The organism is Nesiotobacter zosterae (genome assembly GCF_033843645.1).
GTDB lineage: Bacteria > Pseudomonadota > Alphaproteobacteria > Rhizobiales > Stappiaceae > Pseudovibrio > Pseudovibrio zosterae.
In genome coordinates this window covers 56289-165477 of the sequence record NZ_JAWXVZ010000002.1, presented here as the reverse complement: position 1 = coordinate 165477, position 109189 = coordinate 56289, and the positions used below count along the sequence as shown (strand labels likewise).

General features: G+C 54.2%; 127 protein-coding genes, 3 tRNA genes and 1 riboswitch (2 of these 131 only partly in view). Of the genes, 42 read left to right on the top strand and 88 right to left on the bottom strand.

The genetic code is table 11. From position 1 onward, the window contains the following. The 4 genes from Q3Y58_RS03730 to Q3Y58_RS03715 all read right to left on the bottom strand — a co-directional run. Nucleotides 1-34, bottom strand: the start of a protein-coding gene (locus Q3Y58_RS03730; protein WP_274216564.1) for a molecular chaperone TorD family protein. It extends 569 nt beyond the left edge of the window; 34 of the gene's 603 nt are visible here — the first part of the coding sequence; it begins with the start codon at nt 32-34; its stop codon lies off the left edge, out of view. A 250-nt stretch (nt 35-284) separates the two neighbouring features. Continuing rightward, nucleotides 285-656: a hypothetical protein gene (locus tag Q3Y58_RS03725; protein WP_319621095.1), complete on the bottom strand. Its 372-nt coding sequence runs from the start codon at nt 654-656 to the stop codon at nt 285-287. A 110-nt stretch (nt 657-766) separates the two neighbouring features. Continuing rightward, complete coding sequence (locus Q3Y58_RS03720) at nt 767-1246, bottom strand: nuclear transport factor 2 family protein (protein ID WP_319621094.1); 480 nt, start codon at nt 1244-1246, stop codon at nt 767-769. Between the two features lie 168 nt (nt 1247-1414). Beyond that, nucleotides 1415-1651, bottom strand: a complete 237-nt coding sequence (locus tag Q3Y58_RS03715; RefSeq protein WP_274216560.1) for a hypothetical protein — start codon at nt 1649-1651, stop codon at nt 1415-1417. Nucleotides 1652-1869: 218 nt separating this feature from the next. Here Q3Y58_RS03715 and cobD point away from each other — a divergent pair, with 218 nt between their 5' ends. The 3 genes from cobD (at nt 1870) to Q3Y58_RS03700 (ending at nt 4602) form a co-directional block, all read left to right on the top strand. Next, the gene (gene cobD, locus Q3Y58_RS03710) at nt 1870-2865 is read left to right on the top strand and encodes a threonine-phosphate decarboxylase CobD (RefSeq protein ID WP_319621093.1); all 996 of its coding nucleotides are present in this window, start codon (nt 1870-1872) and stop codon (nt 2863-2865) included. A 12-nt stretch (nt 2866-2877) separates the two neighbouring features. After that, complete coding sequence (cbiB, locus tag Q3Y58_RS03705) at nt 2878-3849, top strand: adenosylcobinamide-phosphate synthase CbiB (RefSeq protein WP_319621092.1); 972 nt, start codon at nt 2878-2880, stop codon at nt 3847-3849. A gap of 96 nt (nt 3850-3945) precedes the next feature. Continuing rightward, nucleotides 3946-4602 carry a DUF938 domain-containing protein gene (locus Q3Y58_RS03700; RefSeq protein ID WP_319621091.1) on the top strand — a complete coding sequence of 219 codons (657 nt, stop codon included), beginning with the start codon at nt 3946-3948 and terminating at the stop codon, nt 4600-4602. On the opposite strand, the gene Q3Y58_RS03695 is transcribed toward Q3Y58_RS03700, so the two are convergent. From Q3Y58_RS03695 to cobU, 7 genes are all read right to left on the bottom strand, one after another. Beyond that, entirely contained in the window at nt 4599-6074 is a 1476-nt protein-coding gene (locus Q3Y58_RS03695; protein ID WP_319621090.1) for a cobyric acid synthase, read from the bottom strand. The genes Q3Y58_RS03700 and Q3Y58_RS03695 overlap by 4 nt on opposite strands. After that, complete coding sequence (locus tag Q3Y58_RS03690; protein WP_319621089.1) at nt 6074-6370, bottom strand: YrhK family protein; 297 nt, start codon at nt 6368-6370, stop codon at nt 6074-6076. Before Q3Y58_RS03690 ends, Q3Y58_RS03695 begins: the two co-directional genes overlap by 1 nt. Nucleotides 6371-6543: 173 nt before the next feature. Beyond that, nucleotides 6544-7242 (bottom strand): hypothetical protein, encoded by a 699-nt coding sequence (locus tag Q3Y58_RS03685; RefSeq protein ID WP_319621087.1) that lies wholly within the window; start codon nt 7240-7242, stop codon nt 6544-6546. Nucleotides 7243-7646: 404 nt separating this feature from the next. Further along, nucleotides 7647-8279, bottom strand: a complete 633-nt coding sequence (gene cobO, locus Q3Y58_RS03680) for a cob(I)yrinic acid a,c-diamide adenosyltransferase (RefSeq protein WP_319621086.1) — start codon at nt 8277-8279, stop codon at nt 7647-7649. Between the two features lie 27 nt (nt 8280-8306). After that, entirely contained in the window at nt 8307-12053 is a 3747-nt protein-coding gene (gene cobN / locus Q3Y58_RS03675; RefSeq protein ID WP_319621085.1) for a cobaltochelatase subunit CobN, read from the bottom strand. A gap of 3 nt (nt 12054-12056) precedes the next feature. Then, nucleotides 12057-13160, bottom strand: coding sequence for a cobalamin biosynthesis protein CobW (gene cobW / locus Q3Y58_RS03670; RefSeq protein WP_319621084.1), 1104 nt, complete (start codon nt 13158-13160; stop codon nt 12057-12059). Continuing rightward, the gene (gene cobU, locus Q3Y58_RS03665; protein WP_319621083.1) at nt 13157-13732 is read right to left on the bottom strand and encodes a bifunctional adenosylcobinamide kinase/adenosylcobinamide-phosphate guanylyltransferase; all 576 of its coding nucleotides are present in this window, start codon (nt 13730-13732) and stop codon (nt 13157-13159) included. Before cobU ends, cobW begins: the two co-directional genes overlap by 4 nt. Before the next feature lie 114 nt (nt 13733-13846). Continuing rightward, nucleotides 13847-14063: riboswitch (cobalamin riboswitch) on the bottom strand. 270 nt (nt 14064-14333) lie between these two features. On the opposite strand from cobU, the gene Q3Y58_RS03660 reads away from it, so the two are divergent. The 7 genes from Q3Y58_RS03660 to sseA all read left to right on the top strand — a co-directional run bounded on the left by Q3Y58_RS03660 (nt 14334) and on the right by sseA (nt 19917). Continuing rightward, nucleotides 14334-14408 (top strand) — tRNA-Asn (locus Q3Y58_RS03660). A 58-nt stretch (nt 14409-14466) separates the two neighbouring features. Beyond that, nucleotides 14467-14541, top strand: a tRNA-Asn gene (locus tag Q3Y58_RS03655). 299 nt (nt 14542-14840) lie between these two features. Continuing rightward, entirely contained in the window at nt 14841-15491 is a 651-nt protein-coding gene (locus Q3Y58_RS03650) for a hypothetical protein (protein ID WP_274216549.1), read from the top strand. A gap of 219 nt (nt 15492-15710) precedes the next feature. After that, nucleotides 15711-16754, top strand: coding sequence for a cysteine synthase A (locus tag Q3Y58_RS03645; RefSeq protein WP_274216548.1), 1044 nt, complete (start codon nt 15711-15713; stop codon nt 16752-16754). Between the two features lie 72 nt (nt 16755-16826). Next, the gene (gene cls / locus Q3Y58_RS03640) at nt 16827-18257 is read left to right on the top strand and encodes a cardiolipin synthase (protein ID WP_319621082.1); all 1431 of its coding nucleotides are present in this window, start codon (nt 16827-16829) and stop codon (nt 18255-18257) included. A 94-nt stretch (nt 18258-18351) separates the two neighbouring features. Further along, nucleotides 18352-19068, top strand: coding sequence for an alanyl-tRNA editing protein (locus Q3Y58_RS03635; protein WP_319621081.1), 717 nt, complete (start codon nt 18352-18354; stop codon nt 19066-19068). 3 nt (nt 19069-19071) lie between these two features. Next, nucleotides 19072-19917 (top strand): 3-mercaptopyruvate sulfurtransferase, encoded by an 846-nt coding sequence (gene sseA / locus Q3Y58_RS03630; RefSeq protein ID WP_319621080.1) that lies wholly within the window; start codon nt 19072-19074, stop codon nt 19915-19917. A 70-nt stretch (nt 19918-19987) separates the two neighbouring features. Here the strand turns inward: sseA and Q3Y58_RS03625 are convergent, their stop codons facing one another. Further along, complete coding sequence (locus tag Q3Y58_RS03625) at nt 19988-20764, bottom strand: HD domain-containing protein (RefSeq protein ID WP_319621079.1); 777 nt, start codon at nt 20762-20764, stop codon at nt 19988-19990. An 88-nt stretch (nt 20765-20852) separates the two neighbouring features. On the opposite strand from Q3Y58_RS03625, the gene Q3Y58_RS03620 reads away from it, so the two are divergent. After that, the gene (locus Q3Y58_RS03620) at nt 20853-21491 is read left to right on the top strand and encodes a TetR/AcrR family transcriptional regulator (protein ID WP_319621078.1); all 639 of its coding nucleotides are present in this window, start codon (nt 20853-20855) and stop codon (nt 21489-21491) included. A gap of 59 nt (nt 21492-21550) precedes the next feature. On the opposite strand, the gene Q3Y58_RS03615 is transcribed toward Q3Y58_RS03620, so the two are convergent. The 8 genes from Q3Y58_RS03615 to Q3Y58_RS03580 all read right to left on the bottom strand — a co-directional run bounded on the left by Q3Y58_RS03615 (nt 21551) and on the right by Q3Y58_RS03580 (nt 30242). After that, a complete protein-coding gene (locus Q3Y58_RS03615) occupies nt 21551-22348 on the bottom strand; it encodes an amino acid ABC transporter ATP-binding protein (RefSeq protein ID WP_274216541.1) in 798 nt (265 codons plus the stop codon). Between the two features lie 47 nt (nt 22349-22395). Beyond that, complete coding sequence (locus tag Q3Y58_RS03610) at nt 22396-23523, bottom strand: amino acid ABC transporter permease (protein WP_319621077.1); 1128 nt, start codon at nt 23521-23523, stop codon at nt 22396-22398. A 1-nt stretch (nt 23524) separates the two neighbouring features. Continuing rightward, nucleotides 23525-24721, bottom strand: coding sequence for an amino acid ABC transporter permease (locus tag Q3Y58_RS03605; protein ID WP_319621076.1), 1197 nt, complete (start codon nt 24719-24721; stop codon nt 23525-23527). Between the two features lie 89 nt (nt 24722-24810). Further along, nucleotides 24811-25845 carry an amino acid ABC transporter substrate-binding protein gene (locus Q3Y58_RS03600; protein WP_274216538.1) on the bottom strand — a complete coding sequence of 345 codons (1035 nt, stop codon included), beginning with the start codon at nt 25843-25845 and terminating at the stop codon, nt 24811-24813. Nucleotides 25846-26388: 543 nt separating this feature from the next. Beyond that, nucleotides 26389-26646: a lipid-A-disaccharide synthase N-terminal domain-containing protein gene (locus Q3Y58_RS03595; RefSeq protein ID WP_413697782.1), complete on the bottom strand. Its 258-nt coding sequence runs from the start codon at nt 26644-26646 to the stop codon at nt 26389-26391. A 59-nt stretch (nt 26647-26705) separates the two neighbouring features. After that, nucleotides 26706-27494, bottom strand: a complete 789-nt coding sequence (locus Q3Y58_RS03590; RefSeq protein WP_274216536.1) for a glycosyltransferase family 2 protein — start codon at nt 27492-27494, stop codon at nt 26706-26708. Between the two features lie 53 nt (nt 27495-27547). Then, complete coding sequence (locus tag Q3Y58_RS03585; protein ID WP_319621073.1) at nt 27548-28558, bottom strand: phosphatase PAP2 family protein; 1011 nt, start codon at nt 28556-28558, stop codon at nt 27548-27550. Continuing rightward, complete coding sequence (locus Q3Y58_RS03580) at nt 28518-30242, bottom strand: ArnT family glycosyltransferase (RefSeq protein ID WP_319621072.1); 1725 nt, start codon at nt 30240-30242, stop codon at nt 28518-28520. The genes Q3Y58_RS03585 and Q3Y58_RS03580 overlap by 41 nt, the downstream gene beginning before the upstream one ends. A gap of 309 nt (nt 30243-30551) precedes the next feature. On the opposite strand from Q3Y58_RS03580, the gene Q3Y58_RS03575 reads away from it, so the two are divergent. Both Q3Y58_RS03575 and Q3Y58_RS03570 read left to right on the top strand, forming a co-directional pair. Continuing rightward, the gene (locus Q3Y58_RS03575; RefSeq protein ID WP_319621070.1) at nt 30552-31151 is read left to right on the top strand and encodes a CAP domain-containing protein; all 600 of its coding nucleotides are present in this window, start codon (nt 30552-30554) and stop codon (nt 31149-31151) included. A gap of 112 nt (nt 31152-31263) precedes the next feature. Continuing rightward, nucleotides 31264-33324: a M3 family metallopeptidase gene (locus tag Q3Y58_RS03570; protein ID WP_319621069.1), complete on the top strand. Its 2061-nt coding sequence runs from the start codon at nt 31264-31266 to the stop codon at nt 33322-33324. Between the two features lie 111 nt (nt 33325-33435). On the opposite strand, the gene Q3Y58_RS03565 is transcribed toward Q3Y58_RS03570, so the two are convergent. The 6 genes from Q3Y58_RS03565 to Q3Y58_RS03540 all read right to left on the bottom strand — a co-directional run bounded on the left by Q3Y58_RS03565 (nt 33436) and on the right by Q3Y58_RS03540 (nt 40094). Continuing rightward, nucleotides 33436-33846, bottom strand: coding sequence for a DUF423 domain-containing protein (locus Q3Y58_RS03565; RefSeq protein WP_319621067.1), 411 nt, complete (start codon nt 33844-33846; stop codon nt 33436-33438). Nucleotides 33847-34021: 175 nt separating this feature from the next. Next, nucleotides 34022-35866, bottom strand: a complete 1845-nt coding sequence (gene recJ / locus Q3Y58_RS03560) for a single-stranded-DNA-specific exonuclease RecJ (protein ID WP_319621066.1) — start codon at nt 35864-35866, stop codon at nt 34022-34024. A 94-nt stretch (nt 35867-35960) separates the two neighbouring features. Further along, nucleotides 35961-36956, bottom strand: a complete 996-nt coding sequence (gene glpX, locus Q3Y58_RS03555; RefSeq protein ID WP_274216528.1) for a class II fructose-bisphosphatase — start codon at nt 36954-36956, stop codon at nt 35961-35963. 43 nt (nt 36957-36999) lie between these two features. Next, nucleotides 37000-38325 carry a homoserine dehydrogenase gene (locus Q3Y58_RS03550; protein ID WP_319621065.1) on the bottom strand — a complete coding sequence of 442 codons (1326 nt, stop codon included), beginning with the start codon at nt 38323-38325 and terminating at the stop codon, nt 37000-37002. A gap of 36 nt (nt 38326-38361) precedes the next feature. After that, nucleotides 38362-39564 carry an LL-diaminopimelate aminotransferase gene (locus Q3Y58_RS03545; protein ID WP_319621064.1) on the bottom strand — a complete coding sequence of 401 codons (1203 nt, stop codon included), beginning with the start codon at nt 39562-39564 and terminating at the stop codon, nt 38362-38364. A 230-nt stretch (nt 39565-39794) separates the two neighbouring features. Continuing rightward, on the bottom strand, nt 39795-40094 hold the full coding sequence (locus Q3Y58_RS03540) for a hypothetical protein (RefSeq protein ID WP_319621063.1): 300 nt from the start codon (nt 40092-40094) through the stop codon (nt 39795-39797). 464 nt (nt 40095-40558) lie between these two features. Between Q3Y58_RS03540 and Q3Y58_RS03535 the strand changes: the two genes are divergently transcribed. Both Q3Y58_RS03535 and Q3Y58_RS03530 read left to right on the top strand, forming a co-directional pair. Continuing rightward, nucleotides 40559-42367, top strand: coding sequence for a PHA/PHB synthase family protein (locus Q3Y58_RS03535; protein ID WP_319621062.1), 1809 nt, complete (start codon nt 40559-40561; stop codon nt 42365-42367). Between the two features lie 154 nt (nt 42368-42521). Further along, nucleotides 42522-43055, top strand: a complete 534-nt coding sequence (locus Q3Y58_RS03530) for a DUF6653 family protein (protein WP_319621061.1) — start codon at nt 42522-42524, stop codon at nt 43053-43055. A 3-nt stretch (nt 43056-43058) separates the two neighbouring features. On the opposite strand, the gene Q3Y58_RS03525 is transcribed toward Q3Y58_RS03530, so the two are convergent. After that, nucleotides 43059-43907: an FkbM family methyltransferase gene (locus Q3Y58_RS03525; protein ID WP_319621060.1), complete on the bottom strand. Its 849-nt coding sequence runs from the start codon at nt 43905-43907 to the stop codon at nt 43059-43061. 236 nt (nt 43908-44143) lie between these two features. Here Q3Y58_RS03525 and Q3Y58_RS03520 point away from each other — a divergent pair, with 236 nt between their 5' ends. Beyond that, a complete protein-coding gene (locus Q3Y58_RS03520) occupies nt 44144-45079 on the top strand; it encodes an alpha/beta hydrolase family protein (protein ID WP_319621058.1) in 936 nt (311 codons plus the stop codon). Nucleotides 45080-45149: 70 nt separating this feature from the next. On the opposite strand, the gene rpsI is transcribed toward Q3Y58_RS03520, so the two are convergent. Then, nucleotides 45150-45626, bottom strand: a complete 477-nt coding sequence (gene rpsI, locus Q3Y58_RS03515; RefSeq protein WP_274216520.1) for a 30S ribosomal protein S9 — start codon at nt 45624-45626, stop codon at nt 45150-45152. Nucleotides 45627-45629: 3 nt separating this feature from the next. Next, a complete protein-coding gene (gene rplM / locus Q3Y58_RS03510; protein ID WP_274216519.1) occupies nt 45630-46094 on the bottom strand; it encodes a 50S ribosomal protein L13 in 465 nt (154 codons plus the stop codon). 313 nt (nt 46095-46407) lie between these two features. Here rplM and Q3Y58_RS03505 point away from each other — a divergent pair, with 313 nt between their 5' ends. Then, nucleotides 46408-46704, top strand: a complete 297-nt coding sequence (locus Q3Y58_RS03505; protein WP_319621057.1) for a hypothetical protein — start codon at nt 46408-46410, stop codon at nt 46702-46704. Between the two features lie 27 nt (nt 46705-46731). Here the strand turns inward: Q3Y58_RS03505 and Q3Y58_RS03500 are convergent, their stop codons facing one another. Beyond that, nucleotides 46732-47187 (bottom strand): hypothetical protein, encoded by a 456-nt coding sequence (locus Q3Y58_RS03500; RefSeq protein ID WP_319621056.1) that lies wholly within the window; start codon nt 47185-47187, stop codon nt 46732-46734. A gap of 191 nt (nt 47188-47378) precedes the next feature. Continuing rightward, complete coding sequence (locus tag Q3Y58_RS03495) at nt 47379-47795, bottom strand: PaaI family thioesterase (protein WP_319621055.1); 417 nt, start codon at nt 47793-47795, stop codon at nt 47379-47381. A gap of 199 nt (nt 47796-47994) precedes the next feature. Between Q3Y58_RS03495 and Q3Y58_RS03490 the strand changes: the two genes are divergently transcribed. The 3 genes from Q3Y58_RS03490 to Q3Y58_RS03480 all read left to right on the top strand — a co-directional run bounded on the left by Q3Y58_RS03490 (nt 47995) and on the right by Q3Y58_RS03480 (nt 50866). Then, a complete protein-coding gene (locus tag Q3Y58_RS03490) occupies nt 47995-48822 on the top strand; it encodes an enoyl-CoA hydratase (RefSeq protein ID WP_319621054.1) in 828 nt (275 codons plus the stop codon). A gap of 53 nt (nt 48823-48875) precedes the next feature. Next, nucleotides 48876-49307 carry a CoA-binding protein gene (locus tag Q3Y58_RS03485; protein ID WP_319621053.1) on the top strand — a complete coding sequence of 144 codons (432 nt, stop codon included), beginning with the start codon at nt 48876-48878 and terminating at the stop codon, nt 49305-49307. Nucleotides 49308-49582: 275 nt separating this feature from the next. Further along, nucleotides 49583-50866: an O-acetylhomoserine aminocarboxypropyltransferase gene (locus Q3Y58_RS03480; protein WP_319621052.1), complete on the top strand. Its 1284-nt coding sequence runs from the start codon at nt 49583-49585 to the stop codon at nt 50864-50866. Between the two features lie 71 nt (nt 50867-50937). Here the strand turns inward: Q3Y58_RS03480 and Q3Y58_RS03475 are convergent, their stop codons facing one another. Next, the gene (locus tag Q3Y58_RS03475) at nt 50938-52056 is read right to left on the bottom strand and encodes a COX15/CtaA family protein (RefSeq protein ID WP_319621051.1); all 1119 of its coding nucleotides are present in this window, start codon (nt 52054-52056) and stop codon (nt 50938-50940) included. A gap of 171 nt (nt 52057-52227) precedes the next feature. Here Q3Y58_RS03475 and Q3Y58_RS03470 point away from each other — a divergent pair, with 171 nt between their 5' ends. Beyond that, entirely contained in the window at nt 52228-52443 is a 216-nt protein-coding gene (locus tag Q3Y58_RS03470) for a DUF2842 domain-containing protein (protein ID WP_274216511.1), read from the top strand. Nucleotides 52444-52503: 60 nt separating this feature from the next. Here the strand turns inward: Q3Y58_RS03470 and bktB are convergent, their stop codons facing one another. After that, nucleotides 52504-53694 carry a beta-ketothiolase BktB gene (gene bktB / locus Q3Y58_RS03465; protein ID WP_274216510.1) on the bottom strand — a complete coding sequence of 397 codons (1191 nt, stop codon included), beginning with the start codon at nt 53692-53694 and terminating at the stop codon, nt 52504-52506. 106 nt (nt 53695-53800) lie between these two features. Further along, entirely contained in the window at nt 53801-54868 is a 1068-nt protein-coding gene (locus Q3Y58_RS03460) for a polysaccharide deacetylase family protein (RefSeq protein ID WP_319621050.1), read from the bottom strand. Nucleotides 54869-54985: 117 nt separating this feature from the next. Here Q3Y58_RS03460 and Q3Y58_RS03455 point away from each other — a divergent pair, with 117 nt between their 5' ends. Next, on the top strand, nt 54986-56197 hold the full coding sequence (locus tag Q3Y58_RS03455) for a GNAT family N-acetyltransferase (protein ID WP_319621049.1): 1212 nt from the start codon (nt 54986-54988) through the stop codon (nt 56195-56197). 24 nt (nt 56198-56221) lie between these two features. Here the strand turns inward: Q3Y58_RS03455 and Q3Y58_RS03450 are convergent, their stop codons facing one another. Further along, nucleotides 56222-58441 carry a GumC family protein gene (locus Q3Y58_RS03450; RefSeq protein ID WP_319621048.1) on the bottom strand — a complete coding sequence of 740 codons (2220 nt, stop codon included), beginning with the start codon at nt 58439-58441 and terminating at the stop codon, nt 56222-56224. A 240-nt stretch (nt 58442-58681) separates the two neighbouring features. Between Q3Y58_RS03450 and Q3Y58_RS03445 the strand changes: the two genes are divergently transcribed. The 5 genes from Q3Y58_RS03445 (at nt 58682) to Q3Y58_RS03425 (ending at nt 63589) form a co-directional block, all read left to right on the top strand. After that, nucleotides 58682-59239: a polysaccharide biosynthesis/export family protein gene (locus Q3Y58_RS03445; RefSeq protein ID WP_319621047.1), complete on the top strand. Its 558-nt coding sequence runs from the start codon at nt 58682-58684 to the stop codon at nt 59237-59239. A gap of 158 nt (nt 59240-59397) precedes the next feature. Further along, nucleotides 59398-60591, top strand: coding sequence for a glycosyltransferase family 4 protein (locus Q3Y58_RS03440; protein ID WP_319621046.1), 1194 nt, complete (start codon nt 59398-59400; stop codon nt 60589-60591). Between the two features lie 23 nt (nt 60592-60614). Beyond that, nucleotides 60615-62141, top strand: coding sequence for an undecaprenyl-phosphate glucose phosphotransferase (locus Q3Y58_RS03435; protein ID WP_319621045.1), 1527 nt, complete (start codon nt 60615-60617; stop codon nt 62139-62141). Next, nucleotides 62138-63445: an O-antigen ligase family protein gene (locus tag Q3Y58_RS03430; RefSeq protein WP_319621044.1), complete on the top strand. Its 1308-nt coding sequence runs from the start codon at nt 62138-62140 to the stop codon at nt 63443-63445. Before Q3Y58_RS03435 ends, Q3Y58_RS03430 begins: the two co-directional genes overlap by 4 nt. A 67-nt stretch (nt 63446-63512) precedes the next feature. Continuing rightward, a tRNA-Pro gene (locus Q3Y58_RS03425) sits at nt 63513-63589 on the top strand. Between the two features lie 367 nt (nt 63590-63956). Here the strand turns inward: Q3Y58_RS03425 and Q3Y58_RS03420 are convergent. The 5 genes from Q3Y58_RS03420 to Q3Y58_RS03400 all read right to left on the bottom strand — a co-directional run bounded on the left by Q3Y58_RS03420 (nt 63957) and on the right by Q3Y58_RS03400 (nt 66265). After that, entirely contained in the window at nt 63957-64208 is a 252-nt protein-coding gene (locus Q3Y58_RS03420) for a hypothetical protein (RefSeq protein ID WP_319621043.1), read from the bottom strand. 415 nt (nt 64209-64623) lie between these two features. Then, nucleotides 64624-64977, bottom strand: coding sequence for a hypothetical protein (locus Q3Y58_RS03415; protein WP_319621042.1), 354 nt, complete (start codon nt 64975-64977; stop codon nt 64624-64626). Between the two features lie 9 nt (nt 64978-64986). Further along, on the bottom strand, nt 64987-65763 hold the full coding sequence (locus Q3Y58_RS03410) for a phage antirepressor KilAC domain-containing protein (RefSeq protein ID WP_319621041.1): 777 nt from the start codon (nt 65761-65763) through the stop codon (nt 64987-64989). Next, nucleotides 65756-66091 carry a hypothetical protein gene (locus Q3Y58_RS03405; RefSeq protein ID WP_319621040.1) on the bottom strand — a complete coding sequence of 112 codons (336 nt, stop codon included), beginning with the start codon at nt 66089-66091 and terminating at the stop codon, nt 65756-65758. The genes Q3Y58_RS03410 and Q3Y58_RS03405 overlap by 8 nt, the downstream gene beginning before the upstream one ends. A 12-nt stretch (nt 66092-66103) precedes the next feature. Beyond that, entirely contained in the window at nt 66104-66265 is a 162-nt protein-coding gene (locus Q3Y58_RS03400) for a hypothetical protein (RefSeq protein WP_319621039.1), read from the bottom strand. A 111-nt stretch (nt 66266-66376) separates the two neighbouring features. Here Q3Y58_RS03400 and Q3Y58_RS03395 point away from each other — a divergent pair, with 111 nt between their 5' ends. Both Q3Y58_RS03395 and Q3Y58_RS03390 read left to right on the top strand, forming a co-directional pair. Next, nucleotides 66377-66640, top strand: coding sequence for a helix-turn-helix domain-containing protein (locus Q3Y58_RS03395; protein WP_319621037.1), 264 nt, complete (start codon nt 66377-66379; stop codon nt 66638-66640). Next, nucleotides 66630-66989 (top strand): hypothetical protein, encoded by a 360-nt coding sequence (locus tag Q3Y58_RS03390; RefSeq protein ID WP_319621036.1) that lies wholly within the window; start codon nt 66630-66632, stop codon nt 66987-66989. Before Q3Y58_RS03395 ends, Q3Y58_RS03390 begins: the two co-directional genes overlap by 11 nt. Nucleotides 66990-67021: 32 nt before the next feature. Here the strand turns inward: Q3Y58_RS03390 and Q3Y58_RS03385 are convergent, their stop codons facing one another. Next, nucleotides 67022-67270 carry an Arc family DNA-binding protein gene (locus Q3Y58_RS03385; RefSeq protein WP_319621035.1) on the bottom strand — a complete coding sequence of 83 codons (249 nt, stop codon included), beginning with the start codon at nt 67268-67270 and terminating at the stop codon, nt 67022-67024. An 87-nt stretch (nt 67271-67357) separates the two neighbouring features. Here Q3Y58_RS03385 and Q3Y58_RS03380 point away from each other — a divergent pair, with 87 nt between their 5' ends. The 5 genes from Q3Y58_RS03380 (at nt 67358) to Q3Y58_RS03360 (ending at nt 69904) form a co-directional block, all read left to right on the top strand. Further along, a complete protein-coding gene (locus tag Q3Y58_RS03380) occupies nt 67358-67522 on the top strand; it encodes a FitA-like ribbon-helix-helix domain-containing protein (protein ID WP_319621033.1) in 165 nt (54 codons plus the stop codon). After that, a complete protein-coding gene (locus Q3Y58_RS03375; protein ID WP_319621031.1) occupies nt 67515-68660 on the top strand; it encodes a Rha family transcriptional regulator in 1146 nt (381 codons plus the stop codon). The genes Q3Y58_RS03380 and Q3Y58_RS03375 overlap by 8 nt, the downstream gene beginning before the upstream one ends. Continuing rightward, on the top strand, nt 68660-68932 hold the full coding sequence (locus Q3Y58_RS03370) for a hypothetical protein (RefSeq protein ID WP_319621030.1): 273 nt from the start codon (nt 68660-68662) through the stop codon (nt 68930-68932). Before Q3Y58_RS03375 ends, Q3Y58_RS03370 begins: the two co-directional genes overlap by 1 nt. A gap of 106 nt (nt 68933-69038) precedes the next feature. Beyond that, on the top strand, nt 69039-69173 hold the full coding sequence (locus Q3Y58_RS03365) for a hypothetical protein (protein ID WP_319621029.1): 135 nt from the start codon (nt 69039-69041) through the stop codon (nt 69171-69173). Between the two features lie 482 nt (nt 69174-69655). After that, nucleotides 69656-69904, top strand: coding sequence for a hypothetical protein (locus Q3Y58_RS03360; protein WP_319621028.1), 249 nt, complete (start codon nt 69656-69658; stop codon nt 69902-69904). Here the strand turns inward: Q3Y58_RS03360 and Q3Y58_RS03355 are convergent. The 26 genes from Q3Y58_RS03355 to Q3Y58_RS03235 form a co-directional block, all read right to left on the bottom strand. Further along, nucleotides 69901-70188: a dATP/dGTP diphosphohydrolase domain-containing protein gene (locus tag Q3Y58_RS03355; RefSeq protein ID WP_319621026.1), complete on the bottom strand. Its 288-nt coding sequence runs from the start codon at nt 70186-70188 to the stop codon at nt 69901-69903. The genes Q3Y58_RS03360 and Q3Y58_RS03355 overlap by 4 nt on opposite strands. After that, a complete protein-coding gene (locus Q3Y58_RS03350) occupies nt 70185-71417 on the bottom strand; it encodes a metallophosphoesterase (RefSeq protein ID WP_319621025.1) in 1233 nt (410 codons plus the stop codon). The genes Q3Y58_RS03355 and Q3Y58_RS03350 overlap by 4 nt, the downstream gene beginning before the upstream one ends. A 9-nt stretch (nt 71418-71426) precedes the next feature. Further along, nucleotides 71427-71708, bottom strand: a complete 282-nt coding sequence (locus tag Q3Y58_RS03345; protein ID WP_319621024.1) for a hypothetical protein — start codon at nt 71706-71708, stop codon at nt 71427-71429. Nucleotides 71709-71843: 135 nt separating this feature from the next. Next, on the bottom strand, nt 71844-72080 hold the full coding sequence (locus Q3Y58_RS03340) for a hypothetical protein (protein WP_319621023.1): 237 nt from the start codon (nt 72078-72080) through the stop codon (nt 71844-71846). Further along, complete coding sequence (locus Q3Y58_RS03335; RefSeq protein ID WP_319621021.1) at nt 72073-72882, bottom strand: glycoside hydrolase family 108 protein; 810 nt, start codon at nt 72880-72882, stop codon at nt 72073-72075. Before Q3Y58_RS03335 ends, Q3Y58_RS03340 begins: the two co-directional genes overlap by 8 nt. Before the next feature lie 10 nt (nt 72883-72892). Further along, nucleotides 72893-74914 (bottom strand): peptidase G2 autoproteolytic cleavage domain-containing protein, encoded by a 2022-nt coding sequence (locus Q3Y58_RS03330; protein WP_319621019.1) that lies wholly within the window; start codon nt 74912-74914, stop codon nt 72893-72895. Between the two features lie 63 nt (nt 74915-74977). Next, a complete protein-coding gene (locus Q3Y58_RS03325; RefSeq protein WP_319621018.1) occupies nt 74978-77137 on the bottom strand; it encodes a phage tail protein in 2160 nt (719 codons plus the stop codon). Between the two features lies 1 nt (nt 77138). Further along, a complete protein-coding gene (locus Q3Y58_RS19485; RefSeq protein WP_413697778.1) occupies nt 77139-77534 on the bottom strand; it encodes a DUF6950 family protein in 396 nt (131 codons plus the stop codon). Beyond that, nucleotides 77531-78106, bottom strand: a complete 576-nt coding sequence (locus Q3Y58_RS03320; RefSeq protein WP_319621017.1) for a hypothetical protein — start codon at nt 78104-78106, stop codon at nt 77531-77533. Before Q3Y58_RS03320 ends, Q3Y58_RS19485 begins: the two co-directional genes overlap by 4 nt. After that, a complete protein-coding gene (locus Q3Y58_RS03315) occupies nt 78103-78804 on the bottom strand; it encodes a hypothetical protein (protein ID WP_319621015.1) in 702 nt (233 codons plus the stop codon). Before Q3Y58_RS03315 ends, Q3Y58_RS03320 begins: the two co-directional genes overlap by 4 nt. A 4-nt stretch (nt 78805-78808) precedes the next feature. After that, nucleotides 78809-81037, bottom strand: coding sequence for a phage tail length tape measure family protein (locus Q3Y58_RS03310; protein ID WP_319621014.1), 2229 nt, complete (start codon nt 81035-81037; stop codon nt 78809-78811). A 10-nt stretch (nt 81038-81047) separates the two neighbouring features. Next, entirely contained in the window at nt 81048-81341 is a 294-nt protein-coding gene (locus Q3Y58_RS03305; RefSeq protein WP_319621013.1) for a phage tail assembly chaperone, read from the bottom strand. Nucleotides 81342-81436: 95 nt separating this feature from the next. Beyond that, complete coding sequence (locus Q3Y58_RS03300) at nt 81437-81808, bottom strand: hypothetical protein (RefSeq protein WP_319621012.1); 372 nt, start codon at nt 81806-81808, stop codon at nt 81437-81439. A 10-nt stretch (nt 81809-81818) separates the two neighbouring features. Continuing rightward, nucleotides 81819-82574, bottom strand: coding sequence for a hypothetical protein (locus Q3Y58_RS03295; RefSeq protein WP_319621011.1), 756 nt, complete (start codon nt 82572-82574; stop codon nt 81819-81821). A 2-nt stretch (nt 82575-82576) separates the two neighbouring features. Then, nucleotides 82577-82996: a phage tail terminator-like protein gene (locus tag Q3Y58_RS03290; RefSeq protein ID WP_319621010.1), complete on the bottom strand. Its 420-nt coding sequence runs from the start codon at nt 82994-82996 to the stop codon at nt 82577-82579. A 183-nt stretch (nt 82997-83179) separates the two neighbouring features. Next, on the bottom strand, nt 83180-83593 hold the full coding sequence (locus tag Q3Y58_RS03285) for an HK97 gp10 family phage protein (RefSeq protein ID WP_319621009.1): 414 nt from the start codon (nt 83591-83593) through the stop codon (nt 83180-83182). Next, nucleotides 83586-84638, bottom strand: a complete 1053-nt coding sequence (locus Q3Y58_RS03280; RefSeq protein ID WP_319621008.1) for a phage minor head protein — start codon at nt 84636-84638, stop codon at nt 83586-83588. The genes Q3Y58_RS03285 and Q3Y58_RS03280 overlap by 8 nt, the downstream gene beginning before the upstream one ends. 2 nt (nt 84639-84640) lie before the next feature. Further along, on the bottom strand, nt 84641-84991 hold the full coding sequence (locus Q3Y58_RS03275; RefSeq protein ID WP_319621007.1) for a hypothetical protein: 351 nt from the start codon (nt 84989-84991) through the stop codon (nt 84641-84643). After that, complete coding sequence (locus Q3Y58_RS03270; protein ID WP_319621006.1) at nt 84988-85401, bottom strand: hypothetical protein; 414 nt, start codon at nt 85399-85401, stop codon at nt 84988-84990. Before Q3Y58_RS03270 ends, Q3Y58_RS03275 begins: the two co-directional genes overlap by 4 nt. A 2-nt stretch (nt 85402-85403) precedes the next feature. Next, nucleotides 85404-85727 (bottom strand): hypothetical protein, encoded by a 324-nt coding sequence (locus Q3Y58_RS03265; protein WP_319621005.1) that lies wholly within the window; start codon nt 85725-85727, stop codon nt 85404-85406. A 51-nt stretch (nt 85728-85778) separates the two neighbouring features. Next, nucleotides 85779-86819, bottom strand: a complete 1041-nt coding sequence (locus tag Q3Y58_RS03260) for a major capsid protein (RefSeq protein WP_319621003.1) — start codon at nt 86817-86819, stop codon at nt 85779-85781. A 9-nt stretch (nt 86820-86828) separates the two neighbouring features. Beyond that, nucleotides 86829-87275, bottom strand: coding sequence for a hypothetical protein (locus Q3Y58_RS03255; protein ID WP_319621002.1), 447 nt, complete (start codon nt 87273-87275; stop codon nt 86829-86831). Nucleotides 87276-87277: 2 nt separating this feature from the next. Continuing rightward, on the bottom strand, nt 87278-88405 hold the full coding sequence (locus tag Q3Y58_RS03250; protein ID WP_319621001.1) for a hypothetical protein: 1128 nt from the start codon (nt 88403-88405) through the stop codon (nt 87278-87280). Nucleotides 88406-88427: 22 nt separating this feature from the next. Next, on the bottom strand, nt 88428-89774 hold the full coding sequence (locus Q3Y58_RS03245; protein ID WP_319620999.1) for an anti-CBASS protein Acb1 family protein: 1347 nt from the start codon (nt 89772-89774) through the stop codon (nt 88428-88430). Continuing rightward, a complete protein-coding gene (locus Q3Y58_RS03240) occupies nt 89771-91192 on the bottom strand; it encodes a PBSX family phage terminase large subunit (protein WP_319620998.1) in 1422 nt (473 codons plus the stop codon). Before Q3Y58_RS03240 ends, Q3Y58_RS03245 begins: the two co-directional genes overlap by 4 nt. 6 nt (nt 91193-91198) lie before the next feature. Beyond that, nucleotides 91199-91621, bottom strand: coding sequence for a helix-turn-helix domain-containing protein (locus Q3Y58_RS03235; protein ID WP_319620996.1), 423 nt, complete (start codon nt 91619-91621; stop codon nt 91199-91201). A gap of 428 nt (nt 91622-92049) precedes the next feature. Between Q3Y58_RS03235 and Q3Y58_RS03230 the strand changes: the two genes are divergently transcribed. The 3 genes from Q3Y58_RS03230 (at nt 92050) to Q3Y58_RS19480 (ending at nt 93245) form a co-directional block, all read left to right on the top strand. Beyond that, complete coding sequence (locus tag Q3Y58_RS03230; RefSeq protein ID WP_319620995.1) at nt 92050-92733, top strand: hypothetical protein; 684 nt, start codon at nt 92050-92052, stop codon at nt 92731-92733. A gap of 62 nt (nt 92734-92795) precedes the next feature. Beyond that, a complete protein-coding gene (locus Q3Y58_RS03225) occupies nt 92796-93035 on the top strand; it encodes a hypothetical protein (RefSeq protein ID WP_319620994.1) in 240 nt (79 codons plus the stop codon). 3 nt (nt 93036-93038) lie between these two features. After that, nucleotides 93039-93245, top strand: coding sequence for a helix-turn-helix domain-containing protein (locus Q3Y58_RS19480; protein ID WP_413697777.1), 207 nt, complete (start codon nt 93039-93041; stop codon nt 93243-93245). 41 nt (nt 93246-93286) lie between these two features. On the opposite strand, the gene Q3Y58_RS03220 is transcribed toward Q3Y58_RS19480, so the two are convergent. The 18 genes from Q3Y58_RS03220 to Q3Y58_RS03135 all read right to left on the bottom strand — a co-directional run bounded on the left by Q3Y58_RS03220 (nt 93287) and on the right by Q3Y58_RS03135 (nt 104566). Continuing rightward, complete coding sequence (locus Q3Y58_RS03220; protein WP_319620993.1) at nt 93287-93445, bottom strand: hypothetical protein; 159 nt, start codon at nt 93443-93445, stop codon at nt 93287-93289. Between the two features lie 421 nt (nt 93446-93866). Beyond that, entirely contained in the window at nt 93867-94142 is a 276-nt protein-coding gene (locus tag Q3Y58_RS03215) for a hypothetical protein (protein ID WP_319620992.1), read from the bottom strand. Next, complete coding sequence (locus Q3Y58_RS03210; protein ID WP_319620990.1) at nt 94126-94371, bottom strand: hypothetical protein; 246 nt, start codon at nt 94369-94371, stop codon at nt 94126-94128. The genes Q3Y58_RS03215 and Q3Y58_RS03210 overlap by 17 nt, the downstream gene beginning before the upstream one ends. 15 nt (nt 94372-94386) lie before the next feature. Further along, complete coding sequence (locus Q3Y58_RS03205) at nt 94387-94563, bottom strand: hypothetical protein (RefSeq protein ID WP_319620989.1); 177 nt, start codon at nt 94561-94563, stop codon at nt 94387-94389. A 20-nt stretch (nt 94564-94583) separates the two neighbouring features. Next, nucleotides 94584-94808: a hypothetical protein gene (locus tag Q3Y58_RS03200; protein WP_319620988.1), complete on the bottom strand. Its 225-nt coding sequence runs from the start codon at nt 94806-94808 to the stop codon at nt 94584-94586. Between the two features lie 52 nt (nt 94809-94860). Continuing rightward, nucleotides 94861-96084, bottom strand: a complete 1224-nt coding sequence (locus Q3Y58_RS03195; RefSeq protein ID WP_319620987.1) for a hypothetical protein — start codon at nt 96082-96084, stop codon at nt 94861-94863. Between the two features lie 9 nt (nt 96085-96093). Then, nucleotides 96094-97377 carry a hypothetical protein gene (locus tag Q3Y58_RS03190; protein WP_319620986.1) on the bottom strand — a complete coding sequence of 428 codons (1284 nt, stop codon included), beginning with the start codon at nt 97375-97377 and terminating at the stop codon, nt 96094-96096. 12 nt (nt 97378-97389) lie between these two features. After that, entirely contained in the window at nt 97390-97971 is a 582-nt protein-coding gene (locus Q3Y58_RS03185; protein ID WP_319620985.1) for a hypothetical protein, read from the bottom strand. Nucleotides 97972-97974: 3 nt separating this feature from the next. Further along, nucleotides 97975-98253 carry a hypothetical protein gene (locus tag Q3Y58_RS03180; RefSeq protein WP_319620984.1) on the bottom strand — a complete coding sequence of 93 codons (279 nt, stop codon included), beginning with the start codon at nt 98251-98253 and terminating at the stop codon, nt 97975-97977. Nucleotides 98254-98677: 424 nt separating this feature from the next. Next, a complete protein-coding gene (locus tag Q3Y58_RS03175) occupies nt 98678-99226 on the bottom strand; it encodes a DUF6362 family protein (protein WP_319620983.1) in 549 nt (182 codons plus the stop codon). Then, entirely contained in the window at nt 99223-100629 is a 1407-nt protein-coding gene (locus tag Q3Y58_RS03170) for a replicative DNA helicase (RefSeq protein ID WP_319620982.1), read from the bottom strand. The genes Q3Y58_RS03175 and Q3Y58_RS03170 overlap by 4 nt, the downstream gene beginning before the upstream one ends. A 207-nt stretch (nt 100630-100836) precedes the next feature. Then, nucleotides 100837-101880 (bottom strand): DUF7146 domain-containing protein, encoded by a 1044-nt coding sequence (locus tag Q3Y58_RS03165; protein ID WP_319620981.1) that lies wholly within the window; start codon nt 101878-101880, stop codon nt 100837-100839. After that, nucleotides 101873-102169: a hypothetical protein gene (locus Q3Y58_RS03160; protein ID WP_319620980.1), complete on the bottom strand. Its 297-nt coding sequence runs from the start codon at nt 102167-102169 to the stop codon at nt 101873-101875. Before Q3Y58_RS03160 ends, Q3Y58_RS03165 begins: the two co-directional genes overlap by 8 nt. Next, nucleotides 102166-102489 (bottom strand): hypothetical protein, encoded by a 324-nt coding sequence (locus tag Q3Y58_RS03155; RefSeq protein WP_319620979.1) that lies wholly within the window; start codon nt 102487-102489, stop codon nt 102166-102168. The genes Q3Y58_RS03160 and Q3Y58_RS03155 overlap by 4 nt, the downstream gene beginning before the upstream one ends. 13 nt (nt 102490-102502) lie before the next feature. Next, nucleotides 102503-102802, bottom strand: coding sequence for a hypothetical protein (locus Q3Y58_RS03150; RefSeq protein WP_319620978.1), 300 nt, complete (start codon nt 102800-102802; stop codon nt 102503-102505). Beyond that, nucleotides 102799-103575 (bottom strand): hypothetical protein, encoded by a 777-nt coding sequence (locus Q3Y58_RS03145; RefSeq protein ID WP_319620977.1) that lies wholly within the window; start codon nt 103573-103575, stop codon nt 102799-102801. The genes Q3Y58_RS03150 and Q3Y58_RS03145 overlap by 4 nt, the downstream gene beginning before the upstream one ends. Next, nucleotides 103572-104057 (bottom strand): RuvC family protein, encoded by a 486-nt coding sequence (locus Q3Y58_RS03140; protein ID WP_319620976.1) that lies wholly within the window; start codon nt 104055-104057, stop codon nt 103572-103574. Before Q3Y58_RS03140 ends, Q3Y58_RS03145 begins: the two co-directional genes overlap by 4 nt. Beyond that, nucleotides 104054-104566, bottom strand: coding sequence for a phage regulatory CII family protein (locus tag Q3Y58_RS03135; protein WP_319620975.1), 513 nt, complete (start codon nt 104564-104566; stop codon nt 104054-104056). The genes Q3Y58_RS03140 and Q3Y58_RS03135 overlap by 4 nt, the downstream gene beginning before the upstream one ends. A 141-nt stretch (nt 104567-104707) precedes the next feature. Between Q3Y58_RS03135 and Q3Y58_RS03130 the strand changes: the two genes are divergently transcribed. After that, entirely contained in the window at nt 104708-104929 is a 222-nt protein-coding gene (locus tag Q3Y58_RS03130; RefSeq protein ID WP_319620974.1) for a hypothetical protein, read from the top strand. Here the strand turns inward: Q3Y58_RS03130 and Q3Y58_RS03125 are convergent. After that, nucleotides 104926-105138: a helix-turn-helix domain-containing protein gene (locus tag Q3Y58_RS03125; protein ID WP_102867915.1), complete on the bottom strand. Its 213-nt coding sequence runs from the start codon at nt 105136-105138 to the stop codon at nt 104926-104928. The two genes, Q3Y58_RS03130 and Q3Y58_RS03125, sit on opposite strands and share 4 nt — an antisense overlap. Before the next feature lie 95 nt (nt 105139-105233). On the opposite strand from Q3Y58_RS03125, the gene Q3Y58_RS03120 reads away from it, so the two are divergent. Beyond that, nucleotides 105234-105938 (top strand): LexA family transcriptional regulator, encoded by a 705-nt coding sequence (locus Q3Y58_RS03120; RefSeq protein WP_180980993.1) that lies wholly within the window; start codon nt 105234-105236, stop codon nt 105936-105938. Nucleotides 105939-105992: 54 nt separating this feature from the next. Here Q3Y58_RS03120 and Q3Y58_RS03115 read toward each other — a convergent pair whose 3' ends face one another. Both Q3Y58_RS03115 and Q3Y58_RS03110 read right to left on the bottom strand, forming a co-directional pair. After that, the gene (locus Q3Y58_RS03115; RefSeq protein WP_319620973.1) at nt 105993-106532 is read right to left on the bottom strand and encodes a hypothetical protein; all 540 of its coding nucleotides are present in this window, start codon (nt 106530-106532) and stop codon (nt 105993-105995) included. After that, nucleotides 106510-107325, bottom strand: a complete 816-nt coding sequence (locus tag Q3Y58_RS03110) for a hypothetical protein (RefSeq protein ID WP_319620972.1) — start codon at nt 107323-107325, stop codon at nt 106510-106512. Before Q3Y58_RS03110 ends, Q3Y58_RS03115 begins: the two co-directional genes overlap by 23 nt. A gap of 163 nt (nt 107326-107488) precedes the next feature. Here Q3Y58_RS03110 and Q3Y58_RS03105 point away from each other — a divergent pair, with 163 nt between their 5' ends. The 3 genes from Q3Y58_RS03105 to Q3Y58_RS03095 all read left to right on the top strand — a co-directional run. Then, nucleotides 107489-107806, top strand: coding sequence for a hypothetical protein (locus tag Q3Y58_RS03105; RefSeq protein WP_319620971.1), 318 nt, complete (start codon nt 107489-107491; stop codon nt 107804-107806). Continuing rightward, the gene (locus tag Q3Y58_RS03100) at nt 107773-108162 is read left to right on the top strand and encodes a hypothetical protein (RefSeq protein ID WP_319620970.1); all 390 of its coding nucleotides are present in this window, start codon (nt 107773-107775) and stop codon (nt 108160-108162) included. Before Q3Y58_RS03105 ends, Q3Y58_RS03100 begins: the two co-directional genes overlap by 34 nt. Nucleotides 108163-108455: 293 nt before the next feature. Continuing rightward, on the top strand, nt 108456-109189 hold the 5' portion of the coding sequence (locus Q3Y58_RS03095) for a hypothetical protein (protein ID WP_319620969.1). The gene runs 13 nt beyond the window's last position; 734 of the gene's 747 nt are visible here — the first part of the coding sequence; the start codon lies at nt 108456-108458; its stop codon lies off the right edge, out of view.

Here is a 109189-nt window from a genome sequence, read left to right as displayed (position 1 = left end):
GCACCGCAGGGCCAAGGGGCGCTTTCACATCCATGATTCACCCCTGCCTTGAGCCGCCACGAGCGCGCGCGCCCTTGCTGATCGTTCGGAAACAGAGGCTTTCGCTCGCCGCCTTTGGCAAGACCACCCAGACACCAATACTGCTGGACTGTTCCGTCTGGTGTGCGCCATCCATGTTCTTCATTGTTTTGCCTCACGCAGATTTGCATGAGTATTTCAGGATGGTTTGACACTATGGCGTCAGATTACGCAGCGTCAATCACTCTTTGTGGCATGCCGCCGCTCTAGGGTGACGTCTCTGGGTGTTTTTGGGTGCTTGCACTCAGGCAATGCAGCAGTTTTCCGCCAGCCTTGCGCCCCTCTTTGCTCACCAACCACAAGGCAAGCTTCTCGCCGTGCGCTTCAAGGTCCGCCAGCGCATCGTCATCGTCGCCCTCCACCTGCGCGGCAAGGCGAAGCATGTCCTTCAGGATCTCGCGGCCATCCTCCTGTGCGTCTTGCGGTAAAACATTTTGCGCCATACCGAAAAGCCCGGCGACAGCAACAGATTCAAGCGCCATTGTCACGAGGGGGGGGCCTTCAAGAGCGGCGTACACCATGATACTGCCACCGACGGTGGCGACCGCGGCATACTGCTTGAACCGGCGAAAAATCACGGCATGTTCCCTTCATCATCGGGCAACAAAAGCAGACGACCTGCCCCTGCGCGTCCTCCGATGACGCCCTCAAGGTTCATGGCGTGAGGCTGTTTTCGCCGTTGTGGTGTTCAAAAGGTAAAGCCGCTGCCCGCTTTCACCTCACCAAAGGACAGAGCCACCACTTTCCAACCGTCCTCTTGTGTCCCGCGCAACACGATAACCTGCTTCACGGTTTGGGTTTCACCGCAGACATCGGCCCATGTCAGTTGATTGGTAGCGATGGCAAGCTCCCCACGCCCTGTAACGGCCCAATCGGTAAGTTCAAAGAGCCGATGGTCACAGTGGGCCTTGTTTTTGAACAGCCGCTCCATCGCTGTAAGGCCAATCAGCCTTTTAAGGTGCGGTGCCATCTGAAGGGCTTCCTCACACCAATAGCCGCGCCACGTATCAAAATCGTTCTTGAGAAGAACCTGCGTCCAGTTGAGAATCGTTTGCTTCACAGCCTCGCAGTGGGCCTCACTCAGGCCTGGCTCGCGGGCGGCGGAAACAAGAGGGCTGCACACTACCGCCAGTGCGGCAACCGGTGCGCTAATGGAACTTTGAGGCATGGCGTTGCGCGCTCCTTTTCGGAGTCTGGCCCAGCGCTCTAACCTCCAAGCAGCAAGGCCTGTTTTGTTGGGCAGGTTTTCGGCCACCTGCCAACGCCAAGGAAAAGGTCTAACGCCCTCCCTGTCAACCAAAACCCCGCTGAAAGCTTAGCGCAGCCTTTCAAACAATCACTTGCCGCGCATTTGCGCCGCCGCGCCGGGCGCATGGAAATACTCCCGCTTTCCCGTCAGCACCAAGGCCAGCTCATCGATCTCGTCCACCACCCCGTCAACGCAGCGCGCAAGGCCGGAACGCGGCCGCAACGTGGTGCGCACTTCAATGAGTTGCTGGCGAATGGCACCAAGCTGCTTGAGCAGATCTTCCCGGTCGAAATCCATCGGTCTTTGCGGTCGGCGTGAGGTCATGGTGCCTTTTGGGTTCCATCAGTCTTGGCGAAAGCGGCTTTTTGTTCTCTATATGTTCTATGAAGCCATTCCCCCCTTCAGGTCAAGTCTGGAATGCGACCAAGGCCCCTTTACCCCTTCCTCCCAGCACTGGTAATCCCCGCCAATCACAAGCTACGTGCTAGGGATTTAACGGTATTTGCGCTAAACCCAACGGGTCGGCCACAAGGAGACTATCAATGCGTCATGGCGGTGATTTGAGCGAGGCCATCGCCCGCTTCGGTGGGACGGAACAAGGCTGGATGGATCTTTCCACCGGCATCAACCCGCATGCCTATCCCACCGCTGGCAACCTTGCGCAGGCAGACTGGGCCAGCCTTCCCACCTCCAAGGCGGAAAGCGATCTGATTGCCGCCGCACGTCGCGCCTATGAGGTTCCAAGCCACCTTGTCATGGTCGCCGCGCCGGGCACACAGGCCCTCATCTCGCAGCTCCCTTATCTGGTCGAGCGCACCACCGTAGCCATTTTGTCTCCCACCTACGCCCCCCATGAGGAAAGCTGGGCGAGTGCCGGACACACGGTTATGAAAGCCCCCTCACTTGAGCACCTCCCGCAGGCAGCGCGCGTGGCGGTTGTTGTCAACCCAAACAACCCCACCGGCACGCTCTATGGTTCTGAGGCGCTCCTCGCCACTGCACAACAGCTGAAGGCGCGCGGCGGTCTGCTCATTGTCGATGAAGCCTTTGCCGATTGCCTGGAAAAGGCCAGCTTGCTCCCTCACCTCACCGACCTGCCAGTGGTGGTACTGCGCTCCTTTGGTAAATTCTATGGCTTGGCGGGTTTGCGTCTGGGCTTCATGATTGGTTCTCACCCTCTGTGTGATGCCATGAAGGAAAGGTTGGGCACATGGGCTGTCTCTGGCCCAGCGCTGAAGATCGGCACGGCAGCGCTTGGAGATAACATCTGGCGCCGGGAGATGCGGACCAAGCTTGTTGCGGGAGCACAGCGCCTTGAAAAACTGGTTGCATCCTGCGGTATGGTGCGCGAGGGAGGAACGCCGCTCTTCTCGCTCATTTCTGGGGTAGATGCCGAGGCCCTTCATGCCCACTTGGCCGCCCAGCACATCTGGACGCGGCACTTCGACTATTCAAAGACGTGGCTGCGCCTGGGCCACCCTGCTTCACAAACCCATTGGCAGCGCCTGGAAACTGCCCTGACCAGCTACAAACCTTGAGGACCGCTCCCCATGATCTTCTTCGACCATATGCTCTGGATCGTGGTGCTCGCGTTGCTTCTGGACGCCCTTCTGGGCGACCCGGATTGGCTTTGGAAACGGTTCCCCCATCCGGTCACCGTCATTGGCAAGGCGATTGACTGGACCGACAAGCGCCTGAACACCAACGATCTGTCGTCTCAGGTGCGCCGTCTCAATGGCCTGCTGCTTACCGGTTCTCTCACTGTGGGTGCCCTTGCCATTGGCTACATCATGCAAGACCTGCTGGAAGAAATTCCCTTCGGCGAGGTTCTCATCGCCGCGCTGGGCGCGATCCTTATCGCCCAGAAAAGCCTTTACGAACATGTTGCCGCCGTGCGCGATGCCCTGCGCACCAACGGGCTGGAGGCGGGGCGCGCCGCTGTCTCACGGATTGTGGGCCGCAACCCGCAGGCGCTGGACGAATCTGGCGTCTCCCGTGCCGCCATTGAATCATGCGCTGAAAACTTCTCCGATGGCGTGGTTGCCCCCGTTTTCTGGTTCGCCCTTTTGGGGCTACCGGGCATTTTGGCCTATAAAGCCATCAACACCGCCGACAGCATGATCGGCCACAAGACAGAGCGCTATCAGGAGTTCGGCTGGGCCAGCGCCCGTTTGGATGACCTTGTCAATCTGCCCGCCTCACGCCTTGCAGGCTTGCTCATCTGCGTCGGCGCCTTTGCCGTTGGCACCGCGCCAAAAAAGGCCCTCTCCGTGATGATGAGTGACGCCGGGCAGCATCGCTCTCCCAACGCCGGCTGGCCAGAAGCCGCCATGGCGGGCGCATTGGGTATCGCACTGGCAGGGCCACGTCACTACGCAGCCTACTCGGTTGACGCCCCCTACATGAACGACATGGGCCGCAAGTCCGCCAGCCATGAAGACATCACCAAGGCGCTCAAGGTCATGTTCTTTGCCTGCGGTGTGCAGGTACTGGCTCTGGCGGCCCTGTCCATTCCCCTCTAACCACGTCAGGTTCTATGTTGATGGCTCAAAAACCTTCATCAAGCCGCACTGACGTTCGGTCTCCAGCCCATTGTTTGAAGCGCATAAGCGCTTATCTTGGCAGCAAGATCTCTTCCGCACCAACCGCTTGAGGAAACAAACGTGCTGCCATTCAACAAAGCCGCCGACAACAACAAGGGCTTCATTCTGGAGAAGCTTCTGAAGCACTTGCCAGAAGGGTCGACAGTTCTGGAAGTTGCCAGTGGCACCGGCCAGCACGCTCTCCACTTTTCCAAGGCCATGCCAGCAATCAATTGGCAGCCCACGGACTTGCCTCACCACCTGCAGGGCATTTCCGCCCGTTTCGAGCTGGAAGGGCAACCAGAGAACCTTATGAGCCCGCGCGCGCTTGACATCTCCGCTCTGCCTTGGAGCACCCAGAGTGCCCTCTTCCAGCAACACTTTGACGCGCTCTACGCCTGCAATTGCCTCCATGTGATCTCTTGGGACCTGGTTGAAGCATTCTTCCAAGGTGTCGATGGCACGTTGAAATCTGGCGGCCACCTGTTTTTGTATGGCCCCTACAAATACGAGGGCGCGTTTACAACGCAAAGCAACGAGCAATTTGATGGCTGGCTGAAGGAAACGTATCCCGGCGGCGGCATTCGTGATTTCGAAGCGGTCAACGCCCTTGCCGAGGCCATTGGCCTTACCCTTGTTGCCGATCACGCCATGCCCGCCAACAATCAGTTCTTGGTCTGGAAGCGTTCCTAACCCACACGCGACCGAGCAATTTCAAGAATGCGGTCGCAGTCAAGATGCTCTTCCAGATGATCAGCCAGTGCCTCCATCGCCAGCTCCACCTTGGCCGAATACCCAAGCGTGGAGCGGGCACCAAAGCCTTTCAAGAACGCTGCGCGAAAACCATCTGAACCAAACAGGCCATGCAAGTATGTGCCAGCAACCTGCCCGTCAGCAGATTGCGCGCCATCCTCGTGACCGCCCAGGGTCAAGAATGGCCGCGCGCAATCACGCCCCGCCGTCCGTCCAATATGGATCTCATAGCCCGACACCGCCTCACCGCTAGAAAGGTGCGTACCTGTCTGAGCCACCACGTGCTTCTCCGCTGTAAGCACTGTCTCCACATCAAGCAGGCCAAGCCCGTCAATAGTGCCCGCAGGCCCTTCAATGCCATTCGGATCACTGATTGTCCGCCCAAGCATCTGATAGCCCCCACAAATGCCGAGGACCCGGCCTCCACGGCGCACATGGGCAGCAATGTCAATGTGCCAGCCTTGGGCCCGCAAGAATGCAAGATCCCCCATGGTGGACTTGGTACCCGGCAGCAAAACAAGATCAGCATCCCCCGGCAGTGCTTCGCCCGGATAGATCAGGCGGAGCGTCACATCCTCTTCAAGCCGAAGGGGATCAAGATCATCAAAGTTGGCAATGCGGCTGATCACCGGCACCACCACTTTGAGTTTTCCCTGCCCGCGCTTGTCATCAAGGCCAAGCGCATCTTCTTCCGGCAGATCACCCGCCTTTTGAAACCAGGGCACCACACCAAGGCTCGGCCAGCCACTGCGGTTTTCAATCTCTGTCAAACCGGAATCAAAAAGTGAAGGGTCCCCTCTAAACTTATTGATGAAAAACGCTTTTATGCGCCTGCGCTCAGAAGGTTCAATCACCACAGATGTGCCAACGACAGAGGCAATCACCCCGCCCCGATCAATGTCACCGGCAAAGATCACCGGTACATCCAAGGCCTCCGCAAAGCCCATGTTTGCGATGTCGCCAGCCCGCAAGTTGATCTCAGCCGGAGACCCCGCGCCCTCCACCAGGATCAGGTCGGCGTCCCGCTCAAGATGCTCAAAGCTCTCTTGAACATAGGGAAACAATGTCCCTTTCTGCTTTCCGAACTCACGCGCTTTCAAGGTCCCAAAGCGCTTACCCTGTACGATGATCTGCGATCCGCTGTCGCTCTCCGGCTTCAAGAGCACCGGGTTCATGTGTATGGAAGGCGCAACTCGCGCACCAAAGGCCTGCAGAGCCTGAGCGCGGCCAATCTCGCCGCCCTCGGCAGTTACGGCTGCATTGTTGGACATGTTCTGCGGTTTGAATGGGAGAACCCTGAGGCCCCGGCGGGCGAACACGCGTGCCAAGCCCGCCACAATCACGCTCTTGCCCACATTGGAGCCCGTGCCTTGGATCATCACCGCTGCTTGGCGTTTACCTGAGGCACCCATCAGCTTTGTGTTTCCGGTTCAGCACCATAAGGCCGGAACTCTTGTGGCACCGGCAAGCGCGTCAGATGCAATTCCAACAGCAAGCGAATGGTTGGGCGCACCCCAAACAGGAGGGAACCGAGGAGAAACAACCAGGTTCCGGCAAAAACAAGCCTGTCGAAAAAGAACAAGACGCTACCGATGACGAACAGCAGCGCAGCAAGAAACTCAATCACGGTTCGCCACAGCTCATAGCGCCGAACAAGATCAGCATGCTTTTCACTCATGTTTCGCAGTCTGGCATCAAACAGTTTCATGGGTCTTCCCGCCTCGTTGGAGGCCTATGGTCTGACAACTGCCATGAATATTCAATGCCTTATTCCAAAAGGTCTGCAAACGCGAACCCATAATTCCGGCGTTGAGTTCGCTCGATTGTGCCGAGCCTCGCCCAGCACAACCCTTTTCCTGAAAGCCCGTGAGAAAGAGCCGGTTACTGGCCGGATCGGAGCGGCCGGCCATTGAACCTTGCCGTCTTGTTGAACCAGGCAAACGCCACAAGGAACAGGAAGGAAACCATCAGCTCGCCGGTTTCCTCAAATGCCCGCAGAGCCGCAGCAATTTCTGGCCCGATCTGTAGGTCATAGTCCACGCGCAGAATGGATGGCAGCCTGTCCGCCGCTTTCGTTGCGAGGAGCAACCCCGCCCCCACAACCATCACCTGACCAAATGCTGTACGCCAGCCCCCACGCAGGAATATGAAGCGAAACAAGGCAAAGACGGAAATGGCAATCACCGCCATCAAAACGACCGCGACAATGCCAAACAGCACTTGTTCGAGCCCAAACTCGCCAGAGGTGTAGAACCGCAGCTTGAAGAAGCTGTCGGAGGAAAATGCCTTGTGCAGGTCCGCCTCGCGCGCCGCAAAAGCCACGAATGTCACCATGACAGACGTTCCGATCGTGTCCAGCTTGCACCGGCTCAACACGGCCAGTGACACGCACAGCCACAATACAACACTCAGTAATTCAACCGGCCCGTTTTCTTCCAGCGCACCCCACCATGTCTGAGGGGAAGTATAGGCCGCCAACGCAGACGTTCCCAGCACCACGCACAGGAATAAAATCGTTGCAAATCCCCATTTTAATGAGAAATAGTCTTCCGGCGCTCTGCCAACCGATGAATCAACCACTAAAATTTTAACCTTTTACATCAAGCGGGCAGCACTGCTCGACAACGATTACTTGAGGCGCACAAAACTGTCACAAAAAGCATGTTTCCGCAGTTTTTCGCCATGCAGAGCCCTTGCTCTGACATCAGTAAAAGCAGTTATTTTGTTGAGTGCGCCCGGCAGCCCGACAACGGAGTGAATGGCTTCAATCCAATAATTCGGGTGGGTTTACCACGATGAGAGGTTAGCCAACTGTGTTTTATAACACAATATGTGCAATAGCCTGGAAAACTAAAGATCAGCTGCACTTGCCGCTTTAAAGGTAGAATAGTTCAAGACCGCTGAACAACAAGCAACAAGGAAAGCTCCTCCATGGGAGCTTCCCCAAAGTCGCTTGAAAACTTACTGCATTCGGCACGAACCCGTCAGAACTCAATGCCTTCCTGCGGCTTCACCCCGGAGCGGAATGGATGCTTGATCTGCGCCATCTCGGTCACCAGATCCGCGATCTCAATCAGCTCCTCTTTGGCATTACGACCGGTAACGATCACATGCACGTCCTCGGGCTTTTCATCGCGCAAGAAGCGCACGATTTCCCCCAGCGGCAAGTAGTCATAGCGCAGCACGATGTTCAGCTCATCCAGCAATACCAGCTTGTGGTCGCCCGAAAGGATCAGCTCCTTGGCGGCATCCCATGCCTGACGCGCGGCCAAGATGTCTCGCTGGCGATCCTGTGTTTCCCAGGTAAAGCCCTCGCCCATGCGCTTTATGGTCACCTGATCGCCAAAGCGCTCCAACGCCATGCGCTCACCCGTTTCAATGCGCCCCTTGACGAACTGCACCACGCCCACACGATGACCGTGGCCCAGCGTTCGAAACACCATACCGAACCCGGCGGTAGATTTGCCCTTGCCCTTACCCGTATGCACGATGACCAGACCTTTCTCGATGGTCTTGGTCTCCATGATCTTGTCGCGGGCCGCTTTCTTCTTGCGCATCTTTTCAGCGTGACGGGCGTCCAGCTCCGCTTCGCTCATGTCTTCTTTGTTCACCGCCATGGGGTTTCCCTTCGTGTTGTATCGCCATCAGGCGCGCGTTATCTCTTTAAGGTTCACATGCACGCTGTTGCGTCGTGGCACCCAAAGTCCGCGTTCGATTGCCTCTTGAAACCGCAGCGCCATCTCTCTCAGAGCGGCCGGATTGCTTTCGCGCAGGAATGCCAGCACTTCATCGTTTTCAAAGTAAGCCTCATGCAACTGGTCAAAGTGATGGTCTTTCACCGCGTTGGTGGTCGCGCCAAAGGCAAACAGGTAGTCAAGGGTGGCAGCCATTTCGAAAGCCCCCTTGTAACCATGGCGCATCACGCCCGCGATCCACTTGGGGTTTGCCGCCCGACCCCGCACCACGCGCCCAATCTCTTCTGACAGCGTGCGGATGACAGGCCGCTCGGGCCGTGAATGGTCGTTGTGGTAAACCGTCGGTTCCTTTCCGCTGAACCTCTCAATGGAGGCCGAAAGCCCGCCTTCAAACTGGTAGTAGTCATCGGAATCCAGAAGGTCATGCTCCCGGTTATCCTGATTATGCACCACGGCCCTTGCTGCGCCGAGACGGTTTTCAAGCTCCGCTGGCGCATTTACGCCGTCGCTTGCAACGCCATAGGCATATCCGCCCCATGCCACAAAAGCCTCAGCAAAGTCTGAACGGTCTGACCAGATGCCCTCATCAATCAAGGCCTGCAGGCCTGCCCCATAAGCGCCGGGTTTGGAGCCAAACACACGGAAAGCCGCACGCTGCCAAGCGCTCTGCTCATCATGTCCCTCGGCACGCAACTTGAGTGCATCCTTGCGCACATGCGCGGCCAAAGGGTTGGCCTCTTCCGGTTCCTCCAGCCGCGCAATTTCACCCACAGCCTGATCAAACAGATGCATGAGCTGCGGGAATGCATCACGGAAGAAACCGGAGACCCGAAGCGTCACATCCACACGGGGCCGCTGCAGCTCCGACAAGGGCACCACCTCAAACCCGGTCACCCGTCCTGAACCGGGCTCCCAAACGGGCCGCGCGCCAATCAACGCAAGCGCTTGGGCAATGTCATCTCCGCCGGTGCGCATGTTCGCCGTTCCCCAGCAGGAAAGCACCAGTGTATCCAGCCATTCGCCTTCATCCTGAAAGTGGCGCAACATCAAGGCTTCAGCACTACGAGCACCGATCTGCCATGCGGTCTGCGTGGGAACACCGCGCACATCCACCGAATAGAAGTTCCGCCCCGTCGGCAACACGTCCGGTCGACCACGCGAGGGCGCACCGGATGGTCCCGGCTCGACAAAGCCGCCGCCCAGCGCCCGCAACGCAGACCTCACCTCACGTTCAGAAGAGCTTGCAAGCCTTGGCAGAATCTCTTTCTCAAAACCTTCCATCACCGCAGAGGTTGCCTGCCACCCTTCTGGCACTGGCAACTCACCCGTGACCAGCCTCAAGCAAAGCAGCTCCAGCCGCTCCACCGTATCCCCGTTGGACCGCCAAAGATCACCGCTCAGCTTCGCCAGAAAATCCGGTTTGGGTCCGGTATAGGCCCCAGCAAAATCACAGGACAACGGATCAAACTCTGTTTGAATCAGATCCTTTGAAAGCGCCCGTAACAGACTCTGATCATTGGCGCTTTGCCCTCTTGGCACCCGCAGCAATGCCACCTTCATTTCGTCGAAAGGCCGGCCTTCAGGTTTGCGCCCAAAGACATGAAGACCATCCCGGATCTGGAGTTCTTTCAGGTCACACAGATGGGCATCAAGCCGGGCAAGACGTGTTTCCTCGTCCATATCGCTGGTCAGGCCGATATCCAGATCAAGGCCGTGGGTGGCCGCCAAATCCAGCAGCTCCTTGGCAAGCACATCGCAGCGCCGCGTGTCCACCCCACTGGCCTGATAGAACTCATCCAGCAGGTTTTCCATTTCACTGGCAACGCCATGGCTTTCCGCCCGCGCCAACGGCGGCGTCAGGTGATCAATGATCACCGCTGCCGTGCGCCGCTTGGCTTGCGCCCCTTCTCCCGGATCGTTCACAATAAACGGATAGATGTTGGGCGTCGGCCCCAGCACTGCCTCGGGAAAGCAACTTTCGGAGAGCGCCAGCGCCTTGCCCGGCAGCCATTCCAGATTGCCGTGCTTGCCGAGATGCACAACGGCATCAGCACCAAACGCGCTACGCACATGAAAGTACCAGGCAAAATAGTTGTGCGGCGGCACCAGATCCGGGTCGTGATAGGTCGCTTTCGGATCGATGTTGTAACCACGTGCTGGCTGAATGCCCACCACCACATTGCCAAATCGATGCAGGCTCAAGCGGAACTCGCCCTCCGCCACATAAGGGTCGCACTCCGCCCCCCCCCAGCGCGCTCGAACAGCCCTTTGCACGCCCATCGGAAGCTGAGCAAAGCAGCGCATGTAAGCCTCAAGGCTCAGCGTCTCACCGGCTCTACGGGCACCGCGTCCCTCCAGCGCATTGGTTGGCCCTTCAGAAAGCAGCGCCATCAGCTCGGCACTTGAGAGCGGCGCGCTCCCAACGTCATAACCGGCCGCCTTCATCTCGGCCAGAAGCACCGCACAAGATGCCGGAGTGTCCAACCCCACCCCATTGGCCAAGCGACCATCCTTATTGGGATAATTGGCGAGCACCAGCGCCACGCGCCGCTTGCCTTCAGGCAGCTTTGACAGATTGGCCCAATTGGCCGCAAGCGCAGCCACATAGGCAATTCGGTCGTCTTTGGGCGCAAACCGAACCGGCGCCCACTGGGTCAAAGCGTCCTTCTCGCCATCTTCTTTAAAAGAGACAGCACGGGTCAGTACCCGGCCATCCACCTCTGGCAGCACAACATGCATGGCAAGGTCCCGTGGCGACAGTCCTTGCGTGCTCTCAGCCCAACTGCCTTGCGAGATAGAGGAGAACACCACTTGCAGCACAGGCGCTCCCGGCGCATCAAGAATGGTCTCAAAGTGTTGTGCACCGGCCTTGCTCAGTGCAAACGCTGTAGCGTTGAGCACAACACTTGGCTTCACCGCATCAAAGCTCTGCTGCACGACAGCGGCGCATTCTGCATCCTTCAAGCTGCTCACATAGAGCGGCAGCACGTTCAGCCCTTGAGCCTGCAAAGCTGAAATGAGCGCATCGACAGGAGCCAGCGCTCCGCTTTGATAAAGCGCACGGTAGAAAACCAAGGCGGCCACCGGTCGTTCCCCATCAAAACGCGCGGTGATCTCCCGCAGAGTTGGGAACTCCATGCCAGAGGCGTAATAGCCACACTTGGGGAGCGGACGCGGCTCAGCAACCATGTTGGGATCAAGGCCCGGCTTTAGGCCCTTCAAGCTGGCAGCATACTCAAGCGCTGCGGACACATTGGCGGGCCCACCTTCAACAAAGTAGCGCCAAAGCCGCTTTACAACACCAACCGGCAAGCTGGAACGGGCTGCCAGCACCTCATCCCACTTGTCATCCCCCGGCATCACGGCCAGGTCGATCACGCCGCGTCTGGCCAGCATCTCCAGCTGTTCCAGCCCATAGTTCCAATAATGCGCCCCGCCCAGCAGGCGCAACACCACAAGCCTTGAACCCTGAACAGTCCGCTCACAGTAAAGATCCACCGAATAGGGGTGGGTAAGCGCCAGAAAACTGGCCGCCCGCACACTGTAGCAAGGCGCGCACTGCTGCACGGCACTAGTCATCAGTGCCAGCTCCGTGTCCGCCGCGGAAAGAAACAGAATGTCAGCGGGGTCCTGTTCCAGATCCACCGCTTCGTTCTGCTCGTCTATCCCACGCGCTTGACCTGCAAGAATATGCATGGGTTAGACCAGTTCCTGCGCGCCAAGAGCCTCCAGAACAGCCGCTTGATCGAAGCCGGCAAGGCCGATGACAACCAACTGTCCCGCCCCTTCAGTGCCCGCAGCAAACCATGCCTCAACACGAGGGCCGACCGCCTGCACCATGGCAGGAGCCTTTTTGCCATCCACCGTAACCGAGCCTTTGATGCGCAGCACACCTTTCACCGCCATGGCTTTGGCCACGCTCTGTTCAATTGAACCGAGAGAGCCATAGGTCGGCGCGCGCACCACATGGCTCACAAAGTCATCGTGACTGTGGTCATGGTGATGATGATCGTGGTCATGTTCGTGGTCGTGATCATCATCCTGATGATGGTGGTGGGTTTCATGATGCGCCTGTCGGCCTTCCATGTTGTCTTCGGCCTGCGCATTCCGGCCCAGCAGCACTTGCAAAGACAGCTTTCCCTTTTCCGCTGCCACCATCTCGACGGCAGGCCGCAAACGCTGGCCCAGTTTTTCCTTGATACGGGCAAGCACGTCTTCATCAACAAGATCCGCCTTGTTGATCACCACAAGGTCCGCGCATTTCAGCTGATCTTCAAAAAGCTCTTCAACAGGGCTTTCATGGTCCAAAGACTCGTCCGCGTTGCGCTGGGCATCCAATGCCGCCTCGTCTCCCACAACGCGCCCTTCAGCAAGAGCCGCAGCATCAACTACGGTCACCACACCATCCACGCTCACCGCTGGCTTCACCGTTGGCCAGTTGAACGCCCGCACCAATGGTTGCGGCAGAGCAAGACCAGAGGTTTCAATTAGGATGGCATCCGGCGCAGGATCACGCTTCAGGAGCATTTCCATGGTTGGCAAAAAGTCGTCTGCCACCGTGCAGCAAATGCAGCCATTGGCCAGCTCCACCACTTCGTCGGCGCTGCAGTCCGGGTCAGCGCAGCCATTTACAAGTGACCCGTCAAATCCCATTTCGCCAAACTCATTGACGATCAGCGCAATGCGCATGTTCTCGGCATTCTGTAAGAGGTTGCGCACGAGGGTGGTTTTGCCTGCCCCAAGAAACCCGGTCACAATGACGGCAGGGATCTTTGGTTGGGCAGCAGAAAAGGAATAGGTCACAGACGGATCTCCGGATGCAAGGAAGGTTTGATCTGAACAGGCTGTCCGGCAGCAACAAGCACCACCCGGTCACATAGACTGGCCATGTGCTGATTGAGGCGTCCGGCTTCATCGCGAAAGCGCCGCGCCAACGGATTTTCGGGAACAATACCCTGCCCCACTTCGTTGGTCACAAACACCACTGGCCCGCGCAGGAAGCCAAGGCTGGCGCCAAGCTGGGCCGCCGCATCGCTGGTGTCCCGATCTTCCAGCATGAGATTGGAGAGCCACAGCGTCAGGCAGTCCACCAGCACCGCCCGATCAGGCCGCGCTTCACGAAGCAACACATCACTCAAGGCAATTGGTTCTTCAATGGTGGTCCACCCATCACCCCGATCGCGTTGATGCCGCTCAATACGCTGGCGCATCTCGGCATCAAACGCCTGTCCCGTGGCAATGTAGACCTTGCTCAGCCCCGATCGCTCGATCAAGCTTTCAGCAAAGCTGCTTTTGCCAGAGCGCGCCCCGCCAGTTACCAGCAGGTGTCGCGGCCGCGTGGTTGTCGTAGCTTCAGAAACTTTCAGATCGCTCATCAGCTGCCCTTTCTATAAAGGGCCATATAAGCATTCGCGAAGGCGCGAGGGCAAAGCCCCGACCGGCAATACATCATCGTCTGGCGCTCCTTGCCGTCCACCCGACAGCAGTTAAGAGATATGGAAGCTCCAGCCGGTCTCCTGGCTCGCGACTTATGGGGTTGCTTCGTCTTCCCAGCCCGAAAGGCCAGTGACATGGTGAAGAACCCAAATCGCTCACAGTTGCGGGGGCAGCTGCGGCTCACCAACACGTCAGTTAACGGTAATTAACCCGTGATGCCGCATTCCCGTTTCATCTGAGGCGCGCAGAGCTTAATGCCGCTCAACCGCACAACAGAACTGGAAGCCTTTGATAGGGACTAAGTAGCACTGCGCAAATGCCGCTTGTCAATCAATCTCTTGACAACCTAAATAATTCACAGCGCTGGCAAATGGCGGTTTTCTGCCCTTTTCGAACGCCCCTTTCCTGCGCTCACAACAAAAGTGTTGGTTCTGTCCACAAACTCCCGATTTTTTGCAAAAACGGGCTTGGCAAATCGAACCGGCTTTTATACAAACCCCCTCACGCAAACGGCGACGGCGCGCTCACAAGGCGCAATGATCCCCGGTAGCTCAGTGGTAGAGCAAGCGGCTGTTAACCGCTTGGTCGCTGGTTCGAATCCGGCCCGGGGAGCCACTCCCCCGTTTGCATCTCTCCTTGATGGAGATAATCATTCGCTAGAATGATTGGGTAATCCCCGGTAGCTCAGTGGTAGAGCAAGCGGCTGTTAACCGCTTGGTCGCTGGTTCGAATCCGGCCCGGGGAGCCACTTTTTTGACCCAGCAGACAAATTTGTGACTGTTTTTGGCCGATCACGTTTTCGTGAGGTGCCTTTCCCCGTTATCCCAAACAATCAACAACGTGAAATTACGGGCTAATTTCCGCAATAAATCCATTTCGTTAGGTATTTGTTAAGAATTGCGTCGGTTACCGTTTAGTAACGCTAGCGCGAAACGGGATATTTATACAATCGTGGTCTTATAGCCTTCATTCCTGACTTGTTTAGGCTTCTCCTAACGCAAAGCCGCGGTAATTTAGCGGTTAAAAATAAGAATTGCGGAGGGTCACGTGTTGAATACCCATCTGAACTACCAGATCCCAATCAAAGCCAAGCGCTTTGTGAGTACCGCCGCACTCGCCTTTCTCCTGGTGGCAGGAGTGGGATTGGGAGCCGCATACACCTCGGCGTCGAGTGCCACCACCATAACAAACAAAGCCGCAAAGGCTGATCGCGCCGTTACCTATTCCATGCCGGAGGATTACCTCGATGTAACCCTTGCCCCCGCCCCCGGCAGTGGAAGCGACGACCCACTGGACAGTGAACTGTCCATCTGGGTCGGCGAAGTGGAGCTTAATAACGAAAAGCAAATCTGGGTCGAGTTAATCGATGACCATGGTGAGGTCGTGTACGATTCCCGGATCAACGAAAATGAAACACACCTGCTCCCCGATGGCCGTGCACTTGTTGTAACTGTCATGCAGGTTGAGGTTCCACTCGCAAAGACTGCCCCGACTGTAGCGAAAGACCAAGCCCGCCTGCAAACGAACGCAGAAAAAGTCGTTGTAACGCAAAAAACGCATGAAACGACGCAAACCAACGTTCAGGTCGAATTCGTTCAGGAAAAGGCCCCACACCCGATCCATCGTCAGTCCTTCATGGTGCGTGCGGGTGAAATTGGAGAGACAGTGAGCAAGGCCCTAGTCTCACTGGTCAACTAATAAAAACAACAGACCGGACCTCTCCTCAATAGAACCCCTGTTTCGCCGCAGGGGTTCTTTTTGTTTTCCCAGAGATTTTGATCCTAAAAACCAGACCCTCATTAGTTCAAATTTCCAAGATCACTCTAATCTTGACAGGGCGTAGCTTGTTCCTGATCGCACAAACCCTTAGCTTCTGAGTAAAGTTCTATAGCCATTGCCAGTAAAACGAGGCTTTTCATGACCGCCCGAAGCTCAGTGATTGACGCCATTGGAAACACTCCCCTGATCAAACTCCGCAAGGCATCCGAGCTAACAGGTTGCGATATCTACGGAAAAGCAGAGTTCATGAACCCGGGACAATCGGTGAAGGACCGCGCTGCCCTCTTCATCATTCAAGATGCAATTAACTCCGGAAGATTGAGACCGGGCGGTGTGATCGTGGAAGGCACCGCCGGAAACACCGGCATTGGCCTGACCCTTGTGGGCAACGCGCTCGGTTTTCGCACCGTCATTGTTATTCCCGAAACACAGAGCCAGGAAAAGAAAGATATGCTGCGCCTGGCAGGGGCACAGCTCATCGAGGTGCCTGCGGTGCCCTATCGCAATCCCAACAACTACATCAAGGTTTCAGGCCGGATCGCAGAGGAACTGGCCAAGACAGAACCCAATGGCGCGATCTGGGCCAACCAGTTTGACAACACCGCCAACCGAGACGGCCATATTGTTACGACCGCCCCAGAGATCTACGCGCAAACCGATGGAAAGATTGACGGTTTCATTTGTGCCGTTGGCACAGGCGGCACGTTGTCAGGCGTAGGCAGAGGCCTCAAAGACAAGAACAAGGACATCACCATTGGTCTTGCCGATCCCATGGGAGCGGCGATCTACAACTACTACAAGAATGGCGAACTCAAGTCCGAGGGCTCTTCCATCACTGAGGGGATTGGTCAGGGGCGTATTACCGCCAATCTGGAAAATGCACCCGTAGATATCCCCTTCCAGATCCCTGATGCAGAAGCACTTGAGATCGTATTTGACCTTCTCGAGCATGAAGGTCTGTGTCTTGGGGGCTCATCCGGCATCAATGTCGCAGGAGCCATTCGACTGGCAAAAGAAATGGGACCCGGTAAAACCATTGTCACCATTTTGTGTGACTACGGCACCCGATATCAGTCAAAGCTGTTCAACCCGGAATTCCTGCGCTCTAAGGAACTGCCCGTCCCTAAATGGATGGAACGCAAGGTAGATATTCCCGTCCCGTTCATCTCCGAGCAAGCTTAGTCTAAAACCCAAGGTTTCGGATCTTTCCTAAACCGATGAATGTGTTATCCATGCGGTCAGGAGTTGCATCGCATGGATACCTTGTTTAGCACCGTCACGATTATTGCCCTTATCACCGCGTTTGTGTACGGCCTGTCCATGGTGTGTGCAGCCCGAGAAATCATGTGGGGCCGCACGTCCTCAGGCACCATCGCTTGGCTGCTTTCTCTGTTCTTCCTACCCTTCCCCACTGCTTTTCTGTATCTCATTTTCGCTTGGAAACGCTTTGACGATTATGGCGAAATCCAGCGCGGCCTCAGCTCCTTTGAGCAAGACATCAACAAGCGTCACGGCGCTCTGATTGATTATGAAGCCAACGAGGCCTGGACCGTTCACAACCGCATTACCCCCCTGCCATTCTTGAAGGGAAATGACTGTAAGCTCCTGATCGACGGAGAAGCCATGCTGAACTCCATTCTTGATGGGATCAGGCAGGCTGAACACTTTGTTCTCGTTCAGTTTTTCATTGTCAAAGATGATGAAGTCGGTCAGGCGCTGGCCGATGCAATGGTGGAGAAAGCCCGCCAGGGCGTGCTTGTGTACTTCCTTTATGACGATGTGGGCTCCCGTAATTTGTCATATGACTATGTGGGCCGCCTGCAGCGCGCGGGGATAAAGGTGAGCGGCTTCAATAAGCGCCACAGACTTCTCCGCCTGCTGGGCCCCATGCGTCTGAACTACCGCAATCACCGCAAGGTTGTCGTCACAGATGCCAAGACCTGTTGGGTCGGCGGGCATAACATCGGCCGGGAGTATCTGGGGCTTTCCCCCAAGTTTGGGCATTGGCGTGACACCCACGTTCGGGTTTCTGGACCTGCCACCATAGCCGCCGCTCTGTCGTTTGCCGAGGATTGGCAATGGGCCACGGGTGCCCCCATTGATCTGGCTCTTCCTGATGAGCTGGAAACGCCGGGCAATCAGCCGGTTCTGGTTATGCCCACAGGCCCGGCAGATCCGCTGGAGGATTGCGCCATCGCGTTTATGGAGACAATCTCCCGTGCCCGCGAACGCCTCTGGATTGTCAGTCCCTACTTCGTGCCAGGTATCGAGATACTGACGGCCCTCTACGCAGCCGCCCTGCGCGGTGTCGATGTGCGAATTCTGCTGCCCGAAAAGGCGGACCACCGGCTGGTCTGGCTCGCAAGTTATGCCCATGCTGATGACCTCATCAACCACGGCATCAAAGTCTATCGCTATCAAAAAGGCTTCCTGCATCAGAAGGTCATTCTGGTGGACGATGCGCTTGCAGGTGTCGGCACAGTCAACTTTGACAACCGGTCCTTCAACATCAACTTCGAGATCACTCTCTGGTTCACCGGAGCCAAGATGATTGACGACACCGCCCGCATGTTGCGCACAGACTTTGACCACGCCCGCCAGACCGGCCTCGCTGAACTGAGAAGCCGCCGCTATGCTTTCCGTATTCTGTGTCAGGCCGCCAAACTGTTCTCGCCAATTCTTTGAGGCAAACCACAGCCCAGTTGAAGCCATCTCCATTGACCACTTGACGTCAACCGTTAATCTCTTCGTGATTTCAAAGCGTTTGCCAAGGTGAGCCATGACAGAACCTTTATTCCGAGATGAACCTTACCTGCGTTCCTGCGAGGCCACCGTGACCGCGGTTTCAGACGGTGGTCTGGTCATCCTTGATCGAACCTGTTTCTACCCAACCGGCGGAGGGCAACCTGGCGATTCTGGCAGCTTCGAGCTGGAAAATGGCGGAAAGCTGAAGGTCATCAATACCCTCTATGGTGAGACCAAGGAAGTCATTGCACATCAACTGGCTGAGTGTGAAACACCGCCACAGGTTGGTGAAAGGCTCATTGCGCATCTTGATTGGCAGCGCCGCTACAAGCACATGCGGGTGCACACCGCCCTCCACCTTCTGTCCGTTGTGTTGCCTTACCCAGTAACTGGCGGGCAAATTTCAGAGGGCACAGGACGGCTTGACTTCGACATTCCCGAGGCCACGCTGGACAAGGAAGAACTGACCGCCAAACTCCAGGCACTGGTGGACGAGGATCACCCAGTTACCTTTGAATGGATCACAGAGGATGAGCTGAACGCCAACCCAGATCTCGTCAAGACCATGAGCGTAAAACCACCGACTGGCAGTGGCCGTGTTCGCCTCATAAGAATTGGAGAACACGTAGACCTGCAACCCTGCGGTGGCACCCATGTTTCTCACAGCAACGAGATCGGTCGTCTCCGAATTTCCAAGCTGGAGAAAAAGGGCCGCCAAAACCGCCGGGTGCGCATAGAACTGGAGGATTGATCAATGCCCGGAACCCCACTGGTAACGACCAACTGGCTTGCTGAGAACCTGTCCCGGCCAGATCTTGTAGTGCTTGACGCCTCTTTCCATCTGCCAACATCAGGGCGAGATGCAAAACAAGAGTTTGTTGAAGCCCACATTCCCGGCGCACAGTTCTTCGACATTGAGGATATCGCCGATCAGAATACCGATCTCCCGCACATGCTGCCGAGCGATGCGGAGTTCACCGAGAAAGTAAGCGCTCTTGGTGTTGGAAACGACAAGACTGTGGTTCTTTATGATGCAGCAGGTATTTTCTCAGCGCCCCGTGCCTGGTGGATGTTGCGCATCTTTGGTTTGACGCAGGTGTACGTTCTCGACGGTGGCCTGCCCAAGTGGCGTGCCGAAGGTCGCCCTCTTTCAGACACCCTCGATGTCCCTGTACCAGGTGCATTGAAAGGCATGCTGGACACCTCAAAAGTCTATGATCTTGAGCAGGTAAAAGACGTGGTGAATGGTGCCGATGGTGTGATCGTCGACGCCCGTGGCCGTGGCCGGTTCACGGCGGAAGAGCCAGAGCCGCGCGAGGGTATGCGTTCAGGGCACATGCCAGGTGCCAAGAGTGTTCCGCTTGCCGAGCTGTTGATTGATGGTGCCTACAAGTCCCCCCAGGACCTCAAGAAAATCTTTCATGATGCGGGTATCAACGCCAACACACGAGCCGTATGCACCTGCGGGTCTGGTGTAACCGCTGCCGGTATTGCCCTCGGGCTCACCCTTATCGGCCACGAAGACCACGTTGTTTACGATGGCTCCTGGGCCGAATGGGGAAGTCGGCAGGACACCCCAGTTTCAACGGGTAGCGCATAGCTCTATGCCAGAATCAAATTGATAGAGAAGCCTCGCAGAGCTTTGTTTCTGCGAGGCTTTTTTCTTTACGCTAGATGCCATAGCGATCCAACGGCGTTTTGGGCGCCTTGCCACCGGATAACGCGGTCATGACCGCAGCGCGAGTACCTGGCAGATGACGGAAAGTTTCAAACCCGAGAGCATCCACAACACCCTCCCGTGGGTGGCGAAGCATGATCTCATCTACTGACGCTCCCGCCAGCCGCCGGACACCTGCGCCGAACAAGTCACAAACGGCACCACGCGAAACCAAATGAGCCTCTGCACCATGAAGGCGGCTTGAAACATAGGCGTTCAGGTGAAGGGCCATCGCATCCCCTATCCGGTTCACCTTTTCCGTATCATGGCCTTTGGCAGCAAGATGGGCGCACGCACGCTCCGCCCCACTCACCGCGAAGCAACACTCCTCTGGATGCGCGTCCCGGTCTGAGGCAATTCCCAGATCATGCAGAATACACGAGACAAACAACAGTTCTGGATCATAGTTCAGCCCGGCATGGCGGCCAAGCAACGCCCCGAACAAGTAAGTGCGCCAACTGTGGTGAAGCAAAGCCTCGGCATGTGTCTCTTTGGCCAGACTAAGCGCATCATTCACCAAAGCGGTCTCCTCGGGCAACAATTCCTCTAGCAGCGCCCGCTCAGGCTGCAGCAGCCCAAGCCTTCTCCGAAAAAGATCACCAAGCTCGATGAGTTCTAGATGCGCCATGTTTCGCACGAGGGCGAGACGCTCAAGACGTGTCAGCCGACCGCGACTATACCGCCCTTCTCGACGCCCCCAGGTCAGTGTGCCCATTTGATTGATCGACACTGTTTGTCCTTCTCATCTCCATCAAATTTATGTACTGTTTCGCATAATAATAAGCACCAATCAAATTAATTTGCGAAGCGGTACATAAATGACGGAACACAAGTCGCGGGGCCGACCACGAAAGTTCAACAGGGAAAAAGCTCTGGAGCAGATCAAGGATCTGTTTTGGGAGAACGGCTTTTCCGCCACAAGCCTTGATGACATTGCCAAAGCAACGGGCATCAACAGGCCAAGTCTCTATGCTGCCTTTGGCAACAAGGAGGACATGTACATTGCGTCTCTGGAGCTCTTTGCAAAAAGCATGTCCACCATGGCAGAACAGTCCCTTGAAGAGGCTCCTGACCTGAGAACCGGACTGATAAACATCTTCAACGGGGCCATATCAATCTATACTGCGGGGCTGGCTGCGGCTGAGGCCAAAGCCGATGCAAAACTGGGATGCTTCGTGGCCTGTACGGCACCCGCTGAAACCCTTCATTCTGAGGCGATCGGGACAGCTCTTCAGAAAATCATTTCGGAGCTGGACGCCAAATTCGCGGTGCTGTTGCAAGAGGGTAACCGCACGGCCCCAACGATCCCGGAGGAACAACGCCCACTTGTCGGTCATCTGCTCGGTATACTTCTCAATGGGATCAGCTTGCGGGCTCGTGCGGGCGCGAACGCGTCAGAACTGAAGCAGATTGCAGTCCACGGTATCGACTGCCTGCTGACGCCACAGCATCCGTAAATGCAAAGAGCCCGGCAACTCGCCGGGCTCCATATCGTCATTACAGCGTCTCGTTGAGATCAGTGATGCAAGATCTGAGAGAGGAACAGCTGGGTGCGTTCGTGCTGAGGATTGGTGAAGAATTCCTCAGGCTCGTTCTGCTCCACAATCTGCCCTTGGTCCATGAAGATCACGCGGTTTGCCACTTTCCGTGCAAAGCCCATTTCGTGGGTGACGCAGAGCATGGTCATGCCCTCTTCCGCCAGCCCAACCATCACATCAAGCACTTCCTTGATCATTTCCGGGTCAAGTGCAGAGGTCGGCTCATCAAACAGCATGATCTTTGGGTTCATGCAGAGCGAGCGGGCAATTGCCACGCGCTGCTGCTGACCACCCGACAGCTGACCAGGATATTTGTTGGCCTGCTCAGGGATCTTCACGCGCTCCAGATAGTGCATGGCGACCTCTTCCGCCTGCTTCTTCGGCATCTTGCGGACCCAGATCGGAGCCAGAGTGCAGTTCTCTAAGATGGTCAGATGCGGGAACAGGTTGAAGTGCTGGAAGCACATGCCAACTTCACGGCGGATTTCATCAATGCGCTTCAGGTCGCTGGTCAGTTCAATCCCATCTACAACGATCTTGCCCTTCTGGTGCTCTTCCAGACGGTTGATGCAGCGGATCATGGTGGACTTGCCGGAACCAGACGGACCGCAGATAACAATACGCTCGCCCTTCATGACATGAAGGTTGATGTCGCGCAGAACGTGGAAGTCTCCGTACCACTTATTCATACCGATGATGTCAATAGCAACTTCAGTCTCTGAAATCTGCATCTTTGAGCGATCAGCCTGAACTTCAGTCAGATTAGCTTCACTCATTCTTGTTTCTCCAAATATCTTTTTTGTTCTTCCTCTGGTCCGGACCGTTAGTGACGATCACCGGCGCTTAGCTTGCGTTCCAGATACATGGAATATCGGGACATTGCAAAGCAGAAGACGAAGAAGACGAGCCCAACAAAGGCATAGAGTTCAACAACCAGACCATTCCATGTGGAATCCGCAAGGATCGGCTGAATAATGCCCAGCGGATCCAAAAGGCCAATCACGGAAACCAGCGTGGTGTCCTTGAACAGACCAATGAAAGTATTCACGATTCCCGGAATCGAGATCTTCAAGGCCTGTGGCAAAATGATCAGGTACATGGACTGCCAGTAGGTCAGACCAAGGGCATCTGCGGCCTCATACTGCCCTTTTGACAGCGCTGCCAAACCTCCGCGGATCACCTCAGCCATGTAGGCAGAAGCAAACAGCGTCACCATGATGAGAACACGCAGGATGATGTCGAAGTTGGTTCCCGGTGGCAGCAGATAGTTCAGCAACGTGGACGCAACAAACAACAGCGTGATCAGCGGCACCCCACGAATGAACTCAATGAACGTGACGCAAATCAATTTGATGAACGGCAAATTCGAGTTACGCCCAAGGGCAAGCAACACCCCGATCGGCAGTGAGAACGAAATACCGGTTACCCCAATGATCATGGTGAGCAGAAAGCCACCGAAATCACTGGAATTTACGCGTTCAAAGATGAAACCGTCGCCCCACAGCAGCGCGAACGCCACAAGCGGATAAATGGCGGAGAAGAAAAACAATTGCTTGCGAGCGGGAACCGCATCCCACAGCACCGGCAAAAGAGCTACCCCGAGCAGAATGAATGCCAGAACCGGGCGCCAGCGCAGCTCCTCGGGGTAGAACCCGAACATGAACTGATCAAAGCGCGCAGTAATAACCGCCCAGCAAGCCCCTCCGGGCGACAGCTGGCGACATTCATCAATCGAATTGGCGAACCACACCGCATCAACAAATGTCCACTGAACGAGCCCAGGTATCATCCATGCCAAGAAGAGCAGCGACAGGATTGTGAGAGCCGTGTTGAGCCGAGATGAGAACAGGTTCTCCCGTGTCCACGCCAGTGCACCCGTGGTCGCAATTGGCGCCGGCTCTGCTTCCTTCGGCTTTTTGAGAACAAAAGCAATGGAGCTATCTTTTGTCATCTCAGCGCTCCTTCAACTTCACAGAGGCGTTGTATTTGTTCATCACCGCTGAAATGGTCAGGGAGACCGTCAGGTAGAAAGCCATTAGCAACAACACACATTCCATTTCTCGGCCGGTCTGGTTGAGCGTAATGCCGCCCAGAGTTCCGGTCACGTCCATGTACCCTACTGCAATCGCAAGCGAAGAGTTCTTTGTCAGGTTCAGGAACTGACTGATGAGCGGCGGAATAATGACGCGGAGCGCTTGCGGGAGGATCACCAGGTTCATGGTCCGGTTTGGACGCAAGCCCAGAGCGTAGGCTGCCTCAGTCTGCCCCTTGCTGATTGCCTGAATGCCCGAACGTACGATCTCCGCGATGAATGCACCGGTATAGATCGACAACGCTAGCCACAGAGCAACCAACGAGTTACGCAGATGAATACCCCCTTGGTAATTAAAGCCTTTCAGCTCCGGCGTCTCAAGAGAGATGGGTGACCCAAGAGCAAAGAAGACCACCGTGGTTGGAACCAGAAAAATCGCCAGACTGATCAGGAAAACAGGCGTGATCTGCCCTGTTTCTTCCTGACGCTTGTGCGCCCAACGACGGAAACCCCAGATGGAGGCAAGTGACGCCAAGAAGGTTGCAACAACAATCCAGCCAGTTTCGCCAAGAACCAGAGAAGGTATATAAAAACCACGGTTTGTCGCGACCACCATGCCGTCAAGCATGGGTTCACTGGCACGCGGACGTGGCAGCACTTCAATAAAGATGGCGTAGAGCAACAGGATTTGCAGCAGCAAAGGAATGTTGCGAACCACCTCAATGTAAACGGACATAAGCCGCGAGATCACAAAATTCTTGGAGAGGCGAAGGACGCCTGCAATCACGCCGATAATGGTAGCAAGAATGCAACCGAGCACCGCCACAAGCAGCGTGTTCAATATGCCAACAACAGCTGCCATCCAGTGCGGCGAGCGTGAGTTGTATTCGATGAGCCGCTGATTGATGTCGTAATAGGCCGGCTCAAACAAAAAGCTGAAATTGAAATCCTTACCGAGGGCGGCAAGGTTGGTAATGATGTTGTTAATCAGGTACGCACCAAGCAGCATCACGATAAACAACGCGATGATTTGAATGGTGGTGGACCGATAGCGAGAATCCGTCCACAGCATCCCGAGTCGGAACTTCTCCTCCGGAGAATAGGTCGCTACGCTCATCAGCTGTCCGCTCTTCTTTGTTGTTCTTAGAAAAAAGGCGCTGCAACCGCATCCAACTGCAGCAACAGCGCCCTCTTTTTCAGGTCAGATTAACGGAATGGAGGCGCGTAAAGCAGGCCGCCATCAGTCCACTGAGCATTCAGGCCACGAGCAAGACCAATCTTGGTGTCTTCACCCAGGTTCTGGGAGAACAGCTCGCCGTAGTTGCCCACCGCCTTGATTGCTCTGAGAGCAAACTCGTTGTCCAAGCCGACCATTGCGCCGTATTCACCTTCCGCACCCAACAGGCGTGCAATCTCGGTGTCGGCACCTGGTGCAGTCGAAGCGGCTTTCTTCTCGTCAGCATTGGCTGCGGTGATGCCCTTTTCTTCTGCGATGATCAGAGAGTTCAAAGTCCAACGAACGATGTCTTCCCATTCGTTGTCACCATGACGAACGAGCGGGCCAAGCGGCTCCTTGGAAATGATCTCTGGAAGGATCACGTGATCTGCCGGGTTTTCGAAGCTGGAACGGCTGGCAGCCAGACCGGACGCATCAGTGGTGTACACATCACATGCGCCTGCAAGGTAATTCTGACGAGCTTCAGTGTTGGTTTCGATTGGCACTGGCTCGTAAGACATGTTGTTCTTGCGGAAGTAATCGGCAAGGTTCAGCTCTGTGGTCGTACCAGTCTGGATACAAACGGTTGCACCGTCCAATTCCTTGGCAGACTCAACGCCTAGCTCCTTTGGAACCATGAAGCCCTGACCGTCGTAGTAATTCACGCCAATGAATGTGAACTTAAGGTCAGCATCACGGCTGAAGGTCCAGGTGGTGTTACGCGCCAGCATGTCAATCTCGCCAGAAGCGAGTGCAGTAAAGCGTGTCTTACCTGTTGTCGGTACGAACTGAACAGCTGATGGATCGTCAAGAACTGCGGCAGCCACTGCACGGCAAACTGCAACGTCAAACCCCTGCCAATCACCAGCATCGTCAATCTGCGAGAAACCAGCCAGGCCAGTTGATACACCGCAGTTTAGCGTTCCCCGTTCTTTTACTTCCTCTAGAGTGCTCGCAGACGCGGCTGTCATTGCGGCCAGACCGAAGGCGGCACTTAGTGCTACTGGAAGGATGTTGCTTTTCATAGAATTGGGCCTCTTCTCTAGTCCAATTATTAGCTTTTGCATTTTGGCAGACGCAGCAGGCCAAAGACCAAAGGCCAAAGACCGGGAATACGAGGTAGTACCCTTAAAGCCCCCCAATGGCTTCAACTGCCCCTGTGAAAGCATTCGATGACATTTTTCAGGATCGGTCAAGAGGAAATGGCTAGCCTGAACGTCGAACTTTAGGAGACAAACCTCACAGTTAAGTCATTTGAGTGCTTTATGAGGCGATTGCCTTTTTTTAAATCATCATCTGCACAGGTGTTGTGCAATGCAATATTAGCAACACCAACAATATGATTTTCAAAGACCAAATGTATTACTTATGCAGTAATAGAATATTTATAAATAAGTCTTGATTGAACTGAACTATCAATAATTGTGGCGTAAGCATTTACGGCATAAATGCGAACTCTCTCCGAGTTTCCACGTAGTACCTGCACAAAAAATACGCAAAAATACAAAGCCCGCCGAAGAGAGCTTCTACGACGGGCCTGTTTCAACATGCGAGAGATCAAAAATTGCTTAGAAACTCGGATCTTTGCGCTTTTCTTTATAGATTAGACGTAAGTTGCGGAAATAAATTACCAGACCGAGCCCTTGACCGAGGATAATTACCGCATCCTTACGCGCGATGCCGTAGGTTAGCAGCAACATCCCCCCGCCGACGGAAAAGAACCAAAAGGCAATCGGCACAATGGACTTTCCGACCCTCTCAGAGGCCAACCACTGCACCAGAAAGCGCATCATGAACATGCCTTGGGCAGCAAGGCCCCAAAACATCCAAAAATCGAGGCGTACGACGAAAACCTCGTACAGCCAATTCCATATGCTCTCAAACACTAAGCCTGCTCCGCAAATTCTCGGCTCTGTACGGCAGGCCGTTCGATTTCAACTTCGCTGATGGAAGGCAAGGAACGGCGACGTCTACGCAGCCACCATACGCCATAAAGGTCCAGGATCCCGACAAGTGCGCGATCCCAAATGCCGTAGTTTGAAACGCCATGGCGGCGTTGACGGTCGACGATATCCACGTGAACGACCCCAAAACCCTCACGGATAACCAAAGCAGGCAAAAATCGGTGCCATCCGTCGAAGTAAGGCAGGCGCTTGAACACATCAGTGCGAATGGCCTTCAGACCGCAGCCGCTATCGCGGGTGTTGTCCTTTAGCATCGCCCCGCGCAGTTTGTTGGCTGCCTTGGAAGCATAACGCTTGAAAAGACTGGCCTTGCGACCCAGCCGCTGGCCTGCGGCCAGACCAACAGTCTCACCGCCCGCGTTCAAGGCAGCAAGAAGTTCAGGCATGTAGGCAGGATCGTTTTCGCCGTCGCCATCAATCGTGATGATGATGGCACCACGCGCGTGGCACAGACCGGAGCGTACCGCACAACTTTGCCCGCCGGAACGATCATGCCGCAAAACACGCAGGAAGGTGTTTTCCCTCCCGTAATCCTTGAGAACCTCCCCGGTTCCGTCGGTCGAGCCATCATCGACAACCAGTACTTCAAATTGATGGGAGTGAAGTGCTGCAGCAATTTCATCAAGCAAGATGGGGAGATTGTCCCGCTCGTCCTTCGCAGGTATGACCACGCTGATCTCAGGTGCCCCCCGCGTTCTTCCGCCATTCATCACAATATTCCTGTATTCTGTCAGTCTGGTCCTCCAAAGGGAGCAGCCAGTCACTACGCAGTTTTGGTCTTGGATTTTTCTTTGGATGGCGTACGCACGTGCTCTGCAAATGCAGAAAGCCCCAATGCCATCGAAGTGCTTCCGAACGCGGGAACGATGTTCCCATCAGAACAATACTTGAACCCGATCTGCCGTCGGGCCATCCAGCGCGCGATTGCATAGGACACACAGCCCCCAAGCAGAACGCCTGCAATCACGTCACTGGGATAATGTGCCCCAACCATAATGCGGCTGAAAGCAACCCAGAACCCAAGCACCAGTATCAAGCGCCGATAGGTTGGGAAAATAAGAGCCAGCGCAACCGCACAGGCGGCAACCGACGTGGAGTGCCCGCTGGGCAAGCTGGTGAATTTGCCATGCCAGATGAAGGGGTCAAAGTGGACTGGTCCCACGGTCTCATAGAGCTTCGGACGTGCCCGACCAATGTTCCACTTCAAGATGACGGCCAACAGGCCGCTGCCGAGTACACTGACAAAAACAAAGCCAGAGTAGGTCATCACTATATGGGCACCAAGGCGCGCACGCATTGCCATTGCAGTATGGTTTTGAGCCAAAACGGCCAAGAACAACACACCGCTTATGGAAAGCATCCAGTCGGACTTGCCCAAATCAGTTATGTGCCTGAAAAACGGGCCATAGCCATCTGGCATCTGCTCCAGCCACGGTGGCACCATGGCATCAAACAGCACGATCGACAGACCAACGAGCATCAAAAGAACTGCGGCCAGATCCTGAGGTTTATGCCCTTCAGGCAGTGGACGACGTAATCGGGAAACACGCCCGCGTCGTGACCTCATCAAACTCAAGATCTGTTTGAACTGAAGGCGCATGCGTTCCAGAACCGTCTTGCCCCAAGAAGCGGCTTGGCCAAAAGCCTTGGCACGCGCACCGCTCTGCGAAGTCCCCCTTAGCTCCTTGCGAAGGTAAGGTGCACTCTCATCTCCTGCCCCGATGCTAATCGCCCTATCCCCCGTTAACGTAGACCCCAATGGTAAGTTGATCACCACCGTTGATGTTCAGTCCGGAAACAGCCCCTGCTTTTTCGAGCTTCACACCAAGATGTCTGGCAGCGTCTTCAAATTGCACAGCGTACTTGCTTTCAACGGTGGCCACTCGGCATCCGTCTCCAGCGTCGTCATTCAGGAATTCTGCGGCAGCACTCGCATTCCCTAGGGTTATATCTGAGTTTAGAAGGAAAACATAGCTCGGCTCATTGAACCCTACTGTAATCACCTGCGGTTTTTCGCAGGATGTGGCAGCCTCAATCTGCGTAACCAGACGAGGCGAAAGCCAGATCGGTTCCAAAGCCGGACCAACGAAAGCCCAGAAGCCAAACAACATGAAGATTGATGAAGCCGCCGCAGGCCAGAACGCGTTGAACACATGGCGCCGCTTCATCTCCCGCGCTGCAATCAATCCAAACAGAGCACCGATTACCGCAATAATCACGCCGGGAGGCGATGGCCAGGCATTCACGAAAATGGGAAGCGCAACGCTGCCAACTGCCACAAGAACCGGAACGAGAGCCAGCAAGAGCGTCGCGGCCCAATAGAGCCCCGCCCGCTTTGGCAGTTCCAGCTTGTGAATGAGAACGAAACATACGGCCAGAGCCACGGCTGGCAGCGCAGGCATGGTGTAGTGCGGAAGTTTGGTAGAGACCAGTTCAAATACGATCCATGTTGGCACCAGCCAACTGGCAGCAAACACAATGGCATCCGTCTTCCGCTCCCGCCAAATACCCGGGAAACCCAAAAGAAGGAAAGCAGATAGAGGCCAGAACAAGACCAAGCTCGCGGCCAAATGCGTTAGAGGCGGCGCACCATGACTTTCCTGCCCCGTCGCAACCTTGCCAAGCATATCGCGACCAATGGAGTCTGCGAAAAAGCCCCCATCTGTTGCGATGTAGATGGCCACCAGCCAAGGCAACACAATAGCCAACAGCAGAAGAAGCCCAAGAATTGGGCGCAGGTGCCTGAGCCATGCCACTTCCCGCTTGAAAAGGCACAGACCGGCAACAGTAAAGCCAGAGACCATCAGGATAATCGGCCCCTTGATCAAGGTACCAGCGCCAAGCGCCATCCAGAACACGAGCGGATATACCCACCTGCTGAACGTGTCTTTAGTGCGCGCAAGCCAGATACGAGCGAGCGCCCCTTGCGCCAGTACGACAGTGGCAAGCAACATCGCATCGGTTTTTGCGAGCCGTGACTCTGTCGTCAAAATGAAGGTCAGGGCCACAAATGCCGCGGAAGTAAATGCAGCAGGTGATGACATGAATGCCATACAGGCCCAATAGGTAAAGAGAACCGCCAGCGTTGCACCAAGTACAGAAACAAGACGATAAACCCAGATGGGAGCTTCAGCGCCGTATCCTGTCAGCTTGGTCATGCCTGCTTGCAGCCAATAAATGCCAACGGGTTTCTTGTTGCGACGCTCATCAAGGAACTTGATGTTCACGTAGTCGCCGGACTGAACCATCTGTTTGGTGGCCTGCGTGAACCGCGGCTCATCACGGTCAAGTGGCGGTACAGACATCTGCCCTGGCAGGAACACGGCCAAGCAAAGCAGCAGGAGCACCAAAGGAGCAAAAGCACGCGCACCCACCACCCTCAAACTGCGGGGTACCTTGTGTACCTCATCGCCACAACCAAGATGTGGCGCGGCTTCCTGGGTTTTCGCCCCTATCATAAACGCTACCCTTACAACTCTAAACACATGGCTTAGAATACGCCTGCCCGGCCGCAACGACACTTCGTAAATAATGTCTAAAGATTCGCAGCAGGCACATAAAACCTGCATCCTGTGGCATTTTATTAAATGTCGAAGCTTTTTCTTCAATCAGTGAATAACTTGGAAAAGCCTGAGGACCATCCCTCTTGTTTTGAGGCAGTGTCATGCTTCCCATTTTCCCGCCACTTTTGTGGGAGAACTGTCACTCCGCTCAAAATTGGGGAGCAGATTGCGGGCACCCCGAACAATCTGAGGTATACAAAAGCGATGAGACAATACGATGGCGTGCCACGCCGTTCACGCACAGCCGCCCTGTGGCTGGCCGCAGCACTGAGTTTGGCCGCTGTTGGTGGATGCTCATCCATCTCTGGGCTGACAGGCGATGCCCCGGAGATCTATCGGGTTTCCGTGAACGACCAGGAGGCCCTGCAACAGACCAATGCCTGGCGCGCAAAGCACGGGCTGGCGGCCTTGAAGCTCGACCCACACCTGAAAGAAGTCTCTCAAGAAATGGCCGATCATGTGGCCTCACGCGACTCTCTCAAGACCAGTCGGCACACTGGCGGCAGTCTGATGCGCCGAACACAGACCAACGGTTATCTGTCGGCCGCAGGCGCAGAAAATCTGGGCGCTGGCTACGCTTCCATCACAGCGGCTATGAACGGGTGGAAGAACTCGAAAGACCACAACAAAAATCTCCTCAACCCCAATGTAACCCACATGGGTATAGCGCGAACCAACCGGAAAGACGGCACCTACCGCAACTTCTGGGTCATGACGCTGGCGGCGCCCGTGGACGAACTGCCACAAAGCATGGGGCCCGTGCCCGCGCCAACGGCGCAAACGTCTACAACGCTCTCGTTCTAAGCGGTGTAGGAGCGCCCACAAAATTCAAGGAGGTCCCGCGCCTGCTCTTTACGGCGCGGGGTCACACAACCATATTCACCGGGTAAGAGTTTCAAATCTCCGGAGAATATAAATGAGCGAAGGCAGCTCCATCCTGCTTGCAGAGTGGGATACACCGTTTGGTCTCCCTCCCTTTTCAAAATTCAACTCCGATGACTTCTCCAAAGCCTTTGATGAGGCATTGCAGAAAGCGGAAGAAGATGTTGCTGCCATAGCAGCAAACACCGATGCACCAACCTTCGAGAATACCATTCTTGCGCTAGAGACAGCTGGCCGAGAACTCACTCAAGTTGCTTCTGTTTTCTTCAATCTCTCCGGTTCTCATACCAATCCTACACTTCAGGCAACGGAGCGCGATGTAGCTCCCAAACTGGCGGCGCACAGCTCCAAGATCCTTTTGAATGCAGATATCTTTGCCCGCATCAAAAGCCTCTCCGACAACATTGACTCTATGGGGCTTGATGCAGAACAAAAACGTGTTGTCGAACGCTATATGGTCAGCTTCACACGCGCGGGTGCGGGCCTTGATGAGGCCTCAAAAAAACGCATGGCCGAAATCACGCAGCGCTTGGCCACACTGGGTACTCAATTTGCGCAAAACGTTCTGGCTGACGAAGCAGACTACAAGCTGGTTCTGAAAACCGAAGCAGATATTGAGGGCTTGCCTCAGTTCCTCATTGATGCTGCCAAGGAAGCAGCAACCGAGCGGGGAGACGAAGGTGCCTATGTCATCACCCTTTCCCGGTCTTCCATTGAACCGTTCCTGCAGTTTTCAAAACGCCGCGATTTGCGCGAGACCGCATTCAAAGCCTGGGCCAGCCGCGGAGAAAAGCCAGGCGACACCAGCAATCTGGAGATCATCAAGGTAACTGTTGCCCTGCGCCAGGAACGAGCCCAACTGCTCGGTTTTGACAGCTTTGCTGCGTTCAAGCTGGACGACACCATGGCAAAAACACCTGCGGCGGTAACGGAACTACTGGAAAACATCTGGAAACCAGCACGCGCTCGCGCCCTTGAAGAAGCGGCAGACCTTCAGGAAATGGCGCAATCACAAGGAGACAACCTGGAAATCGCTCCTTGGGACTGGCGCTATTACTCTGAAAAGGTGCGCCAGAAGAAACACGAGCTGGACGAGGAAGAGATCAAACCCTACTTCCAACTCGACAAGATGATTGAGGCGGCCTTCTACACAGCAAACCGCTTGTTTGGCATCTCCTTCAAGGAGATTGACGATGTGGACCGCTACCACCCCGACATCCGTGTGTACGAAGTGCTGAATGCTGATGGCAGCCATCGCGGCATTTTTATTGGCGACTACTTCGCCCGCACTTCGAAACGGTCCGGCGCTTGGATGAGTGCATTCCGAAAACAACACCGCACCAACGGAAACGTCACGCCCATCATCGTCAACGTCATGAACTTCTCGAAGGCCCCCGAAGGCGAAAAGACCCTGCTGACCTTTGACGATGCCCGTACTCTGTTTCACGAGTTCGGCCACGCGCTCCATGGTTTGCTCTCAGACGTGACGTATCCGGTGATTTCGGGCACCAGCGTGTCTCGCGACTTCGTGGAACTCCCCTCTCAGCTCTACGAACATTGGTTGTCAGAGCCAGAGGTTCTTGAACGCTTTGCCGTTCACTACAAGACAGGAGAACCCATACCACAGGCTCTGCTGGACAAGTTGCTGGCGGCAGCAAACTTCAATCAAGGCTTTGCAACAGTGGAGTATCTTGCAACTGCGATGGTTGATATGGCGATCCATAGCGAAGCTAAAGATGACTTTGACCCGCAAACCTTCGAAAAGGAGGTGCTGGAGCGCATAGACATGCCATCACAGATCATCATGCGCCACCGCACGCCGCACCTCGCCCACGCGTTTGCAGGCGATGGCTATTCGGCTGGCTACTACAGCTACATCTGGTCTGAGGTGATGGATGCAGATGCGTTCGAAGCATTCAAGGAAGCTGGTGATCCGTTCCATCCGGAAACCGCGCAGCGTCTTCTGACCGCCATCTACTCAGCGGGTGGAAAGCAGTCTCCAGAACAAGCCTATCTGGATTTCCGTGGCAAAATGCCAAGCATTGAGCCCCTTCTAAAGGGGCGCGGTCTGGCGGAAACCGAGGTGCCAGCTTAAGCCTCGCGCAAGTAAGAATCTGCAAGGTACATCCGGGCGCTGACTTGTCCGCGCCTCTACTGATGCACCAAACTTTAAAGCGAGCTGGGCCCCACCCCTCTCGCTTTTTTTTTAGGTTCGCGACTTGCCGGAGACGCCAAAGACCCGCGCCAGACCGACCAGAAAAACCAACAGCCACCCCATGATCATCATGAAGCCACCCGTTGGCGCTGCCATGGGAAACAGCCGTGTTCCGGAGAAAAACCGGAAGGCCAGATCACCGCAGAAGAGCCCTAGTCCGGCAAAAATGATCAGCAGTGCAAATCCGAGCAATCTTGAGCGAGTGACTGCCAGTGCAAGTCCAAGAGCGATAAATGCGCCAGCATGAAGCATGGTCATCTGCGAGATGGTGGAGAGCAGCTGCGCGCCGACCCCATGCGAAGATGCTGCCGCCGACAGGATGGAAATCACGCCACTTGCCCCGCCAAGTGCCAGACCCAGCCCGAGCCCGCCGGATGTCTCGATCTCTCTGGGTTGTTCCATAGTGCCCCCTAAGGTGCGGCGTTCACTCCATTGAACGCCGAAAATGAGTCTGCCATCAACCTTACCAGTAAGGTCCAGAGCATAAACGAAATCAACGCTTCATATCTCGCTTCCCTAAGCCTTGGGGAGAGAGATACGTAAACGCTACTCATGGGTACTGAAAAACACGATACGCTTACTTTAGCCCACCCGTCATGCGAGCCAAAGTTGATGTTGTTGGATCTGCGGCATCCAGAATACGCAACTGGGCTTTCGCCTGCCCTTGCCACGTGTCAATGGAGAGCACACCAGCCAAATGAAGGTTCTTGCCCCGTGCCTCAAGCAAAGCCCGCCCAAGAGGTTGATCTTCAGCCTTGAACGCAATTGCCTTCAGATTCCCTCCATCATTGGTAGCGATTGTCACACGAACATGACCTTTTCCAATAACATCCGCGTACTTAATTCTCACTGAGGGAAAAGCAAAGATGGGTTCCGGGTGAGATGCCCCGTAAGGGCCCGCACGCTCTAGTGTTTCCAGAAGGTCCAGAGTTGCTCCACTCGGTGCAAGCACACCATCGATGGTCAATTCATGATCCTGAGCGGCAATGCCAACCGCCTCTGACAACTGAGCGGACAAAAATGCCTCAACCTCGGCTAGCTTTTCTCGTTTTACTGTCAGGCCGGCAGCCATGGCGTGACCACCGCCCTTCTCCAGCAAGCCCGCTTCAACGGCCGCTCTCACAGCTGCACCCAGATCCACACCGGTGATTGAACGTCCTGAGCCTGTGCCTACTCCGTCTTCATTAAATGCAATGGCAAAGGATGGACGGCGATAGCGCTCCTTGAGGCGGGAGGCGATGAGACCCACTACGCCCGGATGCCAGTTGTCTGCCCCGGTAAGAAGGATGGCAGGCGGTTCTCCATTGGCATCAAGTTTTTGAAAAGCCTGACCTTCACCTTCCTCAAGCATGATCGCTTCAATTGCCTGACGCTCCTGATTGAGGCGCTCGAGCGTTGCTGCGATGTGCTCTGATTCTTCACGAGAGCCGCTGACAAGCAATTTGGCCCCGAGCGCGGAAACTCCAATGCGCCCTCCTGCATTGATCCGTGGACCAAGCATGAAGCCAAGATGATACGGCGTTGGTTTGCCATTCACGCGGGAGATATCGGCAAGAGCGGCAAGGCCGACATTGCGACGCTGGTGCATGACCTGAAGCCCCTTGACCACATAAGCGCGGTTCAGGCCCTTCAAAGGCACCACATCACATACAGTCCCCAGAGCGACCAGATCCAACAGGGCCATCAGGTCAGGAAGGTTGGTTGCCCCACGCTTGCGCAGTTCGCGGTTTAACGCCACCAGGAACAGGAAGGTCACGCCGACGGCGGCGAGATGCCCTTGACCAGACAGATCATCCTGACGGTTTGGGTTCACCAGTGCGGTAACATCCGGGAAGGTTTCACCCACCTGATGGTGGTCAATAACCACCACTTCCAGCCCCACACGGCGCGCCTCGTCAAAAGCTTCAAACGAGGTACTGCCGCAGTCAACTGTGATCAAAAGGCGCGCACCACCGTCATGGAGCTGCGAAATCGCTGTTGGATTCGGGCCGTAGCCATCAATGATACGGTCCGGAATGTAGAACTGAGGCTCGACATTCAACGCGCGGAAGTAGCGTAGCAAAAGCGCCGTAGATGTTGCGCCATCCACGTCATAGTCGCCAAAGACTGCAAGCGGCGTTCCGGCATGCAGCGCATCAGCGATCCGGGTTGCTGCCTTGTCCATATCCTGCAGGCTGGAAGGATCCGGCATCAGATCCTTGAGGGACGGGTCTAAAAAGCGATCTGCTTCTTCAAGACCAACGTCGCGCCCGATCAGCACCTTCCCTACTACATCAGGCAGGCCGGTGCGCTGAGACAACGCAAGCGCTTGCGCATTCTGCGTACCATCAATGCGCTCTCGCCAAATGCGCCCTGCTGAAGAGCGGGTTACACCAAGAACGGTCCGTCGTTCGTTTGCATCGCTTAGACTGGTCGCTGTCATGACTATCAGGCTGTGGTGATTCCGGTCAAAAAAGCAAACGGGCGAACACTCAAAGGGTCCGCCCGCTGAACCTGTTGAATAAGACTGGTGAAAATCAGTCTAGATGAAACTTGTCCAGATGGGAGTGCTGCGCAGAGATGTATCGCACAGTGCCCGTAGTGGAACGCATCACAACCGTGTGGGTGGTGATATGGTTGCGACCAAACTTGACGCCCTTGAGGAAATTGCCGTCCGTAACGCCGGTCGCCGCGAAGATCACGTCGCCGCCAGCCATTTCTTCCAGGGTGTACTTGCGATTAATGTCGTCTATGCCCATTCGCTTGGCACGTTCCACCTGCTCATCTCGGGTGATGACCAAACGACCTTCCATCTGACCACCGATGCAGCGCAGGGCTGCAGCAGCCAGAACACCTTCCGGAGCACCACCGATACCAACATATAGGTCGATACCGGTCTCTTCCGGATTGGTGGTGTGAATGATGCCTGCAACGTCACCGTCACCAATCAAATAGATGGAAGCGCCAGTTGCACGAATGTCATCAATGAGCTTGGCGTGACGTGGACGGTCCAACACGCAAACCGTAACATCGGAAACGGAAACGCCCTTGGCCTTGGCTACACGCTCCAGATTCTTCTCGATTGGATCGTCAAGGTTGATCGTTCCAACAGGATAACCCGGGCCGATCGCAATCTTGGACATGTAGCTGTCCGGTGCGTTTAGAAGGTCGCCTTCTGGTGCCATCGCGATTACCGCGATGGAATTCGGCATGTTCTTCGCACAAATGGTGGTACCTTCCAGCGGATCAAGCGCGATATCGACCTTGTCGCCGTTCTTGTTTCCCACCTTCTCGCCAATATAGAGCATTGGCGCCTCGTCACGCTCCCCTTCACCGATAACCACGGTGCCATCAATTGGAAGCTGATTGAGCTCGCGGCGCATAGCGTCCACTGCAGCCTGGTCTGCGGCCTTTTCGTCCCCCCGACCCCGCAGTCTTGCAGCTGAAACTGCTGCACGCTCAGTTACACGTGCCAGTTCCAGCGTCAGAATGCGATCCATTACGAAATCATCGTCCGCTTGACTATCAGCCATTTAAACCCTCAAGTTCAGATCACCAGCGCTTCTCGCACCAGCGTTAGTCCAGTTTTTCAATTCGCAGCATCTGCGGAGCGCCTACTGTCACCTTTTCAGCGGCAATCAGTTCCAACGCTTCGCGAATGGCCAGCTCAGTGGTCTCATGCGTGATGAGAATGACCGGCTGGGGCTCCGCCGTTTCCAGCGCTCCTGCCTCGTGTGAGCCAGGTTCGCGGCGGTTCTGCACAATGGATTGAAGTGAAATGTTCTTTTCCGCCATGCGCTGCGCAATCACAGCGAATGCGCCTGGACGGTCATCCACCGCAAGTCGAATATAGTACCCACCTTCATGCAAGCGCATCCGCGCTTTCGTATAGGGCTCTAGAGTTTTCGCGGCTTGTCCAAAGACGGGCATGCCATCTTCGCGCGCAATATCGGCAATGTCAGAGATAACCGATGAGGCGGTTGCATCACCGCCCGCGCCCGGCCCGACCAGTACAACCTCGCCCACCGCATCGCCATCAACAGCGACCGCGTTCAACACGCCATCAATGCGTGCAATCGCTGAGTGCTTGGGTACCATGGTTGGATGAACACGCTGCTCAACGCCTGTATCCGTTCGCTGCGCCACACCCAAGAGCTTGATACGATAGCCAAGCTCATCGGCCGCTTGAATATCTTCCGTCGTGATGGAAGTGATGCCTTCCACGTAGATGGATTCGCTGTCGACCTCACACCCAAAAGCAAGACTTGTCAGCAGGGACAGCTTGTGTGCTGTGTCAAAGCCCTCAATGTCAAAGGTTGGATCAGCTTCTGCATATCCAAGACGCTGCGCATCCGCCAAACATTCAGCGAAGGAAAGCCCCTCCTGCTCCATGCGGGTCAGGATGTAGTTGCAAGTCCCATTCATGATGCCATAGACGCGGGAAACAGAGTTGCCCGCTAGGCTTTCACGCATGGTCTTCACAATCGGAATACCGCCAGCAACCGCTGCTTCATAATTCAAGCTCACGCCCTTATCTTCCGCCAAACGGGAAAGAGAAACCGCATGTTTTGCAAGCAGGGCCTTGTTGGCCGTAACCACATGTTTGCCCGCTTCAATCGCCGCCCGCACGCTCTCCTCGGCTGAACCACTGTCTCCACCGATGAGTTCCACGAACACATCGATGGAGGAAGACTTGGCGAGCGCGACCGGATCGTCGAACCATTCAAGATTGGAAAGGTCGACCCCGCGATCCTTTGACCGACTGCGTGCACTTACAGCCGTGACTTCAATGGGACGTCCAGAGCGGTTTTCGAGTTGTTTGGCTTTCGCTTTGACGATGCGCACAACAGAAGCACCCACGGTGCCCAAACCTGCTACGCCCACCCGCAAACAATTCTGCATTGTCTAAGCCTCTATCCTTAGCGTTTTTCTAGTATCTTATTCGGTACCGCTGTTATGGCCGATAGAAGATGTTTCAAAGAAGCGGCGCAAGTTTCTTGCAGCTTGCCGGATGCGCTGCTCGTTCTCGACAAGACCAATACGCACAAAACCCTCGCCATGCTCACCAAAGCCAATACCCGGCGCAACCGCAAGGTCGGCTTTCTCAATGAGCAGCTTGGAAAACTCAAGCGAGCCAAACTTTTGGAACTGCTCGGGAATGGGAGCCCAAGCAAACATGCTCGCTTCCGGCGCAGGTATGGCCCAGCCAGCACGTGCAAAGGCATCAACCAATACATCGCGGCGCTTGCGATAAGTCTCCCGCATTTCGACGATGCAGTCTTCAGGACCATTCAGTGCAGCAGAGGCTGCAACCTGAATAGGCGTGAACGCTCCATAATCGAGGTAGGACTTAACGCGGGCCAAAGCACCAATAAGTCGTGCGTTGCCGACGGCAAAACCCATGCGCCATCCAGGCATGGAGAACGTCTTCGACAAGGATGTGAACTCGACGGCCACATCCATTGCACCCGGCACTTGCAGAATTGATGGCGGCGGGGTGTCTCCGAAGTAGATCTCTGAATAGGCAAGGTCGGAAAGAACAAAGATTTCGTGTTTCCGAGCGAAAGCAACCACATCTCGGTAGAATTCCAAATCCGCGCAGTAAGCGGTTGGGTTGGCCGGATAACACAACACCACAGCTATGGGCTTGGGAATGGAGTGAATGACTGCGCGCTCAAGCGCCTCAAAAACCTCTGGGCCCGGTTCAGCGGGAATGGAGCGCAACGCGCCACCTGCCATCAAAAAACCAAAGGCGTGAATGGGATAGCTTGGGTTTGGAACGAGCACGACATCACCCGGTGCGGTGATGGCCTGTGCCATGTTAGCAAAACCTTCCTTGGACCCCAAGGTCGCGACGACCTGTGCTTCTGGGTCCAGCTTTACTCCAAAACGGCGGCCGTAATAGGCAGCTTGTGCACGGCGAAGACCAGGGATGCCCTTGGACGCGGAGTAACGATGCGTGCGCGGGTTTTGAACGGTCTCGGTCAGTTTTTCGACAATATGCTTTGGAGTAGGCAGGTCAGGGTTGCCCATACCCATATCGATGATGTCAGCGCCACCCGCTCGCGCCTTGGCTTTCAGACGATTGACCTGTTCAAAGACATAGGGCGGAAGCCTGCGAGTCTTGTGAAAGTCGTCCATGCCAAGAGCCTCACTTTCTGTATCTGTTTCCTTGCGACTGGCAAATCATCGCTTGAATCATTGAGCTGATGGGCAGGTATGTAGCAGGTGTACGGAAGATTTGCATGGCTTTTAGCGTTCTTCCAGCAGCATTTTTTCAATATATCAGCACGCAAACGCCCGCACAAAGGCGGGCGTTTGCAGAACATAAGACAAAAGGCTAGTTCTTAGCAGGTGAACTAAACCATCCCCTACTGGGCTTCGCTTCCCTGGGATGCAATCGCCTTCAGCTCTTCAATATCGGAGGTAGGTGTTTGTGCTTCCTGAGCGCGGCGCTTGTTCTCTGCAGAAATCGCAAGGAGCTGGCTTTCAGTGGCCAAACGCTGCTCTTGGGACATCAGCGTTGCGCGCTGCTCGTCGGATAGCACGGAAGCTCGTTGTGCAGCTGTTGGCTCCAACGCTTCATAAACAGTCATGGACTCGCCAAACGCACAAGCGCCCAGCAAGCTGAGGAGGCCAATTACTGGCACGAGTTTGCACACACGTTTCATTGCGTTTTTTTACCTTTGAGGACCACGTGGTCTCCCCGCAGACCAAACTTGTTTTTGATTTTACACTGAATGGTGATGCCTATTAACTTCTGCAACCCTTCAAACAGACGTCATGCTCTTACCCTAGACTGACGGGAAGTGCAAACGTCTCAAAGCAACCAATTACATAAAATACGCATCAAATATTTATAATCGATAAATATACCTAACAGACGAGAAATGAAGTCCATTCGCCTGTAAACCATGTGTCTACTGCGCACCCATTCCCATCGACGCTCCGGAACATTCAACTAAAAGCAAATCGCATCTTTGCGTCAAAGCCCCTATAATTTGGCATTATAAAAAGAAGAAGATCACTCAGTTTCGGAATACCGACAGTGCGCGCGTTCTCATTCCTGCGCGGCAAGGGAGGAATAGCACCCGCATTTACGTGAGGCAGTTGGCTATGGGGAAAATCGAAGCAGATGTCCAACGAGCAGAACAATCCATTATTGCAATACATTTTTAATAACCCCGAGGAGTTTGCGCGCAATCTGACCAAGATCGCAGAGCAAGGCGGGAAAGCGCTGGCAGCATATCTTGAGCCGCGCGAAAAAGGACAGGTGCGAGACGAAACCCCGGAAGAGTTGGGGTTGGCAGTAAAGACACTTGCCGAGGTCGGCGAGTACTGGATGAAAGATCCGGCACGCGCTATTGAGGCCCAGACCCGATTGTGGGCTGGCTATATGCAGATCTGGAACAATACGCTCAAACGGATGGCCGGGGAACCATCGCAACCTGCCATCTCCCCGTCCCCTCGAGACAAGCGTTTCAAAGACACAGAATGGGACGAGAACCAGTTCTTTGACTTTGTCAAACAGATGTATCTTCAGACAACAGAATGGGCGGAACACCTTGTCGATGGCGCGACGGACCTTGACGATCACACCCGCCACAAGGCTGCATTTTATGTCCGCCAGATTACCAACGCCATGTCGCCCTCCAACTTCATCCTAACCAACCCAGAGCTGTTGCGTGAGACCATGTCTTGCAACGGTGAAAATCTGGTACGCGGAATGGAGCTGCTGACTGAAGACATCAAGGCAGGCAACGGCGAAGTAAAGCTGCGCCAGTCTGACCCTACCAGCTTCGAGATCGGCAAGAACGTCGCAAACACCCCCGGCAAGGTGATTGCCGAGAACGACGTTTGCCAGCTTATTCAGTATGAACCTGTAACCGAGCAAGTGTTCAAGCGCCCTCTGCTTGTCGTGCCACCTTGGATCAACAAGTACTACATTCTGGATTTGAATGAGGAGAAGTCATTCATCAAATGGATGGTGGAACAAGGCCACACGGTCTTCGTGATCTCATGGGTCAATCCGGACGAACGTCAGGCGAAAAAGAGCTTCGAGCACTACATGAAGGAAGGCATCTTCATGGCGCTCGATACAATCAAGAAGACCACCCAGCAAGACAGTGTAAACGCCGTCGGCTACTGCGTGGGCGGCACTTTGCTGGCTGTCACGCTCGCTTATCTGGCCCACAAGGGTGAGGCAGAACGTATCGCCAGCGCAACCTTCCTGACAACTCAGGTTGACTTCACTTATGCCGGAGACCTGAAGGTCTTCGTGGATGAGGATCAGATCAAGGTCCTTGAAGATCGCATGAACAAGCAGGGGTATCTGGACGGAAGTAAAATGGCGACCGCCTTCAACATGCTTCGCTCTAACGATCTCATCTGGCCCTACGTGATCAATAACTACATTCGCGGCAAGGAGCCCTTCCCGTTTGATCTGCTCTACTGGAACTCCGACGCAACCCGCATGCCAGCTGCAAACCACTCATTCTACCTGAGAAACTGCTATCTGACGAACAATCTCGCAAAGGGCGAACTGGAGATTGACGGGGTGAAAGTTGACCTGAAAGACGTGTCTGTTCCGGTCTATAATCTGGCCACCCGAGAGGATCACATCGCACCGGCAAAGTCAGTCCTTAAAGGCTCTCATTGTTTTGGCGGCCCGGTCGAATATGTACTCGCAGGATCCGGCCACATTGCCGGGGTGGTGAACCCACCCGCTAAGAACAAGTATCAGTACTGGACCAACAAAGGCCTTATGGAAGACATTAATGCGTGGCTCTACTCGGCAGATGAACATCCCGGCTCATGGTGGCCTCACTGGCAGCAGTGGATCCAGGCTCAGGACGACACTCTGGTGAAAGCCCGCAAACCGGGCGCAAGACGTACCAAAATTTTGGAGGACGCGCCGGGAAGCTATGTTAAGGTAAGGGCCTAGAGGCAATTGCCCCGCGTTATGCGCGGGGCTTCCATCCAACGGCACCCGCCGAGCATAGTTTAAAAATGAGGTTCTTCTGGTGTTGCGCGCCCCCAAGCAGCCTTTTGACAAAAGCAAACAACAGCTCCCTGTCGGGCAAATCAAACTACTCGGCATGAACGACAGGACTTGGGAACGCCAAGCAAGCGGATGGAGCGTATGGTCTCGCGCAGCTACACTTCCGGTCCTCGTTGCAGCCATCTGGCTTCACACCACTGTCGGTTGGATGTGGTCGACAGCCATGTTGCTAGCGGTTGTGTTCTGGTTGTGGGCTAATCCGCGCTTGTTCAATCCCCCCAGGCACACGGATACTTGGCACGCAAAAGCGACCTTTGGCGAGCGGATTTGGCTCAATCAGCGTGCTGTTCCAATCCCTGCAAAGATCAATGGCAAAGCGATAGCTTTATCCCTTCTGTCAGGCCTTGGTTTTCTAATGGCAATCATTGGCGCAGTCGGAAACGAGATCACCATGACAATCGCGGGCGTCCTGCTCACATACGGAGCGAAGTTCACGTTCCTCAATGTGATGGTGAAGCTTTACGGCGAGATGCAAAACGCTCACCCGGTTTACAAGTCATGGCTTAGAACACCGGAAAACGACAACTCGCCAACCACGGCGAAAAAGACCAACGCCATCTCCCGCTCCTGACACTCAATTTTTCTGCAGTTTTCGATTGATGAACCATGCATCGAATTTGGACAGATGCGGCCATACGGGATCGTAGCCGCGCTCGTTCAAGAAACGTGCGACGGCCTCCCGCTTTTCCGGGACGTAGTTGTGCTCAACGCATATGAACTCAAATTCTCGGCGAGCAAAATCAATGCCTTCCAGAACGTGGATCTCGCTTCCCTCGGTGTCGACGCTCAAGAAATCTATTGCATCAGGCGCATTGTTTTCTTTCAAGACCGTTTCCAAACGAACCGTTTGAACCTCCATGATCTCTCCAGTACGCGTGTGATGATCATCTTCCGCAAAGGGCAGTAAGGTAGATAGCTGAACCCCTTCCACAGCAAGAAACTCCATGACTTCATCGTCTGTGTGCCATGCGGCACGCGGATCAAGTGGCGCAATGCGGCGACTACGAATTGCCTCCGTCACAGTTGGATTGGGTTCAATCAGCAAACCACGCCATCCCAACGAATGCTCCATAAAGTAGGTATTGGAGGAATTCACGCCATCGCCTAACCCAACTTCAACGAAGTATCCCGGACGTTGCATGGACTCAGGGCAGTGCGCAAAATAGACGAGATCCTGAAAAATCTCAGCTCGTGTCTCCCCGTGATGCCTCTCGGCAAGAGCTGCGAAGCTCTCACTCTCCAAGCCTAGTAAAAGACCGCTCTCAAACTTGGACACAAGATGGGATTCAGGATGAATCATAAGATAAAGCTGCCTGAGCGCGGCCGTGTTCGCCGGGTCAAGCTTCAAGCAGTACTCCACCAGACGGCGGGAGTGCCCTTGAGACGCAACAGCCCAAACCAAAGCGGATAAAAACCGACGCAATATGCTCTCCGCGCTATACAAACTCATACCCTATCAGTATTGCCAGCTTTCGGAGCAACAAAATACTCCCGATTATTGGAGTGAAACCCGATGGACAGAATGAAGACCGCGATATTTCCTCTGTTTTAGTGCCTGTAGTACCCACCAAAACACTGACCTCATTCCGAGCACAACTTCTAGCTACATTTCGATTTGAATCACTTCCGTAAAACGTCATCGCAACATAGTGAGTTCCCATGAAACGCCATTGGCACGCTGCGGCCTCCGCCTTCGCGGCACTTTTTACCGTCTCAGCAACCGCCGCCACTGAATTGGATCTGAAGCGAGAAGATGGCTCACAGATCACGATGTATCTAGAACGCAGCCAGAAGGAAGCCAAGGCTGACCTACTTGTTTTGATACAAGGCTCTGACTGCAACAGCGTCGCGCACAACACCCTGATCAATCAAAAGTTCTCAAAGGTTCTACCCGGTGCAGATGTTCTAACCATTGAGAAATATGGCATTACATCGCACCTTCCATGGGATCGCAGTGGCGAGAGGGAGGACTGCCCCGCTGCCTATTTGCAGAATGATAGCCTCGCTCAGCGGACTTCCGACTACCTAAAAGTGCTCGATCAACTCGCGGAAAGAGCTACCTATGAGAATATTGTCCTATTGGGGGGAAGTGAAGGCGCTGTCATTGCGAACATCATTGCTGCAAGAGCAGACTATGTGTCCGCAAGCGTAGCACTCAACGGTGGCGGACGTTTTTTCAAAGATGATGTGCTCGCGAGCATGAAAAATTCCGGAATGCCTGAGCACGCCTATGAGCAGGCCAAACAAGGCTTCAACCAGTTTGCAACACAAGTTCTGGAGGGAAAGCCGTTTCCGGTATCCATGAGCCTTCATGGATACAGATGGTGGCACTCGGTCCTCAGTGCCGATCAGCTGGAAATACTGGGCGACGTGGGCACCCCCACCCTGATCGTACAAGGGACTGCAGACCAGAATGTAGATGTTGCAGCGGTGGGCGAAATGATCTCTGAACTCCGCCACAAAGGCGCTACGAACATCACCTATCTCGCCTATGAGGGCATGGGCCACCACTTCCAGCGGGATGACAACACGTCCGCTCTACCGAACCTCATTGCCGACATACAAAGTTGGCTGAATGCTGCCCTCTCAAACTGATCTTGAGAGCACCAACAAAAAAGGGCACCCGAAAGGTGCCCTTCTGAAAATCTGCGAGAGTTCTTGAAGCTTAACGCTTGGAGAACTGGAAGGAACGACGTGCCTTTGCACGGCCGTACTTCTTACGCTCAACAACGCGGCTATCGCGTGTGAGGAAGCCTTCCTTCTTCAGGATGCTGCGCAGCTCTGGCTCGTAGTGGGTCAGAGCCTTGGAGATGCCGTGACGAACAGCACCAGCCTGACCGGACAGACCACCACCGGTTACGGTGACGGTTATGTCGTACTGGCCATCGCGGTCAGTCAACATGATTGGCTGACGCAGGATCAGCTGAAGCACTGGACGAGCAAAATATTCGTTGAACTCTTTTTTGTTCACGGTGATTTTGCCGGTGCCTGGCTTGATCCATACACGCGCGATTGCGTCCTTACGCTTACCGGTTGCGTAGGCACGGCCCTGAGCGTCCAGCTTCTGAACGTGAACAGGAGCGTCGTTCTCAGTTGGGGCGATTGCTTCGCCCAGTTCCTCTAGGGACTGCAGCTCAGACATAAATTAAGCCCTCTTTGCGTTCTTGGCATTCATGCTCTTGACGTCAACCGTTTCAGGCTGCTGAGCTTCATGCGGATGTTCACTACCAGCGTATACACGCAGGTTCTTCAGCTGCTTGTTGCTGAGTGGGCCACCTGGCATCATGCGCTGAACAGCCTTTTCCAGAACGCGTTCTGGGAAACGACCTTCGATGATTGCGCGAGCAGTACGCTCTTTGATGCCGCCTGGATGACCTGTGTGCCAGTAGTACTTCTTGTTCTCGTACTTCTTGCCGGTCAGGACGACCTTGTCAGCGTTCACGATGATGACGTTGTCGCCATCGTCGATGTGTGGTGTGAAGGTCGGCTTGTGCTTGCCGCGCAGACGGTTTGCTACGAAAGCCGCGAGACGGCCAACGACAACACCTTCAGCGTCGATCAAGATCCACTTTTTCTCGACCTCTGCCACCTTGGTAGAGTGAGTCTTCATTATTCTGTACCGTGTTGGACAGTTGAAATTCAGGCAAGGCACTGGAAACGCCCGAGAGCAGAGTGCCTCTTCGGGATGGGGTGATACGCGCAAACGGACAGAGCGTCAAGCACAAATTTCAACAGCATCCAAACGAAAACCATTTAAAATCAGCATCTTATAAAAATGGTATTATAATACCACACTTTTTCCATGCGTTTTGACACCCTCTGGAGGCATTATCCACCTACGGGCCCCCTAATTCCTTACCCGTTATCACACTCCATAAATCGTGAAGTAGGCTTTCATGGGCAATCTGCGCTAAGCTATGCGGATGAAACTGAGACATCTCATCATCATGTGCCTCATTGCGTCCACTGCCCCGGCGACGGCAGAAATCTTCCGCCCGCCGCCTGCCAAAGAGGGCTACTCCTATCCGGAATGCTATTGCACCAATCGCGGGCAGCGGATTGAGATTGGCGAGCATACTTGCCTGCGCATTGGCAAGAAGCAGATTTGGGCCCTCTGTGACATGTCTTTGAACAGCCCTATTCTGCGCCACCTTCATGAAGGCTGCCCAACTGCATTGCTAAACGCACCAAGCGATCCTGTTGACCGATCAGCCAACTGAAATTGCAGTTGCTGGCACTTTTTGGCCTCAGGCCAACAAGCCCATCACACCGCTGGCTACCGCAGCTACTTGCTGAAGCGCTGCCTTAAACGGTGCGTCATGAACCATCCAGTCCAAGGAAAAAACTGCCAGATAGTAGCTCGCACCCCGAAACATGATGCGGAACTCTGACCACGATATCGGCATGTAGGACACCGGCATGTAGAGCCCCCAGCTACCCTTACCTATCACCGTTGTCGTGAAGCTGTTTGCCAGAACCAGATTGAAGAACACCAGCGTTGAAAACACCACTGGCATGCTGAAAATTTCTGTTTCTTGGTAGAACCATGTCTCGCGGAATGCCCCCATGTAACGGGGCACCTCAGGGATATAGAGATCCCAAACCAACGGCATGGCCAGTACCAGCAAGCCATTCAGCGCCAGAAAGAGGATGTAGAGGCCACTTGCAGACCAGGAAACCGCACGAAACGGCCAAAAGGCCATACGCACTCCGAAACGCCAGATTGTACTCATAACTCAAAAACTACGCCCACTCACCATGCCGAAAACCGGCAGGATCTCCCATACTCATTACTAGAGCAGCAAACGTGATTCTGATTACCATAGTTAAACCGTAGTCAATTCAACCGAGCAGACTACACAGGTTTATGGTGAGTACAGCCGCCCTGCTTCGTTCACTCCTGAGGAGGAATTGAGTAGGTCGACGTCGCGTGGGCAATCATCTCGCCGCCCCCTTGTGGCATGATTTCACAATCAGTCACGACAAGGCGTTTTCCGAGCTTGATGATCCGGCAGGTTGCCACAAGGACCCCCGCCTCTGCTTTTCGCAGGAAATTTATGTTGAGATTGGTTGTCACCGCGAGCGCCTTCGGCCCGACGTTGCCCAAAATTGCCGCATAGCTCGCAAAATCTGCAAGCGTCATCAGTGTTGGACCAGAAACGGTCCCACCCGGTCGCAACTGCTGTTTACCCGCCGTCACGAGGACAACAGCTTTTTTATCTTCAATGGCCTCGACCTGATAAATGCGACCTTGAGCATGCATCTGAGGAAACACGTTATCCAGAAAACGTGTCACCTCTTCCGCGCTCATTAGTTGGTGGTCCATGAGCCCCTCCTCCCACGACAGTGTTAGCTATGACAAAATCTACGTAGTTACACCAGTCAAACTAAGGGCGTATTTTGGGAGAGCAGACGGTTTAGCCCTTGAACATAGCAAAACGATATTTGGCAGCAGCAACAAACGCCGATAGATTGCGGGCAACAATCATTTCATTAGGGGGTAAATGCCAATGACCGAAGAGGCAACCGAGGTATCCACTGAGCAAACCAAAGCACCAGTTGCAACACTCCTGCATGAGGGTGTGTTTCGCATCGTAATGCAGCGCCCGGAGAGAATGAACTCCCTGTCCCATGAGATGATGGAAGCCCTGTCACAAGCGCTGGACCAAGCTGCGCACGACAGCAACGTACGGGTTATTCTCATTGGCGCTGAGGGTAAGGTTTTCTGTGCTGGTCACGACCTGAAGGAGCTGACCGCAGCCCGCGCACAAGAAGACAAGGGTGCCACCTTTTACCAAGAGACTTTCGACAAATGCGCTGCTTTGATGCAAAAGATCGTCGAGCTGCCCAAACCCGTGATCGCTGTAGTAACGGGCGTAGCCACTGCGGCCGGATGTCAGCTGGTGGCTTCCTGCGACTTAGCTCTTGCAACTGACACGGCAACGTTCTGCACACCCGGCGTGAACATTGGCTTGTTCTGCTCCACCCCCATGGTCGCCCTTTCCCGGAATGTATCACGCAAGCAAGCAATGGAAATGCTGCTCACCGGCGAAAGCGTTGACGCCTCAACGGCAAAAGAGTTTGGCCTGATCAACCGCATCATTCCAAGCGACTATCTAGAAGTGGTGGTACAAAAGTACGCAGAGACAATTGCCGCAAAGTCGGCACATACCGTCGAGATCGGTAAAAAAGCGTTCTACCACCAACTGGAAATGCCATTGGGTGAGGCCTATCAATACGCCTCAGAAGTCATGACGCAGAACATGCTTGCAGGTGACGCGGAAGAAGGCATCAACGCCTTTTTGCAAAAGCGCAAACCAGAATGGCGTGATAGCTGACCACTGCGGCTAGTCCAAAGGCACCTCTTCAGACAGGGATACGGAACGAACATATGAGCACACTGACTTATAGCGACGACTTTATTGGACAGATCCTGAAAGACACCAAAACCATTGCCTTGGTTGGTGCTAGCGCCAAGGAAGACCGGCCCAGCCATGAAGTCATGAAGTTTCTTCAGAGCAAAGGGTACAAGGTCTATCCAATTAATCCGGGCCTTGCTGGCCAGAAGCTGTTGGGAATGGATGTTCTCGCCTCGCTTGCCCAGGTACCTGAAGCCATCGATATGGTTGATATCTTCCGGAATGCGGAAGCTGCTGGTGCTGTCACCGATGAGGCACTGGAGCTCGCAACACCCCCGAAGGCGATCTGGATGCAGCTGCAAATCATCAACGAAGAGGCTGCGAAGAAGGCTGAAGACGCGGGTGTGAAAGTCGTCATGGATCGATGTCCAAAGATCGAGATCAAGCGCCTAGAAATTGCCTAGCAGCGTCAAAAGCGTCACCCAAAACGACACAGCCCCGCCAAATGGTGGGGCTTTTTTCTGATGAAGCTGAGCTCAACCTTTAGCTGAGTTCTCAAAGCCTTAGAAATTGCAGCGCACGCCCCAGCAGCGCTTGCAAATGCTACGCATTTATAGGCATAGTCCCCACGGCGATTTCTAAACACAAGAGTGTAAAACACTCACGCAGAACGGACTTTCCAACGTCTGTGCTCGCCATAGGGCCATCATCATCTCTCGGTCTTAACGGAGGACATTCAATGAGCGATCAATCCAAGGGCTTTGACACACTTGCCGTACACGCAGGTGCCAAGCCTGACCCGACAACCGGCGCGCGAGCTACGCCGATCTATCAAACAACATCGTTCGTCTTTGATGATGTGGACCACGCAGCAGCGCTGTTTGGCCTGCAGGCCTTTGGCAATATCTACACCCGTATCACCAATCCAACCACCGACGTCCTCGAACAGCGTGTGGCTGCTCTGGAAGGCGGAACAGCGGCGCTTGCAGTGGCATCGGGTCACTCAGCTCAGCTGCTCGCGTTCCACTCCCTGATGGCACCGGGCTGCAACATCGTTGCGGCAAAGCGTCTGTACGGCGGCTCCATCAACCAGCTGACACACTCTTTCAAGAACTTCGGCTGGGGTGTGAAGTGGGCGGAGAACCTTGATGCAGCAAGCTTCAAGGCTGCAATTGACGAAAACACCCGCGCGATTTTCATCGAAAGCCTTGCCAACCCGGGCGGCGTTGTCATGGACATCGAAAGCATTGCGGCGGTCGCACATGAAGCAGGCGTACCGCTGATCGTCGACAACACAATGGCAACCCCATACCTGTGTCAGCCTCTCAAACATGGTGCGGATATCGTCCTCCACTCCCTCACCAAGTTCATGGGCGGCCATGGTAACTCAATGGGCGGCGCAATTGTTGACGGCGGCACATTCGATTGGGGCGCATCAGACAAGTTCCCAATGCTTACCGAACCACGCCCAGAGTACAACGGCGTTGTCCTGAACAAGACATTCGGCAACATCGCCTTTGCGATCTGCTGCCGTGTTCTTGGCCTTCGCGATCTCGGACCAGCAATCTCTCCGCAAAACGCCTTCAATCTCCTTACCGGCATCGAAACGCTGGCCCTGCGCATGCAGCGTCACAGTGACAACGCGCAGAGGGTTGCCGAGTTCCTGCAGACCCATTCCGCTGTTGAGTGGGTATCCTATGCAGGCCTGCCGAACGACCCGTTCAATGCGATGAAGCAGAAGTATTGCCCGAAAGGTGCTGGTGCGGTCTTCACCTTCGGCCTTAAAGGGGGCTACGACGCGGGTGTGAACCTCGTAAAGAACCTTGAGCTGTTCTCCCACCTTGCCAACATCGGCGACACCCGCTCACTGGTCATTCATCCAGCTTCCACCACACACCGCCAGCTGACGGATGAACAAAAATCAGCCGCAGGTGCAGGTCCGGACGTAGTTCGTGTCTCCATTGGCATTGAAGATGTTGAAGACATCATCGCAGACCTCAATCAGGCCCTGTCTGCGCTTTAAAAATACGGATCTCTCCGGAGGACCAAGGGCGGCTCAGGGCCGCCCTTTTCTATTTGCCACATGTGCTGGCGTCAGGCTGATATCGCCTTCAACGTTTCGGGCGACTTTTTCATGCCGGCGCGTTCCTTCTGGATGAGGCATACCTGTTCAACCGCAAAGCCGAGAACAAACACCGCAACTGCCTGATGCGCCAATGCGCGGTAGAGCTCAACATTGCTCAGGATTGTCAGAACACCCAAGAGCACCTGAACCGCAATGGCAGTAACGAGCCACACGGCATTGCGCTTAAGCCCTGAACTGGTCGAAGCCCGCAGCACCAGTACAGTTTGATAGGCAATGACTGCGGTAAGGAAGTAGGCCATCATGCGGTGTTGGAACTGAACGGTCAGAACATTCTCAAAGAAGTTCAAATACCAAGGGCTCATGATGAGAAGGCCATCGGGAATGAACTCGCCATCCATCAAGGGCCATGTGTTGTAGGCAAGCCCCGCATTCAAACCGGCAACAAGGCCGCCCAGAAAGATCTGAGCGAAGACCAGCAGCATGATGAACCATGCCAAACCAAAGTTGCTCACGTCAGCCTGCCGCTCCTCTACCCTCTGCGATAGCTGTGTTGGAGCCAGAAGCCGGGCGATGTAGAGCAGATAGCCAAAAATGACACAGGCGAGCGTAAGGTGGATCGCCAAGCGATACTGGCTCACATCAACGCGATTGACGAGCCCTGAGGCAACCATCCACCATCCAATGGCGCCCTGCAGCCCACCAAGAAAGAAGCCCACCACCAGCCGCGGCTTGAGCCATGGCTCGAGATTGCCGCGCAACCAGAAAAACACCAATGGCACAAAGAACGCGACGCCGATCGCTCTTCCGAGCAATCTGTGCCCCCACTCCCACCAGAAGATGAACTTGAACTCCTCAAGAGACATGCCCTTGTTGATGAGCTGATACTCTGGGATTTGACGATACTTCTCCAGTTCCTCCAGCCACTCTTCAGTCGTGAGCGGAGGAATGACCCCGTGGATGGGTTTCCACTCCGTGATTGAGAGACCTGATTCCGTCAGGCGTGTCGCACCGCCGACCACAACCATGCAAAGGATCATGAAGCAGATCGCGTAAAGCCAGTATCTGACCGGGCGCCGCTTGCGCTCCAGCTCACCCAGCGGATCGTGTGAATATGAAGCTGTTTTCATTCGTTTTTGTCTGTCGGCTTGATCTTTTTCGCTATATAGGCCACCTAGGATCTTGAGACAGGCTATAAGGGATTTTTCGTAATCGCCATTTGCAAAATGGTCTTATAGCCAAGAAAACAGTCGGCACGAGCTCAGCAGCCCTGAGTAAAGTCGGCATAGGGGAGCATGGAAATGCCAAGCAGCCTTAGGCGCTTTATTGGGATGGTCTTTCTGGTGACGTTTGTGGTGGTTTACTGCTTTGTGGCAATGGTCATCGGCGACATCACCATGCAGGGCAAACATTGGGCCCTTCAATTTGTCTTCTTTGCAATTGCAGGTCTTATATGGACCGTACCGGCGGCCTTCATAATCAAGTGGATGTATAAGACCACCGATACACAGCAGTAAGGCAAAGCAAAGAACTGGCGTAGCGCACCACCAACGGGCACGCTCCGCCAGTCCCGAGAGTTATCCCAGGCGCTCAATGATAAGAGCAATGCCCTGCCCGCCACCAATGCACATGGTCGCAAGGCCGTAGCGCCCTCCGGTCCGCTCCAGTTCACTCAAGAGCTTGAGCGTGATAATGGAACCGGTAGCACCAACGGGATGGCCCAATGCAACTGCGCCACCATTTGGGTTTACCTTGGCCGGATCAAACTCCAGATCCTTGGCTACTGCCATGGCCTGAACCGCAAACGCTTCGTTCGACTCAATCACATCCATATCGGCGACCGAAAGGCCTGCCTTCGCCATGGCCTCAGGCACGGCGCAGATGGGGCCGAGGCCCATGACGTCAGGGTCCACACCTCCAAAACCGTAGGAAACGATACGAGCACGCGGCTTGAGATTACGCTTTGAGGCTTCGTCCATGGTGGAGAGCACAAGAGCGGCTGCCCCATCGTTGACGCCAGACGCATTGCCCGCAGTCACAGAACCTTCTTTCCTGAAAGCTGGACGGAGCTTGGCCATGCCTTCGAGCGAGGCATCAAAGCGCACATGTTCATCCTGATCAAAAACGAACTGCTTGCGACCCTGCTTAACGGAAACGGGCAGGATCTGGTCCTTAAAGTAACCTGCTTCAATGGCATTCTTCGCACGAACATGGCTTTCTACAGCATACGCATCCATTTCTTCACGGCTAAAGCCGTAGCGATCTGCAATACGCTCTGCCGTTATGCCCATGTGTTCCTTCTTGAACGGATCATGAAGCGCGGCGAGCATGATGTCCTTCACTTCGCCGTGGCCCATGCGATAGCCGAAGCGGGCCTTGTCGAGAAAGTAGACGCCATTGCTCATGCTCTCTGCACCACCGGCAAGCGCAATCTTGCTGTCGCCAAGGGCAAGAAGCTGGGTCGCACTGACGATGGACTGGATTGCGGAGCCGCAAAGTCGGTTGACGTTCATGGCCTTGGATGACTCAGCCATGCCTGCATTCAGCGCAACAGCGCGCGACAAGTACACATCTTCATCGCCCGTGGTCACGATATGACCAAACACGGCGTGATCTACCTCAGCAGCCTCAACGCCCGAGCGCTGGATCGCCTCCTTGGCAACCAGCGTTCCGGTCTCGATGGGCCGCATGGATGCAAGGCTACCGCCATAGGAACCCACTGCTGTTCTAACGCCATCTAGGATGACAACATCACCGATCTGAGGCATTTGCCTTCTCCCTAAACTCCCAAATAAGCAAAAGCATATAGTGGGCAGACTTAGGTGTCTTGGTGGAACTGCAAAACTGGGTCAATGGTCTGACCTATAGGTCACATCAGGCGATCTTGCCGCGAAGCTTTGAAACGAGATTGTACAACGCAAACGGCAGTCCCGTGAGGAAAAGCGAAACCATCTCGCGGCTTTGATGGTAGCCGTTCAAAGAGACACGCGGCAGCTGCTCCCGACCCGAATAATGGGATGCCTTGATCATGCCCGGCCTCGTCGTTACGCAGCAATCATAGCCAAGGGACCGCAACACACTGAAAGCCTTTTGGTCAGCCGCCCCCGCAAAACCATAGGGATAGGCAAAATGTTTGGGCGCCATGCCAAGCTCTGCAACCATCCGGTCAACACCGCCAAGGACTTCCTGTTTCAGCTGCGTCTCGTCCAGACGCTCAAGGGCCGCATGTGTTGCTGTATGAGCGCCGAAGGAAACAAGTGGGTCATTGCCCCACTCTCTCAGTTCCTCCCATGAAAGAACCAGTTCCTCGCACAGAGCTTTCAGATCAAAATCATAGTAGCCGGCGGTCGCTCTCAAGATACGTCGCTGCGCATTTTCATCGACCTCATTCATCAGGAAGTGTCGCGCTTCAGTAAAGGCCGCTTGCTTCTCCTCGACCGTGCAACAGGGATATGAGCTTAAAACAACATCGTCATGCAGCTCAAATACGTCCCGATCCGCAATGAGACGTTCCAACGCCACCCACCAGATCTCAGAGGACCGGTCGCAAAAACCGCTTGTGATGAAAACGGTGAAGGGAACGCCGTGGTGCTTGAGAACAGGATAAGCGATCTCAAGATTGTCCCTGTAGCCATCATCGAAAGTCAGCGCAACAAACCGAGGCCCGGTGTACCGCGCGCCCAACTGCAACCGCTCCATGGCCTCAGTGAGAGAGACAAACTCAAGCCCCTCTTCTCGAACTTGAAGGATCATTGCCTCCAGGAACTCTGGTGTGACCTCCAACATGCCATTGGGTTGAAACGGACGATCTGATTCCGGCAGGACCCGGTGCAAGGTAAAGATCACCCCCATTCCCTTGGTAGGTCGTGCCAGCACCTTGCCAAGGCCAGACATGGAGAGCAAACGCCCAGCAAGGGCAATCAGTTTGTCGCGCCGATTCATTCTTTGGTACCAACCCTGATGCTGAGTATTTCATTAGTAATTATTTACAATTGTTCGTTTAAGAGTGTTCGCCGAATAGATTTAAAATTTTCCTAGTGTTTTAAACTGATGGCCCAGGTGAGCATACTTCTTGACCAAGCCTCAGATGAGGCCGACCAAGCGCCAGATGCATCTCCAATCTCTGGTTTGGAGATCGAACTGCTATGGTCCCTACAAGAAGCGACAGCCTATTGGCATCAACTGGAAAACAAGGCCGCACAAAGCGCCTACAGCTCCAGCGCTTGGGTCATACCTTGGCTTGAGAAGATTGCCCCGTCAGAAGATGCAGTCCGTGGGCTCTTCCTTATCGGCCGACTTGACGGTCAACCCGCTTTTCTGCTCCCGATTGCGCTTCATCACACTTGGGGGCAGACAGTCGCCTGCTGGATGGGTGAATGCTACAACAATCAGAACACGGGCACATGGTCGTCAGCTCTCATAGGCACTGACCGATCAATAGATCTTCTCCCTCGCATTGAGGCCGCATTGCGCGCAGCAGGCGTCGATATCATCTGCCTGCGTAACATGCCTGAAGAACTTGATGGCAGACCATTCCCGCTATGGCGCCAACACATGGCCCGCAGCACCAACCCGATCTTTCCCTTTAAGCTTGAACCCGACTTCCAGCGTTTCTATGCCGCCAGACGAAGCAAGGCGGCCCGAAAGAAACTGACCGCCAAACGTCGCAAACTGGAAGCCTCAGGTACTCTCACCATTGGAGCAGAGCAAACTGCCCAAGGCCACCGGGAAGCCGTGCAAGCAACAATCGATCAGCGCTGGGTGCGTCAGAAAAAAACGGGCGTTCCCACCGCGTTTCGCAGTTCATGCCACGAACGATATCTCCATGAAGTCTTTGCGCTGGAATGCCGCGACAACCGCAGGCGCGCTTATGAACCTGTTGTCCATACACTCAGGCTCGATGGTGAAATCATAGCCACCGTTCTTGGGCTGATCCTTGGTGGCCGATACTACTGCTATTGCACATCGATCCGGATGGATGCGCATTTGACACTTAGCCCAGGCGATCACCTCATGCATGCTGTTATCGAAGACATGTGCAATCGCGGTCTTCAGGTGTTTGACATGGGGCTTGGAGAAGAGCGCTTCAAGAAAGCTTGGGCTGAACCAGTCTACTTGTGTGACTGGATCACGCCCCTAACGCCCGGCGGCGCACTGATCGCATCTTATTGGGATCTCAAACTGGCAGTGAAGCGCCACCTTAGAAAGTCTCCGGGCTTTTGGCGAACCTACAAGAAGATGCGTGGTTTTTTCAGGCGGATGGGGCTTTAACCCCTCTCCGCCCCTCTTCCGGCTCTATGCCGCCATATCCGAAGACAAGCGCCCGGTCTCAGAAACATTCTTGATGCACTCTACTTCGACAGGCGCATCCGTGTGCTTTTCCAAAACTGAAAGCGCACGCTCCAACTCTGGTCCAGCCGGAGACCCATCGGTAGCCACAATCACCCGGTCAGCTTCAGAGAGCATTTGAGCGCTGATCAAGCTTGGCTCAATCAAACCAATATCCGCAACGATGACATCATAGGTCAGGTCCAGAGCTTCCATGATCAGGTCGTAGCGCCCACCCATGACGACATCATCGCCAATCGGTGCTTCACCCGCGGGAATGACATGCGCGCGGGAAACAGGGTCACGATGGATCACCTTGGTGAAAGCCGCAGAGCCCTGCAGCAACTCAGCAAAGCCAGGCCCGTCAATATCGCGAGTTGTCGGCAGAGCCACTTCCACTTCAACGTCGACCGCCAGCGCCTCGTGTTCTTCAACCTCGGAACGCACCTCAAGGAACAACGGCATGATGCCAGACTTCGCAATCCGCCGCGTACACTCAAATGCCACTTGATTGGACAGCTTTGAACTATCCACACTCAACACGACGATACGCTGAACAGCACCGCCTGCACTTGCAACGGCATTTCTCATCGCCTGCCCTGCGCTCCGCTCCTGCTGAGCGGTAACGACCTGCTCTTCCTTTGGAGCTGCCAGTTCACCCTCTTCGGTGGTGGCCTCCACGGCTTCGATAGGCTCGGCTTCAACAGCCGGTTCTTCATTCGCGTAGGACCGGACCACAGCTTCAACCACTGTTTCAGTCGGGCGGGTTTTCTCAAGACCTTTGGCAACAACAGGCGTAGCCGACGAAACGGCCGGAACTGTATAAAGCTCACGGCGCAGCACATCACCGTTGACCAGCGCCCGCACAATAACAAAAACCGACCCCAAGAACAGAGTTGCAAAAGCGAAGATCGCGGCCAACGCCGTAGGCTTTACACCCGAGCGCTGAATGGGCGGAGTAGCACGGGAAATGACACGCGCGTCGGCATTCAGGATGCCAGCACCTTGCAGAACCTCCGCTTCACGCAGGCGCGTCAGAACTGAACCGAGTTGCTCCGCTTTTGCCTGAGCCTCACGCTCCAGCTCTTGCAAGCGCACTTGATCAGCCCCGGAACGGGCCGCCTGCGTTTTCAGCTCATCAAGGTTCTCATTCAGATCAGCGACCCGCTGCTGGGCAACCTTGGCTTCGTTCTCAAGCCCTTGCATGATCTTCTCGGCTTCCGCACGGATTTGATTGTCATAACCGGCCAACTGAGAACGCAGCGAGCGCACCTGCGGATGGTTTGGCAAAAGCGTGGTCGAAAGCTCTGCAATGCGGGTTTGCAGTTCGATCTGTCGCTCACGCAAACGCTGGATGAGCTGAGAACTCAGAACCTCAGAGGCCGTTTCCAGATCTCCGCCGTTCTGCAAAAGACCGCGAATAAGATCTGCACGCGCTTCAGCTTCAGACTGACGAGCCAGCGCATCAGACACCTGCGAGCTCAGCTCGGTCATGCGCTGTTGTGTGAGCGTCCGGTTTTCAGAACCCATCAGCAGGTCAGCGCTTGCCCGAAACTCTTCTACCCGGCGCTGAGCCTGTTCAACGTCCCGGCGCAGGCGTTCCACCTGTGGTGCCAGTGCCTGTGCTGCATCTGCGTTGGCTTCCTGCTTGGCAGCATTTTGCAAGGACCGATACTGGCTGACGACTTCATTTGCGATCCGCGCTGCCAGCTCCGGGTCCTTTCCTGTAAACGCAACAGAAATCACACGCGAACCATCAACGCGGTAGACTTCAAGTCCCTTCATCAGCTTTTCAAGAGCGCGTTCTTCAAGGCTGATTTCTTCGTTGCCAGCAGACACGCCCAGAGCTGAAAGGAGGCGTTCGCTCAAGCCTGGTTCTTTTTCTGAAACAAAACCTGAATCCCTCGTAAGATCGAGTTCCTTGACAACCCGGCGCGCGAGATCGCGAGAGTTCATGAGTTGGACCTGACTGACAATGCCCTGCTCATCAAGAAGTGCCCGTTCGCTCTCCCCCGCGCCATTGCTGCTGGGATAGACCAGATTGGCCGTATCTATCAGAACACGAGACTCACTGGTGTATTTAACGGGAAGAAACTGCGATGCCACGAGAACGCAAAGGCCCACCAGCACAGAGAGAGGAAGAAGCCAGAGCATGGCCCTGAAAACTTTCTTCAGCAGGATACTCATATCCAGAAAAACATCTTCCTGCGGCACTGTGGAACCCTCGTTACATACGCAAAAAACTCACGTGTAAAACAATGCATAAACAGGGTAACCAATCAGTTAAACAAAAGCGCCAAATATTTATCTCAGGTTTAGACTTCGGCAAGAATTTCCCTGATAAGTCGGGGGCAACGAACAGCTTCATTTAGAGAATATTTACCCTGAAACGCCAAAATCTGCAGTAATTTCCGTGGGGACGCTTCAATGAAGAACAAATTGCTTGCGCTTGCGCTATGCGCGGTTGTGCTGGGTGGGTGCAGTGGTTACCGGCAGCCTCCCGAAGCATTTCATGAGAGTCTTCTTCAGCCCTACACCTTTGAGACAAGTGATCGCGTACGCGTCACCGTTTTCGGACAACCGGAACTTTCCAACACCTATAGCATTGATCAGACCGGCAACATGTCCGTTCCGCTGATCGGCACACTAAAGGCCAAGGGTCAAACGCCAGCCCAGTTGGCAAACACCATTGAAGCGAAGCTTCGAAACGGCTTCATTCGCGAGCCCGACGTCTCTGTGGAAGTGGCAGAGTATCGACCGATTTTCATCATGGGCGAAGTTCGGAATGCCGGTCAGTACGCTTACATTGCTGGTATGACAGCGCAAAACGCCATTGCAACCGCAGGCGGCTTTACGGCCCGCGCAAACCAACTTGATGTCGACATCACCCGGCAAATGAACGGTGAAATCCTTCAGGGGCGCGTACCAATCACGGATCCGCTGAAGCCCGGCGACACGCTCTACATCCGCGAGCGCCTGTTCTGACGCAGCGTCCACAACACCATTGAAGTGCATCAGACACACGTTTACCGTTTGTTATCCCTCTCTTTTAACGCGAATCCCACTTATCTGGATTAGATAATTTTATCTAATGAGAAATGGCTAGGCCACTGCTGCAGGTCTGGTCGATTGTGGAGGTGGGAATGAGCGCATCACAGCTCAGGATTCTGCACTGCTTGCGCGCGCCCGTTGGAGGTGCATTTCGTCACGTTCTGGACCTCGCCAGTGAGCAAGCCCGAATGGGGCATGCTGTCGGGCTGATCTGTGACAGCGAAACAGGCGGAGAAAGTGCCAAGCAGGCACTCGCCCAGCATGCCTATCAGTTCCAACTCGGTGTGTACCGCTTCCCGATGCCGCGATCCGTCTCCCCCAACGACGCTGTTACACTTTTAAAAACAATGAGAACGCTGTCTTTGATCAAGGCTGATGTGGTTCATGGTCACGGCGCCAAGGGCGGCGTTTACGCCCGCCTTGCCGGGACACTGTCCGCAGGGCGCAAGGGCAAACTCAAGCGTATCTACAGCCCCCACGGCGGCAGCTTGCACTTTGACAGCACTGCGCTCAAGGGTCGGATTTACCTGGGTCTGGAGAAAGCGCTGCGGGCCTTCACAGATGCCATTTGCTTTGTCTCTCGCTCTGAAGAGAATACCTACCGCTCCAAGGTGGGTGATCCATCCTCATTCTTTAAAATTGTCCATAACGGCCTGCATGAACGCGAGTTTGAGCCGACCCTGTGCCTTTCTGAGGCAGAAGATTTTCTATACTTCGGCGAACTTCGCGACTTGAAGGGGACAGACGTTCTGATTAGCGCGCTGAAGTTGCTTAATCATCGAACCGGTAAGAACCACACTCTTGCTATCGTTGGCGATGGCCCTGACATGGATGCCTACAAGGCACAGGTTGCGGATCTCGAACTTGACGAGCATGTTCACTTCCACGGGCGTCTCCCGGCCGCTCAGGCGTTCCGTCTTGGCAAGACGGGCGTCATGCCATCCCGAGCAGAAGCATTTCCCTATGCAGTTCTCGAAATGATTGCAGCGGGGAAACCGCTCATCGCCACCAATGTGGGCGGCATTCCAGAAGTCTACGCCGGTCACGAGCACCTTCTCGTCCCGCCGGGAAGCGTTGAGCAACTTGCAACAGCAATGGAACACGCCGCCCGCCGCGATCCAGCATATCTAAAAGAACTCAATGACTTGAAGCATTCGGTTCACACACGCTTCAATGCCAGCCGCATGGCTGAAGAGATAACCACTCTCTACCATCCGCCGCTTCATTCCCAAGAAGCGCACACGCAGGCCCGCCGCTCCCGCGCTGCGAGCGGTCGCCACGCCTGAGCTCACCCAAAGGTCGATGCAAAATGACTACACATACCGACTTTCCCCAGAGCGCCCGCACCTTGCTGCCAGAGGAATTTCGATCTCTGCCACAACACCCTCACCTTTCTGCTGAGGCGCTTGAGGTCGCGGCCAGCCTTCAACACGACACGATCTCACGAAAGGTGCTCGATGGCTCAACGCGCCTCTATGATGCTCTGGTCGTTGTTGGCAGTGGCTTTGCCGCCTTTGTCATCTCACAGGGTGCCCTTGTTCCTGATACCAACACACTGTTCGCCCTCGCTGCTGCACCGTTGATGGCGCTTGTCTTGTTCCAGATCGCAGATCTCTACCAGCCGACCATCATGCGCCGCGGTCTTGAACAAGTCATGCGTGCCGCGGTGTCGTGGGCGCTGGTGTTTGCAGGTTTGTTCGCCTTGGCCCTTTTGGTCGTCCCAGCTGACAAGATCCCTGTAGATCTTCTTTCCAAATGGTTTGTGATTGGTTTGGCGGGCCTAATTGCGGGCCGGGTTGTGCTTCGCTTGCTGGTTGGCAGATGGATGCGCGAAGGCCGCCTCAACCGGCGTGCCGTGCTCATCGGCGGCGGCAATGCCGCAGCAGAACTGATCGCCGAACTTGAGCGCCACGCCCACAACGACATCGACATCTGCGGCATCTTCGATGATCGCAACAACGATCGTTCCCCGCCCTCGGTGGCCGGCTACCCGAAGCTTGGCACCGTTTCCGACCTGGTTGAGTTTGCCCGCATCGCACATATCGACATGCTACTGGTGACAATCCCAATGCGGGCGGAACAGCGCATCCTTGAGCTCATGCGCAAACTCTGGGTGCTTCCCGTCGACATTCGCCTATCTGCCCACGCCGACAAGCTGCAGTTCCGCAATCGCGCGTCTTCTTTTGTGGGCACCGTGCCTTTCGTTGACGTGGCCCAAAAGCCGATCACCGACTGGGACACCATCCTCAAACGCATTTTTGACCTGACCTTCGCGGTAATCGCATTGCTTTGCCTTTCCCCCATAATGATCGTGACAGCGATAGCCATACGACTGGACAGCCCTGGGCCGATCCTCTTTCGGCAAAAGCGCTACGGCTTTAACAATGAGCTGATCGAGGTATTCAAGTTTCGGTCCATGTATACGGACCAGACGGACACCAATGCCAGCAAACTTGTCACCAAGAACGACAGCCGTGTGACCAAGATCGGCCGCTTCATTCGCAAGACGTCCATTGACGAACTCCCTCAGCTGTTCAACGTCCTGAGCGGCTCCTTGTCCCTTGTTGGGCCGCGCCCTCATGCCCTGTCCGCCCAGGCTGATAACAAGCTCTACGAGCAAGTCGTGGATGGGTACTTTGCCCGTCACAAGGTCAAGCCCGGTGTTACCGGCTGGGCGCAGATCAATGGCTGGCGTGGAGAAACCGACACGGCAGAAAAGATCCAGAAGCGTGTCGAGCACGATATCTACTACATCGAAAACTGGTCGGTCCTTTTCGACCTTTACATCCTCTTCCGCACACCCATCAGTTTGCTAAATACAGAGAACGCGTATTGACCCATGCCGCCAACCATATGGACGCTGGCAGTCGCAGCGGGCATTGGGTTCTGCGGATCCCATTGGAGGCGATTGTCCGGCTATCGCTTTTCCTGCTGATTTCCGTCAGTGGGATGGTGATGGTCGAGCCAGCACCTTACGACCTGATGGTGCTTGGATTGGTTGGTCTTTACGCGTTTGCCGGCCTGGAACTGAGGCGCAGCCACACCCCGCTCCTCTTGCTGTTGGGCATGTGGATCACGGGCGGAATCCTCACAATCACCGTTTCCGGAGATCTGGGCGTTGCCACCCGCTACATTGCCATTTCCACCTTTCTAGTCCTCTCCGCATTTCTTTATGCAGCTCTCCTGACCAAAGAACTGAACCGCATGAAGACGCTGGAGCGCGCCTACATATTTGCAGGCCTCCTATCAGCATGTGCAGGCATTGTTGGGTATCTGGATCTTTTTCCAAACGCCTATGAGCTCTTCACGCGATATGGGCGGGCAAAAGCCGCCTTCAAAGATCCGAACGTTTACGGCCCATTCCTGCTGCTGCCGGCTTTGTTTCTCACCTATGACATTCTCACAAAGCCGCTGAAGACCTCGCTCTTCCGTCTGGCACTGCTCATGGTACTGGTTCTGGGCATTTTCCTGAGTTTTTCTCGAGCGGCCTGGGGCATGCTGGTGTTGTCAGGTGGAATGGTGTTTCTCCTCGTCTTCATCAATGAACCCCGAAAGGGACGGCGTACCCGTATGCTCGGCCTTTTGGGCCTTGTGTTTATTGCCGCCGTTGTGCTGTTTGCCATTGCACTCAGCATTGATGAGATCGCTAATATGTTCTTCGAGCGCGCCAAACTGGTGCACTCCTATGACAGCGCCCGCGTTGGCCGCTTTGCCCGCCATATTCTCGGCTTTGAAATGGTCACCGAACGCCCCCTGGGTCTTGGCATCGGCGCTTTTACCGATTACTTCCCCGAAGAAGAGCACAACGTCTACCTCAAGGGGTTCACGACGTACGGCTGGCTTGGCGGGTTTGCCTATGTAACGCTCATCGGCATCACCCTTTGGAAAGCGACTGCCCTCATTTTTCAGCCCCGCCCCTACCAGAAATACGTCGTATGTTTCTATGCGGCATTCCTGGTTCATGTTCTTGTTGGGCTCATCATTGACACAAACCACTGGCGCCACTTTTTCTTGCTACTGGGCGGCATGTGGAGCCTGATTGCCACTGAAGCTGCACTCAAAGCGGCATGGCGTTTTCCACTAGGATCGCATGGTGGCAAATCTTCTGTCTTGATCAAATCAAGTGAAGCAGGTAACTAAACCCATGCATCGCCGCAGCTTTTTTAGCGGCCCAAAACCTGTAAACACCGGATGGTTTTGGCATGGACGGGTAGTAGCGCAGCCTGGTAGCGCACTTCACTGGGGGTGAAGGGGTCGTCGGTTCAAATCCGGCCTGCCCGACCATTAAAATCAATGACTTAGAAGCGAATTTGTGAAGTGTTCTCTTGAACTACTGTTCAAACCAATCAGGCGTTGGTTCGGCACCTATAGACGCCAGACTTGACATGAAAACGCCGATGCACCATAAACAGTGTTGCTACACGACTGTTTCGTGATTGCCTTCAAGCAATCAAGACACGGCTGGCCCCACTGCACTTTGTGTTTCAACACTCTGTTGTACGGGCCAGTTTTCTTATGTCAGCGGCTCTACAGTGTATCCGTATTCAAGACCCGTTCGGGCCAGAGCCTCCCATATTAACGGGAGGCTTTGTTTTAAGTCATAGGACAATACGGGTAACATCTCTCGGCGCTGTTTCAATCGGTTGCCACGTCATTGCCGAGCCTCTTCAATTTTGCCCTGAACTTTTCCATGCAATTTGATTGCCGCCTCGGCGTCCATCCGAGCTTCATAAAGCTCCCCCAAAGCATAAGTTCCGAATTCAGGCATGTATGAGTCGACTAGCTTACGGCAGGCATCAAGAGCCTTTTGCGCCTTTAGTTCTGCAAGCCTCCCATTCACTTCCTCTTTCTGCTCTGGCGTCAGGCACTCATCAAGCACATCACGTGCTGGTACTGTTTTCATCCCTCTCCAAGCTCCTCAATGTTTCTGTAAATGCCTTCTGTGCGTAGTCGCAGGCCTCCTTGATTGTCGGCCTGTCACTGTCTGAATACCGCACCGGCTCTAGACGCGGTATCTTGCGGCCCTTGCTGTCTGTGTGGTACTTGGTCATCACTTCACCTCATAAACATAGTAGCCGCCACGCAAGAACTCTTGCCCGAATTCTTCTTCCCTGTTCTATACGTACTTCTCCATTTTCTCTGCGGCTTCCTGTTCTGACTTTGCTTTATAAACACGTGTCACGGGCTCTACACGGTATGCGGTGACCTTGTATTTCTTTGAAGTCATGCTTTTACCTCCTGATTTAATTTAGCACAAATTGGCGTAAGTTGCTGTAAAATATATGGAATGGCGACGCGGGAACGCCGCCCGTTCCGGTCTAGTTTCCCTGCTCGGCGCGCATCTTAGTTATTCTTTTCAGAGAGGCTTTGTTGAGGTTGTTGGTCGCGTAGTTCCCAATAAGGTGCTCATGCTTACGCACCACACTTGCTGCCTTTGCCTGCGCCCGTGCCAGTTCGATTTGTGCCTGAGTAACCTCTTGCAGGATAGGTGCCGCTATTTTGCGGCCTTCCCAACTCCCCTCTATTAGGACGGTGACTAGATCGTCGTACAGGACGAATAGAGCAGTCTCTAAGTGTGTTTCGTTGTCAAGAACATGGACAAACTCATGGTCCGTCAGTTCTCTAGACGTTATAAATCGCCTTCCAGACGGGAATTGAATTACCTTTGACATGATAGACTCCTATGCCGCTTCCGTGTCATCACCAAGAGGAAGAAACAACGGAGCGCCGCCGTTCATTTGCTTGCTGATGTGTAGTATGCCCTTGCCTGTCACCAAAGTTTGGTGATAAACGACCTTCTCTCCTGTCTTGTTATGTCGATACGATTTCTCGACGAGGCGGAATAGCTTCCGATCGACGTACTTTTGGTATGGAACTGTGGTGTGCTTGAAATATCCGTTGTCACGAAGCCAGCGCGTCAGGCGGTTTGGTCCGGTCTTTAGGATCTTCGCGGCTACGTCCAATGTCTGAGCATTTACCGCTTGGCTGATATCGTCATAGGCGTCAACCTTCGGCTCCATTTCCTTGACGGCCTTAGCAAGCTGGCTGTTTTCAGCAATGACAGTCATCCGGTTTTCTTCGGAGACAACTAACGCCTTGAGGGCGGATAGGTAGTCTTTGGGAAGCTGAGGCGTGCTTGCCTGATGATGCATCGTCTTGAGCTTTGCCAGAACCGCACGGCGAACAGCCTTGCTCTCACGCATACCGACAAGGGTCATTTGTTCAAATGTCAGCTCGTAAACTGTCATGGTCTGATTGGGGTTATAAGGGTGGGGAATTTTTGTCCCCACCCCCAAGTCATCAATTTCATCCTCAATCTTCCGAAGAAATTTGCTGTTCTTATGAGCCGCCTCACCTGCCGCCTCGCGGGCCGGGTTAATGACCTCGTTGAGAAAGTCCAAAGATGACATCTTGAACTTTTTGTTGTCGTTCATTTCAAAAGAAATAATGTCAGGCATTGATAAAGTCTCCCTTGGTCTGGGTGCTGGAAGTAAGGCCGGTAGGGTGTTGAACTTCGTCAAAGTCACCGCGCCGAATAAGGTCATGCAGATGAATGCGCGCCGTGTCCTGATTGCGCGGGCGACTGCTGGCCGTGTCTGCAATCTGGTTCATCTCACCGTCGAAGGTATCGACCAGATGTAAGATTAGGTTACCGATTACCTCGCCCTCGCCTTGGCAGCGTGGCGCACACGACAAAGCAGACGCCGTTTCACTGATCGTAGAAAGGCACTCGTAGAGCGTGGCAAGCTGGTAATCAGTCAATGCAGCCTTGTTGATGTAAAGCATCAGAACCCCCTCTTATGCAGCTTCTAGAACACGCACAGCCGCGCCGCCGGAAAGGCTCGGACGCTTTGGAGCAGGCACCGCATATGCGTTGCCGCTGTCACGTTCTGCGCGCTGGAACGCAGCCTTGAGAAACGGATCTTTAAAAAGTGCTGAAAGGTTGATTTCGTTTTTCATGGTGTCGCTCCAAATTTGTGTTGCTCAAATCGCCTTGTTGATCTATAGGTATTATGAAATGGCCATTTGGTCAATACCAAAGGTATAAAAAAATAGCTAAAGGGATAAATTATGCTGACAGGACGCCAACTGGCAGCGGCACGAACGCTTGCAGGATTAAAGCAATCAGACCTAGCCAAGGGTTGCGGCGTGTCGGTTCCTACAATTAAAAGATATGAGTCAACCAAGGGGGTGATACAGGGTAATTATCAAACCATACAGAGCATTAGTGACGTACTCCGAGAAAATGGAGTCGCGCTTATTTCGGCTGGCGCAGTATCGCATGGCGCTGGCGCATGTTTTATTGAAAGCGAACAGGTGGGAAATGAAGACTAGAGCGATTGCAGTCGCGCTATTGCTTGGTTTGGCGGGGTGCCAGACAGCACAAATGCCACAGAGCGAGATGGAGGTATATGCAAACCGCGCAGCCGGGGCAGAGATTGCAGCGGCCTCATGTCCGAATGTTGGTGGGTATGAGCAAATCCAGCGGCTCAAGAAGGACGGGGACGAAAACCGGAAGAAGGCCAAGGCCCTTGGGGCGACACGTGCCGACTTCCAAGCCGCATACAATCGCGTGCAGCAACAAGCAAGGTCAGTCGCCATCTGGAATAGCCCTGCCGCCGCTTGTCAGCAGTTAGTAGCTGGCGTTGCGTGGAACGGAACCAGTAAGCCAGAGGGCTTTTGAGCAACACGGGGCGGCAATAGAGCCGCCCTTTTTTATACCTTCCCGTCAAGACCGGACAAAGAAATAACCTTCTCCAAGTCCCTGTTAAGCTTATCCACCTGCCTGTAAAGGTCGGTAATTGCTTCGTCCACCTCCCCATAGTCATGCTTAAAAGACTGCTCTAGCCGCTGGATGATCTCAGCGGTCATAGACCGGCCTTCATTTTCTGCGGCTTGTTTGATCTTCACCTTTAGGGGCTCAGGCACCCTCAGGCGGAAGTATGGTGTTTCATGCTGTGTCATGCCCCATGATTGAACCACTTTTGCCTTGACTGCAATTGCCCTTGTTTGTACAGTGTAGAGGCAATTTTGAACAGAGGAAGAACAAACATGCAGAAAGAAAGCGATTATTTCCGTTTGCGAGTCCCGGAAAAGACCAAGGTATGGGTGCGGGAACGTGCAGCGGAAAACATGCGGTCAATGACAGCAGAGATTAACCACATCCTGGCAACTGAGATGAAGCGAGACGCAGAGAAGGAGGGCGACAATGCGTAAGATTGTGAACAGCCAGAGCAACGACAACAGCGAAATGACAATAACCAGCCGCAGGATTGCAGAACTCACAGGCAAGCGGCACTCTAATGTTCTTCGAGACATTCGCAAAATGATGAATGACTTGGGAGAGGATGAAGCAAAATTTCGAAGCCAGTACAAGGACAGCAAGGGCCGCGCACTGACTGAATACATCTTGCCTAAAAATCTGACCTACACTTTGGTGGCAGGCTATACGGCCAAAATGCGCAAAGCAGTGATAGAAGATCGTTGGGAGGATATAGAAGCGCAAGCGGAAGAGCGGGACGCAGAACAATCATCGCGTGGGGTCTCTATCGAGCCCGTTATTCAGGACGGTGAGCTGCTGTTCTCTTCCCGCATGGTAGCAGAGAAGGCAGGGAAGCGCCATTCCGATGTCTGTCGAGACATTCGTAACATGTGTGAAAAGCTGAATTTAGGAGAACGCAAATTTGCGTCGTCCTATTTTACGGCGCAAAACAAAGAGGTTTTAGAGTACCTCCTCCCAGAGCGCTACCTGATGAACGTGTTGCTTGGGTACTCGGTTGAACTGCGTGACCGCGTAATCACAGAGGTCTACCGACTGAAGGAAGAAAACGCCCGCTTGAAGGCAAAGCCAGCTTTTGAACTGCCAGACTTCACGAACCCCGTTGAAGCTGCCAGAGCATGGGCCGACGCAGTGGAGCAGAAAAACACTGCCGAGAAGGTAGCCAGCGCGACCACAAAGGCACTTGAAGCGGCTCAACCGGCAATCGTTGCAAGTGAAACGTTCTTGAACACAGCAAAAGACATGAACCTGAATGTCGCTGCCAAGGCCTTGGGCTGGGGTCCGCATAAATTCAATGACAAGCTGCGTGAATTGGGCTTCCTGTTCAAGAAGCAGGGTAGCAAGCCGCCAATGCCAAAGGCACCTTATGTTGACAAGGGGATATTCACTGTGCGCTGGATGACATTCACGAAGCCGGGTGGAGAAGAAGGCTCTAGCTACACCACAATGGTGACGCCGAAAGGATTGCTGTACCTTGCTGATCGTTTCTATGCGAAAGGCTTGATCACGACTGAGACGCACAAAGAGGTGAAGGCGCAAATGTCTTTGCCGTTTGATTACAGGAGCGCGGCCTGATGCTCAAATATTTTGTGTCTTGGCTAGCCGGGTTCTGCAAAGGAACATTCTTTTATGCAGAAGGCATTGCCGAACAGACGTTCCCTAAAAAGTTCTTTGATCAAATGACAGAGGAAGAGCGTAAAAAAGCGGCTATATGGTTGCAAGGGTGCTGCATGATAGGTGTCAGGAACCTTCGCCCCGGTCAAGAAGTAACGTCAAATATCAAGGGTCTGTCACACAAGGGCCGAGAACTTGGCGATTTCAAGGTGACGATTGAGCGCGTTTCATAGCACAGGAGGAAATATGACAGACCCACTAGACCACATCAGCAGAGAGGATGTTGAAAGATTATCAAAGGCCGGATTCGCAGTCGTTCCGATCAGAGCGACAAGTCAAATGATAGACGCTGCATATGAAGCCCATGACCGCTTCGAAGACGCGCCGGAAGGAGCGTGGTGCGGTCTTTCATCGGCATATGCTGCGATGATCGCCGGTTATGCCAAACAGGCATACGGGCAAGATAATGGATAGGAGGATCAATGCCACCACGCCCGCCAGAAAAGCCTAGTGAGGCTATTATGGCAGTAGCGGTAGCGTTCTGTGCAGCCGGATCAAAGGAACTACTAGAAGAGGCTGGCAGGCACTACAGAGCTACAATCATAGATCACGGCGTACAGGATATATGCAGAAGCATATATAAGGTGCGTCAGAATGAACTGAGTCAAGAGGAAAGGAAAGCAGCGTGAGTAAGTTGGAGGAAGGACTTCGCGAACTGGACCACATTGTAGAGTGCATGGAGTACGTAGGACTCACGGGGTCAACCCGGATCAAGGCAGCGGCAAAGAAGATAAGGGAGGGCTTAAAGGAGGGTGAGCGCAGCTAGGCCGCGCCCATAAATGGAGACCACTGGGGGACGGGTTGCAGACCGTCCTTTTTACACTCTGAGATATTGACAATTTTAACAATCTACATGACGCTATCGGCGTTTCAGAAAGTGATTTGGAGACGCCGGTATGACACATTTCCCCGCCGCAGAAGAAGCTATTACCCTGCTCTCTCAGGACGTTGCAGACGCATTTAAACAGGCGGCTGAGCAATTGATGCTTCCACACGTTACAATGCGCCCACACGTTCTTAAGAGCGGGTCAGAGTGGGTTGCAGAATACGGAGAAGTTCAAGGGCGAGGCGTCACGCCGATGGAAGCCTGTCTTGAGTTTGACGCGGCATGGACCGGCGCACAAAGGGACAGTGCAGCGGCCTAGTCTTCACTCGTCTCATGCCAGAGAAGGAATAGGATATTGCAGGCGGCGTGTGCAAGGTGATGAATGCCGGTTTCAGGATCTTCCTTTTCGCCGCGATGGAACGCGCCTAGATGCCTATAGAGCGCATCCCAATAGCGCTCCTTTTCAACCTTTGACCAGTTATCAGGGGCATATTTACGGGCCCCGAATGTGAGAACGTCCACCACTTGCGCTAGAGGCCGTGCCAGCGACACAAAAAGAAGCGCTGGCATAGGCTTCAACTTATCGTCTTTAAGTCCACTCATAAAACCATCTCCGGCCGTATTGTTAGGCGCCCTGTTTCGCCATACTCTCGATGATATGTGATGACCTGCGCCGACCTCTTGGACAGGTAGCCAGATGTCGCGCTATGCGCGTCGGCCGGGGCTAGAGTCTGGTGTTGCTCCACTTCCATAAGACTGTCTTCCTTGGCTTTTATTTGGTCCTTGTGGTGGAAATGCCCGATATGCGCGTAGCTGTATTTTGTCCGGCCGTAGATGTCCCTGAACTTTGCCGCCATGGTCTGCGCGATTTGATTAACGCCGCGCCGGTGCCCGTGATGGAAAAACAGAGACGTATTGCCAAACTCGAAGGCGTGGAACAAGTCGGCCGTAGTGTCTACGCTGATCCTTGGCTCATGCTCGTAGAGCACAGACAAGAACTCACGCATCATGACCGAGCTCGACATGTCGTGGTTACCGGAAACCCATACAAGGCGGACTTGCCCGTGTTTTTCAAGCATTGCCTGCACAATCCGGCGCACGATTGAGAGCGCCCGCCTCACAAGCTTATGCCAACGTGTGTCAGCGTCTAGAAGGTGCCCGCTCGTTGGAGTTACGGCCGCTAGACCGTCCCAATGCAGGAAATCGCCAAGTTGTGCAAGTACGGCCGTATTAGCGGCCGGAGCCTGATCAATGGCAGCGCCGAACCACTTCACAATCAGGTCCTCGGCTTTGTCCATATCCCAGTCTGCGACCCGCGTTTCATCTTCATCTGCTAGCATACCCAGATGATAGTCAGTCAGAACATAGGTGGCGCACAGGTCAGAGTCGCCCGGCCGGGGCGGTTCAACTGCGGCCGCGCGTGGTAGATCGGCTTTGAAAGCGTCGATTATTTCACGTGCAATGAACTCCGGATCAAGGCGTTTCCGGTCTTCCTTGATCCATTCTTGGATAACCCGGCCTTCACCATCGACTAGCGTAGATCGGCCTTTGACCGCTAGCCCGGTGTCCGGCTCGAAGTCCTGAGGCCGTTCCTCTGCGTATTTGATCGACCGGCCCCTGACATTGCCTTGCGCGTCTTCTGAGACGGTCACAGAGCGCGTTTCCATCCCAGCCGGGGGATTGCCGCCGTTTGGAGATAGGCGGTTCAGGCGGCGCCGGAATGTCGTGCGCGGGATCTCGAAGCCTTGGGCTCGAAGGTATTTGCAGGCGCCCTGTTTTGTTCCTACTTTGTCATACGCGGCGATAATGTCCGCGTCGCTTGGTCTAGTCAACTGCGGCTCCTATCGCATCGGCATGAATGGCAGGAATTTGATAACCAGCCCTGAAACCGTAGCTGAAGCGGTGGCGACAAAGGTATACGCCTTCAGACTACCCTTGCGCTCGCTCTCTCGCTTGACCATCGTTTCATTAAGCTGCGATATCTGCGCGCTGATCTCTGCCGTTTGCGCGTCTCTCTTGGCGTCCTGCGCTCTCATGTGCGCCGTAACGCCTTCTAGCGCCGAGTGAAGGGATTTTACTTCCCCCTCCAAGTTGCCAATGGCACGAGCTGTTTCGTCCATCATTTGGCCTTTACTGGCTTCCACCCGCACAGCTTTGCCCCTGTGAGGTTGTGTGCGAGGATGTCCCGTTTTTCTGTTTCTGTTTTGCCGGTCAGGCTGTCTAGGTAAATGGGGCGCGCGATGTCGCAGAATGACGCGCTACCGCTTGCGCACCCAGCTAGAAAGACCATGGTCAACAGCGCTATCGGAATAGCTCGATACTTCATTTTCCGCCTCTCTGGCCTCTTGTGAGGCTTGGAGACGCTCACGCGCCTCCTGCCCCTTCTCCGCCTGTTTCCCGGCGACAAAAGCCCGCCACGCCACCAGACCAACCGACACAAAAAAAGCGCCCGCGAGCGCTGCATACGTCTTCAATTTAGGCCAGAGGCTAAGCATGGGCAGGCTCCGCTTGAGTCTGTCGATAGATGAGATACCCAAGACCCACAAGCGCGATTGCTACCAGACCGTATTGCAGGATCGGCTGACCGGCGAACGCACTGCCAAGCGTGCCCGCTGCGGCTGCAATCTTGCTCATGCCATCTTGCGATAGCCACTGAGCCTTGGCGCTGGCCTTGCCTTCTGCCTTACCCCTAGCTGGCTTTGGATCTGGGATCGGCACTTCCTGACGGTGCCCGTAATGCCGGTTGTAAAGCATGATAGAGCGGTCAATAACGCCGATATCGTCACGCTGAGAACCCATTACATCGCCCATGACGCGCCGCGTCCAGCCGTTCTTAAATCGCGGCCAATGACGCAGCGAGCGCATGAAAGCAAGCCGCTTCTCATTGATCGAGACAATAAGAGCAGGCATGTTTCCCATTGCCAAACAATGCTCGACCGCAGTCATAGTGACCGGCCCGAAAACACCGTCTTCCTTGACCTTCAGAGCCCGCTGCAAGAACCGGATAGCCCGGCCCGGCCCGCTGTTAATCGCAAAGTCAACGAGGGTATAATCAAGCCCCGCAGGTAGCTCATCAAAGCGCACAAGATCAAAGTAGCGCGCTTTGTAAATCTGCTCGGCTTCGTCCTTTGTCAGCAGCCGCACAGCGTCCTTAGTCACCGCGTGCCCGCGCCACTCCGAAAGCGTCTGCCGTGTGATGCCGTGGTTTGTCGCCCCGCCGGGGTCCGCCGGATCGTCGACATAGCCGCCCTCTGACAGGCTTACCCAGCCCATCACTAATTGAAAGTTTGTTTTCATGATGCCTCAGCTATTTGTAAAGGCAGTGAGCTATGGCGAACTCACCGTCGAATGGCTTTTTGATCGACATGCACTTGACGCTTGTTTTCGTGTCAGATTTAGTGCCAACCCCCGGAATATCAGACGGCTGGACCCAATCACCTACATCAACGGCGCCATCAACTCTTGTGTGGATCTGGCCAAGCAATCCGACACATGTCCATTCATCTGGCCGCTTTGATCGCGGTATATTCTCATATGATGGGTCGTACTCAGGATTCTCTCTTGGCACACTGATCATAGGTGCTGGATTAGGATTTTGGACCATTCTCGCAGGGTCGGGGTTCAGTATCCATTCTTGAGATACAGTTACCGACTGATAGTCTACGATAGATCCGTCATCGTCATAGACAGGGATGCTCTCTATCTGAGGGTGGTTTGGGTTCTTGATCCTCTTTGGGTGATCTGGATCTGGAATAAGTTCCGGATGATCTGGATCCGGTATATCGTCATAAATTACCTCACCAAATTCTCCAGTCACATAGCGTCCCTGCCATGTAAATGGCGTGTCACCTGTGGCAACGATAGCAGTAGCAGATACACAGCCTAACACATCATCCCCAGATACAGCGGGCCTGACCTTGCTACCCTCAAGGGCAACCAGCGTCCCAAGAGGAATTGTTCCAAGAATATTATTTTCAAAATATTCAGCATAGTCAGTAAAGCTATGAGATCCTTGAAACGTACCAGCCGCCAGAACGTCACCATTTGCTAGGATCTGAAACTTCCTATTTGCTGTTGAAGTTGCACCAGCGGCAGCGTCTCCGAATGCAAATGACCTATTGTCGTTGTTGATCGTACGTCTGCCCATCACAACGCTTTGCGACCCATTGGCTTCACACAGGTTTGCAGCAAAAACGGATGACAATGTGCCTGAAGCAATTGATCCAGAAGATCCAAATACAGAAGAGTAATCACCTGAAGCTTCGCACGACAATGAAGCGAACACAGATGCCTTTTGGCCTGAGGCCACTGAGTCCTGATCTGCGAATACGCAGCTGTTATCTCCGGCTGCTGTAGATCCGCTTGACGCAATAGTCGCAGACCCCAAGCCGTAAGCTCTTGGGTAATTGACCCCGGCGATGTTGGCGCTGAAATCTCCAGTACCGTTATCAACGCCTACGTCAACCATTTCAGAGTATGAAGATCCGGGTGCTGTTACTGTCACAGTAACAATCTCACCAGAAGCACCTACACTTGCTACTTCAGCTGTGGCTCCTGCTCCCGCCCCTGCACGGTCATAGAAGGCAATACTATCTCCCACTTCATAATCTTCGCCGCCAGCATCAATGGTGAGATCAGTTATTTCTCCTCCAGTGATAGTAGGGGTAAACATAGCGCCAAACCCACGGCCAGCCCTGCCGCCGGAAGTAGCGATATTAACACTTGAGCGTCCTGTTGCCATGCTGGATCTAGCAGCAAGGTTTACATCTGTCTCGTTTTCTGCACCAGAGAAAATTGAAGAGACGTTTGCCCCACGGAAGCCGTTACGAACATAGCACTCTTCAGATGCCAAATTTACTGACTGTGGCGACCACGCATTGGACTGGCGAGACGAATAGTTTCCGCTCACATTCCCTTTCGCCCATGAGTAGATTGACCCGATGTTTACCGCGCGGACAAACTCGGAGAAGCTATTCTGAGAAGCGAAAATAGCATTAACATCTAGAGTAGTGTCACCAGATGTAGTCGGGGTGTTGTTGACTCCGCCGCTATATGCGGGCTCAGTGGCTGGCGTCGATGCAAGCTGCTGCGCACTCTTGACGACTCTCTCAATACGTGCAGAAACACCTATAACATTCGCTACTTTTGAAGGGACGCTGCCATCAATGTGGTCTGCCTCTGTGCCGATATCAGATTGAGCGGTGTATGGTACAGTGCCGTCTGGATTGATTTTCGATAGCTTTGTATCCTTTTCGTCAGCCCATTCTACAATGTCGCTCTTGAAGGTGAGCGCGCTCCCTGACCATATATCACTTGGTGCTTTAGCCATTGCTTGCCCCATAAAAAAGGCCCGCCGAGGTGGCAGGCCGTAGAATTCAGTTGTGTGAGTGATTTAGTCTGTGATAGTGACCGGCGAGCCTGTTATCGCCGTTGGCGGTGTGCTCTCTGTACCGGTCAGGTCAATCATCACAGCCCAATAGTAGTAGACGCCTGCGGCAGGAACCGTGTCCGTGGTGCTAATCACCTGATTGCGGCTTGCTGGGTCGGTCACAACGAGGTTTGCAGACGCAAAGTCATCTGACGTATTCCGATACACACGATAGCCACGTACTGCCCCGTCATCTGGTGCCGTGAAGTCGATACCAGCAACGAGTCCGGTTTGGTCAGTCACAGAAGCAGAAACCGGAGCATCGGGGACGGTTGGGCTCAATACAACCGTGAACTGCCCCAGCTCTTGCCAGTCCCAACTGTTAGCGGGCGTCTTGTTGCGCGCCCTGACTAAGTAACCGCGGCTTCCATCTGCCCCCGTGAAGCTGCTGTAGGCTCTCACCTCAGCGGTTGCAGTGTTGGTGTCCTGATCGTATTCTACTGGGTAGAATGTAGCGCGCTGCTCTCCTTCATCGTCGGTGTATTCAGTGTAAACTTGAACCTCTTGGGAATAGTACTCTGGAACATCAACGCCGCTATTGCCGACGATGAATATCTTTGCGGTGGCGGAATATATCTTTGAACCCAAAAAGCCGGTTCCGATTTGCTCACCTATAGTGTAAGACGCCGTGAAGTCTAGAGGAATATCCTCCAACTCTTGGCTCAAGTCAGGCACTTGAAGCTCTTGCGACTGCTCATCCACTTCAGGGTCCCAATCTTCTGCCGAAGGATCGATCGACACATACTTTACCGTGCATTGCATAGATGACGGGTTAAGCTGAACACCGTCGAAACGGGCGAGAAATGTCGTTTCATCCTCTGGCGTCAGGTCTACTAGTGTCGTATTTCGACCAAAAAGCCGCAGGCCTGTCGGACCAAGTGTAAGATTGCCAGCAAAACGTGGGTTTTCTTCGTGCCACTTGAGCTTAAGAAGGCGCTGAGCCTGCGTTACAGACTGCACCATCATTAGCTTTAGCTCGTTTCGTGCAATCGTCTGCCCGTCTGAGGCAAGGGAATTAGGTTCGGTCCAGATCACGTTTTCAGACTGGAAACTGTCGGGCCGGACATAGGACGCCGTTCCCATGTTCCATTCGACCTCACGCGTCCGCCCGCCCTCGATGTCAATCGCCTCGATGTCGCCCCTGTCATGGCGCATTTCAGCCTCTTGGGAAGCTGTTACGCGCTTCTTAACCGCGATCCTCATCTCAGAGTCAAGATACGGGTACCCGTTGCAGGCCTTGGCCAACTCATTCATGCGAGACGCCGGTTCTTGGTCCCGCTCAATGATCCCGTCAGCCCGGTAGCGTGGCTCTGTCGTGCCGTTTTTAAGCGGCACTTCTTCAGCGCAATGATTAGCAAATACAGCCCATGACGTTAGGTCAAAGTCTGTGTTACTCGTGGGATCTAGCTGATAGATGTCTGCAGCTTCATCTAGAAAACATAAAGCCGCGTTGTTTGTCGGGCCATAGGTGTCCGTGCGCGGGTCGTAAACATCCAGCCGACGCACAACCACTTTTAGCTTCGGCAGGTTGTTGGGGTAAACGTCTGCCATGTCCTCCCTGGCAACCTGCTTACACATCTGCAAGACCATCGCACATCCCATGTGACGAAATGGCTTGGCCGGGTCGTTAAGCTCTGGAAAGGCGTTGAAAAAGTCTGCGTCTGTCTCGTCCGTGGCTCCCGGAACGCCCGGAAAGGCGACAAGGCGAACGCGGTTTTTCTTGGGTCCAGATGAGACATAACCGTTTGACTTCAAAGTTACTTCTTCGTCGTCAAGTTCGAACTTTATGAAGTCAACAGGCCCTTCGCAGATATAGTGCCAGACATAGGTAATCCCTGCCCGCTTCTCAGCAAACACCAAAACAGACCCTGTTTTTGTCGTGCCATGGAGACGCCTTTGGCTTTTAACCCGCTGCCGGATATTCTGCTGAATATCTGAGGGGTCTGGCGCTGCTGGCTTGCTTGGCTGCATGACAGCGCTAAGCAGATACGAAAGGCCGATAGAGATTGCCGTGGTAATCGCGTAGGTGACGAACGACGCAAAGAATGAGCTTGCGGCAATGGTCGCCGCTGCGCCCGCCACAAATGAAGCGATAGCGCCAATGGCCGCGCCGATAAATGGCATTTTATCGCCTCCAAATGTGTGTTGGTTTACCGTGTCTCAGGGGGATAAAACCGACGCCTGTTCTGTTGCATCGGAACCAAAACGCGCCGCCGGAACAGATCGCCCCAAGAAGGCCCTGAGGCGTGTCTAAGAGCGCGATATCGCCGCGTCTCGGATCGTCGTTTACAGGTGAGCCGTAGTGGCTCTTGAGGATGGCAGGAAGCCCGCCTAAGGTCTTCACATACGCGATGACCTGATCCTCAGTGCTGTACTTGCCCCAATGCGCAGGGCGCGGGTCAATGCCCCATGCCTCAGCGGTCCAGCCAAAGGCAAATAGGCAACAATCCCCGTTGCGCTGCCCCCATTCGAAGGGTCGCAGTCGCTCTTGGGCCAAGTAGGCCGAAAGTTGATCTGTCATGCTTGGTAGAAGTTGAACACTTTGTCTTCGAGCGTCATCACGTAGTCAAATCCGCTCGTGTCAGGATCACGTTGTTGCATGCTCTCTCGCGTCACTCGGTTAAGCGAAGGTTGGCGCTGTCGTGAAAACCTATCTTCAAGGTGTAAGGTGATCTCGCGACGATTAGGGCCGAGCATTCTCTTGGTTAGCTTGTCACCAATACCGGTATAGATCCCATAGCGAGGACCTAAGGGCTTGGCATAGTCTTCGCCCTCTCCAAAAAACTGGATGAAGAACTTGAAGAGTTGGCCTTTAACCTCGTCCTGCTGTTCCTCGAATAGAAATTGAATGTCCGTGTTACTCAGATCCAGTGTAACAGTGTTTTTGCGCGACTTGCCGAGTGTCGAGGCCTGAAGGTTGCCGATAGAGGCCCTGCCGCCTAGCCCGGTATACTTTCGGCCCTCAATATCTTGAACAAACCCGACGCCATTGTGATAGTAGTGCGTCACGCTCTTGTAGTGCGCCTCGATCAGGATAAGGACAGGTGTGGAGCTTCCCTTAAGGGCTTCTTCAATGACGGGCTCGAAATTCATTCTCTGAGCCTCCGCAAGTCTTCCTGAAACTCAAGCGTTACCCTACCGTTACCAGCCGAATTAAGAGAATAGGCGCCCGGGTTTGACGTGATGCAGTAGCCTATGAAAACAGGCTCGGATTCAATCGCCGTTCCCGCCGTCGCGGCTTTACGCAGTGGCGGGCGAATGTCGATCTGCCCCGGTGTGCTGGTGTCTACGACCGTGTACATGAAATCGTCAATCGACACGTAGACGCCCTCAGGAAGGGTCAGGCCGGACACATAGAGACGCTGGTCATTTAGCCCTGAGTCCTGTTCCAGAAACTGGGTGTAGTCGCTCTCAATCGCGAAGCCGTACCCGTCATCGAAAAACGTGCCATCGCTAAAAGGCTCGCCTTTCGGGTATTGCTTGCGTCTTTGGTCAATGTCGTATTTCTCTTGCGTGAGGCGTCCGCCTGCGCCGTAGAGGTCTGGGAGGCGTATGCGCACTAGCTGCGTATCGCCCCCCATGTATCCCACGATTTTACGAAGCTTGCGAACCTGATCACTGGTATACTGCGGGATATTCTCAAGCTTTAGACGCCAAGATGCCGCAACATAACCAAGCGAGCGTGAGAAACCGTTCGTCGCCTCTGCCCGGTCTGTCGTTTGAAAAACCGGGTAGAATTGATAAGACCCCGGAAGTAAATCCTCAGGCCAATCGTAAATTGTCGTTGCCATTTGATTACCCCAAAGGCGCTTCTCTGCTGCCGATTTCTTGAATTCTATCGCTTAGCTTAGAGTCATAACTTTCAACCATGCGAGTAGAGACTTCTGTAGAGACAGACACAGCCTTATCTTCCGCCGTTTTATTAACATACGCCTGTAGGCTTCCATCATCCGCAACGCTAACGGAGACATGAACCTCAGCCCTGCCTGACTGTTGCCCGCCGCCGCCTGTCATCTCTACGCCTAGACGCCCGTCAGGGCCCCGCTTAAGGGGCATGATAGCCTCTGGACCAGCCTCACCCATCAGGCCCATATTGCCGCCAGCCATCGGGAAGTTGGTCGGGCCGGAAACAACGCCGCCGGATGCAAATGCAATCTCACGCCCGCCAGAGAAAGCACCGCCATTGGCATATGGCATAGCCAAGCCGAACGATGAGAATGTGCCGCCGCCAAACAGACCGCCCAATATGGACCCAAGCCAGCCGCCGCCACCGCCGCCCATGTTCTGAGCGTTGAAAAGCGCGTCGATTAGCTGGTCCTCAATCTTGTTTATGATCTTGTCGAGCACAGATAGAGCGACATTGCCTAGCTCCTGCCAGCTTAATTCACCGTCTTTCAACGCGTTCCTAAGGCCGCTTAGAGCCGTTTTTGCAAGGTCTTGAGACTGATTAACCGCATCCTGTTGCTGCTTCAGCATAGCCGCCTGATTTGCAGCATCGCTATATGCATCAGCAAGACCGCGAATAGCTTCTGTCTCTGCGGCTGTAACGGCCCCATCGGCGCTTGCAGCCTTTAACAACTCTTTCTCGAAGCGGTAAGCCTGAGCCGCCTGCTCCGCCATGCCGTAGGTTTCAGCTTCAAGCTTCAACGCATCTATCTGGCGCTGTGCGGCTTCTACGGCGCTTTGGAATTCGCTAACGCCACCACCGCCGCCACTTGATCGACGCGGGGCTCTGCTTTTGTTGCCTAGCTGGCTCTTGGCGTCTTGTTCTTCAAAGACCCCAAAAGCTCCACCAATGCGGCTATTTGCCATTGCATCGGCAACCTTTGCCCCTGCCTCCTGCGCTGTGTTTCCTAGGGCTTCTAGCGCGCCTTGAAGCTGCTGAGAGTAAAGGTCAAGGTCCTGAGCGCCCTCTGATGCATTGTAAAGCTCCAGAGCCAGATCCTTGATCGCTTTATGAGGGGCGTCATTTGCCATCTCAAGGAAGCGATTGCGAAGCTCAGCAACGGACATTTCACCCATCGCCGTGGCTTCAATCATCCGGTGAATGTCAGGGATGATCTGGCCTGCGAATATCTCGCGTGTATTTGTCAACGCGCCCGGCTTGAAGTCGGCAAGCTGCTCCAATTCAGCAAGAGCGTTACCGATAGCAACTTCAGTGTCATTAAGGGCGTTTTTTACCGCGTAAATGTCCTGCGGAAGCAACGCAAGGTTGGTCTGCTCGCCGAGCATCTGAACCGCATTCGCAACGCGCTCATACCTGTCTGCCAGTTCATCAATAAGCTGCTTTTGACGCTCCAGCGCCGACGCAGCGTCTGTGTCATTAGATAGCGCTTCATAAAGCTTCATGGCAGCAGTGGCCGCAACACCCATGCCGATGACTGCGAGGTTCATCGGAGTCAGGAGCGCCTTAAATCCCTCTGCCAGCGCACCGACAGCGCCTCGTAGTCCGATGCCCTTTGCACCGAACATGTAGCTAACTTGGGAGCCCTGCTGGATAAACGCAGTCATCGGAGCGGCGCCGCCCTGAAGCTGCACAAACAAGTCTGAGAACTGCGCCCCGAGCATGTTTGTTTCGTATGTCGTCAGCTTGGCTTGCTGCTGGAAACGCGCCATTTCTTCGGTCATGGGGCCGAACTGCTCCCCATAATCGACATATCGCGGGGGCTGTATTGCCTTGCCCGTCTCCCGAGCCGCTTGCTTTGCCGCGTCTGCTAGCTCTTGAAACTCACCTATCAGGCCGCTCGCCGCCAATTCCGTCTTACGGGCATTGGAGACAAAGCGCCCCGTCGCCTCTCGGAGACGACCTTGCGCGTCAACATAGACTCCCGTCGCCTTCGCTGCGGCAGATAGAGGTTTTGAAAGTCTGGTGGCGGTTGCAGACATGCCCGCTAGACTCTTTTCGGCCTGCTCCGCCGCTTTTTCTGTTCTGTCGGCTGATTTCTCAAGCTTGTTGAGGTCTGATACGGCCTTCGCTACGCCCTTGCTATCAACCTCAATGCCAAGTTTAGCAATGTCTGTCATTTATGCCCACCTATCGGCCACGCGCCCGCCGCTCCGCTTCTTTTTGCGCTTCTTCACGCCTTCGCTGCTCTGCTTTTTGCTCTGCGATTGCGCCCCGATAGGCCCTATCCATAGCGCTGAGGATAGAAACCCGTTTCGGAGGTATGCGAATGCCCACGGCCTGCGAATACGCCGTGATCTCAGAGTAGCTGATTGGGTGAAGGCCCTCTTGGCCAAAGCTGCGTGCGGCGTTTAGTTCCCAGAACTGGTGCAGTATCCCGCGACCATCCCCGACATACGGCTTTGACGGGATTTGATCTTCCATCTGCCGAATTGTGAAGTGGTCGCGGTCTGAATACCCATCACCGTCTTTCAGATCCCACTTGCCGATATGAGCGACGTACTCACAGAGACGACGCTCTAGGCGGGATAAAAATTTGACTGGTCAAGGTACTCCTGAATGACCTGCGACCTGACTATTGGCGAGGCGGCAACAGTGCGCTTGTTTTCAGCGCTGCACTTAGGAGCCTTGTTTCCGTTTAGGTGCGCTTGCTCGCCATCGTCACCAGCTTCAAAGCGCCAGTCGGAGACTGCGTGCACTATGAACTCCTTCGCCGCGTGCGTGCGCTCTGCTGAGGATGTGCCATAGCTCTGTTGATACTGGAATAGAGCATCTTGCATGACTTCATCCTCTGGCGACCGGAGGGTAAGCGTCAGACCGACATAAGCGCCGGTTTTTGGATGCTTGATCTTTTTGTCAATGGCACGAGGGATGAGAGAGAGAATATCCATGAGCCATCCCTTAGCTTACGGCTGGTGTTGCTGCGGTGACTTCGGTCAGATCGCCAAAGGCGTTCGTCGCGGTTACCTCGCATGTGATCACTGCGCCGGTGTCTGCTGCGTCAATCGTGTAGGTCTCGCTTGTAGCGTCCGCGATATCCGCCCCGTCCGCCTGCCACTGATACGAGTAGGTGACTGCTGGTGTCACGCTGGACCACTTGCCGAGATTGATACTCAATTCAGAACCGACATTTGCAGCGCCGATGATAGTCGGAGCCTCGGAATTAGTCGGTGCGATGCCATCGACTGGCGTCACTTCGATCTGCTCTTGATCGGTGAACTCCATGTTGTAAATGTCATTCACGAAGGCAGACCGCTCACCGCCCGGCGTGGTAGGTCCGCCAATCATGCCGGTGTTATAGCGAACGGTGCCCGTGGTGGTCGCTGATCGCTTGTTGTTGAACTCGATAGCGACGCCGTACATCAAGCCAGACTTGGCATGACTGCGCAGCATGATCTGTCCCGGATCAGACTCGTAGTGAGCGACTGTGAGTGTGCCGCTGCCAGCATCCGCCTCGCCTTCGTACTTGGACGAAACTTTGCGGTTGATGATCGGCTGATTTTCGTAAGACAAGGAAGTGCCATGATCAGGAACGGACACCATGCCGTCCACTTCTTGCCACTCCATGGATTCGAAGTCTGCTTGGGTGTATCCTTTTGTGCGTGGCAGGTTCTTCTTAGTGACGAATAGCCGTGCATTTGCATACGTAAAAGACATGCTTAAGCCTCGTAGTGCGGTGATTGATATTCGATTGTCACGGGGACGGTGATGTAAGCGCCCTCGATCAATGGAGGCGCTATTGTGGGAATGCTTGGAATGATGATCTGCCGACCGTCGCGGTATAGCTTCTGCCCCGCGTAGTGTTGCCTGATTGCCTCAGCGACTTCGCGGGCCTCGTAGGGGCCTTTGTCCGGCGCCCGGAGCAAGACAACATCGACCTGCCATAGCCCTCTTAGCTGCCCGCCTGTGCCGCCTACGCTCTGCGTGACGGGTGCATTCGGAAGCAACTGCGCGTAAAGGTAATTGTCAGGCTGCGGATCGACGGGGTAGCCAGCCCACAAAATGCCCTCTATAATTGGAGGCAGTGTGAGCGTTTGCAGGTGCTCACCCAAAGCCATGTAAATGCTGTTTTCTGACATTGGAGACCGCCGTTGAAAGCACGCAAAAAAGCCCCGCTGACTGACAGCGAGGTGCACGACCGGCTGGTTGCAGCCGCCCGGTTATTCGAGAATGTTTCAGGTGAAACAAAAGCTGGTGACACGACTATCAAGACCGCGAAACGGTCTATGTCGCTGCTTCAGCTTGCGCTTGTGTCGTGTGAGCTAGATGCCGAACCTTGACTTTGCGTTTTTCGCCTCAGCCGCCACGATCTGGGGCCAGTCTTGGACTGACATTCGCACCATGCCGACGCCTTGCCGGCCGCGTGAGCCGTATTCGAGATAGGGCGCATATCTTGCCGTGTACGCAAAGTAGAACGGCTCACCGAACGTTGCCGCTGCGATTGTGCCGCCGTTGTCAGATGGAACGCCGCCGCCGATCTCTTTGTCCCGCGTAAGCGCTGGCATAGACGTTGTTGACGCCATCCAGCTGTTGCGAAGGAAACCTGTATCAATCGGGGTGCGCTTCTTTACGCGCTCGTCTAGCTCTTGCAAAGAGTTCTTAAACGTCGCCTCGATAGCTTCAGGAGCCTTCTGCGCGAAATCCCTCACAACCGATGCAAATGGAGATTTAGCCACGGCCTTCCCTTTCTGCCCGGCGTCTTAGACTTGCCGCGATGTAGTCAACCTTGATCCGCGTCCGGCAGCGGCACATCACGTCATGATCATGGGGCGCGTTCAGGCTTGGTCCGGTAGGCGTCTTGAATGGCTCATTCCAGCCAACGCCGCCCTTGTTCATCTTTGGAATAGCGCGGTGTGATCCGCGTACCCGCTCATCGCCCGCCGTTACCCAGTAGCGCTTGATGTCTTGTTCCGCTGCATGGCCCTTGTCGATCGACTGTTGCCACGCTTCCCGCTGCGATGCCCCGAGCGCCCGTAGTGTCTCTGTGCGAGCGATGACCTCGCCGCGATACTTGATGTAGCGCCCTTGATAAAGCTCAACGATCCGCTGCACTTTGTCCGCCGGGACTGGAACGCCGTCCCTGATTGCCTTTTGAATTGTCTTCAGATAGCGCTTGTCTAGCAGCCCCCTATCGAGGGCTTGCCGCATTTTCGCCGGGTCGCCGCTGGTAAGCTGTGCCCGAAGGTTAGCGACATGTTGCGCCTGTGTGGAGGTCAGGCCGATTGAGCCGCCTTCCCTTTTCCCCTTTGCACGGTCCACCCTGCCGACCAATTCCAGCGCCGTGGAGCGCGGGTTGTTGCCTTGCGCTAGTCCAGCCTGCAATTCCTGACGGGCCGTTTCCCGTACGCTCTCTGTGACTTCACGAACAAGTTTAGACGACTGTTCTAGTAGCCACCTTTCAGCTCGCGGGTTGCGAGCCGTAAAGGAGAACTGGATCACGGCGCCGGTCAGAGGGTCGCGGATAGGTGGCACATCCTCGCCGAAGGCCTCGCCAGCCTTGCGATAGAGTTCCTCTAGCGTGATGTCTAGCTGCTGGAAATCATCTTCAGTGATGTCTAAAACCCGCAGAGCCGCTTCTACGTCACCGGCCCGCAGAGCCCTCACCAATGCCTTCAGAGTCACGCGGTCTTTGATGTTCTGCACCGCGTCTCCGAACACCTTTTCAAGACGCCGGATGTATTCCTCTTCATACCGGCTAAAAGGGTCCTGATTGCGTGCCATGATTACCGCCTCGCTTGCACCTCGTAGATGATCGGCGTGCCATCCGGTGCTACTGGCATTGTGTTGATTACCTGGACCGTTCGCCCGGCATAAGTCACCGTGTCGCCTGCTGTCGGCTGTAACGTCAGGCTGTGGGCGGGGATAATCAGCTTCAGGTCATCCCTCAGGACGCTTGTTCCGTCCACCTCTTGAGATTCAAATGAGGTCTCAACGAGGTGCGTATCCGCCTGAATCGTAGACGTGCCGCCCCCAAGAGGACCGCCGCCGCCCGTCACGCGGGTAATCGTGCAGGACGTTCCAGCTTCTTCTATGCCATCATAGGCGTCTTTGGCCTCTTGGCTGTACTTGCTCATCCGATAGCCTTCATCATGAAATATGGTGCGCTGTTGTCGCTTGTGATCGGGTCGAAAATAGCCTCGATCAGAGAAGACACAGGCGCGTAGGAGCGGACAGATTTGGTATTCCCGATGACGGTCCACTTGAGGCCTTTAACCTCTGTGAGCACCTTCTTATCGGCCTCTGTGTATGTTTTTGAGAAGAAGCCCGGTGTTGCCAGCTCATAGCCCGCCGCGATGTATGTCGCCTCTTGGACTTGCTCGCTAGTCCCGTCATATCCGGGGAGCAAGTAAGCGACGTATTGGTACCTGATGTAGTCGGACGCCCTCACGAGTGCCGCCGTAGCGTCTGCGTCCGTCGCATCTGTTGGCGCACTGTCACCACGCGCCAAGGCGTATGCTCGCCAGTCTGAGAGCGTCCCGTACATGGTCAGTCCTTCTTGTTCAGATCAACAAAGGCTTCTTTGTCTTCGTCGGTAAGCTCGTCAAAGCCTTCCACATCATCATCACGCATCGACTTTGTGACTTCCTCACCGTCTTTGGTGATGACGAACCAACCGCGCCCCTTGTCCTTGACCTGATATCCCGTTGGCGTCTGGCCGGTGGCAAAGGTCTTTTCTTCAGCCTCGCCACCATCCAGCACAATGACCTTTCCGGCCCACCCCTTGGGAATGCTCTGCACATCGAGCACGGCGCCAATGGCGACCCGTCCATTATGATCGTAAATTCCGTTTGCGATGACTTTCACGCGCATGTTTTACCTCCATAAAAAGAGGAAGCCCCGACAAATGCCGGGGCCTCTGTGTTAGGTGTTGACCGAGTAGAAGACGCCAGTGCGCCCGTTGTAGTCTGCTCGCACCTCGATACCCACCGCGCCCATGATCAAGAACTGATAATTGTCGGTCGGGTTCATGCGGGTTTTGGCTGTGGTGTTCACGGCCATGCCAACCAGCGGACGGATGTACTCGCCGGACGGAACGAACCCAAAGAATTCGTTTCCTTTCAGCTCGTATGTGACCTTGATATCGTTAATCCGGCGGTTGGTCTTCAGGTACTGCATGAGAGTGCCGCCCTTGAAGCCAGCAGAGCCTGAATAGGAGCGATCCCAATTGCGACCGATCTCTGGCGAGATGTAGAGATTCACAGCGCCCGTAATGAAGTTATCATCGAGCATGGCGCCGAGCGTCTGCGTGACGAATGCGTCAATGTCATCAGACGTTGTTGCAGGATCGGCCAAGTCAATGTTTGCGCCAGCAGCGCCAATGTTGATTGACTTGGACAGAGGGTGCGTACGCAGGCCGTGCGCGGCGTAACCTTGGAACTTAATGTCGGGATCACCATCCAGTGCATAGAGCGCCATATCGCGGCGGATCTTGGCAGTGTGCGATTCCTGATCGTCTGACAGTGCGTCGAAGTTCTCGGACTGGAGCGTGTTCCATTCGCGCCACTCGCGGCCATATGAGGTCGCAAAGATAGGCACGGGCGTACCGCGATAGTCGTAATCAACCTTATCCATGGTGGACGGCACTTGGCCGGACATGGATCGGGTGACAGAGCCAGCATCGCCCGAGACGCGGGTCATGTGCACCAGCTTGCCGATGTTAACCGGCTTAGCCAGTGCCATGAGGTCAGCCATGTACACTTGACCTTCATCACTGCGCATTACGCGGCGTGTGATGCCATCCATCTCAAGCCATGCATCGCGCGGCAGGACAGCTGCGGCATTGGTCACCGCAGCCATATCTTCCTCGGACTTGTGGAACCACGCGCGGTTCATGCATACCTCATCCCACCACTTCTTATGCGGCTTGGAGTTGGCAATAAGTTTCTCGTCAAAATAGCGCATAAATACCCCTTACGCCTTGTAGCCCTTGGCAGGGCGCGCGTTGATCAGCTCAGCAGAGCCGCTTGTGTTGTTGAAAGACTCGTCAGCAAAGAACACGACCATATCCCCGGCTGTCGCTACAGCGACTTCGCCGTTTGCGGCAGTGGTCAGGGCCGTTCCTACGGCGACGTTTTCACCATCCGCCAAGCGCACGCGGTAGATAAAGCTATCCTGCGCCTCCATGCCGATAACAACGTCACCGGCTGGGTAAGCGTCGTCTGCGCCCTTCATGGCAAGGTAGTTGTCCTGTGCAACGTAAACCTTGCCCTCAGTCGCGGCCCCAGCGTTGGTGAATTCGCCTGCGGATTCCACGATGACGTTGCCCGGCGTGATGTTACCGTCAGCAGCGGGAAGCTCGCGTACCTGCGGCAGAGCCATCGTGTACGGACCTGCAAAAATCTTGTTGTATCGTGCCATGATTAGTCACCCTTCGGAGCTTTGAAGCCGTCCAGCGGATCATTTGAGCCGCCATCGAATGCCGCGTTCAGAGAAGCCGCCTTGCCCGGTTCTGCCTTCGGTGCCAGCTTACGCAGCACTGACAGCGGGGTCTCCTTGGCGGTTTCTTCGTCGAGCATGTTTGCCTTGACGACCTTCTCCACCAGACCGGCCTTTTCCGCTTCTTCCTTGGCCTTTTCGTTGGCCTGAATAGCCGCCTGAGCGTCTACAATCGGCTTGACTGCGTTCGTCACGGCCTCACCTACAGACTTGCTCACGCCCTCGGAAATGGACTCGGCCAGCTTGTCGAACTTTGCAGAAAGCTCGTTCAGTTGATCTTCAACTTTCATGTTCTCAGCATCCTCATTCGTTGCTGCTTGCGGTTCATCGCCCGTCGCCGTGAATGCTTCACGCAGGGCAGTTTTAAGGCGCTCTAGCATGGGCTTACGTCCCTGCCGTTCCAGCGCACGCGCTGCGATGTCAGCAGCCATTTCAAGATCACCCTCAACGTCATCCAGACTTGAGTTGATGACCTCGATTTCCGTTGTTGTTCCGTTGGAGTTGACCAGCATTCCGACGCCCTGTTCAGGTGTCGCCGCGCCGCTCTCATCGAGTAGAATGGCGTCGTGATCAAACTCGATGTTCCGAGCGATCTGCTTGTAATCAACGTCGCCGTTGGCTTCTTCCATCATCGCCAAAAGGCCCGTTGAAGTGTGGACCGGCCCGCCCTTGTCGATAGCATCAAGCACACGCTTGCCGCCCTCGCACTGGCTTGCCCGCTCAACGTCAATCACCTTGTCAAGATAAACGCGCCCGTTCTCACGCCGGACGTTCTCGTTCCAAGCGCCAATCCAGCCGATATTTATGCCCTCTGGATCTCGGGCAGATACAAACATGCCGTTTATGCTTGGATGACCAAGAGGTGCCGGGGTTCGCTCAAGCGTCTTGTAGCTCTTTTCGATCTCATCAGCCGGGTACATGATTTCATTCATCACCACGTCATCCGGCAGCGTCGCAGACGGGACGATAACCACGTCTCGCCCGTTGCGCTTTTCACGCCGGACGGCTTGCATATTCGCAAGCGCCCGCACGTTCACGCGAACTTGTTTCATGTGATACGTTCCTGTTTTGTCCTTAGAGCGCGGCGAATTCTTCGTCGTCTGGCGGCTCTTCGCGATACCGATCAGCGTCGGCAAGCGGCTCATAGCCAATCGCTTCCCGGATTTCGTCTGGAGTGAACACCCACTCGCCGGAGTCGCTGTGCTTCTGATTGACGTCTGCCATTTTACCGGCCCGGTCGATCTTCTCCGACATACTGGCTTCCGTGAGGTCCGTCCACGACAGGTACCAGTCTCGCTCTGGTAGGACGCCGAACCGCACGAACCGTTCTACAAGCCCGCTCATGATGCATGGCTTAACCGTGCCCGTGCGCCGGGACATGCAGTGCTGCGCCCATGCCTGTGCGTCCTCAGTAGATGCCCGCTCGCCGGTTTGATTGCCGATCAGGATCTTGACCGGCATACTTGAGCAAGCCGTGACTTCATTGATTGCAGACCAGTAGAAATGCTCAGGACTTGGCAGGTCGGATTGAATGCTATTGGCCTCCATACCCTGAAGCATCAGAAGCTTATCAAAGCCACTAGCCCAGTCTTGTACCTGCTTGCTCATCTTCTCCTGCACGTCTTCAATCTCAACGCCCATCGATTGAGCAATTGATTGAGCGTCAATGTCAGGAGACGTTTGCAGCGCCACAGAGCCACGACTATTGCGCCAGAAGCCTTCACCACCGGCGCCGCGTATCTTCTCGATGTCAATCAACGCGTTGTAGCAAGACTCTAGTAGAGGTCGCCCGTGTACAGTCCCGTCACGCGACCAGATGATGACCCGGTCTGGGTGCACCATGAAGTTGCGCGGCTGTTCTCGCTGATCGGGAACGGCGGACTCGTTAAATTGGAACATCAGCGGCTGGCCGTATGTCTCAGATGCCGTGTCTGTGTCCCATTGACTGACTGTGATCTGCTTTTCCCACGCCGGGATAATCTCAACCACCGCATCCAGCCCCGCTACACGGTCAACAGGCTGATTGAATGCCTTGTTGTCAGCATATCGGATGATCACAGCGGCATAACGACCCACAAGGGACCGCCTATCGGCTTCTTGTAGCTGTTGCCATAGCCGCAGCCGGTCGAAAGCCTCGCGCACGTCACGCTCTGTCTTTGTCTCGTCGTGCTGCTCGTCAGACTCAAGCAGATACGGGTATTCTTCCCACGTCTTAGACGCCGTGCCGTTGATCACACCCGACGCCAGACCGTTACGGCTGTACATCGTGTACATGTGCTCAAACGTCAGACGTTCAGGGTAGCCAAAATCTTTGTTGTGGTCGTGTTTAGTGCCTACGTATCCCGAGCCAAAGAAGCCGGGGAACACGCTGCCAAGGTTCCTCGTGACAGCATTGGCAAGTAGCCTAGATTTTATGTTCATTGGTTTCTCTTGCTCAAGAACATCATTGCACCGGAAACGGTCTTTGCGTTGTCAGCCGCTATCAATGCGTCTGCCCGGTTATGCGATTTGACACCCATGTCTTTTTTCAGAGTCTTCTTTGGCACGACGCGCTTTTTGCCTTCCGTCTCGACCCACCACGGCACACATAGCTCTGTGAAGAGTTCTTCAAGGTGCTTCTCTGGAATGTCGCTACTGAAACTCAGCACGTCCTCAGGCCTGATAGACCCGCCTTCTTGCACGGCGGTGTACGTCATCATTGCCTTGCGGGCGGTGTTAGCCCACGCCTGAGATTTGCGGTTCAGATATTCTTCTTTGTTCTTCGGTGAGCGCGGGTTGAATGGGTCGCTTGGCCGATCTGGATAAGAAACAGGGCCACCGGCATGGAATGCATAGTGAGCGACTTTAGCGTTGTTGTCGCGATTGAGATCATTAACGTGACCACCGATGAAAGCGCCGACGCCAATCGTATCGTATGAAATGGTCGCATTTTTATCCCTTGCTCTCCGCCAAACTCTGCGACTCGACTTGGTAAGCTCATCTTTGCTCGCCTGCCATTCATCCAGCGCTGTAACAAGGCACCCCTCCATATCAGCCGTGGCGCAAGCGTCCTCTCCATCATCAGCAGGGTCAAACCCGATCACCCGTCTTCCTGTTGCGGGAACATTCAACACCTTGTGAGCGTCAACACATGCATCAAGCCAGCGCCGCTTGAAGATTGACAGCTCACTGTCGCCTAACGGCTGGCCTAGATAGATGTGGTTGAATAGCTCAGGGTCGCGCTTCTCCATGGCTGCAATGTCGCGTAGAGCCTTGTCAGAGAGAAACGGGTTTTCGTTGTAGTTGATGTGCCGCTTGATCCAGTGATCAGGCGTGTTGATTACATAGTTTTTCCAAATGTAATCCGTGACGTATTTCGGGTTGAACAGAAGAAGGATTAGGGCGTCTTCCTTTCTGATCGTCGGGAAGATGACACTAGCCTGCTCTTCTGTGAGCTTCTCAGCCTCTTCCACCCACAAGATATCAATTTCAGACGTGCCTTTGATTTCTTCAAGATTGCGCTCGATGCCGTAGAAGATAAACTCAGAGCCCGTCACACGATGAATGATAGTGGTCTTCTGTATCTCGAATTGACCAGTAAGCCCGAGGTGCTCAATCGCTATCTTAAGCTCTGTGTAGACGCTCTCTTGAATCTTGTTCTGAAACCGGCGAATGCAGAGTATGCGCATCTTTACCGGGACATCATCAACCAGCTTAATCAGGCGGTTTGCAGTGTCTCGCGTCTTCGAACTGGAACGCCCGCCATACAGAACAGCGCCATCAACTCCAGGTGCTAGAACCTGCTCCCAAAATTCCACTAGGTTGGGGTTGACTAGCGCCGCTGTCGCATCAATCCCCATGCTAGCCTATTCCTTGTCTTTGAGCCCCGCCATCTCACGCCAGCTCATCTTGTGATGCTGGGTAGTCTCGCCGCTATGCTCTATCTCTTGCTTCTCGCGCCAGTCTTCACCGGCTGCGTTCTTGAGCGCAAAGATTGTTGACGTGACTACCGGGCCCTGTTCTGCCTTGAGAAGCCTGCGCTCTAGAAATGCCTGCCGCTGCACCCGAGCAAGCTTTATAGTGTCCGCGAAGTCAGGATGCCGCTTTTCCCAGTCATAGACCCTCTGCCTATGGATGCCGCACTCAGCAGCCGCCGCTGCCAAGCTTAAGCCCTCTTCCATCTTCTCCCGGATCACCTCTCCAAGCTCTGGTGTCCAGTCTGTTGGGCGCCCCATCTTGGCTTTCTCACGCTTCTGAGCAGGCTTTTTTGCTGTTTTTTGCTCTGCCATTGGAAAAAATCCTATTTTTTGTGATATAGCCCTTAGCCATTGTCACATTATTTGTGACGCTCAGTGCGTCACAGTCGCTTACGAAAGCTAAGAAAGAAGTACGAAAGGTACGAAAGAAAGAACCCCATGACCCCAGACGACTTCAGAGACTGGCTCGCAGAGATGAAAGCTGCGGGCCTAGCCCATTCAGACGCCGAGTGTGGGCGCTTGCTTGGGGTACATAAGAATAGCCTCTTGGTCTACAAGACCAAAGGGACAGACTTTAAGACTGCCCTTGCCTGCCGCGCTCTACTGCACAGACTTAAACCTTACGGTGACGGATAAAAAATCCAACTTTTCTCATTTTCCTTGTTGACACCAAGGCCCGTTGGGCCTATATTTAAATCATCAACAGGGCAACGGAGCCCGCCAAACATGGAGACAAAGAAATGGCCATCCGCATCGAAAAAATTGAAACTGGTTTTGCCGCTTACTTCCCTTACGAACTCAAAGATAACTTCCGCACAACCTTTAAAACCGCGAAATGGAACGGCCAGCTTAAGCGCTGGGAAGTTGGCCCTCGCAGCGGCAAGCGCCTTGAACAATGGGCGGCTGAAGCTCAGGAAGCCGCTGAGGCAATCGAGCAAGAAGCAGAAGCCGAACTGACCGAACAAGACCTGGCACAGATCCGCAACGAACTCGCTAAGATCAAAGGCGATATTGAAGCAGCACAAGAACGCAAAGAAAAGCTCGCTGAAGTCAAGCAGATGCTTGCTGACGCCCGCGCCGAACTGGACGAAGCTAAGCAGGCTTTGACCGAAGAAAAGGCCGCTGCTGATGAAGTTCAGAAAGACGTTGCAACTTTGCTCGCTAACGTCTGCGACATGAAAGCCGTTGCCGAAGCTCATAAAGCCATGATCAAGAACCAAGGCATCAAAAAAGCATGGGCGACTAAGCTGTACCGCGAAGCGCAAGAAGTCATCGAGGCACAGCACGACAAGCTGCGTGATGCAGGTTTCGTATCTGAAGGTCTTGAAGAACTTGAAAACTTCAACGTTAACCGCACTGACCGCGACAACGCACGCCGCGTTACTGAAGCTGACATTCTGACAATCACGAAGATTGACGACTGAAACAGAACTGGCGCGGTATTAGCCGCGCCCCATATCACCAACCTCAACAATGGAGCGCTAAAATGTCAAAATCTGTCATGAAAATCACGATCAAAACCCCTTCTTATAGCGAGTGCCGCAATTACCGCGCAATCACCAACGCGCTTGATAAAGCTGGATACGACTACAAGCATACCGTTCTTTATGCTGAGAACTACGGATTTGATGGCGTTCGGCTCGAAACGGAAGCTCCTTTGAGCGCCATTTCTTCCTGCGCTTATAACCGCCACGCCGTGGAAATCGAGCACTGGGAACGGGCTTAAATCATGACCCCATTAGAATTCAAGTCGGCCCGGCGAAAGCTGGGCCTTTCTCAGTCTCAACTGGCGTCTGTCATCAATGTTGACTCTCGCACTATACGAAAGTGGGAAGCAGAAACAGGTGGTTCAGCCCGTCCGCCAAATCCGATTGCCTGCCGTGTAATGCAATGGATGCTTGACGGGTACCGCCCGCCTCAGTGGCCTGCTAAATGACTCTGTTCCTCATGCCTCGCACTTATGATAAGGTGCGGGGCTTAGTGTTGTCCTTTGTCCTCGGACTGGCGCAGCGCCTCATGTTCTTCCAGAATACTATCAACCCAACGATCAACTAGTGGGCTAAGCAGAAGTGCAGCCATTGACATAGCACCCCATCCTGCAAGGATATAAATAATGATCGCCAACAGATCTTTCATGAGATCACCTCCAAGTGTGGTCCGCCACCCCAGCGGCCAGCCTCAGTTCACCGGGGCCGACCTACCGCCCCTATGCCCTAGGCTACCTAGGAGTAGTGGAAATACTGGAATAGTGGAAATACTGGACTAGTGGGAATGTAGGAGTAGTGGAAATTATGCAAGAGTTTAGAGCTGGACTAATCCCCGCCCCTTTCAATTTCACTCATAATCTTTCCTAAACGCATAAGCCGGGCCTGCTCATGCTGAAAGCATGACCATTCCCATTACAGACGCGAATAATATTAATACCCAAAAGCCTGCGCTTATGAACAGCAATGAGAGTCCCCATGCAAACACAGCGCCTTCAGCACCCATTTCAATCAGGCGAGGAGAGGCTAGGTAAACCGGTGCAGCTACTGCTAGGGTCATCAAAAACCAGTAGTCATCCCTTATGTGCGCCATGACTGTAAGGTACACAATTGGGACGCTCACGCACACTAGGATAGACAGAAAAGTCATTAAGCCCGCCTCTTTCCATAGCTTCCAGCACATACACCACCACGCCGCCGATAAGCAGAACTGGCAGCAATACAACCGCCAGAGCCCCAAGGAGCGTGAAGAACGCCGCTACCGTCAAAACACCCCTGAACGCGTAGCAGAGCATAACCACAGCAGCGCACACGATGGCTAAGTAGATTAGGTTAGCGTCTGCGGTCACAACCAAACTCCGGCATTGTCACGATACCCTTAACAACCCCGCCCTCAGCAAAACCGATAGATCTTCCCCAATCGATGTCGCCAACAACTTCGTCCCGCCCCGAGCCGCCATTTTCCAATAGCTTGACTTGCTCCCGCAGAACGTCAATCTCACGCATCCGCGCCTCGGCTACGGCCTTCCAGTCAACCGACTTTTGTGCCTGCTCTATTTCAATCTTGCTGATTGTCATGACCTTCACCCCACCCTACTTGCCATCATCTGCCATAGACGTCTGCCGCTCTACCTCAGTGTAGAATGCCCCTCGCATTTCTGCCTGATCGCTCATTGACTGCGCCAGCTTGTGTATTGCGCCTGTCAAAACAAGGACGCACAAACCGAAAAAGACCGTCCCAAAGGACAGGCCCCATACAGCGTATTCCATTCAAACCTCCTCGTGACTTTTTAGCTCCGCGTCTCTCTCCAGTAGTCGTAAGACACGAGCATGAAAGTAGTCGCCGCACCTACCATTATAATCTGCGTCGCCACCTCTATTGCCGGAAAGATGAACACAACAGACGATACAGAAGACAGATCCATCTCAAACCAGATCCAGAACCGATACCCTGAGTAAAGCGCGCATATCCAGCACACCAGCGAGACGAACCCGCTCAGAAACACCTTGAACATTCACCACCTCCTAAGAAAAAGGGGCAGCAAAAGCCGCCCCATTACTGATAAATCAGTAGATCACAATATATCGCCCGACCAGCGTAGTCGGCTGATGCAAATTGATCGGCGTCGGGTTACTTGAGCCTACCGTCACCGTATCGCCCGGGATCACAAGATCTGTCATAGACAGTGTTGCAGAAGCACCGTGCCCGTGACTGAGGTTAACCGTGTGACTGTGGTTCAAGCGGCTTGTTTTTTCTGAGCCGCCGCCGCCCGTGAAGGCAGAGTTTCCGGTGCCGCCAAGGCCATCATACGAATCCCACAAGTCGTCATCGGGATCACCGCGCGGCACAACATCGTCGATGTCTTCAGGCAGCGCCGTATTTGTGGTTGTCGAGCGTGAGCCGTTGTAGTTATAGACATTGACGCTGACGCTGCCGGTTGGCTTTACCGTCTTATTGTGGATCACGTCTTGCAGTCGTGGGATGTTTGACGACGACAATCGCAGTGTGCTGTTACCGTACGTACTGCCCTCTTGATTATACCCAGCCGCTTCATTGGTCCCCGCCAGCACGTCACCAAGCAGATTGAGCGGCGACTTGCCTGCAAATGCAGGGTGTGCCTTGGGGTGGTTGATGACAGAACCGTCCATCGGCCAAAGATTGTCCGGTACATCGAGCCCATAATACTCGTAGAAAGCCTCTACAACCGTACCCACCGGGGCATGGTGCAAGCGCTGGCGTGGCAGGTGCTCAGAGATGTGTTCAGCTTCAAGCTTGTGCAGATAGTCATCGCCTACATATCCCATTGGGATCAGATAGCGATTGATCAAAGACCGCTGCCCGGTCACCCACGCGTCAAAGTCAATTGTTGGGTCGTCGGCCTTAGCATCCTCGAATGAGATAGCCTCAATCGTAGCGCCGAGAAGCTGGACAAGCGCAGAGGACCCGTTGTGTTGTGTGGTGACAACGCCAGACGGGTCAATGATTTCGACTTCATTGTTACCGTCAATCGATTGCAAGTAATCCAGCGCAGGATACCCACCGACAACCTGCACGCCATCGTGCAAGCGATAGTAAACAGACGTGTAGGCAAACCGCGCCTCGGAGCGACCCCCATTCATCTGCAAGTCAAGGTCATCTGGCAATGTCTTGTCGCGGCTGGACCAAAGCGTTTCACTACCGCGCCGAAGCCTTGACTCCAGACGGTCCTTGTAAAAAACAAGTGTAGGAGATGCAAAGAAAGAGGGCGTTTGCGACGGAGTGTTGACGAAAACGACTTTAAGATCTGTCATGCGGCTACCTCAATAATACGGCTGAACATCTGGATTTGTTGAAAGAGACTGCCCGCCGACTTCTGTTTCAGCGTCAAACAGGGCCATTGTCTTCGAAACAAACGAGATGAAATCACCCGGCTGCTGTTCAGTCCCCGCAAAATCAACACGGATCTTGTATCGCCGCTGTAGTGTGAGGTCAGATAGACGCGACACAAACAACTCAAGCTCGCAGAACGTCCCTGTCTCCAGAAGCTCGTCGTTATTTGCCGCTTTGTTGAAGTAAATCTCCGCAGAATGACCGCTATTCAACGAAAATGTGTAGGCGTCGTCATGGTGTTTTCCGTGGCGCTTAAAGCGCTTCTTCACGAGAATGAAAACGTCATCTGGATAAGCCGCATCGATTGACTGACCATCAATTTCAACGGTCTTGTTGCCATTCCACCGAATTGCGATTTTTTCGTGACGTTTGACAATCTTGAAAGACAAGAAAGGATCGGCGTCTTTCCACTTTTCAACGTTGAAACCGCGCTTTTTATCTGAGATTTGCTCAGCCTTCGCCCGCTGACGCAGATCGTCCACGATCTCAACAACGCGATCTTCTGTTACGCCGCCTCCAGACGATCCAGTGTAGCGCAAAACGCCGCCTTCAATCTCAAAATCACTTGCGTCTACGCTAGTGATCTCAGCGAGAGACCCAAGTTTCGCGCGCTCAGACGAGGTAATCACACCCGCTTGCAGAGTATCAATGCGCGCCCTTTCAGTCGCCAAAGCGGATTTAGTGGCATATGTACTTGCAACATCAGATGATCTTGCATATGTCGCCAGATCCGCAGTGTCTGCCTTTGCAGCCAGACCATCGACCAAATCTTGCTGATCCGCCTTGTCGGCCAGCGCAGCGGTAACATCTGCCGACTTGGCATAATCCGCTAGCTCTGCCTTATCTGCCTTCAGATCAAGAGCCGACTGCTGAGCCGTAGATACAGGCTTATCTGCATCAGATGTATTATCAACGTTATCAAGAGACAAGTTTGCCTTTATGTCGCTGATGCTTGTAAGGACAGTAGACCCAGATTTAAGCTTCAGAGTCTCACCGTCCCATTCGTAGCCATCTACGATATCGTCTTCAAACTCGCCAGATTTGACAATGACGACAGATCCACCCAGACCGCTCGTTTTCCAGTGCCCGAATAAAACGCCGTGCTTTGCGCCATCGATGTAAGTCGCGATGCTGCTTGTGTTTGTGGAGGTAACGTTGCTGTTAAGCCAAGTTTCGGCAGCGGCTTCACTGCTAAAGTTCTGTGTTGTAGACAATGCAGACCTTTCTTAATATTCGTCCCAAGTTATCCGAAAATTGCTAATAGTAGCCCCTGTGCCGCCTGACCCAATGGCGATATTCTTTCCGGCATCCGCTGCGGTTAGCGGGGTGTATGCCTGCACCACCTCAACACCGCCCCAGAAGCCAGTGAGACCCAAGCGCGCCCGCGTAATGCTTCCCCTCTTGCCAATGCGTAACTCAAAAGTCAGGACGTCATCGACAAGCTGACTCAGCGTCATAATTGGCGTCGTGCCATCGACATAATCCGCCACTGTTTCACCGGCGTTTAGCGCCATTCCGAAGAACGTCGCGCCGATGGCAGTATTCATTCGAGCTTCAAAGACGATAGAATACCGCCCGTCTGGCAGGTCAGTTGGTACCGTCAAGATATGCAGTACATCTCCGCCACCAGTCGCGTTCCCGATCACGTGCGGACCTTCAGGCGTGACTAGCAGAGGTATTGGTGAGTCTACAGGCCACGTCTGATTATCGAGCGTATTATCATCAACGCCGATCTGTATAAGCTCCCGAACTCGTTCTTCAGAAACACCATCACCACCGCCGCCACCGCCGCCGATAATAAAAGGCATGTCTTACCCTCCCGAAATAGCGATTTGAACACCAATCGGGCTGGATGCCCGCACCCAAAGCTTTTCGCCGCCAGTCGGTACTAGATAAACGTACGTATCAAATGGTCGGTATATATGGCCGGATTCATCAGCAGCTGGCTCCGCAGCCTGCTCGCGCCAAAGCATCGAAGCAGCGCCATTGACAGTAATTTGATATTGTTCGCCAGACACAAGACCAGCTTGAGCCGTAAGATCAACCCAAGCTGACCCAATCTGGAATGGAGACGCTGCAATCGTAGGCATGTTCGTACCTCTCTATGAGACAACCGCCCCCGCTCTACTGCCGGGAGGTTAAACAGCAGGAGCGAGGGCAGGAGCGCGACCGTAGTCGCCGCTACTGGGAAGCCGCATTGTGCGGCACGGGGCATATGCAGCCCCTTTATTCGCTGGTTGCGATAAAACTGGATTATGCGTCGATAACGATAACTGGCCTGCTTTTTGTCAGCAGCCACAAGCCTAGGAACCTTGCGCTTTGCTGTTTTGTTGCAGTCCGGGAAGGATGCCGAAAGTTGCGCATGTTGCAGAGGCGACCGACATCTTGCCTTCTCTACTTTCATAAAGAAGGCCCCAGCCGTAGCCGGGGCCCCAAGTCTCAACCAGAAGGAAATCGAAAGCTTCATTTGCAAGTTGACCGCCGCAAAACGCCCAACCTACAAATATATATACCCTAAACCCGCCTATCTGTACAATAAAAAGTTTCCCCTGCTCTATCAGGAACTATACCTTTTCCGCACAAATACCGCATTATATCAGAAACGGCCTTGTCTTTTCTTGCCGTTGCCGTGTTTCTTGCTACGCCTTGGCCTCTCATCATCGCCGAAAAACTTAGTGACCTAGCCTTGCAATATGCCCACTTGTTCAAAGCAACCCGGTTTTTCTCTTTCTCAACATAAGCAGGCCAAGTAAGGCACTCTTCCATTCTAGCGATGGCTTCCGGCTTCAATTCGTCGCCACCAAGTAGCGCGCTTGTGCCCTCTCTTACCCGCTGCATCATCTTGCGCATGAACTCCGGCGTTACCATCGCCTCACCTTCGATAGCCTTTCCTACCGTCCTGATAATCTCTGACCGCTTGTCATCCATCTCCGGCGGGATCTGGGGCCAGAACCCCCTCCCGTTGGCTGGCTTAAGACCGGCAACGTACAGCCTGAGTAGCGTATCGTGAGACTCGACCATGCGCGCTTCTATTGTTCTGTGAAGCTCTAGAAAATCTGTCACGTCCAGCTAAACCCCTCTTGAAGCGCGGAAAACTCTTGTTTGTTTCCGTCGAAATAAACATCAATCATGCCCCCGGCGCGACCACCAACGCGAACCTTTTCAGCCCAAACCTGCGCCCGCTCGTGCGGCCAATTCGATATAAGCTCCTGCCATTTTGCGTGATCGTCTGTGCCTTCCTGCTCCGGCTGTGCCCGCTCCACCTGAGGCCCCGGCCGATGGATCACCGCTACCGTGTCTGCGTCTGATTGCAAGTTTGAGCCGCCGTAGAAATCTTCCATTCTGATCCGCTGCGTCGGCCCGAGTTGAAGGCCTGTTTTCGGGTGCAGAAGAACCGCTACCGGCACATCCAAGTCCTTAGCTATCTCTTTCAATTCCTTCATGACGTACCCGGCCCGCGCGCCAAGCTGGCTGTTAAGCTGCCGGTCATTCGTGCCTGTCGCTTTGAGCGAGTCCACCACCAACAGAGATAGCCCGTCTCTCTGTTTTCGTGCCATGGCACGGCTGTAGATCTGCTCAACTGTCGTGCGTGGTGTGCAGTCAATGTAGAACGGAACGCCTTTAAGCTTTTGTGTGTGAAGATAAACCCGCTCTAGCTCATCGGCTTCAAGATCCGCCTTTTTCATTGCCGCGCTATCTACACCCGCCCGCGCCGACAAGAGCCGCTGCGCAAGCTGCACGTCCTGCATCTCAAAGCTTTCGAATTGAACCGTGCCGCCTCTCTCAGCAACACGCAGGCCAACTTGGATTAAAAACGCCGTTTTGCCGCTGGCAGGTGCACCGCCGATGCCAATCAGGTCACCTCCTACCCAATCGCCGCCCAAAATACGATCTACAGGGTCAATTCCGGTATTAACGCCTACGCCGCGCTTCTGCGGACCAGCTTCCAGCTTTGTGTAAACCTCCTCTGCTACGTCCCCGATCACTCGAATGCGTGCAAGCTGGCTTTTGCCCTCCAGATGTTTCAGCTTGTCCGCTGTGGCACCGACCACCTCACTTGCTGGCTTGCCTTTCTGAAGATCAGAGATAGCCTTCTGCATCGCCTGCGCAGCGTCTACAGCGTCCTTTCGGTCGATCAGGGGACGCACAAGCGACATAATGCCAGCGTCAATTTTCCGGCCCGTCACGCTTAAGGAAACGAGCTTGGAAAACAGGTCTACCCCGCCTTCGTCCTCCACTTGTTTCGGGCAGTTGGCATATACCTGTTGGATATCAAAGACACGCTCGCCAGCGGCATTATACGGTAGACCCTCCTTTGCTGTCGCTTCCATGCCGACGAAAAATTCCCGGTTTGTCGCGTCTGTGAAATGGTCAACCGTCATCACCTCAGCGACTTCAAAGTACGCCTCTGGCTTCGCTATCATCAAAGCCAGAGCGTTGCGTTCCGCGACAATGTCAGGCTGCACGTGCCACCTCTACGCTATCCAGTACCCGCCTGATGCCTTCCATTTCCCTTTCTGTTATGTCCCGATAGCCGTTCTCAAGTCGCCGCATTTTTTTCTTGCGTGCCGAATATGGATTGTTGCCGTGAAAGGAGTCAGGCCACGCAATTTTGGCGAACTCGTTCTGAGTTAAATTCAAGCTCTCTCTGAGCGTCCGCAGTTGATCCCCTGTCATGCCGCCACCTCATTCAATACGTCCAGCCAATCAAACCCCGGAACTAGGGGCTCTTGCACATTAGAAGTCACGCCCTGAGCCATTAGCCTCTCTGCCCCGCTACGCGCTGAGCGAATACCGTCAGGGACTGAGTAGCAAAGCTTTGTCTCGCTAAATTTAGACACGTCGTTGTCTGCGTAGATATCTGCCCGCGTGACTTCGAACGGCAGTTCCACGTTCGTAAATCCGGCCCGCGCCAGCACAGGCCAGACCGGGAGCCCCGTCAAAGCCATCACCGCAAGCCCCGTCTCTATGCCTTCTGTGATCGCAATGCGCCCGCCCAAAGGATCGCCAAGGCGCACCGCCCCGCCGTGTATCAAGCCAAGGCCAAGCTTCATCTTTTCCTCGGGCGCCTTCTTGCCCTCTGGCGTGACGTAAATGCGCCAGATTGCCAAGTGCTCACCGTCCACGTTAACGACCTGAGCCATTAGAGCCGGATAATATCGCCCCGATGGATGCCGCAGGCTGTGATGATACCGGAGAGACTTCGGCCATTCGCGCTTTGGTATGCCGCGCCCGATCAAATACGCCTCCGCTGGCGTGCCCTCTATCGGAGATCCCTCCGACCATAGCTTTTTTGATCGCTCACGGATCTGCGCTTCCGTCTCGGCCTGCTCTTGCGCTGCCGCCTCTGCATCGGCCTTGGCTTTGGCTTTGCGTGCTTCACGTTCTGCTACTTCCTCCGCGCTGAGGGGCTTTGCCTTCCTGCCGGTTGGGTTCGGTCGCCCTGTCAGTGCCTCTACAGCTTCATGAAACGACAAGCTGTTTACGTGTTTCAGAAAGCCGATAGAATCCCGCCCTTTGTCCGCGCCACGGCAGTTCCAAACGCCTTTTGCTGTGTTGTAGCTTAGCCTGTCATCGCCACCGCAAGCGGGACAACCGCCGACGCTGATAAACTCCGAACCAGACCTCTTGAACCGCGCCGTTGTCATCTCTGCGGCGGTTGATAGAGGCACAGAACGCGCCTCATCAACCCATTCCTGATATGCTTGCTCACTCATGACCTTCTATCACCTTCTGGATTTCCTTGAGCGCCTGCGTCGCTGTGCGTCGCTTGACATTGCGCCTACCGCTCGCCCATTGAACCAAGATGACGAACCAGAAGAACGCCATGATCCATTGCATGGCACTTGAGCCAATCCAGACAGCAAAAGACATAAATGCAGCAAGGATAAGCAACCACACTGCGCTTTGCGCAAGGCCATCCCAGTAGTTTTTAATAAGCACCAACGTCATTTCGTTGCTGGACTCTTTAAATGCTTCTTTTGCTTTGTTCAGTTTATCACTCATGACGCTAGCTCCGGTCTAAAGTATTGCAATGCTCGATCAGCTATCAGCACTTCCAGCGCCGCCGCTGCTCGCTTGCCGCTGATGATCCCTGACCGTTTCATCATCAATGGAATTTCGATTGTCTCCAAAGCGTCGCAGAAAACACCTAGCCGATTTGACATGTCGCGGTTCTTCTTCAAAACCCGAGACACCGCCACAAGTAGCGCTTGGCTGATCCACTTTGGCCTGTTCTTGATTGACGTAATCGCAAACATCACGTTGAAAGCGTGCTGCGGCCCATCCCGCGTTAGGATCTTCTGAAGCGTCAGAATCGCGCTCATTTGCTGGGGAGCGTCATGGTCTAAACAAGGCCTCTGCTTGTCTGGTATAATCTTCACGCGAAAACGCTCTGCCAGCTGCACGGCGTCGCTTATATCCTTCATTTTCCCGCTCCAGTTTGTTGATTTCCTTACGTAGCCGCTTGATTTCTGCGGCTTGGGTCTCGCATTTGCGCTGCAAGTTTTCCGCCCGTCCCCGAGCTAGGTCACGGTGAGCTAGGGCTTCCTCTACTTGCTCATGGGGCTGTGTCGCCCGGCGCGCTGCGTACTTGTCCAGCACCCGGCGCGCCTTCTGCATTGCGTCCTGAGGCGTCATGCCGCCCTCGCCCGTTCTTCAGGCTCATAGAAGCGCTCTTGAAGCTCCTGCACTGCCGACATCTTCATGTGATACTGTGCGGGAATATCAAGCTCGTACTTGTCGCCGCTGCCGTGGTTCTTCTCTAAAAGCCTCAGGTGACGCTTACAGGCAATTTCATCTCCATCCATGCATCCATCATCTTCGTCCGAGATAGTCCTCATAATGAAGCTGGCTCGTTCTGGCGTGACGCCAAGAATAGCGCTGCAAAGCTCGTCCCAGCTACCATAGTGCTCATGCACCGCCTCGCGGATTTTCCGGGGGGGCACACCCACTGCTTTGGCGATATCCTGCATCGAGTACCGACGCTGGATGTACGGACCCAGAGACTGAAGGACCGCGCCTTCGGATCGAAGGAACTGCGGCACGTGGTGCTCTGCCAAGTACCAGCCATATGGGCGACTTCTCGACCTAGTCATGAAGGCATTGATATGCTCGCCGGTAACACCGTATTTCTCGCCAAGATGGTCTACGCTGATGCCTATCCTCGCTCCCTCACGAATGGCCGTAAATCGTTCGTCTTTGGACATCCCGGCCCACTTCGCTCCATCCTCTTTCAGAACAGAATCGGAAAATTCAACCCAAGTCATACCTTGCGTGTTCCTCGCCCACGTCCGCATTAGCGACTCTGAGACACCAATTTGTTGGGCAACAAAGCTCACCATCGGGTTTTCACGAACCGCGCTCTTTACACGCTCAATCTGCTTTGTGATGTGTTCTTGATAAACGCTCATGACGCCTCCCCCTGTGACTTTAAGAAATAAGCGCCTATGAGTGCCGCCTCTGCGGCGTTGTGGTCTTTCTTGCGCTTGAACATAAAAGATTGATTTGGGAATAAATGGATTGCCTTTTGGCGCGCTTCCTCGGCCCCACCAGCCGACTTTGAGGCAATTCCCATTGCCTTCTTCCACTTCTGTGGCGTCACAAGATGCAACGGTAACCCGTTAGCCTGAATAACCGCCTTGCAAGCTCCATATGCAGCGCCAAACCGGAACATCGAAGAAACGCCTTGTCCCGGCATTGCTGAAACTCGTTCTACAATCCCAGCTTCGGAATGGTATGAGATGATGAGCTTTGTAAGTTCGGCAGAGTCTATCTCGCGCTTAGAACCCTCTCCAGTAGTCGGCAGGTCTCCAGCGTCTAACAACTCTCCGCGCGCTGCAAAAGCCGCCCAACCGCCGCTAAGGCCCGGATCTATTGCTATAATATTAATCATGCTGCGCTCTCCCGCTTGAACGGGTTCACTACATCGCCGCGCGACTGGTGTGATCTTGCGGCTTTGATCAAGCTAAGGCTTTCATATGCCTTAGAAACTTCGTCACTGATAGCCTCTATCTCGTGATCCTCAATGATGCCATCCTCTACGGCCTTGAGGCATTCACCGAGCCCGCCGTTAAGCATCGTAGCCATGCGCACCACCTCGCCCATGGCATCAACGCCGGTTACGTCTTCAGGAAGTTTCACGACGCTATACCCAAGCTCACGCAGCATCATGATCAGCGCTGTTGGCCCCTTTCCGATCTGCGTTTGGAATTCGGAAAGCTTGAATAGGTTACATGTGGTTATGTTGGTCTGCTCATCTGCGCGCGGCCATTTGTAGACAGCGGACCGTGACGCGCCTGTCACCTCAACGGCAACCTCGGCGCCGCCTACATCTTCGATCAGAAGCTTGGTAGCGCCAGCAACCAAATCCTGCACTTGCTTATCTGTTCTCGACCTGTTCACGGGTACAAATCCCTCGATTTGTGCACATGCAAAACGCAATCTTGTTTGCTATGTTCACGATGTTGTTAGTGAGTAGCGCGGGGGAAGGTGTTGCAGCACCAGACCCCCGCAAGGACACCCGGAAGAATGGATACCGCCCGAATGCCCGTAGAAAACGAGAATGCCAATGTGCCCCGCACCCCCGTTGAGCAAATCGATGAACTATCCGCCATAGTCATCCACCTGCTTAGCTTGTTGACTGACGACCAAATTGAACAACTGAAGCAGGTAGAAATCCCGTTGGTTGTCCGAGAAGGTCGCCCGTCTCGTTTCGTTAAGTTGGCGGACTATCTGCCGCCTAAGAGCGAAGGCGCGGACGCCTAAGCTGCTTGCTTGTCTTCAACACTTGGATACCAGCTGGTCCAGTGAACGGCCCCGCCCGTAGCCTTGTGAATTTCTTGAGCAACAGACACCGTTGGAAGGCGCTGGCCGCTGAGAAAACGAGAGAGCACAGCGGGACTAACCCCGATCTGCTCGGCCAGCGCATAACCCCGGATGCCGTTCTCTTTCATGTACTGCTTTAACGTGCTCATGGGAATTTAATTACCAGCAAATTACCAAGTTGGCAAGGTAAAAAATTTCACAAAGCACAATTTTAATTGCCAAAGGCCTAAGCATGATAGCCATCATGGAAACGAACCCGATCAAGCTTGCGAAGTTCTTGACAGGATGGAACGGCGAAGCCCTTGCCGACGCTCTAGGCGTCTCGCCCGCGCAGGTGTCGAGAATGCAATCTGGCAAGCGGAAAATAACAATCGACCAGATCAACCAACTGGCAGAGTTATGCCAAATGACGTCTGGTGAGTTTTACGCTAAGTTAGGTGGAGAGCCGCAACGTGAAGATAAACCCAAACAAAACCAAGACGCCAGCTTAGTGCAATTGCATCATGGCAAAAGTACTACAAATGAAATACCAAATGCAGGTAGACCTAAAAGCATATATACTACTTTGGGAGAATTGCCTGTGTACGGGGAGAGTACTGAAACGTCCAAGGGTTCTACTTTAGGTAGGCCAATAGATGCAATACCAGCACCTGCACAACTTGCGGATGTGCCAGAGGCCTACGCTGTATACGTTACTGGCGACTCAATGGTCCCGCGTTTTGATGAGGGAGAGGCCGTTTTTGTGAACCCAAGACGCCCGGCAATGGTTGGAAGCTATGTTGTCGTGCAAATTCAGGAGGGTGAAGACATTCATTTTTACGTCAAAAGATACGAAGGGAGAGAAGACGGACATAGAGTCTTCTCTCAGCTCAACCCGCAAAAACAAATCAAGTTCCACGAAAGCAGGGTGCAAGCTGTTCACAGGATCGTTGCTACAGCGCTTGTATAAGCCAAAATAAAGCCCACTGAGAGCGTTTTGCCCTCAGTGGGTACCTTTCCACCGTCAATCAAGAGGAATAAGCTCAGCGCCTTCCTTAAGCTCCTGAGTCTCTTGGTCCCAATCTTCAAACCTACTCTGTTTCAGCCACGCAGAAGTTGCCAGCCGACGAGCTGTGTTTTCGTAGGCCCTAATCATCCTCTCATGCTTCATGATCACGCTCATGACCTCGCCGCATGTTGGCATGTACTTAAACACCACCCGACCCGAGTCCAGATCACGGCGCCCAAGCTGTAGCGCCTGAATTGTGACGCCTTCGTCAAGGATAATGCTCCAAAGCGCGTTTGCTTCCGTATCCGCCGCCTGAGGATCAATCCCGTCCCATTTGGCATAAACGCGCGTCGCAAAAGCTACAGCGTGCTCCTTGGGGCACTTGTTGAATGACTTGGCATATTCTGCGTAGATATCCCGCGCCTCCTGTCTGCGGCTCGGATGAAGCGTTCCATTGCGGTAATACTCATCGCAGAATTTTTTGCACCGGCCATATGCCTCTGTGTGCTCGGCGAGTGGAACGATGTCGTTTTTAGCTACGGTTGTAAGCTGCATTTAGTCTCTCCTGGTATTTGTCGCGCAGACGGTCTGGGTTGTTACGGCGCTGCTGCTCGCTTTGTGATGGCAGTCGCTCGATCACGTTGAGAATCCAATTATTCCAAGTCTTGCCCCAATCAATCTTGGTAGCGGCTGATCCGCTTTTGCTTGTCCAATAGTTGCGGAACTTCTCGGCCTCGAATTGTATTCGCTGGTCACTCAGCCCCTTCGCTCTGGCGTACTCGATGTTTTCAGACGTCGGGGACCAATCCTCTTGCAACCTAGTGCCTCTTTTTTTCTCCTTTTTCGCGGGCGGTGCGTCAGCAACGCCTAACAAAGAAGGATTAGAGATAGGATTAGAATAAGGATTAGTATTAAGAGAAGGTGCAGATTTGCACTTTGAGAAGGTGCAATTTTGCACTTTGAGAAGGTGCGAATCCACACCACTCGAAGGTGCAGATTTGCACTCTCGAGAGTGCGCGTCCGCACTAAACAAATCAGCCTCACAAAACTCGGGCATCGTATACCATTTGGTCCGGTCAAATGGGCTGTGGTTGTATTCAGATGTGCTTGTTATCTCTCCTGCTTCCTCCAGTTTGGCAAGAATGCGCTTCATGCGATCTTGCGTGATGTGCGGGTACAGCGAGCATAGCCCTTTGGCCGACTTGCAGACCCAATAGGCGCCGCCTTTAAGGCCCTGCCCCTCACTCTTGTTGCCAGCGATAAACACCCGCAGACCGTGCAAGACTGTCGCAGCGTCTGAGCCGTACTTTCTCGCCTCGCTCACGCGGTAGCTGACATATTCAATCATTTCAGCACCTCTGGTTTCGTGTTGCGCAGATGACAAGGTGTCAATTGCATGCCTCGTTGGTAAAATTAATTTTCCATCTTGTCAATTTTTTTATTGCCATGGTGGTAATCTTGTGCAATAACACTCTCAACAGCAACGCGCACCACCGCTTTGGAGGGTCATCATGGAATTCTACGCAGAGATTGAAACGACCATCGCATACAAGATCCTTGGTCATCACGTAGCCGACATTGACGCGGTTGTTACTGCCAAGTTGTCGGTCTGCGGTGAAGACTTTGAGGTTGTCCGCATCGACATGACCGATCTGGACGGTGGTAGCGTCACTCTTGAGCATCGCAAGGATGCAACTGGCGATGACCTGAAGCGAGCGGTGGAGTTCTACAGCATCAAATACGATCTGGAGCGCGATGAGAACATCGCAAGCACGTTTTGGGAGCAATACCGCGAATGGCAGGCAATAGCGCATCAGGAGGCAGCGTGATGGGGTATTACCAAGACGTAGATGAGGCCTACTACATTGATGAGCTTGTTTATGAAGAAGAACGCGAGAGACTTCATTATCAGAGACAAGAACAGGCCTCTTTCAAGCGCGCTGTAGCTGCTGAGGTAAAGCGCCAATTGAAAACGCTTACCCCAACTGGCGTTGCTTCACAACAAGATCAGAAACCCGAAAAACGCAAACAACCAAATTCAGGTAAGAGGGTAATAGTAAGTTGCAAATGCTGTGACAAACCTTTCAAAGCGCGGGTTTCGGATCGTAAGCGCGGGTGGGGCCGGTTTTGTTCAAAAAGCTGCTCTGCATTTTGGAAAACTCACCGTCGGAAATGGGTGGCGTAATGCCCCGTTGGCTGGTGGCGGCTGAAACAGTCGCCCCTGCCCTCATACTGCCAGCGCTAGCGGCATGTGTAGGGCTTTTATGGTGGGTCCCGCTATGAGCAACGTAATCCAGTTCAAGCCGTTAGATCACAAGAAGCGGGCGGAATACTGGCGGGACAAGGCTCTAGGGCTTCAGGAACACCTCAGGCTCAACCCTCATCTCTACTACCTTCAGGGCCAAATCGACGCAGCTCTTACCATGGCGGAACACCACGAGAAACGAATTCCATACGAAATCAGGAGGCAATGGGAAGATGAACGTAGTAGCGAAAATTGGTCACAACCAGCCGCCAGTGACACCGTTTGACGAAAGCAAGAATGAAATAGAGTCCTTGTTTGAAGAGGGTCAGGCTTGGATAGACGGAGAACCCATCCAAGATCAAAAGACAGCAGATTTTGTAGCAATGCTACTGGACCGTGCACGGAAGGCCGCAAAGAAAGCAGATGACCGTCGCAAGGCTGAGGTCAAGCCTCTTGATGATGAAAAGAAGGCAATTCAAGCAAAGTGGAACGAACTCATTGGCGACACAAAGTCGGTCAAAGGCCGCGCGGTTATGTTGCAGTCTGCCTGCAAAGAGGCGCTGGCGCCTTGGCTGGAAGAGCAGGACCGCCTGAAGCGGGAAGAAGAAGAGAAGGCCCGCCGTGCGGCTGAAGAAGAACGGCGTTTGGCAGAAGAAGCGTTACAGAAAGCAAAAGGCGCATCTTTGCAGGAAAAGGTGGAGGCGGAACAGCAACTTGACGCGGCAAAACACGCTGAAGCCATTGCTGCAAAGGCGGCAAAGGATAAGGCAGGCGCCAAGCACGGATCTATGCGGTCTGTTGGTCTGCGAACAAAGCGCGAAGCAAAAATAACAGACATGCAAGCTGTTGCCGCCTGGTACTGGAAGAATAACAGGTCCGTTCTTGAGGCGTTTCTGTCAGAGCAAGTCCAGAGAGACATTCGTAACCAGTCTATTCAAATTGATGGCGTCGAAATCATTGAAACAAA

What these genes read in the sequence shown, in the direction of transcription:
- Q3Y58_RS03205 (WP_319620989.1), bottom strand. Translation starts at nt 94,563, where the DNA reads ATGGAATACGCTGTATGGGGCCTGTCCTTTGGGACGGTCTTTTTCGGT.
- Q3Y58_RS03270 (WP_319621006.1), bottom strand. Translation starts at nt 85,401, where the DNA reads ATGTACGGGACGCTCTCAGACTGGCGAGCATACGCCTTGGCGCGTGGT.
- Q3Y58_RS03150 (WP_319620978.1), bottom strand. Translation starts at nt 102,802, where the DNA reads ATGACGCCTCAGGACGCAATGCAGAAGGCGCGCCGGGTGCTGGACAAG.
- Q3Y58_RS03155 (WP_319620979.1), bottom strand. Translation starts at nt 102,489, where the DNA reads ATGAGCGCGATTCTGACGCTTCAGAAGATCCTAACGCGGGATGGGCCG.
- Q3Y58_RS03605 (WP_319621076.1), bottom strand. Translation starts at nt 24,721, where the DNA reads ATGAGCGTAGCGACCTATTCTCCGGAGGAGAAGTTCCGACTCGGGATG.
- Q3Y58_RS03335 (WP_319621021.1), bottom strand. Translation starts at nt 72,882, where the DNA reads ATGAAAACAAACTTTCAATTAGTGATGGGCTGGGTAAGCCTGTCAGAG.
- Q3Y58_RS03395 (WP_319621037.1), top strand. Translation starts at nt 66,377, where the DNA reads ATGCTGACAGGACGCCAACTGGCAGCGGCACGAACGCTTGCAGGATTA.
- cobN (WP_319621085.1), bottom strand. Translation starts at nt 12,053, where the DNA reads ATGCATATTCTTGCAGGTCAAGCGCGTGGGATAGACGAGCAGAACGAA.
- Q3Y58_RS03645 (WP_274216548.1), top strand. Translation starts at nt 15,711, where the DNA reads ATGACCGCCCGAAGCTCAGTGATTGACGCCATTGGAAACACTCCCCTG.
- Q3Y58_RS03530 (WP_319621061.1), top strand. Translation starts at nt 42,522, where the DNA reads ATGAACGACAGGACTTGGGAACGCCAAGCAAGCGGATGGAGCGTATGG.
- Q3Y58_RS03475 (WP_319621051.1), bottom strand. Translation starts at nt 52,056, where the DNA reads ATGAAAACAGCTTCATATTCACACGATCCGCTGGGTGAGCTGGAGCGC.
- rpsI (WP_274216520.1), bottom strand. Translation starts at nt 45,626, where the DNA reads ATGTCTGAGCTGCAGTCCCTAGAGGAACTGGGCGAAGCAATCGCCCCA.
- Q3Y58_RS03575 (WP_319621070.1), top strand. Translation starts at nt 30,552, where the DNA reads ATGAGACAATACGATGGCGTGCCACGCCGTTCACGCACAGCCGCCCTG.
- cobU (WP_319621083.1), bottom strand. Translation starts at nt 13,732, where the DNA reads ATGAGCGATCTGAAAGTTTCTGAAGCTACGACAACCACGCGGCCGCGA.
- Q3Y58_RS03500 (WP_319621056.1), bottom strand. Translation starts at nt 47,187, where the DNA reads ATGGCCTTTTGGCCGTTTCGTGCGGTTTCCTGGTCTGCAAGTGGCCTC.
- Q3Y58_RS03130 (WP_319620974.1), top strand. Translation starts at nt 104,708, where the DNA reads ATGCCCGTAGAAAACGAGAATGCCAATGTGCCCCGCACCCCCGTTGAG.
- Q3Y58_RS03260 (WP_319621003.1), bottom strand. Translation starts at nt 86,819, where the DNA reads ATGCGCTATTTTGACGAGAAACTTATTGCCAACTCCAAGCCGCATAAG.
- Q3Y58_RS03545 (WP_319621064.1), bottom strand. Translation starts at nt 39,564, where the DNA reads ATGGACGACTTTCACAAGACTCGCAGGCTTCCGCCCTATGTCTTTGAA.
- Q3Y58_RS03400 (WP_319621039.1), bottom strand. Translation starts at nt 66,265, where the DNA reads ATGAAAAACGAAATCAACCTTTCAGCACTTTTTAAAGATCCGTTTCTC.
- Q3Y58_RS03540 (WP_319621063.1), bottom strand. Translation starts at nt 40,094, where the DNA reads ATGAAACGTGTGTGCAAACTCGTGCCAGTAATTGGCCTCCTCAGCTTG.
- Q3Y58_RS03240 (WP_319620998.1), bottom strand. Translation starts at nt 91,192, where the DNA reads ATGGGGATTGATGCGACAGCGGCGCTAGTCAACCCCAACCTAGTGGAA.
- Q3Y58_RS03450 (WP_319621048.1), bottom strand. Translation starts at nt 58,441, where the DNA reads ATGAGTATCCTGCTGAAGAAAGTTTTCAGGGCCATGCTCTGGCTTCTT.
- Q3Y58_RS03490 (WP_319621054.1), top strand. Translation starts at nt 47,995, where the DNA reads ATGACCGAAGAGGCAACCGAGGTATCCACTGAGCAAACCAAAGCACCA.
- Q3Y58_RS03610 (WP_319621077.1), bottom strand. Translation starts at nt 23,523, where the DNA reads ATGACAAAAGATAGCTCCATTGCTTTTGTTCTCAAAAAGCCGAAGGAA.
- Q3Y58_RS03315 (WP_319621015.1), bottom strand. Translation starts at nt 78,804, where the DNA reads ATGGCAACGACAATTTACGATTGGCCTGAGGATTTACTTCCGGGGTCT.
- Q3Y58_RS03570 (WP_319621069.1), top strand. Translation starts at nt 31,264, where the DNA reads ATGAGCGAAGGCAGCTCCATCCTGCTTGCAGAGTGGGATACACCGTTT.
- Q3Y58_RS03105 (WP_319620971.1), top strand. Translation starts at nt 107,489, where the DNA reads ATGGAATTCTACGCAGAGATTGAAACGACCATCGCATACAAGATCCTT.
- Q3Y58_RS03435 (WP_319621045.1), top strand. Translation starts at nt 60,615, where the DNA reads ATGACTACACATACCGACTTTCCCCAGAGCGCCCGCACCTTGCTGCCA.
- Q3Y58_RS19480 (WP_413697777.1), top strand. Translation starts at nt 93,039, where the DNA reads ATGACCCCATTAGAATTCAAGTCGGCCCGGCGAAAGCTGGGCCTTTCT.
- Q3Y58_RS03720 (WP_319621094.1), bottom strand. Translation starts at nt 1,246, where the DNA reads ATGCCTCAAAGTTCCATTAGCGCACCGGTTGCCGCACTGGCGGTAGTG.
- Q3Y58_RS03250 (WP_319621001.1), bottom strand. Translation starts at nt 88,405, where the DNA reads ATGAAACAAGTTCGCGTGAACGTGCGGGCGCTTGCGAATATGCAAGCC.
- Q3Y58_RS03330 (WP_319621019.1), bottom strand. Translation starts at nt 74,914, where the DNA reads ATGGCTAAAGCACCAAGTGATATATGGTCAGGGAGCGCGCTCACCTTC.
- Q3Y58_RS03185 (WP_319620985.1), bottom strand. Translation starts at nt 97,971, where the DNA reads ATGCCTTTTATTATCGGCGGCGGTGGCGGCGGTGGTGATGGTGTTTCT.
- Q3Y58_RS03615 (WP_274216541.1), bottom strand. Translation starts at nt 22,348, where the DNA reads ATGAGTGAAGCTAATCTGACTGAAGTTCAGGCTGATCGCTCAAAGATG.
- Q3Y58_RS03180 (WP_319620984.1), bottom strand. Translation starts at nt 98,253, where the DNA reads ATGCCTACGATTGCAGCGTCTCCATTCCAGATTGGGTCAGCTTGGGTT.
- Q3Y58_RS03145 (WP_319620977.1), bottom strand. Translation starts at nt 103,575, where the DNA reads ATGAGCGTTTATCAAGAACACATCACAAAGCAGATTGAGCGTGTAAAG.
- cbiB (WP_319621092.1), top strand. Translation starts at nt 2,878, where the DNA reads ATGATCTTCTTCGACCATATGCTCTGGATCGTGGTGCTCGCGTTGCTT.
- Q3Y58_RS03715 (WP_274216560.1), bottom strand. Translation starts at nt 1,651, where the DNA reads ATGACCTCACGCCGACCGCAAAGACCGATGGATTTCGACCGGGAAGAT.
- Q3Y58_RS03115 (WP_319620973.1), bottom strand. Translation starts at nt 106,532, where the DNA reads ATGCAGCTTACAACCGTAGCTAAAAACGACATCGTTCCACTCGCCGAG.
- Q3Y58_RS03200 (WP_319620988.1), bottom strand. Translation starts at nt 94,808, where the DNA reads ATGTTCAAGGTGTTTCTGAGCGGGTTCGTCTCGCTGGTGTGCTGGATA.
- Q3Y58_RS03635 (WP_319621081.1), top strand. Translation starts at nt 18,352, where the DNA reads ATGACAGAACCTTTATTCCGAGATGAACCTTACCTGCGTTCCTGCGAG.
- cls (WP_319621082.1), top strand. Translation starts at nt 16,827, where the DNA reads ATGGATACCTTGTTTAGCACCGTCACGATTATTGCCCTTATCACCGCG.
- Q3Y58_RS03695 (WP_319621090.1), bottom strand. Translation starts at nt 6,074, where the DNA reads ATGGGTGCCTCAGGTAAACGCCAAGCAGCGGTGATGATCCAAGGCACG.
- Q3Y58_RS03470 (WP_274216511.1), top strand. Translation starts at nt 52,228, where the DNA reads ATGCCAAGCAGCCTTAGGCGCTTTATTGGGATGGTCTTTCTGGTGACG.
- Q3Y58_RS03345 (WP_319621024.1), bottom strand. Translation starts at nt 71,708, where the DNA reads ATGATGGACGAAACAGCTCGTGCCATTGGCAACTTGGAGGGGGAAGTA.
- Q3Y58_RS03390 (WP_319621036.1), top strand. Translation starts at nt 66,630, where the DNA reads ATGAAGACTAGAGCGATTGCAGTCGCGCTATTGCTTGGTTTGGCGGGG.
- Q3Y58_RS03360 (WP_319621028.1), top strand. Translation starts at nt 69,656, where the DNA reads ATGACACATTTCCCCGCCGCAGAAGAAGCTATTACCCTGCTCTCTCAG.
- Q3Y58_RS03305 (WP_319621013.1), bottom strand. Translation starts at nt 81,341, where the DNA reads ATGGAAGATCAAATCCCGTCAAAGCCGTATGTCGGGGATGGTCGCGGG.
- Q3Y58_RS03535 (WP_319621062.1), top strand. Translation starts at nt 40,559, where the DNA reads ATGTCCAACGAGCAGAACAATCCATTATTGCAATACATTTTTAATAAC.
- Q3Y58_RS03485 (WP_319621053.1), top strand. Translation starts at nt 48,876, where the DNA reads ATGAGCACACTGACTTATAGCGACGACTTTATTGGACAGATCCTGAAA.
- Q3Y58_RS03420 (WP_319621043.1), bottom strand. Translation starts at nt 64,208, where the DNA reads ATGAAAACAGTACCAGCACGTGATGTGCTTGATGAGTGCCTGACGCCA.
- Q3Y58_RS03620 (WP_319621078.1), top strand. Translation starts at nt 20,853, where the DNA reads ATGACGGAACACAAGTCGCGGGGCCGACCACGAAAGTTCAACAGGGAA.
- Q3Y58_RS03280 (WP_319621008.1), bottom strand. Translation starts at nt 84,638, where the DNA reads ATGGCACGCAATCAGGACCCTTTTAGCCGGTATGAAGAGGAATACATC.
- Q3Y58_RS03365 (WP_319621029.1), top strand. Translation starts at nt 69,039, where the DNA reads ATGATAGACGCTGCATATGAAGCCCATGACCGCTTCGAAGACGCGCCG.
- Q3Y58_RS03355 (WP_319621026.1), bottom strand. Translation starts at nt 70,188, where the DNA reads ATGAGTGGACTTAAAGACGATAAGTTGAAGCCTATGCCAGCGCTTCTT.
- glpX (WP_274216528.1), bottom strand. Translation starts at nt 36,956, where the DNA reads ATGGCTGATAGTCAAGCGGACGATGATTTCGTAATGGATCGCATTCTG.
- Q3Y58_RS03125 (WP_102867915.1), bottom strand. Translation starts at nt 105,138, where the DNA reads ATGAGCACGTTAAAGCAGTACATGAAAGAGAACGGCATCCGGGGTTAT.
- Q3Y58_RS03265 (WP_319621005.1), bottom strand. Translation starts at nt 85,727, where the DNA reads ATGCGCGTGAAAGTCATCGCAAACGGAATTTACGATCATAATGGACGG.
- Q3Y58_RS03325 (WP_319621018.1), bottom strand. Translation starts at nt 77,137, where the DNA reads ATGCCATTTATCGGCGCGGCCATTGGCGCTATCGCTTCATTTGTGGCG.
- Q3Y58_RS03290 (WP_319621010.1), bottom strand. Translation starts at nt 82,996, where the DNA reads ATGTCAGAAAACAGCATTTACATGGCTTTGGGTGAGCACCTGCAAACG.
- Q3Y58_RS03100 (WP_319620970.1), top strand. Translation starts at nt 107,773, where the DNA reads ATGGCAGGCAATAGCGCATCAGGAGGCAGCGTGATGGGGTATTACCAA.
- Q3Y58_RS03300 (WP_319621012.1), bottom strand. Translation starts at nt 81,808, where the DNA reads ATGGATATTCTCTCTCTCATCCCTCGTGCCATTGACAAAAAGATCAAG.
- Q3Y58_RS03405 (WP_319621040.1), bottom strand. Translation starts at nt 66,091, where the DNA reads ATGCTTTACATCAACAAGGCTGCATTGACTGATTACCAGCTTGCCACG.
- Q3Y58_RS03495 (WP_319621055.1), bottom strand. Translation starts at nt 47,795, where the DNA reads ATGAGCGCGGAAGAGGTGACACGTTTTCTGGATAACGTGTTTCCTCAG.
- Q3Y58_RS03505 (WP_319621057.1), top strand. Translation starts at nt 46,408, where the DNA reads ATGAAACTGAGACATCTCATCATCATGTGCCTCATTGCGTCCACTGCC.
- Q3Y58_RS03275 (WP_319621007.1), bottom strand. Translation starts at nt 84,991, where the DNA reads ATGAGCAAGTACAGCCAAGAGGCCAAAGACGCCTATGATGGCATAGAA.
- Q3Y58_RS03550 (WP_319621065.1), bottom strand. Translation starts at nt 38,325, where the DNA reads ATGCAGAATTGTTTGCGGGTGGGCGTAGCAGGTTTGGGCACCGTGGGT.
- Q3Y58_RS03340 (WP_319621023.1), bottom strand. Translation starts at nt 72,080, where the DNA reads ATGCTTAGCCTCTGGCCTAAATTGAAGACGTATGCAGCGCTCGCGGGC.
- rplM (WP_274216519.1), bottom strand. Translation starts at nt 46,094, where the DNA reads ATGAAGACTCACTCTACCAAGGTGGCAGAGGTCGAGAAAAAGTGGATC.
- Q3Y58_RS19485 (WP_413697778.1), bottom strand. Translation starts at nt 77,534, where the DNA reads ATGACAGATCAACTTTCGGCCTACTTGGCCCAAGAGCGACTGCGACCC.
- Q3Y58_RS03160 (WP_319620980.1), bottom strand. Translation starts at nt 102,169, where the DNA reads ATGAGTGATAAACTGAACAAAGCAAAAGAAGCATTTAAAGAGTCCAGC.
- Q3Y58_RS03320 (WP_319621017.1), bottom strand. Translation starts at nt 78,106, where the DNA reads ATGAATTTCGAGCCCGTCATTGAAGAAGCCCTTAAGGGAAGCTCCACA.
- Q3Y58_RS03110 (WP_319620972.1), bottom strand. Translation starts at nt 107,325, where the DNA reads ATGATTGAATATGTCAGCTACCGCGTGAGCGAGGCGAGAAAGTACGGC.
- Q3Y58_RS03445 (WP_319621047.1), top strand. Translation starts at nt 58,682, where the DNA reads ATGAAGAACAAATTGCTTGCGCTTGCGCTATGCGCGGTTGTGCTGGGT.
- Q3Y58_RS03225 (WP_319620994.1), top strand. Translation starts at nt 92,796, where the DNA reads ATGTCAAAATCTGTCATGAAAATCACGATCAAAACCCCTTCTTATAGC.
- Q3Y58_RS03440 (WP_319621046.1), top strand. Translation starts at nt 59,398, where the DNA reads ATGAGCGCATCACAGCTCAGGATTCTGCACTGCTTGCGCGCGCCCGTT.
- Q3Y58_RS03690 (WP_319621089.1), bottom strand. Translation starts at nt 6,370, where the DNA reads ATGAAACTGTTTGATGCCAGACTGCGAAACATGAGTGAAAAGCATGCT.
- Q3Y58_RS03480 (WP_319621052.1), top strand. Translation starts at nt 49,583, where the DNA reads ATGAGCGATCAATCCAAGGGCTTTGACACACTTGCCGTACACGCAGGT.
- Q3Y58_RS03410 (WP_319621041.1), bottom strand. Translation starts at nt 65,763, where the DNA reads ATGCCTGACATTATTTCTTTTGAAATGAACGACAACAAAAAGTTCAAG.
- Q3Y58_RS03460 (WP_319621050.1), bottom strand. Translation starts at nt 54,868, where the DNA reads ATGAATCGGCGCGACAAACTGATTGCCCTTGCTGGGCGTTTGCTCTCC.
- Q3Y58_RS03580 (WP_319621072.1), bottom strand. Translation starts at nt 30,242, where the DNA reads ATGATAGGGGCGAAAACCCAGGAAGCCGCGCCACATCTTGGTTGTGGC.
- cobO (WP_319621086.1), bottom strand. Translation starts at nt 8,279, where the DNA reads ATGGCGGTGAACAAAGAAGACATGAGCGAAGCGGAGCTGGACGCCCGT.
- Q3Y58_RS03165 (WP_319620981.1), bottom strand. Translation starts at nt 101,880, where the DNA reads ATGAGTGAGCAAGCATATCAGGAATGGGTTGATGAGGCGCGTTCTGTG.
- Q3Y58_RS03595 (WP_413697782.1), bottom strand. Translation starts at nt 26,646, where the DNA reads ATGTTTTGGGGCCTTGCTGCCCAAGGCATGTTCATGATGCGCTTTCTG.
- Q3Y58_RS03565 (WP_319621067.1), bottom strand. Translation starts at nt 33,846, where the DNA reads ATGGAACAACCCAGAGAGATCGAGACATCCGGCGGGCTCGGGCTGGGT.
- Q3Y58_RS03245 (WP_319620999.1), bottom strand. Translation starts at nt 89,774, where the DNA reads ATGAACATAAAATCTAGGCTACTTGCCAATGCTGTCACGAGGAACCTT.
- Q3Y58_RS03370 (WP_319621030.1), top strand. Translation starts at nt 68,660, where the DNA reads ATGCTCAAATATTTTGTGTCTTGGCTAGCCGGGTTCTGCAAAGGAACA.
- cobD (WP_319621093.1), top strand. Translation starts at nt 1,870, where the DNA reads ATGCGTCATGGCGGTGATTTGAGCGAGGCCATCGCCCGCTTCGGTGGG.
- Q3Y58_RS03255 (WP_319621002.1), bottom strand. Translation starts at nt 87,275, where the DNA reads ATGGCACGATACAACAAGATTTTTGCAGGTCCGTACACGATGGCTCTG.
- Q3Y58_RS03375 (WP_319621031.1), top strand. Translation starts at nt 67,515, where the DNA reads ATGCGTAAGATTGTGAACAGCCAGAGCAACGACAACAGCGAAATGACA.
- Q3Y58_RS03590 (WP_274216536.1), bottom strand. Translation starts at nt 27,494, where the DNA reads ATGAATGGCGGAAGAACGCGGGGGGCACCTGAGATCAGCGTGGTCATA.
- Q3Y58_RS03195 (WP_319620987.1), bottom strand. Translation starts at nt 96,084, where the DNA reads ATGACAGATCTTAAAGTCGTTTTCGTCAACACTCCGTCGCAAACGCCC.
- Q3Y58_RS03120 (WP_180980993.1), top strand. Translation starts at nt 105,234, where the DNA reads ATGGAAACGAACCCGATCAAGCTTGCGAAGTTCTTGACAGGATGGAAC.
- Q3Y58_RS03385 (WP_319621035.1), bottom strand. Translation starts at nt 67,270, where the DNA reads ATGACACAGCATGAAACACCATACTTCCGCCTGAGGGTGCCTGAGCCC.
- Q3Y58_RS03210 (WP_319620990.1), bottom strand. Translation starts at nt 94,371, where the DNA reads ATGACAATCAGCAAGATTGAAATAGAGCAGGCACAAAAGTCGGTTGAC.
- Q3Y58_RS03140 (WP_319620976.1), bottom strand. Translation starts at nt 104,057, where the DNA reads ATGATTAATATTATAGCAATAGATCCGGGCCTTAGCGGCGGTTGGGCG.
- bktB (WP_274216510.1), bottom strand. Translation starts at nt 53,694, where the DNA reads ATGCCTCAGATCGGTGATGTTGTCATCCTAGATGGCGTTAGAACAGCA.
- Q3Y58_RS03230 (WP_319620995.1), top strand. Translation starts at nt 92,050, where the DNA reads ATGGCCATCCGCATCGAAAAAATTGAAACTGGTTTTGCCGCTTACTTC.
- Q3Y58_RS03235 (WP_319620996.1), bottom strand. Translation starts at nt 91,621, where the DNA reads ATGGCAGAGCAAAAAACAGCAAAAAAGCCTGCTCAGAAGCGTGAGAAA.
- Q3Y58_RS03220 (WP_319620993.1), bottom strand. Translation starts at nt 93,445, where the DNA reads ATGAAAGATCTGTTGGCGATCATTATTTATATCCTTGCAGGATGGGGT.
- sseA (WP_319621080.1), top strand. Translation starts at nt 19,072, where the DNA reads ATGCCCGGAACCCCACTGGTAACGACCAACTGGCTTGCTGAGAACCTG.
- Q3Y58_RS03295 (WP_319621011.1), bottom strand. Translation starts at nt 82,574, where the DNA reads ATGTCTTTTACGTATGCAAATGCACGGCTATTCGTCACTAAGAAGAAC.
- Q3Y58_RS03520 (WP_319621058.1), top strand. Translation starts at nt 44,144, where the DNA reads ATGAAACGCCATTGGCACGCTGCGGCCTCCGCCTTCGCGGCACTTTTT.
- Q3Y58_RS03310 (WP_319621014.1), bottom strand. Translation starts at nt 81,037, where the DNA reads ATGACAGACATTGCTAAACTTGGCATTGAGGTTGATAGCAAGGGCGTA.
- recJ (WP_319621066.1), bottom strand. Translation starts at nt 35,866, where the DNA reads ATGACAGCGACCAGTCTAAGCGATGCAAACGAACGACGGACCGTTCTT.
- Q3Y58_RS03600 (WP_274216538.1), bottom strand. Translation starts at nt 25,845, where the DNA reads ATGAAAAGCAACATCCTTCCAGTAGCACTAAGTGCCGCCTTCGGTCTG.
- Q3Y58_RS03415 (WP_319621042.1), bottom strand. Translation starts at nt 64,977, where the DNA reads ATGTCAAAGGTAATTCAATTCCCGTCTGGAAGGCGATTTATAACGTCT.
- Q3Y58_RS03380 (WP_319621033.1), top strand. Translation starts at nt 67,358, where the DNA reads ATGCAGAAAGAAAGCGATTATTTCCGTTTGCGAGTCCCGGAAAAGACC.